The sequence below is a fragment of the Fodinibius saliphilus genome (genome assembly GCF_005869845.1).
Classification (GTDB): Bacteria; Bacteroidota; Rhodothermia; order Balneolales; family Balneolaceae; genus Fodinibius; species Fodinibius saliphilus.
The window spans coordinates 1-115,343 of the sequence record NZ_VAWF01000004.1 but is presented as its reverse complement, the minus strand read 5'-3'; the positions used below and the strand labels follow the sequence as shown (position 1 = coordinate 115,343).

Annotated in this window: 100 protein-coding genes, 5 tRNA genes, 1 pseudogene, 1 CRISPR repeat array and 1 riboswitch (1 of these 108 running past the window's edge); of the genes and pseudogenes, 57 read left to right on the top strand and 49 right to left on the bottom strand. The window is 41.2% G+C overall.

The genetic code is table 11. The features are described 5' to 3' along the window. Positions 1-337, bottom strand: the 5' portion of a protein-coding gene (locus FCN14_RS13410; protein ID WP_138431802.1) for a sulfite exporter TauE/SafE family protein. It extends 335 nt beyond the left edge of the window; only the first 337 of its 672 coding nucleotides appear in the window; the start codon lies at positions 335-337; the stop codon falls past the left edge of the window. Positions 338-388: 51 nt separating this feature from the next. Further along, on the bottom strand, positions 389-1,018 hold the full coding sequence (locus FCN14_RS13405) for an NUDIX hydrolase (protein WP_138431801.1): 630 nt from the start codon (positions 1,016-1,018) through the stop codon (positions 389-391). 382 nt (positions 1,019-1,400) lie between these two features. Here FCN14_RS13405 and FCN14_RS13400 point away from each other — a divergent pair, with 382 nt between their 5' ends. The 5 genes from FCN14_RS13400 (at position 1,401) to FCN14_RS13380 (ending at position 7,254) form a co-directional block, all read left to right on the top strand. Then, a complete protein-coding gene (locus tag FCN14_RS13400; RefSeq protein WP_212747650.1) occupies positions 1,401-2,642 on the top strand; it encodes a S8 family peptidase in 1,242 nt (413 codons plus the stop codon). Between the two features lie 344 nt (positions 2,643-2,986). Beyond that, positions 2,987-4,201: a S8 family peptidase gene (locus FCN14_RS13395; RefSeq protein ID WP_138431800.1), complete on the top strand. Its 1,215-nt coding sequence runs from the start codon at positions 2,987-2,989 to the stop codon at positions 4,199-4,201. A 156-nt stretch (positions 4,202-4,357) separates the two neighbouring features. Then, positions 4,358-5,362 (top strand): adenosine kinase, encoded by a 1,005-nt coding sequence (locus FCN14_RS13390; protein WP_138431799.1) that lies wholly within the window; start codon positions 4,358-4,360, stop codon positions 5,360-5,362. 8 nt (positions 5,363-5,370) lie between these two features. Next, entirely contained in the window at positions 5,371-5,967 is a 597-nt protein-coding gene (rdgB, locus tag FCN14_RS13385) for an RdgB/HAM1 family non-canonical purine NTP pyrophosphatase (RefSeq protein ID WP_138432074.1), read from the top strand. A 150-nt stretch (positions 5,968-6,117) separates the two neighbouring features. Further along, complete coding sequence (locus tag FCN14_RS13380; RefSeq protein WP_138431798.1) at positions 6,118-7,254, top strand: acyltransferase family protein; 1,137 nt, start codon at positions 6,118-6,120, stop codon at positions 7,252-7,254. Between the two features lie 2 nt (positions 7,255-7,256). On the opposite strand, the gene FCN14_RS13375 is transcribed toward FCN14_RS13380, so the two are convergent. Continuing rightward, entirely contained in the window at positions 7,257-8,456 is a 1,200-nt protein-coding gene (locus FCN14_RS13375; RefSeq protein WP_138431797.1) for an anhydro-N-acetylmuramic acid kinase, read from the bottom strand. 167 nt (positions 8,457-8,623) lie between these two features. Here FCN14_RS13375 and FCN14_RS13370 point away from each other — a divergent pair, with 167 nt between their 5' ends. From FCN14_RS13370 to FCN14_RS13345, 6 genes are all read left to right on the top strand, one after another. Further along, positions 8,624-10,165, top strand: coding sequence for a sodium:solute symporter (locus FCN14_RS13370; protein ID WP_138431796.1), 1,542 nt, complete (start codon positions 8,624-8,626; stop codon positions 10,163-10,165). A gap of 264 nt (positions 10,166-10,429) precedes the next feature. Then, the gene (locus tag FCN14_RS13365; protein WP_138431795.1) at positions 10,430-11,671 is read left to right on the top strand and encodes a serine hydrolase domain-containing protein; all 1,242 of its coding nucleotides are present in this window, start codon (positions 10,430-10,432) and stop codon (positions 11,669-11,671) included. A 94-nt stretch (positions 11,672-11,765) separates the two neighbouring features. Continuing rightward, on the top strand, positions 11,766-12,710 hold the full coding sequence (locus FCN14_RS13360) for an alpha/beta fold hydrolase (RefSeq protein WP_138431794.1): 945 nt from the start codon (positions 11,766-11,768) through the stop codon (positions 12,708-12,710). Then, on the top strand, positions 12,700-13,206 hold the full coding sequence (locus FCN14_RS13355) for an RNA polymerase sigma factor (protein ID WP_171032934.1): 507 nt from the start codon (positions 12,700-12,702) through the stop codon (positions 13,204-13,206). The genes FCN14_RS13360 and FCN14_RS13355 overlap by 11 nt, the downstream gene beginning before the upstream one ends. Positions 13,207-13,210: 4 nt before the next feature. Next, the gene (locus FCN14_RS13350) at positions 13,211-13,813 is read left to right on the top strand and encodes a hypothetical protein (RefSeq protein WP_171032933.1); all 603 of its coding nucleotides are present in this window, start codon (positions 13,211-13,213) and stop codon (positions 13,811-13,813) included. A gap of 172 nt (positions 13,814-13,985) precedes the next feature. Then, positions 13,986-14,504 (top strand): collagen-like protein, encoded by a 519-nt coding sequence (locus FCN14_RS13345; protein WP_138431791.1) that lies wholly within the window; start codon positions 13,986-13,988, stop codon positions 14,502-14,504. Positions 14,505-14,550: 46 nt separating this feature from the next. Here FCN14_RS13345 and metH read toward each other — a convergent pair whose 3' ends face one another. Continuing rightward, positions 14,551-18,243 (bottom strand): methionine synthase, encoded by a 3,693-nt coding sequence (metH, locus tag FCN14_RS13340; protein ID WP_138431790.1) that lies wholly within the window; start codon positions 18,241-18,243, stop codon positions 14,551-14,553. 178 nt (positions 18,244-18,421) lie between these two features. Between metH and metF the strand changes: the two genes are divergently transcribed. From metF to cas2, 11 genes are all read left to right on the top strand, one after another. After that, entirely contained in the window at positions 18,422-19,390 is a 969-nt protein-coding gene (metF, locus tag FCN14_RS13335; protein WP_138431789.1) for a methylenetetrahydrofolate reductase [NAD(P)H], read from the top strand. A gap of 306 nt (positions 19,391-19,696) precedes the next feature. Beyond that, positions 19,697-20,714: direct repeats of the CRISPR family, unit length 30 nt; unit sequence CTTTTAATAGCACCTTAGAGGAATTGAAAT. 288 nt (positions 20,715-21,002) lie between these two features. Further along, positions 21,003-21,677: a CRISPR-associated endoribonuclease Cas6 gene (gene cas6 / locus FCN14_RS13330; RefSeq protein ID WP_138431788.1), complete on the top strand. Its 675-nt coding sequence runs from the start codon at positions 21,003-21,005 to the stop codon at positions 21,675-21,677. 10 nt (positions 21,678-21,687) lie between these two features. Beyond that, the gene (gene cas3 / locus FCN14_RS13325) at positions 21,688-23,967 is read left to right on the top strand and encodes a CRISPR-associated helicase Cas3' (protein WP_138431787.1); all 2,280 of its coding nucleotides are present in this window, start codon (positions 21,688-21,690) and stop codon (positions 23,965-23,967) included. A 62-nt stretch (positions 23,968-24,029) separates the two neighbouring features. Beyond that, entirely contained in the window at positions 24,030-24,596 is a 567-nt protein-coding gene (locus FCN14_RS13320) for a hypothetical protein (RefSeq protein WP_138431786.1), read from the top strand. Between the two features lie 2 nt (positions 24,597-24,598). Then, positions 24,599-26,224 carry a hypothetical protein gene (locus FCN14_RS13315; RefSeq protein WP_138431785.1) on the top strand — a complete coding sequence of 542 codons (1,626 nt, stop codon included), beginning with the start codon at positions 24,599-24,601 and terminating at the stop codon, positions 26,222-26,224. Between the two features lie 34 nt (positions 26,225-26,258). Beyond that, on the top strand, positions 26,259-27,281 hold the full coding sequence (locus FCN14_RS13310) for a DevR family CRISPR-associated autoregulator (RefSeq protein ID WP_138431784.1): 1,023 nt from the start codon (positions 26,259-26,261) through the stop codon (positions 27,279-27,281). A gap of 118 nt (positions 27,282-27,399) precedes the next feature. After that, complete coding sequence (locus FCN14_RS13305) at positions 27,400-28,038, top strand: hypothetical protein (RefSeq protein ID WP_138431783.1); 639 nt, start codon at positions 27,400-27,402, stop codon at positions 28,036-28,038. Positions 28,039-28,095: 57 nt separating this feature from the next. Further along, positions 28,096-28,656 carry a CRISPR-associated protein Cas4 gene (locus FCN14_RS13300; RefSeq protein ID WP_138431782.1) on the top strand — a complete coding sequence of 187 codons (561 nt, stop codon included), beginning with the start codon at positions 28,096-28,098 and terminating at the stop codon, positions 28,654-28,656. Between the two features lie 75 nt (positions 28,657-28,731). Next, positions 28,732-29,112 carry a four helix bundle protein gene (locus tag FCN14_RS13295; protein ID WP_138431781.1) on the top strand — a complete coding sequence of 127 codons (381 nt, stop codon included), beginning with the start codon at positions 28,732-28,734 and terminating at the stop codon, positions 29,110-29,112. Between the two features lie 59 nt (positions 29,113-29,171). Continuing rightward, a complete protein-coding gene (gene cas1b / locus FCN14_RS13290) occupies positions 29,172-30,266 on the top strand; it encodes a type I-B CRISPR-associated endonuclease Cas1b (RefSeq protein ID WP_138431780.1) in 1,095 nt (364 codons plus the stop codon). Between the two features lie 36 nt (positions 30,267-30,302). Then, complete coding sequence (cas2, locus tag FCN14_RS13285) at positions 30,303-30,566, top strand: CRISPR-associated endonuclease Cas2 (RefSeq protein ID WP_138431779.1); 264 nt, start codon at positions 30,303-30,305, stop codon at positions 30,564-30,566. A 555-nt stretch (positions 30,567-31,121) separates the two neighbouring features. Here the strand turns inward: cas2 and yaaA are convergent. From yaaA to polX, 6 genes are all read right to left on the bottom strand, one after another. Continuing rightward, on the bottom strand, positions 31,122-31,877 hold the full coding sequence (gene yaaA / locus FCN14_RS13280; protein WP_138431778.1) for a peroxide stress protein YaaA: 756 nt from the start codon (positions 31,875-31,877) through the stop codon (positions 31,122-31,124). Positions 31,878-32,071: 194 nt separating this feature from the next. Beyond that, entirely contained in the window at positions 32,072-33,913 is a 1,842-nt protein-coding gene (locus tag FCN14_RS13275) for an FG-GAP repeat domain-containing protein (RefSeq protein WP_138431777.1), read from the bottom strand. Positions 33,914-33,983: 70 nt separating this feature from the next. After that, positions 33,984-35,021 carry a YncE family protein gene (locus FCN14_RS13270; RefSeq protein ID WP_212747649.1) on the bottom strand — a complete coding sequence of 346 codons (1,038 nt, stop codon included), beginning with the start codon at positions 35,019-35,021 and terminating at the stop codon, positions 33,984-33,986. Positions 35,022-35,177: 156 nt separating this feature from the next. Then, positions 35,178-37,592, bottom strand: a complete 2,415-nt coding sequence (locus FCN14_RS13265) for a choice-of-anchor B family protein (protein ID WP_138431776.1) — start codon at positions 37,590-37,592, stop codon at positions 35,178-35,180. 175 nt (positions 37,593-37,767) lie between these two features. After that, positions 37,768-38,226, bottom strand: a complete 459-nt coding sequence (locus FCN14_RS13260) for a CHRD domain-containing protein (RefSeq protein WP_138431775.1) — start codon at positions 38,224-38,226, stop codon at positions 37,768-37,770. 65 nt (positions 38,227-38,291) lie between these two features. Beyond that, positions 38,292-40,052 carry a DNA polymerase/3'-5' exonuclease PolX gene (gene polX / locus FCN14_RS13255; RefSeq protein ID WP_138431774.1) on the bottom strand — a complete coding sequence of 587 codons (1,761 nt, stop codon included), beginning with the start codon at positions 40,050-40,052 and terminating at the stop codon, positions 38,292-38,294. Positions 40,053-40,181: 129 nt separating this feature from the next. Between polX and FCN14_RS13250 the strand changes: the two genes are divergently transcribed. From FCN14_RS13250 to FCN14_RS13240, 3 genes are all read left to right on the top strand, one after another. Then, the gene (locus FCN14_RS13250; RefSeq protein ID WP_138431773.1) at positions 40,182-40,685 is read left to right on the top strand and encodes a nuclear transport factor 2 family protein; all 504 of its coding nucleotides are present in this window, start codon (positions 40,182-40,184) and stop codon (positions 40,683-40,685) included. Between the two features lie 30 nt (positions 40,686-40,715). Beyond that, positions 40,716-43,253, top strand: coding sequence for a M14 family metallopeptidase (locus tag FCN14_RS13245; RefSeq protein WP_138431772.1), 2,538 nt, complete (start codon positions 40,716-40,718; stop codon positions 43,251-43,253). Between the two features lie 452 nt (positions 43,254-43,705). Next, positions 43,706-43,801: riboswitch (TPP riboswitch) on the top strand. 91 nt (positions 43,802-43,892) lie between these two features. Next, positions 43,893-46,316, top strand: coding sequence for a TonB-dependent receptor (locus FCN14_RS13240; protein ID WP_138431771.1), 2,424 nt, complete (start codon positions 43,893-43,895; stop codon positions 46,314-46,316). Between the two features lie 222 nt (positions 46,317-46,538). On the opposite strand, the gene FCN14_RS13235 is transcribed toward FCN14_RS13240, so the two are convergent. Continuing rightward, positions 46,539-47,498 carry a DMT family transporter gene (locus tag FCN14_RS13235; RefSeq protein ID WP_281280664.1) on the bottom strand — a complete coding sequence of 320 codons (960 nt, stop codon included), beginning with the start codon at positions 47,496-47,498 and terminating at the stop codon, positions 46,539-46,541. Positions 47,499-47,569: 71 nt separating this feature from the next. Continuing rightward, on the bottom strand, positions 47,570-48,115 hold the full coding sequence (locus FCN14_RS13230; protein WP_138431769.1) for a DUF2911 domain-containing protein: 546 nt from the start codon (positions 48,113-48,115) through the stop codon (positions 47,570-47,572). Between the two features lie 315 nt (positions 48,116-48,430). Here FCN14_RS13230 and FCN14_RS13225 point away from each other — a divergent pair, with 315 nt between their 5' ends. After that, positions 48,431-51,217, top strand: a complete 2,787-nt coding sequence (locus FCN14_RS13225; RefSeq protein ID WP_138431768.1) for a PAS domain S-box protein — start codon at positions 48,431-48,433, stop codon at positions 51,215-51,217. 53 nt (positions 51,218-51,270) lie between these two features. Here the strand turns inward: FCN14_RS13225 and msrA are convergent, their stop codons facing one another. The 3 genes from msrA to FCN14_RS13210 form a co-directional block, all read right to left on the bottom strand. Beyond that, positions 51,271-51,927, bottom strand: coding sequence for a peptide-methionine (S)-S-oxide reductase MsrA (msrA, locus tag FCN14_RS13220; protein WP_138431767.1), 657 nt, complete (start codon positions 51,925-51,927; stop codon positions 51,271-51,273). Positions 51,928-52,039: 112 nt separating this feature from the next. After that, positions 52,040-52,483, bottom strand: coding sequence for a DUF1801 domain-containing protein (locus tag FCN14_RS13215; protein WP_138431766.1), 444 nt, complete (start codon positions 52,481-52,483; stop codon positions 52,040-52,042). Positions 52,484-52,540: 57 nt separating this feature from the next. Continuing rightward, the gene (locus FCN14_RS13210; RefSeq protein WP_138431765.1) at positions 52,541-53,017 is read right to left on the bottom strand and encodes an OsmC family protein; all 477 of its coding nucleotides are present in this window, start codon (positions 53,015-53,017) and stop codon (positions 52,541-52,543) included. Between the two features lie 171 nt (positions 53,018-53,188). On the opposite strand from FCN14_RS13210, the gene FCN14_RS13205 reads away from it, so the two are divergent. Both FCN14_RS13205 and FCN14_RS13200 read left to right on the top strand, forming a co-directional pair. Next, a complete protein-coding gene (locus tag FCN14_RS13205) occupies positions 53,189-54,319 on the top strand; it encodes a multicopper oxidase domain-containing protein (protein ID WP_138431764.1) in 1,131 nt (376 codons plus the stop codon). Then, on the top strand, positions 54,316-55,485 hold the full coding sequence (locus FCN14_RS13200; protein ID WP_138431763.1) for a ZIP family metal transporter: 1,170 nt from the start codon (positions 54,316-54,318) through the stop codon (positions 55,483-55,485). Before FCN14_RS13205 ends, FCN14_RS13200 begins: the two co-directional genes overlap by 4 nt. A gap of 191 nt (positions 55,486-55,676) precedes the next feature. Here the strand turns inward: FCN14_RS13200 and FCN14_RS13195 are convergent, their stop codons facing one another. Next, complete coding sequence (locus FCN14_RS13195) at positions 55,677-56,417, bottom strand: M23 family metallopeptidase (RefSeq protein WP_171032931.1); 741 nt, start codon at positions 56,415-56,417, stop codon at positions 55,677-55,679. 118 nt (positions 56,418-56,535) lie between these two features. Further along, entirely contained in the window at positions 56,536-56,874 is a 339-nt protein-coding gene (locus FCN14_RS13190; RefSeq protein ID WP_138431761.1) for a tRNA-binding protein, read from the bottom strand. 143 nt (positions 56,875-57,017) lie between these two features. On the opposite strand from FCN14_RS13190, the gene FCN14_RS13185 reads away from it, so the two are divergent. Beyond that, on the top strand, positions 57,018-57,533 hold the full coding sequence (locus FCN14_RS13185; protein ID WP_212747648.1) for a hypothetical protein: 516 nt from the start codon (positions 57,018-57,020) through the stop codon (positions 57,531-57,533). A 709-nt stretch (positions 57,534-58,242) separates the two neighbouring features. Here the strand turns inward: FCN14_RS13185 and FCN14_RS15810 are convergent. The 4 genes from FCN14_RS15810 to FCN14_RS13170 all read right to left on the bottom strand — a co-directional run bounded on the left by FCN14_RS15810 (position 58,243) and on the right by FCN14_RS13170 (position 59,698). Further along, the gene (locus tag FCN14_RS15810; RefSeq protein WP_171032930.1) at positions 58,243-58,392 is read right to left on the bottom strand and encodes a hypothetical protein; all 150 of its coding nucleotides are present in this window, start codon (positions 58,390-58,392) and stop codon (positions 58,243-58,245) included. Between the two features lie 95 nt (positions 58,393-58,487). Further along, positions 58,488-58,703 (bottom strand): hypothetical protein, encoded by a 216-nt coding sequence (locus tag FCN14_RS13180; RefSeq protein ID WP_138431760.1) that lies wholly within the window; start codon positions 58,701-58,703, stop codon positions 58,488-58,490. Positions 58,704-58,759: 56 nt separating this feature from the next. Beyond that, positions 58,760-59,188 (bottom strand): hypothetical protein, encoded by a 429-nt coding sequence (locus FCN14_RS13175; protein ID WP_138431759.1) that lies wholly within the window; start codon positions 59,186-59,188, stop codon positions 58,760-58,762. Positions 59,189-59,281: 93 nt separating this feature from the next. Further along, positions 59,282-59,698, bottom strand: coding sequence for a helix-turn-helix transcriptional regulator (locus FCN14_RS13170; protein ID WP_138431758.1), 417 nt, complete (start codon positions 59,696-59,698; stop codon positions 59,282-59,284). A gap of 470 nt (positions 59,699-60,168) precedes the next feature. On the opposite strand from FCN14_RS13170, the gene FCN14_RS13165 reads away from it, so the two are divergent. Together FCN14_RS13165 and FCN14_RS13160 are read left to right on the top strand one after the other, a co-directional pair. Beyond that, a complete protein-coding gene (locus FCN14_RS13165; protein ID WP_138431757.1) occupies positions 60,169-61,152 on the top strand; it encodes an aldo/keto reductase in 984 nt (327 codons plus the stop codon). A 353-nt stretch (positions 61,153-61,505) separates the two neighbouring features. Beyond that, positions 61,506-63,257, top strand: a complete 1,752-nt coding sequence (locus FCN14_RS13160) for a PAS domain-containing sensor histidine kinase (RefSeq protein ID WP_138431756.1) — start codon at positions 61,506-61,508, stop codon at positions 63,255-63,257. 57 nt (positions 63,258-63,314) lie between these two features. Here FCN14_RS13160 and FCN14_RS13155 read toward each other — a convergent pair whose 3' ends face one another. Next, on the bottom strand, positions 63,315-63,860 hold the full coding sequence (locus FCN14_RS13155; RefSeq protein ID WP_138431755.1) for a hypothetical protein: 546 nt from the start codon (positions 63,858-63,860) through the stop codon (positions 63,315-63,317). A 536-nt stretch (positions 63,861-64,396) separates the two neighbouring features. Between FCN14_RS13155 and FCN14_RS13150 the strand changes: the two genes are divergently transcribed. From FCN14_RS13150 to FCN14_RS13110, 10 genes and pseudogenes are all read left to right on the top strand, one after another. Further along, positions 64,397-66,826 (top strand): TolC family protein, encoded by a 2,430-nt coding sequence (locus FCN14_RS13150; protein WP_138431754.1) that lies wholly within the window; start codon positions 64,397-64,399, stop codon positions 66,824-66,826. Further along, entirely contained in the window at positions 66,827-67,930 is a 1,104-nt protein-coding gene (locus tag FCN14_RS13145; RefSeq protein ID WP_138431753.1) for an HlyD family secretion protein, read from the top strand. It begins immediately after the preceding gene. Between the two features lies 1 nt (position 67,931). Beyond that, positions 67,932-68,294, top strand: a complete 363-nt coding sequence (locus FCN14_RS13140) for a hypothetical protein (RefSeq protein ID WP_138431752.1) — start codon at positions 67,932-67,934, stop codon at positions 68,292-68,294. Between the two features lie 77 nt (positions 68,295-68,371). Continuing rightward, positions 68,372-69,376 carry a TackOD1 domain-containing metal-binding protein gene (locus tag FCN14_RS13135; protein WP_138431751.1) on the top strand — a complete coding sequence of 335 codons (1,005 nt, stop codon included), beginning with the start codon at positions 68,372-68,374 and terminating at the stop codon, positions 69,374-69,376. 57 nt (positions 69,377-69,433) lie between these two features. Further along, positions 69,434-70,735 carry a glycosyltransferase family 2 protein gene (locus FCN14_RS13130; RefSeq protein ID WP_138431750.1) on the top strand — a complete coding sequence of 434 codons (1,302 nt, stop codon included), beginning with the start codon at positions 69,434-69,436 and terminating at the stop codon, positions 70,733-70,735. A gap of 69 nt (positions 70,736-70,804) precedes the next feature. Next, the gene (locus FCN14_RS13125; RefSeq protein WP_138431749.1) at positions 70,805-71,068 is read left to right on the top strand and encodes a hypothetical protein; all 264 of its coding nucleotides are present in this window, start codon (positions 70,805-70,807) and stop codon (positions 71,066-71,068) included. A gap of 409 nt (positions 71,069-71,477) precedes the next feature. After that, positions 71,478-71,696: pseudogene (locus FCN14_RS16125) on the top strand (Eco57I restriction-modification methylase domain-containing protein); the annotation flags it as partial. Then, complete coding sequence (locus FCN14_RS16120; RefSeq protein ID WP_434084071.1) at positions 71,670-72,104, top strand: TaqI-like C-terminal specificity domain-containing protein; 435 nt, start codon at positions 71,670-71,672, stop codon at positions 72,102-72,104. The pseudogene FCN14_RS16125 and the gene FCN14_RS16120, both read left to right, overlap by 27 nt. A gap of 165 nt (positions 72,105-72,269) precedes the next feature. Continuing rightward, positions 72,270-73,205, top strand: a complete 936-nt coding sequence (locus FCN14_RS13115) for a hypothetical protein (protein ID WP_171032929.1) — start codon at positions 72,270-72,272, stop codon at positions 73,203-73,205. Positions 73,206-73,321: 116 nt separating this feature from the next. Continuing rightward, positions 73,322-75,124 carry a hypothetical protein gene (locus FCN14_RS13110; RefSeq protein ID WP_138431746.1) on the top strand — a complete coding sequence of 601 codons (1,803 nt, stop codon included), beginning with the start codon at positions 73,322-73,324 and terminating at the stop codon, positions 75,122-75,124. 311 nt (positions 75,125-75,435) lie between these two features. Here the strand turns inward: FCN14_RS13110 and FCN14_RS13105 are convergent. The 9 genes from FCN14_RS13105 to FCN14_RS13065 form a co-directional block, all read right to left on the bottom strand. Then, a tRNA-Leu gene (locus FCN14_RS13105) sits at positions 75,436-75,520 on the bottom strand. Positions 75,521-75,685: 165 nt separating this feature from the next. Further along, positions 75,686-76,234 (bottom strand): tetratricopeptide repeat protein, encoded by a 549-nt coding sequence (locus FCN14_RS13100; protein WP_138431745.1) that lies wholly within the window; start codon positions 76,232-76,234, stop codon positions 75,686-75,688. Between the two features lie 86 nt (positions 76,235-76,320). Next, on the bottom strand, positions 76,321-76,545 hold the full coding sequence (locus FCN14_RS13095) for a hypothetical protein (RefSeq protein ID WP_138431744.1): 225 nt from the start codon (positions 76,543-76,545) through the stop codon (positions 76,321-76,323). 75 nt (positions 76,546-76,620) lie between these two features. After that, positions 76,621-77,265 (bottom strand): deoxynucleoside kinase, encoded by a 645-nt coding sequence (locus tag FCN14_RS13090; RefSeq protein WP_138431743.1) that lies wholly within the window; start codon positions 77,263-77,265, stop codon positions 76,621-76,623. A 3-nt stretch (positions 77,266-77,268) separates the two neighbouring features. Then, positions 77,269-77,757 (bottom strand): 2-amino-4-hydroxy-6-hydroxymethyldihydropteridine diphosphokinase, encoded by a 489-nt coding sequence (gene folK / locus FCN14_RS13085; RefSeq protein WP_138431742.1) that lies wholly within the window; start codon positions 77,755-77,757, stop codon positions 77,269-77,271. Further along, complete coding sequence (folB, locus tag FCN14_RS13080) at positions 77,742-78,104, bottom strand: dihydroneopterin aldolase (RefSeq protein ID WP_138431741.1); 363 nt, start codon at positions 78,102-78,104, stop codon at positions 77,742-77,744. The genes folK and folB overlap by 16 nt, the downstream gene beginning before the upstream one ends. A 2-nt stretch (positions 78,105-78,106) precedes the next feature. Further along, positions 78,107-79,558, bottom strand: coding sequence for a chromosomal replication initiator protein DnaA (gene dnaA / locus FCN14_RS13075; RefSeq protein WP_138431740.1), 1,452 nt, complete (start codon positions 79,556-79,558; stop codon positions 78,107-78,109). 395 nt (positions 79,559-79,953) lie between these two features. After that, positions 79,954-80,817, bottom strand: coding sequence for a peptide chain release factor N(5)-glutamine methyltransferase (prmC, locus tag FCN14_RS13070; RefSeq protein WP_138431739.1), 864 nt, complete (start codon positions 80,815-80,817; stop codon positions 79,954-79,956). A gap of 20 nt (positions 80,818-80,837) precedes the next feature. Next, positions 80,838-81,227: a hypothetical protein gene (locus FCN14_RS13065; RefSeq protein ID WP_138431738.1), complete on the bottom strand. Its 390-nt coding sequence runs from the start codon at positions 81,225-81,227 to the stop codon at positions 80,838-80,840. A 202-nt stretch (positions 81,228-81,429) separates the two neighbouring features. Here FCN14_RS13065 and FCN14_RS13060 point away from each other — a divergent pair, with 202 nt between their 5' ends. The 5 genes from FCN14_RS13060 to FCN14_RS13040 all read left to right on the top strand — a co-directional run bounded on the left by FCN14_RS13060 (position 81,430) and on the right by FCN14_RS13040 (position 86,362). Continuing rightward, positions 81,430-82,293 carry a hypothetical protein gene (locus FCN14_RS13060; protein WP_138431737.1) on the top strand — a complete coding sequence of 288 codons (864 nt, stop codon included), beginning with the start codon at positions 81,430-81,432 and terminating at the stop codon, positions 82,291-82,293. Between the two features lie 178 nt (positions 82,294-82,471). After that, on the top strand, positions 82,472-83,758 hold the full coding sequence (gene eno, locus FCN14_RS13055; protein ID WP_138431736.1) for a phosphopyruvate hydratase: 1,287 nt from the start codon (positions 82,472-82,474) through the stop codon (positions 83,756-83,758). Positions 83,759-83,846: 88 nt separating this feature from the next. Then, entirely contained in the window at positions 83,847-84,977 is a 1,131-nt protein-coding gene (recF, locus tag FCN14_RS13050) for a DNA replication/repair protein RecF (RefSeq protein ID WP_138431735.1), read from the top strand. A 10-nt stretch (positions 84,978-84,987) separates the two neighbouring features. Continuing rightward, complete coding sequence (locus FCN14_RS13045; protein ID WP_171032928.1) at positions 84,988-85,290, top strand: DciA family protein; 303 nt, start codon at positions 84,988-84,990, stop codon at positions 85,288-85,290. Positions 85,291-85,360: 70 nt separating this feature from the next. Beyond that, positions 85,361-86,362: a CdaR family protein gene (locus FCN14_RS13040; protein ID WP_138431733.1), complete on the top strand. Its 1,002-nt coding sequence runs from the start codon at positions 85,361-85,363 to the stop codon at positions 86,360-86,362. 13 nt (positions 86,363-86,375) lie between these two features. Here FCN14_RS13040 and FCN14_RS13035 read toward each other — a convergent pair whose 3' ends face one another. The 8 genes from FCN14_RS13035 to rplM form a co-directional block, all read right to left on the bottom strand. Further along, a complete protein-coding gene (locus FCN14_RS13035) occupies positions 86,376-87,626 on the bottom strand; it encodes a 4-hydroxy-3-methylbut-2-enyl diphosphate reductase (RefSeq protein ID WP_171032927.1) in 1,251 nt (416 codons plus the stop codon). Positions 87,627-87,761: 135 nt separating this feature from the next. After that, positions 87,762-91,283 (bottom strand): chromosome segregation protein SMC, encoded by a 3,522-nt coding sequence (gene smc, locus FCN14_RS13030; protein ID WP_138431732.1) that lies wholly within the window; start codon positions 91,281-91,283, stop codon positions 87,762-87,764. An 82-nt stretch (positions 91,284-91,365) separates the two neighbouring features. Further along, complete coding sequence (frr, locus tag FCN14_RS13025) at positions 91,366-91,935, bottom strand: ribosome recycling factor (RefSeq protein WP_138431731.1); 570 nt, start codon at positions 91,933-91,935, stop codon at positions 91,366-91,368. A 63-nt stretch (positions 91,936-91,998) separates the two neighbouring features. Continuing rightward, entirely contained in the window at positions 91,999-92,724 is a 726-nt protein-coding gene (pyrH, locus tag FCN14_RS13020; protein WP_138431730.1) for a UMP kinase, read from the bottom strand. Between the two features lie 120 nt (positions 92,725-92,844). Next, positions 92,845-93,678, bottom strand: a complete 834-nt coding sequence (gene tsf, locus FCN14_RS13015) for a translation elongation factor Ts (protein ID WP_138431729.1) — start codon at positions 93,676-93,678, stop codon at positions 92,845-92,847. Between the two features lie 57 nt (positions 93,679-93,735). Next, positions 93,736-94,578, bottom strand: coding sequence for a 30S ribosomal protein S2 (rpsB, locus tag FCN14_RS13010; protein WP_138431728.1), 843 nt, complete (start codon positions 94,576-94,578; stop codon positions 93,736-93,738). A gap of 150 nt (positions 94,579-94,728) precedes the next feature. Next, on the bottom strand, positions 94,729-95,115 hold the full coding sequence (rpsI, locus tag FCN14_RS13005; RefSeq protein WP_138431727.1) for a 30S ribosomal protein S9: 387 nt from the start codon (positions 95,113-95,115) through the stop codon (positions 94,729-94,731). Between the two features lie 6 nt (positions 95,116-95,121). Next, positions 95,122-95,565 carry a 50S ribosomal protein L13 gene (gene rplM, locus FCN14_RS13000; RefSeq protein WP_138431726.1) on the bottom strand — a complete coding sequence of 148 codons (444 nt, stop codon included), beginning with the start codon at positions 95,563-95,565 and terminating at the stop codon, positions 95,122-95,124. A 250-nt stretch (positions 95,566-95,815) separates the two neighbouring features. On the opposite strand from rplM, the gene acnA reads away from it, so the two are divergent. Together acnA and FCN14_RS12990 are read left to right on the top strand one after the other, a co-directional pair. Beyond that, positions 95,816-98,542 carry an aconitate hydratase AcnA gene (gene acnA / locus FCN14_RS12995; protein WP_246043173.1) on the top strand — a complete coding sequence of 909 codons (2,727 nt, stop codon included), beginning with the start codon at positions 95,816-95,818 and terminating at the stop codon, positions 98,540-98,542. Positions 98,543-98,692: 150 nt separating this feature from the next. Further along, on the top strand, positions 98,693-99,844 hold the full coding sequence (locus tag FCN14_RS12990) for a histidine kinase dimerization/phosphoacceptor domain -containing protein (protein ID WP_138431724.1): 1,152 nt from the start codon (positions 98,693-98,695) through the stop codon (positions 99,842-99,844). A 142-nt stretch (positions 99,845-99,986) separates the two neighbouring features. Here the strand turns inward: FCN14_RS12990 and FCN14_RS12985 are convergent, their stop codons facing one another. The 10 genes from FCN14_RS12985 to FCN14_RS12940 form a co-directional block, all read right to left on the bottom strand. Further along, positions 99,987-101,153 (bottom strand): FAD-dependent oxidoreductase, encoded by a 1,167-nt coding sequence (locus FCN14_RS12985; RefSeq protein WP_138431723.1) that lies wholly within the window; start codon positions 101,151-101,153, stop codon positions 99,987-99,989. Continuing rightward, on the bottom strand, positions 101,146-101,841 hold the full coding sequence (locus FCN14_RS12980; protein WP_138431722.1) for a methyltransferase domain-containing protein: 696 nt from the start codon (positions 101,839-101,841) through the stop codon (positions 101,146-101,148). The genes FCN14_RS12985 and FCN14_RS12980 overlap by 8 nt, the downstream gene beginning before the upstream one ends. Then, positions 101,841-102,947, bottom strand: coding sequence for a type III polyketide synthase (locus FCN14_RS12975; RefSeq protein WP_138431721.1), 1,107 nt, complete (start codon positions 102,945-102,947; stop codon positions 101,841-101,843). Before FCN14_RS12975 ends, FCN14_RS12980 begins: the two co-directional genes overlap by 1 nt. Before the next feature lie 142 nt (positions 102,948-103,089). Further along, complete coding sequence (locus tag FCN14_RS12970) at positions 103,090-104,439, bottom strand: MATE family efflux transporter (protein ID WP_138431720.1); 1,350 nt, start codon at positions 104,437-104,439, stop codon at positions 103,090-103,092. Between the two features lie 178 nt (positions 104,440-104,617). Next, positions 104,618-108,505, bottom strand: a complete 3,888-nt coding sequence (locus FCN14_RS12965) for an ATP-binding protein (RefSeq protein WP_138431719.1) — start codon at positions 108,503-108,505, stop codon at positions 104,618-104,620. 43 nt (positions 108,506-108,548) lie between these two features. After that, a complete protein-coding gene (locus FCN14_RS12960; protein WP_138431718.1) occupies positions 108,549-109,523 on the bottom strand; it encodes a 2-hydroxyacid dehydrogenase in 975 nt (324 codons plus the stop codon). A gap of 2 nt (positions 109,524-109,525) precedes the next feature. Then, entirely contained in the window at positions 109,526-109,945 is a 420-nt protein-coding gene (locus FCN14_RS12955) for a hypothetical protein (RefSeq protein WP_138431717.1), read from the bottom strand. Between the two features lie 9 nt (positions 109,946-109,954). Further along, entirely contained in the window at positions 109,955-110,365 is a 411-nt protein-coding gene (rsfS, locus tag FCN14_RS12950) for a ribosome silencing factor (RefSeq protein ID WP_138431716.1), read from the bottom strand. A 6-nt stretch (positions 110,366-110,371) separates the two neighbouring features. Next, complete coding sequence (locus FCN14_RS12945) at positions 110,372-110,824, bottom strand: LytR C-terminal domain-containing protein (RefSeq protein WP_138431715.1); 453 nt, start codon at positions 110,822-110,824, stop codon at positions 110,372-110,374. Positions 110,825-110,836: 12 nt separating this feature from the next. Next, entirely contained in the window at positions 110,837-111,361 is a 525-nt protein-coding gene (locus FCN14_RS12940; RefSeq protein ID WP_246043172.1) for a hypothetical protein, read from the bottom strand. Positions 111,362-111,722: 361 nt separating this feature from the next. On the opposite strand from FCN14_RS12940, the gene queA reads away from it, so the two are divergent. The 9 genes from queA to FCN14_RS12895 all read left to right on the top strand — a co-directional run. Continuing rightward, the gene (gene queA / locus FCN14_RS12935; RefSeq protein WP_138431714.1) at positions 111,723-112,769 is read left to right on the top strand and encodes a tRNA preQ1(34) S-adenosylmethionine ribosyltransferase-isomerase QueA; all 1,047 of its coding nucleotides are present in this window, start codon (positions 111,723-111,725) and stop codon (positions 112,767-112,769) included. Positions 112,770-112,776: 7 nt separating this feature from the next. Further along, on the top strand, positions 112,777-113,469 hold the full coding sequence (gene ispD / locus FCN14_RS12930; protein ID WP_138431713.1) for a 2-C-methyl-D-erythritol 4-phosphate cytidylyltransferase: 693 nt from the start codon (positions 112,777-112,779) through the stop codon (positions 113,467-113,469). Positions 113,470-113,472: 3 nt separating this feature from the next. Then, positions 113,473-113,946, top strand: coding sequence for a 2-C-methyl-D-erythritol 2,4-cyclodiphosphate synthase (gene ispF, locus FCN14_RS12925; RefSeq protein ID WP_138431712.1), 474 nt, complete (start codon positions 113,473-113,475; stop codon positions 113,944-113,946). 4 nt (positions 113,947-113,950) lie between these two features. Beyond that, positions 113,951-114,571: a DedA family protein gene (locus FCN14_RS12920; protein ID WP_138431711.1), complete on the top strand. Its 621-nt coding sequence runs from the start codon at positions 113,951-113,953 to the stop codon at positions 114,569-114,571. Positions 114,572-114,729: 158 nt separating this feature from the next. Beyond that, positions 114,730-114,801: transfer RNA gene (locus tag FCN14_RS12915), tRNA-Thr, on the top strand. A gap of 65 nt (positions 114,802-114,866) precedes the next feature. After that, a tRNA-Tyr gene (locus FCN14_RS12910) sits at positions 114,867-114,949 on the top strand. A 6-nt stretch (positions 114,950-114,955) separates the two neighbouring features. Further along, a tRNA-Gly gene (locus tag FCN14_RS12905) sits at positions 114,956-115,028 on the top strand. A 29-nt stretch (positions 115,029-115,057) separates the two neighbouring features. Next, positions 115,058-115,129 (top strand) — tRNA-Thr (locus FCN14_RS12900). A gap of 63 nt (positions 115,130-115,192) precedes the next feature. After that, positions 115,193-115,343, top strand: a 151-nt coding sequence (locus FCN14_RS12895; RefSeq protein WP_246043186.1) for a GTP-binding protein, incomplete at its 3' end; no start/stop codon positions are given.

Here is a 115,343-nt window from a genome sequence, read left to right as displayed (position 1 = left end):
TTATTTTATCGATAAACTTAGTTGGCATTTTTTCCATCCGTTGTAGAAGTATTCGCAATTTACTCCATCCGAGAGCTAGCAACATTAGAGCACCCATACCAATAGAAAGCCCTTGTTGGTAGACGCCTATAGCAATCATACTGCTGAAAAAACCAACCAGAAAGCCAAGCAGACTGTAGGTGATGATCCGACCGATATTGTAGATCATTCTGGAGGCTATGTAATAAATACGCTCATTCCTTTTGAGAGGTAGAGCCAGGGCAATGGGGCCACACATGCCTACACAGTGGAAACTGCCAAGAAAACCGAATGTTAAACCTGCTATTATCCACTCCATCTGTAAATTAATGCTTATAATTTAATAGCATTTTTAGTTTAATTGGTTTTATTATTCACAATATGCCCGGTAGAGATCGAGCAGTTCATGTAACATCATTGCTGTAGCTCCCCACAGGGGCACTTGGTGAATATTCCAATAGGGAACTTTATAGCTATGTTTGCCCAGCTCCCAGTTTTCAACACTTAGGTTTTTCTTATGCAAAAGGGAATTTAGTTCAACAGCAAATACTTCTTCAACTTCTGAGGGGTTAATGTCAAATGTGGGTTTTTGTTTTGAAATACCAACAACTGGGGTGACAAGGTTATTTGAATTGTTAATATACAGATCACTGAGTTGTCCTATGATGGTAACAGAATCAGCATTAATACCAATTTCTTCTTCGGCTTCACGTAGTGCTGTTTGGGCAGGGCTTTCTCCCGCTTCAGCTCTCCCTCCCGGAAAACTTATTTGTCCCCCATGGTCAATATCATGACTTCGCAGGGTAAGGGTTAATTCTGCTTCTCCCTCTTCATTGGGGAATAACAAAATTAATACACTGCTGTCATTGGCATGGTTGGGAGCCTCCATTTTTCTAATACTACCACTTGAAATAGGTTTTGGTGCCATCTTGAGCTGAGCCTCTCTTCCGGGCAGCTCCTTTTGTAATCGATTTTTTAAAAAATTAACAAGCTCCTCCATTGGGCTACTAACAATAGCTTTAGGTATTAATGTGCTGTTCTATATTTCCCACAACAGGATTCCATAATCGAACAAAATTCATCTAAATATAACATACCCATTACTAAAATGAGGGTGGTATTTTTGTTTTATGTGAATTATTTAATTGCGTAAATCCTGTATATAGGTCCTGATGCCGTTTCTTGGGCTATAAATATTTTTAGAAAAAAACCTGTAACAATCTAACAATTGTTAACTCTTGTAAATGAAAATGGTGAAAGATCCTTAAAAAATAAGCCAATAGTATTGGTGAGCGTAATAAAAACAACTATTCAGGATTTTTTACCACGATTAGTACACCACAAACAGTGGATAAATTTTAATAGAAAAGGATAGACTATTTATGTTATCTAAATCTAAAATAACAAATAAGTTAATCGCATTTACTGTTGTTGCTCTTCTCGTAATGACAGCTTGTGATAATCCAACTAACAATCAAAAGGAAGAACTAACCAAAAAAGAAGAGATCCAGAAAATAATGGATAAACAGGGCCAGCCTATTGATGGCCAGTACATCGTAGTCTTTGATAAGGACTCTGACAAGAGCAAATCAAAGGCGAAGCTGCGGTCACAAAAAATAAGCTCGATGGTCTCAAAGTACAAAATTGGCAGTGATGCTCTTAAACATAGATTTACCAATGCAATTGGAGGATTCGCGGCCGAGCTTTCTGATAACCAACTTGCCAAGCTACGTAATGATAAAGACGTAGACTATGTAGAGCAAGATCGGATAGTTATACTTTCCCCTCCTAAAATAAATGATCATTATCCTTGGTGGTACTGCTACTATTATGGCATCGGTTGCCATGACGATGACGGCGGTTCGCAAGAGACACCGTGGGGTATTGACCGCGTAGGTGGAGCTACTGCCAGCTCAGGCACCGCTTGGGTTATTGATACAGGTGTAGATCTGGACCATGATGATCTTAATGTTAATACTAACTTGAGCACATCATTTGTTTCTGGTGAACCTTCCGCAGATGATGGTAATGGACATGGAACACACGTTGCAGGAACTATTGCAGCAAAAGACAATAATATCGATGTTGTTGGTGTAGCTGCCGGTGCTACCATAGTAGGTGTAAAAGTACTCGGTAGTAATGGAAGTGGAACCTACTCGGGTATTATAGACGGGATAGATTATGTGGCAGCAAATGCTTCTCCCGGTGATGTTGCTAACATGAGTCTTGGTGGTGGCACTTCCCAATCTGTTGATAATGCTGTACAAAATGCTGCAGATCAGGGTATTTATTTTGCTATTGCTGCAGGTAACGACAGCGATGATGCAAATAATTATTCTCCTGCACGGGTGGAATACAATAACGTGTGGACGATCTCAGCTATCGATTCTAACGATAATTTTGCGTCGTTCTCCAATTACGGTAATCCGCCTATTGAGTATGCAGCTCCGGGTGTGAGTGTTAAATCTCTATGGAAAAATAATGGTACAAATACCATTGACGGTACTTCCATGGCAAGTCCCCATGCTGCAGGAGTATTGCTCGTTACCGGTGGAAATCCCAGCAGTAATGGTACTGCCAATGGCGATCCTGACGGTAATCCCGACCCAATTATTCATCAATAGATAGAAATAAAGTAAGAAACTTTACTCGGGCACCTGTCCATTTGGGCAGGTGCTTTTTATTGGGCTACATTTTTGATCTAAAAAAGAAAAACAGCGAAAGGAAAAAGGCATATACCCTAACCTAGTTAGGTTATGTATCAATATTGGTTTAATGATTAATAATTAATTGTCCATTTATCTTGGAAAATTCGAATCATTTTTGGTTATTAACCCCTCTTAACAATTGTAACAGAAATTTTACAAATGCTTTCTTCCAAAATTCTTTAGGGCATTTCGAGCTATAAATTTCTGTCTTTCAATGTTCGCTTCGGCGAATATAATTTTCAAATAAAAGATGGATAACTATGAGAAATATATTTTCTAAGTTAACCTTAGTGGTTGTGTTAATCGTTTTTGGCTTTGCAGCCTGCGATCAGCCGACCAATAATCTTAACAACGAAAATCAACAAGAAACACAGGATCTTTCCAAAACACCCCAGGATATCGGGAATCGATATATTGTGGTGTTTGATGAAAAAGATTCAAAAGGAAAAGCAATTGGTTCTGATAGAGTAAAAGCTGTCAGGTCTGAAATGCTTACCAGCTACAGCATCGAAGAAAAAGCTGTATCAAATAAATATAATGTCGCTATTCAGGGTTTTGCTGCTAATTTGAGTGATAAGCAGTTATCAGATCTTCGTAACGATGATCGTGTAGCATATATCGAAAAAGATCGTATGGTAGCTTTGGCCCCCCCGGGATCATGCTCGCCATGGCCTTCGTGTAAAGACGGTGATGGTGGTTCAACTTCTCAAACTACACCATGGGGAATTACCCGAATAGGTGGCGCTACTGCTAGTTCTGGTACTGCTTGGGTGATCGATACCGGAGTTGATCTGGATCATCCCGACTTAAATGTTGATCAATCCAGAAGTGTAACTTTTATTACTTCCGGTAAAGATTCAAAGAGTGCTGATGACGGAAATGGTCACGGTACGCATGTTGCCGGTACTATTGCAGCTATTGATAACGATATCGATGTAGTTGGCGTTGCAGCCGGAGCTACGGTAGTAGGTGTAAAAGTGCTTGATAGCCGAGGCAGTGGTTCGTATTCAGGAATTATTAATGGTATCGATTATGTAGCAGCCAATGCTTCTGCCGGTGACGTCGCAAATATGAGTCTCGGCGGTGGGGCTTCTCAGTCTGTTGATGATGCTGTTCGCAATGCCGCAGACCAAGGCATTTACTTTGCAATTGCAGCAGGTAACGACAGTGATGATGCAAATAATTATTCTCCTGCTCGTGTAGAATACAATAACGTGTGGACCGTATCGGCTATTGATGATACGGATACTTTTGCTTCATTCTCTAACTACGGTAATCCACCAATTGAGTATGCTGCTCCCGGTGTTGATATTCTTTCACTATGGATGGATGGCGGTACCGATACTATCAGCGGTACTTCTATGGCAAGTCCTCACGTTGCAGGTCTTCTACTTGTAACAAACGGCAGTCCTAATAGTGATGGAACAGCTATTAATGATCCTGATGGAGATCCTGATCCTATTGCACATAACTAAGTTATTTGATTTAGTTTCTGCATAGTTTTAATGGGCACCTGCTTTTTGTAGGCAGGTGCCTTTTTTATTCAACTACCTTTTTACTTTATTCAGCCCTTCAGAGTTCGTATTTTCTGCACTTTAATATTCTTAATTATAGACCCTTTTATCATTCCTATGAAAAAGAAGTATAACGTTTACGGTATTGGTAACGCCCTTGTAGATATGGAGTTTGAAGTTTCAGATTCATTTCTAAGTAAGCATGAGGTTACCAAAGGGGTTATGACTCTTGTAGATGAAGATACCCAATTTAGTCTGATTGACGATATCAACAGAGAAGAAACAATTGAGAAGCCCGGAGGATCAGCTGCAAATACTATTTTTGCGGTTAGCCAATTTGGAGGCAAAGCATTCTATTCATGCAAGGTAGCGGATGATAAATTCGGAGATTTGTATCTCGAAGACATGAAAGAGGCCGGAATTAACACCAATTTTGACCGCCAGGAACGCGAAAACGGAATCACCGGCAAATGCTTGGTAATGGTTACCGATGATGCGGAACGCACGATGAATACCTATTTAGGGATAACTTCTGAGTTATCACCTAAAGAAATTGATGAACTCGCAATAAAAGACTCGGAATTTGTCTATATCGAAGGGTACCTGGTAGCAGCTGATGGTGGATTTGAGGCGATGAAAGAGACAAAACGAATTGCACAAGAGAATGATGTAAAAACAGCACTTACTCTTTCTGATCCTTCTATAGTAGAAGCTTTTAAGGAGCGTTTTGAGGAAGTAGTGGGGGCTTCGGTAGATCTGCTATTCTGTAATGAAGAGGAAGCAAGGATATATACCGGGAAAAATGATATTATGGAGGCGCGAGAAGCTCTCAAAAAAGAGGCTAATCGTTTTGTCATTACCCAAGGGAAAAATGGGGCAATGATCTACGATGGTGATACTTTTATTGATATTGAACCTTACCAAGTGAAAGCAGTGGATTCTAATGGTGCCGGCGATATGTATGCAGGTGCTTTTCTATACGGCATTACCAATGGTTTAGGATATGCCGGTGCTGGAAAGTTGGCCAGTTTGGCAGGCTCTAAAATCGTATCACAATTTGGTCCGCGACTAAAATGGCACGAAGTACAAGAGATATTGAAGAAATCCAAAGCCAGCGATTAACTGCATATATGTTTGAGACAATTGTTTTAGCATCCGGGAATAAAGATAAGATTAAAGAATTACGAGCAACATTAAAGCCGTTAGGGGTTACGCTCAAATCAACCTATGACTTTCCTGAATTAGAAGAGGTTGTAGAGGATAGACCAACGCTTGAAGGTAATGCTCTTAAAAAAGCTGAATATGTGCATCATGAAACAGGGTTACCGACTCTTTCTGATGATACCGGTCTGGAAGTAGATGCACTTAATGGGGCACCCGGAGTGTATTCGGCCCGCTACGCCGGGGAATCCGTTACCTATCAAGACAATAACGATAAACTGCTAGATGAATTATCGGAGGTACCTACGCAAGATCGTAAAGCACAATTTCGAACGGTTGCTGCTTTTGTTACTGATAAAGGCCAATATGCCTTTGAGGGGATTTGCAGGGGCGAAATATTAAAAGAGGAGCGGGGTGAGCAGGGCTTTGGTTATGATCCTGTTTTTAAACCTGAAGGTTATGAACTTACTTTTGCTGAACTGGGTGCCGATGAAAAGAATAAAATTAGTCATCGGGGAAAGGCGATCCAAAAATTTTACAATTGGTTGAAAAAGCACCCTTCGTAGAGAGATCTGCAAACTATTTGCAACAGGTATTGCATAGAGAGTAAGTAAAAATTAATGTTAGGGCGTTGAAACTGTCAGTCATTTCAATTAACTAAGGGTTTACGCATTGTATATCCCTATTTATTTTTTAGCTGAGTTGGTTGTGAGATTATGGTTCAACGTCGAGAGCGTTTGGTATCGTTAGATGTTTTCAGAGGCATTACTATTGCTGGAATGATTTTGGTTAATAATCCGGGTAATTGGTCGCATGTGTATGCGCCATTGTTGCATGCCCAATGGCACGGCTGGACACCAACCGATCTTATTTTTCCTTTCTTCTTATTTATCGTAGGAGTCGCAATGACGTACTCTTTTGGTAAAATGTTTGAGCGCGAGATTCCCAAATCAGTGTTATATAAAAAGGTGATTAAACGCTCTGTTATACTTTTCGGGATTGGGCTGTTCATGGCCGTATTTCCGCTTATCCGTTTTGATCCGCTGCAATTATACGATTTCTCCTCAATGCGAATTATGGGGGTGCTGCAAAGAATTGCACTTTGTTATTTATTTGCTTCCATTATTTTTTTAGAGTTCCGAAAGGTAAAATCCTTGGTACTGTGGATGGTTGGTATTCTTGTGGGGTATTGGATTTTAATGATGACGGTACCCGTACCGGGTCAGGGTGTTGGCGTACTGACAAAAGAAGGGAATTTGGCGACTTATATTGATCAGCTTTTGTTAGGTGGACATTTATGGAAACCCGGCTGGGAACCAGAAGGATTGCTTAGCACTATTCCTGCTATTGCAACCGTGCTGATCGGTTTATTAACTGGGAAACTATTGCGATCCGGCCAAACAGACCAAGAAAAAGTGATACGTATGTTCCTGTATGGGAACTTGGGCTTAGTACTAGGCCTGATTGTTGATGTCTGGTTTCCTATTAACAAAGGACTTTGGACCAGCAGCTATGTACTCTTTACCGGAGGCTTTGCTCTGCACTTTTTAGCAATTTGTTATTGGCTTATAGATATGAAAGGATACAAGAAATGGGCAGAACCATTTAAGATTTATGGTCTTAATGCTTTAGCAGTATTTGTGCTCTCCTCTTTAATGGCCAAGTTGTTTTACCTTATCCCCGTAACTACCTCAGAGGGTACGAGCAGTATTAAAGGTGTGATTTATGAGGGTTTGTTGCTACCTATTGCGAGCCCGATTAATGCGTCGCTTATCTTTGCAGTAAGCTATATCCTTTTCTGGCTGTGGATAATGTGGCTATTCTATAAGCGAGAGATTTTTATTAAGATCTGATATCAGGTGGGAAAAGATATCTTACCAAAGTTTATTGTAGGACTATCGGGATTGTTGGCATCTAATGAAAATCCCTTCCCGGATAAGGTCTCATTCGCCAATATCGCGAAGATAACAGCTTCTTTAGCATCAGGATTAAATCCAATATTTTCAAAGCTGCTGGTACTGCAACTTGGAAGAAGTTCTGTTATCCAGTTGTAAACTACAGGATTGTGAATCCCCCCTCCGCTTATGTAGATAGCAGGTTGTTGTTCATCCAATACCTTCTTGATAGAGTCAGTAATGGTTTCGGCGGTCAAGCGACTCAATGTTGCTACCAGGTTCTCGGGATCGATATCTGCCACCCCCGCTTTATAAAGAAGGCGATCTACCCAAGTTAAATTGAATAGCTCGGGACCCGTTGTTTTGGGAAGTGGTTTTTTAAAATAGGGATCGGCTTTGAGTGCATTAAGAGCTTTGCGGTTTACTGTTCCCCTCTTAGCAATAGCCCCATCCTTGTCATATTCTTTAGCAAAATATTGTTGAGTTGCCATATCAATCAGTGTATTACCTGGCCCGGTATCAGTGGTAATGGTCTCAGATTGATTGTTATTTCTGGCCGGTAAGTAGGTAAAGTTAGCAATGCCTCCAATATTTAGTAGAACACGATTTTCAGTATGATGAGTATAGAGCAGCCTATCCACAAAAGAGACCATAGGTGCTCCCTCCCCTCCGGCAGCTGTATGTTTTTGCCGGAAATCACCGATGGTTAGGATACCGGTAGTTCGTGCGATATGATCAGAATCTCCAATTTGCAGAGTACTGTTAGGCATACCCTCCTGACGATGCTGGATTTTGGGCAAATGGTAAATCGTTTGTCCATGACTGGCAATACAGTCTATATCCGAAGGGGCAATATCCCATTCGCGCAGTGCTTCATTAACCAGTTTGCCATGGTAATTCCCTAACCAGGAGTGAAGCAGACACACCTCTTCCATCGAGGTCTCATTTATGGAAGAGATTGCGTTAAGTCGCTTTTTGTTTTGAGCTGTGTATAGTTTGGTAATAAATTTTTTGAGTGTAACTTCCGTGCTTTGGCCTGCCCCTTGAACCTCACAGAGTGCAATGTCGAGACCATCAAGAGAGGTGCCCGACATTAGGCCGATAATAGTTTTAGTAGATTTTTGTGCGATCTCTTTTAGTTGTATGATCGAAGAATTCATCCTGTGTTAAAGTATTTAAAAACCAAATGAAGTAATACAGCTTCTAAAATGTTCTCAAAAAATTAGACAACTGCCAATATATAGAACTTCTGTAATGCTAGAAATAAATTACTATAATGGTCTCTCTTCAAATATAATACTAAATGAATCTGATAAGGAGGTCGTAGTTGGGTTTTTCAATTATAGATTATGTAGTTATTGTTGTTTATCTCATTGGCGTTGCCGCATTAGGGATATACGCTGCTGGGCGACAGTCTTCTACCTCAGACTATTTCATGGGAGGCAAAGGGTTACCATGGTGGGCCGTGATGTTCTCGGTAGTAGCAACAGAAACCAGTACCTTAACATTTATCAGTATTCCAGCTGTAGCCTATGGGGGAAACCTTACATTTCTACAGATAACGTTAGGTTATATCGTAGGTCGCTTTCTGGTTAGTGTATTATTACTGCCGGCCTATTTTGAGGGTAAGCAAACTACTGCCTATCAGTTTTTAGCCAATCGTTTTGGTTCCTCCATGCGAAATGCGGCAAGTACTACTTTTATGGTAACCCGTTTGTTGGCAGATGGAGTTCGTCTTTTTGCAACAGCAATACCGCTTGCGATCATTCTTCGGCTGGGCGGGGCCTTTACCGGTTGGGGCGATATCGAGCTTTACCTTCTGTCGATAACGGCCATTTCTGTCATCACCCTGATCTACACTCTTATAGGTGGAATTAAAGCAGTTGTTTGGATGGATGTTATGCAGATGGGGGTATATATCGGCGGTGCGGTTCTGGCCATCGGTGTAATGTATGGAGAGCTGCCCGAAGGAATAGCAGGAGCCGTTGCCATTGCTGCTGATGCTGGAAAAACACAGATTCTGGACTTCGGTTTTGGTCAGCCGTTTACTGATTTTATTGCACAGCCCTACACCTTTTTTACTGCTCTTATTGGGGGGGCAATTTTCTCCATTGCCTCGCACGGCACCGACCAGCTTATTGTGCAGCGTCTGCTTACTACCCGGGATGTAAAAGACAGTCAGCGTGCTCTGGTATGGAGTGGAGTAGTGGTAGCCCTGCAGTTTGGGCTCTTTCTTTTTATCGGTTTACTATTATACAGTTTCTATGATGCACAAACCGCACAGCAGCTCGGGCTTGCCACTACTGATGAGATATTTGCCAAATTTATCGTTGAACAGCTTCCTGTAGGACTTTCGGGGCTCATTATCGCTTCTCTCTTTGCAGCAGCTATGAGTAGCCTCAGCTCTTCTCTTAACTCGTTGGCTTCGTCTACGACTTTGGATCTGTACAAACCCTACTTCGGTCAGGACAATACCCCTGAAGAAGACCTTAGGATTTCACGAATTATCACAATGGTTTGGGCTTTTATCTTAACAGGTTCAGCCTTCTTTTTTGCTTACTTGCAGCTACAGGAAGGGGAACGGCCAGCAGTTGTTGAGTTGGGACTCGGCATAGCCTCATATACCTATGGCGGACTATTGGGTGCTTTTTTGTTAGGTAGGTTATTTTCAGCACCGGATAAAACAGATGCAATGATAGGGTTTTTTGTAGGATTGGTATCACTGCTGTTTATGGTAGAAGGCCCCATTCAAAATATCTTGCCGGGAGAACCTTTATCTATCGCCTGGCCGTTGTATACGGTGGCAGGCAGTGTGATCGTGATAGTCGTAGGGAATATCTCAAATTTAATTCGTAGAGAAAGAGTTTAATCTCAATGTTATTTTACCTTTGTAAAGGTTAGTAGTTCATTTTTTCAACGATGAAAAAAACAAACCCCAAAAATCGCTGGCTATGAATTAAAAATTGTTTTTGAACATCAGTCGATGATGATTTCAATGGTCCGTTGAGATTTTGCTGACTCTAAAAATTTAAATTGGTATGAAATTATCAACCATAGACTGATATACTTCACTTAAATTCATATGCCAGAAAATTAAAACTGGTAAAAAATATTTTACTGAACCACAATGAAGATGATCAACAACAAAATATATATCATTGGTCTCTTGTTGTTTGGCCTCATTAGTTGTTCTCATGAGAATGAAGTTGAACAACCTATAACAGGGCAAATTCCTGCTATTGATAGTCTCATTGAGAAAGAGATAGCAGCTGATCATATTCCAGGGGCAGTGATACAGGTAAAGAAAGGAGATTCAATATTACATCGGGCGGCTTATGGCTATTCCAAGAAGTATGACTATAATCTGAAGCAGCTCGAGTATCCCCAAAAGATGACCACAGATCACCTATTTGATTTGGCTTCGCTCACCAAGGTTTGTGCCACCACCCTTGGGATTATGAAACTGGTAGATGAAGGGCAAATAGCTCTGGATAATCCCGTGTTTAACTATTTACCGGAATTTGATCAAGGAGAAAAATCGAAGATAACAGTTCGCCACTTGTTAACCCACAGTTCGGGGTTGGCCCAGTGGAAACCGACCTATTATTATGCTTCAAATCCTCAACAGTGTCGCCAATATATTGCAGATCTCTCTCTAAAGTGGAAGGTAGGAGAGGAGCGCCACTATAGCGACTTGGGTTTCATGGTGTTGGGAGATATTATCGAAAAGGTTACGGGGATGCCGATGAACAACTACCTGCAACAGGAGATTTACGGGCCGCTGGACCTCTCACATACGGTCTTTAATCCCCTTGAAAAAGAATTGGAACCTGTTATTGCAGCTACCTCGCACGGAAACCCCTTTGAAAAACAGATGGTGTATGACAACAATTTTGGCTACCGAGTAGCGGTGGAGCCGGAACTGTGGGATGGTTGGCGACAGTATACTTTGCAAGGAGAAGTGAATGACGGTAATGCCTGGTATGCCAATAAGGGAGTGGCCGGCCATGCGGGGCTATTTTCTTCGGTAGATAACCTGCAGGTACTTATCGATCTTTTATTGCATGATGGTGTATACGGTGGAGAGCAAATTATCTCACCTTCGGTTGTGGATACCTTTTTAACTGAGGATAGGTTTGGAAATGGATTAGGGTGGGCGATGGATTCAGAGTTTATTTCGGCGGAAGGAAGTCCGGCTGGGACGTTTGGTCACACCGGCTTTACGGGAACAAGTATTGTGGCGGTACCGCGCGATTCCCTTTCTATTATTTTATTAACGAACAGGCAAAATGTAGGGCGTCAGGAAAATGGCTATTATTTTGATTTAGGTCCGCTGCGGCAGGCTGTTTATAATGCCGTGAAAAAAGAGCGCTAGAATACCGGTAAATACTTTAAAAAAAACTGTAATAATTTAGTTTTTGGGAGTCTAACATAGTAGAAGGTATAACATTAATTAAACTTCTGTACGTATGCAGATTACTACATCTACTATGATTTCATTCTTTTCAAAGAGAAAGATTCGTCAACTTAATATACTCCTATTACTATGGTTCATTGCATTTCCGTTTTGGGTAGAGGCACAATCGGAAGATCCCAAAAATACTCATCGAGAACCGGCCTTTACTGTTGATATTTATGGTTCGGGTCCTCCTCTTTATCTGATTCCCGGTTTGGCAAGTAGCGGGGAGGTTTGGCAGGGAACTGTTGAGCAGCTAAAAAACCGCTATGAATGTCATGTTTTTACGTTAGCCGGTTTTGCCGGAAACGAGCCGATAGATAAAAAGCCTTATCTGAAAACAATTAGAGATAAATTAATAGAATATATCGATCGCAGTGGCCGGGGTATTGTCATGGGACATAGCCTGGGAGGATTTTTATCTCTGTGGATAACAGCCGAGAATGAGAGTCTTGTTGAAAAAGCGGTGGTAGTAGACTCTTATCCCTTTTTAGCAGCCTTGCGCCAGCCAAAAGTGACAGAAGAGACCGTACAGTTCCCTCGGCAGATGATGATTCAACAGATGACTGCAATGGACTTCAGCCAGTTTCGGCAACAGCAGAAACATACCTTATCAACAATGATAACAGCCGAGAAAGATCTCAAGAAAGCTCTGCAGTGGTCCATGCGTTCAGATCGGGCTACCATTGTACATGCGATGGGTGATTTAATGCAGACTGACCTTCGGGATGATATTAGCACCATTGAAATACCTACGTATATTATGATTGCAGGGAATATATCAATGAATGGAACACCCTTATATACAAAAGATCAGGTGCAACAGATGGCAGAAGAGCAGTATAAAAGCCTTTCTGATAAAACTATTGAGGTGGCAGAAAAGGCCCGGCATTTTATAATGATGGATGATCCGGAATGGTTTCATCAAACACTTGAGCAATTTCTGGATGAAGAATAAGGAACCAAAGAAAGATCGGTTTGAACAGCTTTATCAGCATCATAGCAATAAAGTCTATCGCATTTGTACGGGATATTTGCAGGATGAGAATAAGGTTAAAGATCTGTTCCAACAGGTGATGTTGAATATATGGAATAACCTTGAGTCGTTTCGCGGCGAAGCCCAGATAACTACGTGGGTCTATCGTATTACTGTCAATACAGCTATCACCTTTACAAAGAGTGAAAAGCGCCTCAATAAACGGTTCCGGTTGGAAGCTGATTTTACGGATATTGAAGATGATAACCACAGCAGTTTTTCTCCTGATCTTTTGCCTCGGCTCCAAAAACTTAATGATTGCATTCATCAGCTTGATAAGCAAAATCGTATCATTATTACGCTGTACCTGGAGGGGCTCAGTTATAGTGATATTGGAAAAGTAGTGGGGATATCGGAAAACTATGTGGGAGTAAAGATAAATCGTATTAAAAAAGAATTAGACCAATTAATGAGGTAACCCGATGAACTTGGATGAACTAAAATCTGATTGGCAATCGATGGATAAACCAGATTCGTTTGAAGTTGATAGTGAATCATTTAAAAAAATGCTTAGCCAATTTGAACAGATACAGCAAAAAACAAAGAAGGAGAATATCGTGCTTACTGTTTTGTTTTTCTTAACGATAGCCTTTTTGTGGGGCATGTTTTTATTGATGGGAAAACACTCATGGTGGGTATGGAGCGGCCTTCTAATTATAACAGCTGAGATGGTTATTGCCGGAGGTTTTGCCTGGTATCGAAATACAGGAAAAAGATGGAAGCAGTTGCGTCAGGAAAGTGCCCAGTACCTTCAACTGGCCATCAGCAAGCTGAAATATCGCAGGTTTTTAATGCTTGTCATTATCCCCGTTTATATCCTGTTACTGATAGTTGCGATTAATTTTATCTATATGGACGTAATAAGTGATCTTCAGCTTCAGTGGCGATTGATTATTCATTTTGGGATAAGTGTGGCTCTGGCCGGTTTTACTGTAGCTGAGATTTGGCGCAGATATAGGAGGGAATGCCGGGAGATTGACCCAATTATTGAGGAATTCGAGTCGTTAAAAAAGAAGCTGGAATAGCTATATATTCTCAATATTGCCTTTTACAAAAGGTCTAAAAATTAGGTTGTATTTTATTTTTTTCTTAAGAAAATAAAATAGGTCCCTCACATGTTTATGTGAATGTTTTGGTGTGCCTAAATATTAACTTATAGTAAATAATAAACTTAAACCCTTAACTTTTAGGCCCACTATGATGAGAAAAATTACTGTTACTGTGTTATTGTTATTTGTAATCTCTTGTGGGGGAGAGGAGGGTCCTGTTGGCCCTGAAGGACCTCCCGGACCGTCAGGTAAGATATATGAGATAGAAACCAGTTTTACCGAATCCAACAATTATACTGTTTTTTCCACTTTCCCTGATGATATTACCGTTTTGGAAAGTGATATCGTTATGGTCTATCTGTTATGGGAGGTTGATCAGGAAACAGGTAATGATGTCTGGCAGCCCCTTCCCGTTTCTGTTTTCTTCGATAATGGAGAAATGCAATATGCCTTCGATCATACATTTACTGATGCCAAGCTTTTTTTAACCGGAGATGTTGATTTAAGTACTGTTGGAGATGAGTTCACCAGGAATCAAATATTTAGAATAGCCATTTTACCTGCCGACTATATTCAGTCAAACAAAGTAGATATGTCGAATATGGAAGAGGTCGTGAATGCTATAGGTTCTAGCAATGTAAAACACTTACAGTTGCAGGATTACTAGGAATATTAGCCTTTCCAAGTTTTAAAGCTTGGAAAGGCTGTTAATCTCATTCCGGGTCATAGCTTAGGTTAGGACCCAGCCAGCGTTCAATTTTTTCTACACTCATGCCCTTTCGATTAGCATAATCTTTAATCTGATCTTTTTCCAGGTTACCTACATTAAAGTAATCTGAGTCAGGATGAGCAAAATACAACCCACTCACCGAGGCAGCAGGATGCATAGCACATGATTCGGTTAGGGATATACCTGTAGTTTCAGGTACATCCAACAGGTCAAACAGAATGCGTTTCTCGGTATGATCCGGTTGGGCCGGATATCCCGCAGCCGGACGAATACCATCATACTGTTCTTTGATAAGTTCCTTGTTGGTTAGGTCTTCATCAGGAGCATAGCCCCAAATGCTGGTCCGCACCTTTTCGTGGATAAGCTCGGTAAAAGCTTCTGCCAGTCGGTCGGCCAGAGCCTTGGTAAGAATGGCATTATAGTCATCGTGGTCATCCTCAAACTGTTTAACCAGCTCTTTAGCGCCGAGCCCGCATGTTACAGCAAAGCCACCCATATAGTCATTAATACCAGATGATTTGGGAGCCACAAAATCGGAAAGTGCCTTGTTGGGTTGGCCTCTGCGTTTTTGAGCCTGCTGTCGGAGCATATGGAAGGTAGTCAGTACCTCTTCGCGGCTGTCATCGGTATAGAGTTCTACATCATCGCCCACGGCATTGGCAGGAAATAATCCCATTACTGCTTTAGCTTTGAGCAGTTTTTGATCTACAATTTTGTCCAGAAGTTTATTGGCATCTTTATAAAGTTTCTGAGCTTCCTCTCCATACTTTTCATCTTCGAGCACTTCCGGGAAACGTCCTTTCATTTGCCAGGCGATAAAGAAAGGTCCCCAGTCGATGTAGTTACGAATTTCATCAAGTGGATAGTTATCAAAGATCTTTGTACCCAACTTGTTGGGTTTTATGATTTCTGAGTTTTTCCAGTCGATCTCTGTGGCATTTTCACGTGCTTGATCTATTGGGAGGTAAGTTTTTCGATTTGACCGCCCTTCGTGGCGCTCTCGTAACTTCACATATTCATCCTTTGTCTGGCTAACGAAATCGTCACGCAGCGTTTTAGATATTAGGTTACCGGTAACAGAAACACTTCGTGAAGCGTCAAGTACGTGAACAACAGGTTGGTCGTAATTGGGTTCAATTTTTACTGCTGTATGCATGCGAGAAGTCGTTGCCCCGCCGATCATAAGTGGTTGTTCGAACTCTTCGCGATCCAACTCTTTAGCCACGTGCACCATCTCATCCAGAGAAGGAGTAATCAGGCCACTGAGCCCAATGATATCAACATTCTCTTTACGTGCTTCTTCCAGGATTTTATCCGCCGGAACCATCACACCCAGGTCTACAACATCAAAATTGTTACAGCGCAATACCACCGACACTATATTTTTTCCAATATCATGGACATCCCCCTTAACAGTAGCCAGCAGTACCTTTGCCTTAGGTTCACTGTTCTGGTTTTTCTCTTTCTCCTTTTCGATGTAGGGGATCAGGTGGGCAACCCCCTTCTTCATCACGCGAGCACTTTTAACCACCTGGGGTAAAAACATCTTGCCAGAACCAAATAGATCACCCACCACATCCATACCGTTCATCATCGGTCCTTCAATAACTTCAATAGGATGCTCAAACTGTTGACGTGCTTCTTCTACGTCCTCAACAATATGATCGACAATACCTTTGACGAGGGCATGTTTGATTCGTTCTTCAACAGAGTTTTCGCGCCATTCAGCCGTCTTTTTCTCCTTTTTAGGGCCTTCATCTTTAATCTCTTCGGCATAATTTACCAATCGTTCTGTGGCGTTATCGCGACGGTTGAGCAGTACATCTTCAACAAGCTCTTTCAGCTTATCAGGAATTTCCTCGTATACTTCCAGCTGTCCGGCATTGACAATAGCCATATCGAGGCCGGCCTGTATTGCGTGATATAAGAACGCCGAGTGCATCGCCTCACGCACCCTGTTATTGCCACGGAAAGAGAACGAAATGTTACTCAGTCCGCCACTTACTTTAGCCAGTGGCAGGTTCTGTTTGATCCACTTCGTAGCGTTAATAAAATCAACGGCGTAGTTTCTGTGCTCTTCAATACCCGTTGCTACTGTTAAGATATTAGGATCCATAATAATATCTTGGGGAGCAAAGCCAACTTCCTCGGTAAGGATTTTATAAGCACGTTCGGCAATCTCAATACGACGCTCAAAGTTGTCGGCCTGACCTTTTTCATCAAACCCCATGACCACTACAGCACCGCCAAAGTTAAGGATTTCACGGGCATGCTCTTTAAACTCTTCTTCACCTTCTTTAAGACTGATAGAGTTTACCACACATTTGCCCTGCGTGGTTTTAAGCCCTGCTTTCAGTACCGACCATTTTGAAGAGTCAATCATAACCGGTACGCGAGAAATATCAGGTTCTGCGGCCAGAAGCTGCAAGAAATCTACCATTACTTCCTCAGATTCCAGCATACCTTCATCCATGTTGATGTCGATGATCTGGGCCCCGTTTTCTACCTGTTGGCGTGCAACAGAGAGTGCTTCTTCATGTTCCTCATTTTTAATAAGGCGCTTAAATTTGCGTGATCCCATTACATTGGTACGTTCTCCGATATTCACAAAGTTAGTATCGGGACGAACAACCAGCGGCTCCAGTCCGCTGAGTCGCAGATAGGGTTCTTGGTCCGGGATCTCGCGCGGAGAACATTCTTTTGCCGCTTCGGCAATTGCTTCAATATGTTCGGGCGTTGTACCACAGCAACCGCCAACCAAGTTTACAAAATTCGATTCAGCATAGTCGCGCAGCTGATCGGCCATAAATTCCGGGCTCTCATTGTATTCGCCCATCTCATCGGGCAAGCCGGCATTGGGATAGAGACTGGTATGGCAGGTAGCGACATTGGCGAGCTCTTCGATATAGGGTCGCATCTGCTTAGATCCCAACGAGCAGTTTAAGCCAACACTGATTAGGTTTTTTGTATGTGATACCGAAATCCAGAATGCTTCGGTCGTTTGTCCCGACAGGGTACGTCCGCTTTGATCTACAATAGTACCGGAGATCATTACCGGCAACTCTTTGCCCGTTTCTTCGTTGTATTTATGGATGGCATAAATAGCAGCCTTGGCATTAAGTGTATCGAATATCGTTTCGACCAGCAGAATATCTGCCCCACCGTCAACTAAGCCATGGATCTGTTCGGTATAGGCCTCTTTAAGCTGATCAAAGGTGATGTCACGGTAGCCGGGATCTTCCACATCAGGTGAAAGAGAAAGGGTTTTATTGGTAGGTCCAATGGCACCGGCCACAAAACGGGGCTTGCTCGGGTTTTGCTCCGTAAATTTATCAGCAACTTCGCGAGCATTTTGTGCTGCCGCTACATTAAGTTCATAGGCCAGGTCTTCCATGTTATAGTCGGCCTGTGAAATGGAAGTGCTGTTAAAGGTATTGGTTTCAATGATATCAGAGCCGGCAGCCAGGAATTGACTGTGGATATCTTTAATGATCTCAGGTTGGGTTAGGCTTAAAAGGTCGTTATTGCCTTTTAGTTCAGCGTCCTCAAAATCCTTAAATCGTTCGCCTCGATAATCGTTTTCGGAAAGGTTGTGATTCTGGATCATCGTGCCCATGGCACCATCCAGAATTAAAATACGATCTTGTAACAGATCTTTAATGTGATCAAATTTCATGTTTTTGTAATGCTCAGGTAATAGGTTATAAGGTACTTTTGGTTGCACAAAAACTTTTCAACTAAGCTACGAAGTGATTACCTTAACACTGTTTTACCATTCTAGAGGATATATTACTAGAATTGCGTAGCTAGCAGAAAAATTTTTGGACCCCAAGTTACAAATAATACTACAGTAAATGAAAGTTATAGAACATTACGATCGAGCGGATGAACCTTTGATTTCTTTTGAAATCATTCCACCTAAAAGAGGGGGATCGGTGAAAAAGGTCTTTGAATCGCTTGACAAAGTGATGAAATATAATCCGCCCTTTATTGATGTGACCTATCACGCAGCAGAGTCGTACTACGAGGAGCTTGGTGATGGTACTATTAAGCGGCATATCAAGCGCAAGCGTCCGGGTACAATCGGCCTTTGTGCTGCTATAAAGCATAAATATGATGTTGATCCAGTACCGCACCTTATTTGCGAAGGTTTTACCAGAGAGGAAACGGAAGATGCGTTAATAGAGCTAAACTTCCTGGGAATCGATAACGTGCTGGCTATTCGAGGAGATGCCCAAGAGAATGCTACACCCCGTCTTAAAAATGGGACCTTTAATAAATATGCTATTGATTTGGTCAACCAGATCAAGGATATGAATCGGGGGAAATACCTTGAAGATATCGTTAATGCGCACGAAACGAACTTCTGTGTGGGTGTGGCAGGCTATCCGGAGAAGCATTTTGAAGCACCCAATCTCGATTTTGACATAGAGATGCTCAAGAAGAAAGTCGATGCGGGCGGTGACTATATTGTTACCCAGATGTTCTTTGACAATGAGGCCTACTTCCGGTTTGTAGATAAATGTCGGAGCGCAGGAATCAAATGTCCTATTGTTCCCGGTTTAAAAGTACTCACCCGGGAGCGACATCTTAACTTTTTGCCCAAATTTTTTCATTTGAATATCCCTGAAGCGTTGTCTGACGAAGTGCAGGCAGACCCCGAAAATGCACGAGAGATTGGTGTTGAGTGGGCTGCACAACAGTGCACCGAACTGCTTGAAAAGGGCGTGCCCGGTATCCATTTCTACATCATGGGTGATCCTACTCCAGCACTGGATGCTGTGGATCAGTTACCCTTGGGACACGATGTGGTAAAGCGGTAAATTATAGGAGATCTTAACGCCCCGACTGAGGATTGTTTACATTCGGGGCTTTTCTTTTAGAAATGGCATTGCTGTATTCAAGAGTGGAATATTGCTGAAAGAAATCGTCGCCCCTTCTTTATATACAGAACTAACATAGATCCTGCTCTTTTTTAAAATAAAGTGGGCGTTGAACTGTTTTAAAGCCCAATTTTAGTAGTCGTCGGCCTCCCTGGAACATTACAGTACTCCATGCCGACGATTTTTTATTGCTTTTATGGGCATAAAATAGGAATATATGAACTGCAGTGGCCCATTTTGCCACGGCTTTTAATAGCACCTTAGAGGAATTGAAATTATTATCAGGCTTTTCATAATATACAACAAGAATACCTTTTAATAGCACCTTAGAGGAATTGAAATCAGTAATGGGAAAGACAGATGAAGCAAGCGAATATCTTTTAATAGCACCTTAGAGGAATTGAAATTCCGTATAGCTGGCAACTTGTCCAGCAAATACAACGCTTTTAATAGCACCTTAGAGGAATTGAAATTTTGCCATTAACTTGTTTTGCCTCACAAAGAAAATACTTTTAATAGCACCTTAGAGGAATTGAAATTCGTGTTTCTTGATTCGTAGAGTCACCCTGCGCTCCTTTTAATAGCACCTTAGAGGAATTGAAATGTGTATTCAAACGATGTAAAGAAGCCTGTCAAGTCACTTTTAATAGCACCTTAGAGGAATTGAAATAGCTCTTCGGCTTTCTCCGGGAATCGCTTAGCCAGCTTTTAATAGCACCTTAGAGGAATTGAAATCAATATGTACAGGGTATTCCTACGGCTGGCAAGTACCTTTTAATAGCACCTTAGAGGAATTGAAATGAGTTTACTCCTGATGCCCAGGAAGCGATTGAAAATACTTTTAATAGCACCTTAGAGGAATTGAAATAAGATATCGGGGTCATTTCCGTTATGTCCTAAGCTCTTTTAATAGCACCTTAGAGGAATTGAAATTTCAGAAAGGTATTACCCTACTTCTTAGTGGTGGGCTTTTAATAGCACCTTAGAGGAATTGAAATTCTTGTATACGTTCTAGTAGGTTGGTGATAGCTTTTTCTTTTAATAGCACCTTAGAGGAATTGAAATTTAGCTATTAACTTGCCAGAAGACTCTTCAATCTCCTTTTAATAGCACCTTAGAGGAATTGAAATTCGTCAAAGTGTGATTGGTCAAACGGATACACGCCTACTTTTAATAGCACCTTAGAGGAATTGAAATGGCTTTTTGTCATTCACCGATAATGGTGATGGTACCGCTTTTAATAGCACCTTCTAGGAATTAAAGTCCGTACAAGATAAGAACCCTTTTACTAGCATCTTAGGGGACTAAAATCAAGATACCAATAACTAATCAACCGATCCCCTTCTTTATAAATATTTTAACTCAGTTAGATAATAAAAAGTGAGTTTGAAAATGGGGTGACAGTATGGTGTCAGTGGGACCGTTATCTTAAAATTGAAGTTAATACATCCAAGCTTACGATTTGTAATAGAAAGATAGAATACATTAATTGCTAAAAATAAGCATTAGCTTTACAGGATAGATTCAAATCAACAGAGGCATCAAGAATGTTATGAGACTACATCTGAAGCTCACTCCTAATACCGACCCTGTCCCATTCAACTATCAGCACCAGCTTACCGGGGTTCTTCATAAGTGGCTGGGCCAAAATAACCTGCATGATAAAATATCGCTGTATTCTTTTTCGTGGTTGAGGGGGGATTTTAAACAGGTTGACAAAGACCATATCACTTTTTCAAAAGGTGCAGATTGGTATATAAAATGCTGGAATGAAGATATTATTCAAGCTTTGAGAGATGGGATCAAAGATGATAGTTCTGTAATTCGAGGGATGAAAGTTTATAAAAAGTCAGTTAAGGTTACACCTAATTTCGGGTCCGTGTTCCGATTTGAAGTTGATAGTCCTGTGCTTACAAGAATAAACAGGGATGATAAGAGCCGAAAGCATTTGACGTTCGAAGATGAGAAAGCAGACGCCAGCTTAACACGGACACTGCGAAGTAAATTAAAAGAAGCTGGCTTTTCTAATGGTGATTCTGAAGTAATCGTTGGATTTGATAGAAGTTATAATAATGCTCATACAAAGCTGATCCGAATTAAAGATGATATTAGGCTCAAAACAAGTATTTGCCCGGTTATCGTGGCTGGTACGCCCAAAGCGGTGCAATTTGCTTGGAATGTGGGAATAGGTGAGATGACGGGTAGTGGATTTGGATGTTTAAAGTGAGAGAATACTTATGCATCAAACATTTGAGAAAGCACTAAATAAAGCTGGCTTCCCTTCTGGGCGGGCAAAACAAGACAAAGTCTTTAATGCCTTTCGATCAGGAAAGCATGTCATATTGAAAGCTCCTACAGGTTGGGGTAAGACCTTTGCTGTGAATGCTGCTTTAGGAAATGGACATCATATTTATTCTCTACCGCTTCGTGTATTAGTTGATTCATTAACTGAGGCTACGAATGATTTTAATCTACATACGTGTGTCGCTCATCATGGGCAAGAAAGAAATCACCCATTTTTAGATCCCGGAAACGATCCTGTAGATCCCTATGGATTGGTATATACAACGCTGGATCAAACACTAAGTTCCTTTTTGGGAATACCGATTGGTGTGTCGCTTAGGCAAGGTAACATTTTGCCTGCAGTTGTTGACAATAGCCACCTTATTTTTGATGAATTTCATCTTTTTGAACCGGAGAGAAGTTGGACAACGGCTTTGTTTGCTCTGCAGCAGGCTAAGAAAAACTGCGTGGTTCTTACTGCTACTCTTAGCGACTTTATGCTTGAATTCTTGGAAGAATTTTTGGCTACAACTGATATAGGTAAAGAATATGGTGTTGAAGTAATTGAGGCAGGTCGCCCATTTCTTAATAGAAAAGAACTGGTTGAAGGGAATGGGTTTGAGAATGTTGAAAGTATTGAATTAGGTCAACGCACTATCATTATCAAAAATGATATTAATTCTGCCAAAGAAACAGCACAGGTGCTTAGGAAACAGGTAGATCTGCCTGTTTATTTGCTCCATTCCGAACTGCTTGCCCAGGATCGCAAGGAGATTGAAGAAAGAGTCCAGAATATTTTCAGTGAGGATACCAATGAAAGTGGAATCCTTGTAGCAACTCAGGTAGTAGAGGCGGGCATTGATATTACTTGTGATGTAATGCATACAGATTTGTGTCCGCCCTCGTCATTCATACAGCGGGCCGGACGTAGTGCTCGTTACGAAGGAGAGGAGAGCAAAATTATTTGGCATGCTATTGAAAATGCCGGTCCGTATCGGAGCCAGGAAGAATTGATTGAAGACCTTGAACAATATCTTGAAGGCAAGGAGCTGTTGGATGAAAATACCGAACAAGAGATCATCAATTTATCCGAGTCTTTTGATAAAGAACAGGTGGAGAAATTTAAACAGAGGAATGTAAGAGAAGTAGATAAGCTCAGATCTCAGCGAGATTATTCTGCTTATCGGGATATGATTCGGTCTATTGATAACAAAAACGTGGCTATCGGTACAGATCTTAGTCAGACATATCATTTTATAAGTGTTTCGAGGTCAAAGTTTTATTACAAAGAAGGCTTTTTCTACAAAGCAGCTCTTGAGAAACCGTCAAAATATGGAGTTTATAATTCAGAGCTCGGAGAGGTAGTTCCTACCGATCATATTGAAAAAGCAGATTTCATATTATTTGATCCCGAGTTTGTGGGCTACCGAAAAGAGTTGGGATTTACTTTTGATCAATTGGGAGGAGCTGAAAAATTCTTGGATAAGAACAGGGATACTGTTACAAGATATGACTATGATAATGAAACCTATGAAGAGCATGTAAATCGATTATATCTAAAACTTTCTACTGCTTCCTGGATGATAGATCATCTTGCTGATCATCCGTGGATTGGGACCAAACAAAATGCTGATTTTATCGCTCGGTTTTTGATATGGGCGCATGATTTGGGAAAGCTAACTCTGAAATGGCAACAGGCACATCAGGTTGCATCAGATAGCGACCCAATGGCACATACAAAGAAAGATGGAGAATTTGATAGAATAAGAAAGCCTCCCAAACATGCTTGGATTGGCGCATGGATGGTTCTGGATTATTTGTTAAAAAGGTTTGGTGAAGACCCTAAAAGTCCAAAACTCACCAAGCCAGTTTTTTGGGCCATTGCCGACCATCATGGGTACAGTGATAACCTAAATAAAAAAGATATTCAACCTTACGAAATAGGTTTTTTAGAGTATTTAGATGGCATGGCGGTACGCAATGATTGGATAGAAGATGAATGGAATAGTTCAATACTTGATCCCATCAGGTTGAAAAAGTCCGAAACAGAAAATGTCTATAAAAATTTTAGGAATCAGGCTTTACAACTAAGGCCAGAGGATGATTTAAGTTTATATTTTATGTTTTGCTATATCTTGAGAAAGGCAGATCAAAATGCTACAGAGTTAGTGAGTATTAAAAGAGAAGAGCAGAAAACATCAACAAATAAATCAATGGGGAATATTGTAGAATGATTAGAGCCCGATATAGAGCCACAACCTGTTTTAGCTTCAGGCGTGAGCAAGCTACTACTAAAATGGCACAGACTTATTTTTGTCCCACGCCATACGCGGCAAAGGTAGCTTTAATAATAAGTGGAATTAGGAAAGGGAAAGATCCGTACGAATTGGCAAAAAAATTACGGAAAGCCAGAATCATTCCACATCCCTGGGGCGAAGGTGTCGTGAATACTCACTTGGTTAAACATTGGGAACCTCCAAGATCTGATAGTATACCTGATGATTATACACCGGATTATTTCAATTCAACAGTAGTATTTAGAGAGTTTTTGTATTTCGATGGTGGTGTGGATTTATACTTCGAATCAGAGATGAAGGAGATAATTCAGCCATTGCTTACTGGGGTATATTCTTATGGCAAACAAGGAAGTTTTTTTGTGTTAGAAAACCTAGACGAAGAGGCCGATCTACCTGAGGCCACTGTTACCTTTTCGGGAAGTGATTTTAAAGATAATGCGACTTGGGAAAAGGTATCCAATTTTGAGGGGAGCAATTGGAAGCCGCGGGAAGATGTTGAAATGGGAGTTGCCTTGACCATGCTTGGTGCTAGTGGTGATCACGTTCATTACAAATTTGGAGAGTAACTATGAGTCCTTTTGAAAAAACGTATGAAACGCAGGAAAAGGAAGACTTGGAATGGGAAATAGCCGATTTACCTGTAGTTGACGACGGATATTATGATACCTTAGCGGCAATAGGTTTTGCAGCCTTGGCCGACTCCTATTACGATACACCAAATACCCCCATCATCAAGTGGACTCAGCAAGGATACCAAATCCATTATGTCAAAGAGTTACGTTCTACTCCCGATTTACAGTGGCTGAAATACAGTCTGGCGGCATCTTGGAAAAGTAGTTTGGAAGACGGAGTGACAAAAATAGCGAAAGGCTGGGATAAAGAGACCAAAATTGAGCACAAAGGTGTAGTGGTTGATACCTCTGAAAAACCTACTATTCAAGTTGAAATAGATGGTAAACATCGAGAGATAATGAAACCTGACAGGCGGCTCTATGGAGTAATCAATAAGCTTGGAAGCCCAGAGTGGTTCAATTTATGTATTAATGCTTGTCGGGAGAGAGGGATCGAGTTACTAAAAGATGATTTTGAAGAAGGGTCAGTTACTTTCAATAGTATAGTGTCTCCTCAGTCTTCTAGGGGTGCAAATTCAAAAAATAGTTATAGTCTTGGTACTGGATCAATGTCGAAGACAGTTAGTCGACCATTAAGTCGTTTAACTTGTTTAGCAGCGGCTGGCTTGTGTTTTGCTGCTTTAGGTGAGAATCCCACAGGCTTTGCTGTGCCCATACCATTAGGGATGAGGGTAGAAGTAATACGAACAATAGCTAAGGAAAATCGAAAACGATACAGTTATGGTGAAGGATTTTTCTTTTCCTATAACAATTATCTGCGGTTCGTAAAATTATTACTTGAACATTCAGCTGACTTTGTAGCAAAAGTTGGAGAGACTCAGCAACTAAAGGGGGTTACAGGGAGCAAATTTGTAGAGCTGGGCAATAGTGCGTCGCCAGCGGGAACATGGAAACTAATGGTTCCATCCCATAAATATAGTATCGAATCAGTAGAACGATTACAAAAGCTATTGTTTAATTGGAGACATGCGAAAACACCGCGACTCGGAAGCAATCCATCCATCGATCGAAAAGCAGTTAGTACAATAATGAATGGGTTTGAAGCATCTAATCCACAATCGGCGGCAGAAGGCTACTTGCAGTATTTAGACGCTGTTGGCTTAGGGGGGAACTACATTAATCTACTTAATCAAACATTCTTTGAGGAAATCATGGCACATTCAACAAAATACCAAGAGTTGTTAGAGGAATTTAAATCGGAAGATATTCAGCGATTTGTTCAACTTCTGAGACAGGATACCATCCAGAAAGTATATAGCGGAAATGGAAAGAAGGATCCTCCGAATTATCAGGTAATCAGAAAGTTGCGCGAAATACAGAGTTCTGACGATTTTGTTGAGGCCATCACGGAGATAGCTATAGAGCGGGGTTCTAATAAATTGGCTTCAGCCCAGAGTTCAGAGGATGGAATGCAATACATGTCGCTGCCTTACGAAGGTTCTTTAGAAAGGCTAATCGAATTGGCAGAAGATACTCGTTTTTCTCCAAGGTTAATTGCTCAATTGTTATTGGCGTTTTCATTGAGTTCCCAAACAAGTAAAGAAGAAAATAAAGAAGCCTAAATTAATTCAATTTATAAACTAACAAGAGGAAGTTATGGATATTCAAAATGTAAAAAACTTAACATTGGTTGGGCGCCTTAGTATTAATTTAGCGAGTCTGAACAATGAGGGTACAGAGGGAAATGCTACACAACCAAGAACAGCGACAATTGTAGATGATGGAGAACTATATACTGTTCCGGTTATTTCCGGTGATATGTTAAAGTATTGGCACGTAAAGCATCTGTGTGCGATTGCTCAGGATAGAGATTTATCATTAAGTGAAAATAATGCTCGAAAAAATCCTAACCCCAATCGACTTAAAGCAGAATTGGCAAAGCACGAATGGGTTATTGACAAAATTCCGGAGGCTAAAGAGTGGGAGAAAAAAAGCGATGTAGATAAAGATTTCTTAGAGCAATCTCTTTATGGATTAGTGGCTTCTGAATGTGCTGTAACTGATGCACATGGACTATTGATTACAGAGGTTGCACCCCATGATGAGGATGATAAGGAAGTTTTTAGTGCTAGGGTGGCTGTAGCTCGAACAAGCAGAGTACAAACCGGTTTTATGACGGGGATTCCACGAAAGAATGCAACCGGACATTATTTTCATGCAAAATATGTTTCAAAAAGAACAGGCATTAAATCGAGGGAATCTACTGCTGGAGAAGGCCAAAATATCTTCACAAGGCCTGCTACAAGTGCCGATTTTGCGATAGTTATTAATGTAGATTTAGCTGGACTTGGTTTTAATGATGCGGCAGACAAATATGAGATTGATGAAGAAGAACAGGCGAAAAGAAAAAAAGCCGTTGTTGATGCTTTGAGTTATACTTTAATGAATCAACCGGGGGCAAACAGTAGTCAGCAATTTCCTCATATTATGGGGTTTGAAGGAGCAATCACGACTTCTACAAATAGAAGTCCAGCCCCAAGTGCTAGTCCAATAAAGGGTGATTATTTAGAGACTTTAGAAGGATTGGTTAAAAATATTAACAAAATGAATGGTGATAGTAGCGCAGAATATCATACTGTTGAATCGGTAGAGGAGGCTGTTTCATTTTTATCGAACTGAGCAATTTTTCAATCCTTCGATTACGAAAACCAAACCTCGGTTGGGGCCAGTTGATAGGTTATCATCCTCCAGGGATTTGTAAACTTTGGAGGATTTAACACCCAAAAAGAGAGTACAAATGGCAAAGAAGAAGATTCCATTCGAAGCGGGCCAAATGTATCATATTTGGACGCATGCGAATGGCGATGAAAACCTATTCCGGGAAGAGGAGAACTACCGCTACTTTCTTGAGAAGTATGCCTATCATGTTCATCCAGTGATCGAAACGTTTGCTTATTGCCTGATGCCCAACCACCTGCATCTGATGGTAAGAGTGAGAGAAGAAAAAGAGGTATTCGAGTTTTTACGAGATAAAAAGGATGATCATTTAAACCTCCAAGGTTTCAGAAACCTTGGGGGTTTGAAAAAAGTAATACCCCAACAATTTAGCAATCTTTTTAACGCTTATACCAAAGCTTATAACAAAAAATACGATCGCAAAGGCAGTCTCTTTATTCCCAACTTTCGCCGTAAAAAAGTATCCTCTGATCAGTATTTTAGCCGTTTAATAATTTATATCCATAATAACCCGGTACATCACGGTTTTGTAGAAGATATTAATGATTGGCCGCATAGCAGTTGGCATGCGTATGTGGTGGACAGGAGTACCAATATAAACAAGGCAGAAGGGATAGCATGGTTCGGAGGGCAAGAAGCTTTTGAACAGATACATCAGAATTTAGATCCGGGGAATATGGTATCATTATTTGAAGAATAATTAAAACTCTTAAATCCTCGAAGGTTTTAGAAACCTTCGAGGATTCTATACAAAATTATGGATACCGAAGAGAAACCAATCACCGGCACCGAAATAGCTTACTACTTTATTTGTGCCCGCAAGCTGTGGTTCTTTACGCATAACATACAGTGCGAGCACGACAGTGATGCCGTGCGAATGGGGCGGCATATCCACAAGACCAGCTACAAGCGCAAAAAGAAAGAGGTGAGTGTAGATGGCGTTATCAAAGTAGACTGGATCGATCACGATAAAAAGGTGATCCACGAGGTCAAAAAATCCAGCAGTATGGAGCAGGCCCACGAATGGCAGCTCAAATATTATATGTGGTATCTGGAGCAGAAGGGGTTGGATATGGCAGACGAATCTTCTGGCGAGGAATTCACCGATCAACCCAGCAAAAGGGGATATATAGGGGAGCTGAACTATCCGAAAATGCGGAAAACAAAAACGGTAATTTTATCTGATACGGACCGGAAGACCCTTGAGCAGAAGATCATCCCCAATATTCGGAAGATTAAAAACCGGGAAAAACCACCGAAAACCGTAGAATGGGATATCTGTAAATACTGCTCGTACAATGAATTGTGCTACAGCTAGGAATTATTGAATTGTTGAATCATCGAGTTATTGAATGTAAGTAATGCCTAAAACGGAAAATGAAGAGGGCGCAAAATGAATAAAACTATTGATTTTGATAGCGTTGACAGGCTTAAGGAAAGAACTAAAAAGTTAGCTTTAGCTATCATAAAGCTAAATAAAACATTACCCAAAACGGAAGAGGCGAAAGTTATTGGGCACCAACTGTTGCGATGTGGCACATCCGTAGGAGCAAACTATAGGGCAGCTTGTCGGGCACGTTCAGATCGTGCTTTTTATGCAAAGTTATGTATTGTCGTTGAAGAGGCGGATGAAGTTCTATTTTGGCTTAAGCTTGTAATGGAATCTGGATTAAAAAGAAAGAATCAAATTGAGACTCTTGTTAGCGAAGCAAAAGAAATACTCGCTATAATGGCAGCATTTCGAAAAACAGTTGGAAAACGCCTCAAGAATTAAATCAATAATTTATCAAATCATCAAATTAATAATTCAACAATTCATCAATTCCATAATCAATGAAAAGACCCTATTACATTTTTTCATCCGGCAAGTTGATGCGCAAGCAGAATACAATCTTCTTTTTGCCGTATGATGAAGAGGAAGAACTGATGGAAGAAGCCGGACAGACGAAGGAGGCTCCGACAGAGTGGGAGTTGATCACCAAAGCCGGAGAATTTAAAAAGGAGTTTGATTCGCCCAACAAACGGGTTATTCCCGTTGATGATGTGGATTCGCTGATGATATTCAGTGAGATTAATTTTAATGCCCGGATGCTTCAATTCTTGACCAAAAATAATATTCCTGCGCATCTTTTTAATTACTACGGTCATTACAATGGCAGTTACTACCCGCGGGAATATTTGTTGAGCGGATTTTTGTTAGTCGACCAGGTTGATCACTACAAAAAGCATAAAAAGCGAATGCGTATAGCTCTGCAGCTGGTACAGGGAGCTGCCTACAATATGTTACGTAATCTTAAATATTATGATGGCCGGGCCGGTAATGTAAGTGAGTCGATAGAAAAGGTTGAAGAGATACTCGAAAAAGTACCGTTGGCTAAAGATATCAGTGAGCTTATGGGGATGGAAGGAAATATTCGGCAGGCATATTACCAGGCATTTCCAACGATACTGGGTGATAAATATGATTTTGAAAAACGCGTGCGACAGCCGCCGGATAATGCCGTAAATGCCTTAATATCGTTTGGCAATTCGATGGTGTATACCACCTGCCTGACTGAAATTTATCGGACACAACTCTCACCGCTCGTTTCGTACCTTCATGAACCCGGCGACCGCCGTTATTCACTGGCCCTTGATTTGGCCGAAATCTTTAAACCGCTGCTAGCCGATCGCGTTATTTTTACCTGTCTTAATCAGCGCCGCATACAGCACACCGATTTTGATGAATCTCTTAACTTTTGTCACCTGTCCGAAAAGGGACGAAAAACGTTTGTAAAAACCTTCGAAGAAAAATTACAGACTACTATCATGCACCGCAAGCTAGACCGGAAAGTCTCATACCGCCGACTTATTCGGATGGAGTGCTACAAATTAGTCAAACACCTGACCGGCGCCGAGCCATACGAACCGTTCAAAGCCTGGTGGTAGGATAGGAGTAACCATGAAATTCAATAAATTATATCCATGTATTATATACTTGTTTATGACGTAAATGTAGATAGGGTGCAGAAAATGCTAAAAATTATGCGAGAGTATTTGAATCATGTTCAAAACTCAGTTTTTGAAGGGGAGCTGACCGATGCCCAGCTTGCAGAATTGAAAGACCGGGCCCGGGATTTAATGGATGAAGACGAAGATTCGATTATTATTTACCGGGTGGGCAGCAAGCGCTGGAGAAATCGAGAAGTACTGGGGATTGAAAAGCACAGCACAGATAACTTTATTTGATTGGCTTTTTGTCGTCGGCCTATCTCTTATACAACTAAATATTTTTGGTGAATGCCCTAATGAGATTGAAATCCCTGTTTACATCATTCAGGCGGTAAAATAATGGGTCGTCATGGGTATAGGGTATTTGCAAAAATAAGAGTAGACGATAAAATATTGATTTTTAGGATTCAAAGTCACAATATAGGCACTATAAACCGTGGTTCTACCACGGCTTTTAATAGCACCTTATAGGAATTGAAATCTATTAAATACTATGTATCAAAAAAAGCCAGAAAACTTTTAATAGCACCTTATAGGAATTGAAATCCAGCATTCCCATCCCGTGTTGCATCTTTAGCCTTCTTTTAATAGCACCTTATAGGAATTGAAATCCAACTACAACGCCATCATCAATCTGAAGATACCCCTTTTAATAGCACCTTATAGGAATTGAAATAATTTGACGATCAACGGACGATGATACATACAACCTATAACTTCCCAGCCTTAAACCTATGACTTTTGGAAAAAATGGTAGTACGGACGTATCGCAATACGTCCGTACTTGATCTATTATCGAATAAAGACAGGTTCGGTTTTGTCTTCGGTATGTTCTTCGCTGTAACTATAATCATTGCCGTTAAAACCTAGCAGGCCATCGTAGGTGCTTACGTCATTTTTGATGAGGTAACGAGCCATTGTTCCCCGGTTTTTCTTGGAATAGAAACCAATAGTCTTCAAAGTTCCGTTTTTAAAATCTTTGAATTTGGGGGTGATTACATCCACTTTTATATCGTCTGGTTGCAGGGCCTTGAAGTACTCTTTACTGGCCAGATTCACAAACAGTTCATCATCTTCAAGCTCATCATTTAACGCTTCGGTTAGACTATCGTCCCAGAAATCATAAAGACGGTCGTGACCGTTTACCTGCATCTTGGTGCCCATCTCTAAACGATAAGGTTGCATTAAGTCGAGGGGGCGCAGAGTACCGTACATCCCGGAAAGGATACGCAAGCTGTTTTGCATGGTATCGATGTTCTCTATGCTATGAGCATCGAGCTCTTTGAAAGCAGAACCGTTAAAGGCGTAGATACAGGGACGCGCATTCTCTTTGGTAAAAGGTGTAGAAAACTTTTGATAGCGCTCGTAGTTCAGGTCGGCTAGGTTCTGGCTGATATCCATAAGCTCTTTGAGCTCATCTTTTGACATCTGGGCCAGTTTATTATTTAATATTTCTGCTTCGTCTAAAAAGCGTGGTTGTGTAGCTTTATCAGTAGGGAGTTCAGAATCATAATCCAGTGACTTAGCCGGAGACATTACAATTTTCATAGCGATAAGTTATCAGCGTTAAATTTTTATTTTTCTGAAAGTAGGATGTATAACCTGATTTACAAAATCAATCATTCCATTTTGGGATGTCGAATTATCTCGGGACCAAATATTTTGAACATTACTCCCTTAGGAAGAATTTTCAGTCGAACTATTTGACGCCGGTAGACGTACGTTCTGTTTATTAAAGCGTGTTATTTATGATTGGTTCTTTGATAATAGATCAGACCACCCCCATTTCCACCAGACCAGAAATCAGTATTACCGTCTCCGTCCAGGTCACCGAAACGTGGGGCTGCGAGACGGGGGGCTTCAAGAGGTAGGGGCAGGTCTTCTGCAGTAAAGATTGGTTGCTGGCTCGATCCCGTATTCCGGTAAAAGAGTAGTCCTTCAATTTTGCTTCCCAAAAAGAGATCTAAATCGCCGTCACCGTCAATATCATGCAGTTCCGGGGTACTGCGATGCTTAGTTTCAACATTAGCAAATGCTCCTTTCTTAAGTACAAATGCTGGCTCAGTTGGGGTGCCCTTGTTTTCATAATAATAAACACCGCCGCCCGAGTTTCCTGCCAACAGATCTAAATCTCCATCCCCATCGAGGTCGCTCAGTACTGGAGCACTGTTACTTCCGCGCTCTAGCTCTACCAACGATTCCTCTACTAATTGAAATCCTTCCATTGTGTTTTGATAATAAGCGATACGCCCTTTCCAGGTGCCGAGCAAAAGATCATCTCGCCCATCACCGTTGAGGTCACCAAGAGCAGGCGCGTAGTGATAAGCATTTGGGAGTGTTAATGTTTCTTGTTGGTATAAAGATGTTTTTCCATCTTCTTTTTTATTTTCAAACTGATAAACAACTGAGGTGTTACGGTTCCCCGGGTCAATTTTATTGGCAAGAAGCAAGTCGTCATCCCCATCCCCGTCGATATCACCTATGGCAGGCATGCTTTCATTCCCGATATCGATAGTGTTCAAAAAGCGCTTGGATTGTCGTTTAAATGAGTTGTTATCTTTTTGCTCATAAAAGTGGAAATTATCCGATAAGGTTTGGTTCGCATTATAAGCACCGCCCAAAACACCGATAAATAGATCAAGGTCTCCATCTTGTCCCCAATCGGTAAAGGTAGGGGCATTGTAGCCGCTTGATTGTACGGGATTTGAGGAAGGAAAGGGTTGCGGCTCTCCCTGCAGTACAGGATTATTACACGAGCCCGTATTTTCTACAAGAAGCAGGCTCGGTTCAAAGAAATCTCCCCAAAAGAGATCCTGATCGTTGTCCCCATCGATATCGATGAAGGTAAGTGTATTTGCTCCATGCATAGTACCGATCTGTTTGACAATCTCGATGCCTTCAAAACGTTTGCTGACAAGCTCAAATTGGGGGATACCTTTATTGTCTAGACCGATTGATTCATAGCGCATAACAGTGCCATCCAGCCGACCGATAAAGAGATCAAGATATCCGTCACAATCAATATCCGTTATATTAGGAATATTTTGACGATCGGAGAAAAGGGGCTTCCCATTTGCATTTTTGAGTGTGTCAGCTGCAAGGGTAAAGTCGGGTTGTTCTGTTGATCCATCATTGCGATAATACCGGATGTAGCTGTAAGGTTGTTCGGCAAGCAGGTCCATATCTCCATCTTGATCCATATCGGCAAAACGAAACCATTCCCCGATATCAAGATTGCGGAATTTGTCAGTTTGCCAACTAAGGGGGAATGATGATTTAGAAGAGGAATTTTCGAAATACATAAGTTTATTCGAGCTTTCCTGGACAAATAGGTCGGGATCATTATCCCCATCAATATCAACAAACTGGGGGCGTGGGTTATTAAAGCCGCCCAGAAATGGTTGGTCGACTAGCTCCCCATTACTGTCATAAACGGGGAAGGGAGTTACAACCCGATGAAACGCTGTAACTGTCTGACCGGGACCTCCATTTTGTTGGCTTGTGGAACGAGTGCCGCTACAGCCGGATATTAAAATAAGTATGATGGAGAAGAGAAGTAGATCGCTGAACGTTCGATATGGCATTTTCTTGGAATAAATTAGAAACTATTGCGGGAAATAAGCCGAGAGACTAATGTCTGGTGTCTACTCCGTACTAGTGCCGTGCGTTTGTGCCAATACCCGTTGCGTAGGTTCCCACTTCGATTACCTTTTCAATTTCGTAAGTTTTGGTATTGATTACAGTAATAGTTCCGGGCAGATCAGAAGTAGAGGAGGAGTGGCTTGGCTGGTATGTCCCTTTTCGATTGTTATTTGAGATATACAGGTAATGTCCATCTGCAGAAAGTGCGCTTCCATGCGGCTGTGCAATACCATTACCTTCAATAATTGTGGCTACTCTGCGTGCCTCCATATCCACTGCTGTAACAGTATGATCTTCTTTATTGCCAAAATAGACAAACTGGCCATCAGGTGAAAAAACCGGGTGCCAGGGTTGAGCACCAGCTTCAACAGTATCTTCTAGAGTTGGTGAGGTTGGATCACTCAGGTCAAAAATAAGTGCTTGTCCAGTCATTTGTCCCGTTGCCACCATTGTATTACCGTCGGGAGAGATGGTAAAATCAACGAATACATGTGTCTGCTGTCCATCAAGGGTTGTCAGATTCGTTTGATCAGTTTCGAGGTTATATGAAAAAATCTGATTTTCAGCCAGGCTTGCTACATAAACCCAGTTATTCTTGGGAGAGCTGGCAATGGCGTGAGGGCGCCTAAAGAAAGTCGGGACCTCTTTTATGAGCGACATATCAGAACGACGAATAAGGCCAATACTCTGTGGAGGATTGACGGCACTCATCGATCGACCGACAAGTAGTAGGTCTCGCCGCGGGTGTAAACTGAGAAGGCCGGGAACTTCTATCTCGGTTTGCCCAACCAGTTTATTGTCCCGATTAAATTTAAGAACACGATTTTCACCAATCAGGGTCACATACCAATGGGACCCATCCGGTTCGGCTATGGTATGGTGCGGTTTTGCGTTTGCCGAAAAGCCAAGCTTCTGGAGATCAATTTTATCGACAACCTTATTGGACTTCACATCAATAACACTGAGTGTTGCCTGTCCCTGGTTACAGACATATATCTGTTGGGCTAGTGGTTGGCCCGGTTCACCCTCAGAATGAGTATTCTGAGCCACTAGAAGTGATGTTGACCAACAGATAGCCAAAAGTCCAAGCAGAATATTACGTAATGAAGCGATCATTAGGCATCGCATAAACATCAATCTTATTCAGTTATTTGTAATAGGATTATATAGGGATGGGGCCGTAAGTAGCACCATCCCAAACATTATTTAACGAGACGTGGATGTTGTCTGAGAAGGACTTGGATCTAAGATGAAAAGTCCTTCTTGGCTACTGCTCATAATAACAACACCACTTTCGAAATAAGGGTAGTTGCTCCAGGTGCCAGCAAAGCCAGCAGTATCTTCACCGAAGGGTTCTGTATCGAAGAAGCCGGTTTTTACAGGGTTTTCCGGATCGCTGATATCAACAACCTGTAGGCCGCTTACGTAGTTAGACTGGTACATCATACCGTCTTTGATATACAAGTTGTGATCAGAAGAACCATTATCAAATAGGTATTCACGAACGAACTGCGGATCATCCAAATCCGTTACATCCCAAATAAGTGTACGAGTACGATCTACATTGCCGGTAAGTTCATCAAGCTCATCATTTTGGAAGAAGTACCGGTGGTCTTCTGTGAGCCATCCCTGGTGTACGTAAGCATAATCAGGGTACGAAGCGGTTGAAAGTGCTTTGGGATTATCTTTATCCGTAACATCTGCGATGCTAATGGCAGTTTCATTGGCGCCAAGGCAAATTTCATGACCTTTATACTCTTTGTCGGGGCCATGATAGGTTACACATTGTGCATCATGGGAATACCCGGTTCCGCTTCTTCCTGTTGAAGGATCAGCGAAGCATCCTTTGAATGTTGGATTGGTTGGGTCATTGATATCTACCATATGAAGGCCGCCACCACATGTTTTGCCGCCGCCGCTGCTACCAACAACGTATGCAAAGCCTGTGTCTTTGTTAATTACCACATTGTGTGCACTGTGAATCTCATCGTAGTGGGCAGCTTCTTTCAATGCGAGGGGAGTACCTTCAAAATCACGAAGATCTGTCAAGTCAACTACTTGCATACCATGCATCCCGGCATTATCCGCAACTACGTAAGCATGATCGTCATACACTTTAATATCGCGCCAAATGCTTGCATTAGATTTTTCCGGTTTTGGCAAATTGCCGACATAAACCGGGTTGGATGGGTCGCTGATATCTACAAATGATGTTCCATCCATACGACCAACAATAGCATATTCTTTCCCGGTTTTGGAATCAGTCCAGCCCCAGATATCGTTGAGGCGAACGCCTCGGTCTCCGCCCATTTCACTAATCGGAAGAAAGGCGAGAAGGTCTACGTTGTTACATCCAAAAATGGAGGCTTTTCCATCGGCACATTTTACTTTACCGCCTGTGACGGGGTCAAGAATGGAACTGGTGTTACTGAGTACAGTAGCTTGTGCAACCCATGCTCCTGTTTCAGTACGTTCGAGTATTCCGGCTTTTCCGGCACCGTAATCAGCACCAATTAAGCCAGTAACTGCGACATCACCGTCAACGGCAATGGTGCCCGCAAACTGATCACCTTGGTTACGATCAGGTCCTTCAATCTTAGAAACGCTGCTCCACTCCGTATTGTTTTCTGATGCGGGCTTAAACTGGTAAAGGGCACCCTTCCGGTTATCTGCACCGGGAGCCCCAACCAATAGATTTGGTCCATCAAAAGTAAGGGAAGATCCGAACTGGTAGCGAGTACCGCTGTCGTATGCCACAAGCTTGCCGTCAGTATTCCATTCTTGGGAGTCATTATCGCGTCGGAAAACATAAACTGCACCTGAACCACCTGCCTGGCGTGGAGCTCCGAAAAAAGCTTGGTTCCCTTTTAGGCCTAGGGTTGCTCCAAAGGCAGCTCGCTTATCCAAGCGGTCAGTTGTAAGCGTAGATTCCTTTTCCCATGATCCAGATTCATTGCTTTTATATACATAAACAGCTCCGCCTTGTTTTTTGGGAGCTCCAATTAGCAGTCGCGTCCCATCTACTGACAACGCCGATCCGAAGCTAACGCCTTTAGAAGTATCAGGATTGGTGATGTGTGCTTGCTGTGTCCATGCCCCTTCTCCTGTTTTCTGGAATACATAGACAGCACCCATATCTTCATTTTCGCCGGGGGCACCAATAAAGGCGTGGTTATTTTGCAGGGCGATACTGTTACCAAATCCACCGCCGGCCGTTGTGTCAGAGAGTGCAATGCGAGCAACCTCTTTCCAGTTACTGCCATTTCCTTTCTCAAATACATAAGCAGCGCCACGTTCATCATTTTGTTCAGGAGCCCCAATCAAAATTCGATTATCGGAAGCAGCTATAGTTGCGCCAAAGTTATCGCCGATGAATCCATCAGAGGCTTTGAGTTGAACCTGTTCTGACCAGTCGGAATTGGAGCGGCTATAAATATACACAATCCCGGGTTGATGGGCATTTGCCGGTTCGCCAATAAATACGGATCCATTGGCAACATCTACAGCTCGTCCAAAACCCAACATGGATTCAGCATGGCCAGAGGAGGTTGTTTGAGCCTCGGCAGTGAAGAACGGACTAATACAGATAAATGCTAATAATGTTATAACTAAGCGTTTCATAATTTTTTTAGAATTTGATGAGAAAAGGTCGCGTCAATTAATGATTCTATTAATTATTAAAATAACGGTGGATTAGCAATACACAAGAATTTATAAAGTGTAAAAATATCAATTATGTATTTCTTGGTGAGTAGATCAGTAAGAACTTTCGATCCCATATTCATACTTTGCCAAACTAATTCCCCATTTTAGGAATATCACTTCCAATCTCACCGTTTTGGTGCTCGAAAGTGTTAATAGTGATATATAGTTTTCCTTTTTTGAGAAGCATTTTTTCGGCTGGCGACAGGCCAAAGCGGTTTTTCTTCTCTTTAAACATTCCCCCTGTCTGCTCGTCGTTAAGATCGGCTTTGAGCCTGAACAGTTGATTCCCGCCTTCCCCTCGTATATCAACCATGATGTAAGCACCAGAAAAACGATTGGTTAGATTTTCAAAGTCACCATGAACGGAAAGCGTATCTCCCTTAAGCTTAACGGTAGCAGTGCCCGAGCCACTGGTGGGGACACTGGGCTTCATTTTATAGCCTGCTAATGTAATCATTTTTGATTCTTGAGCTTGGCTCTTCTGGGGTATTCCAAAGCTGGCCACAAGAAGTACAACAATCGTACCGACTAATAGTTTCATCTTATCCATGGCTACATAATTTAGTTATCGTCCTTTACTATTTAACTCTATCTCTTGTGAAATATTATATAGCATTAATTAGTTTGAAACCATTTTTCAAGCTCTTTGGTACTCTTTGTATTGAGAATTCGCTCTTTTTCAAATTTGCCTTTTCGGGCAATACGCACGCCGTAATGAATATCATCGATACCTTTTATACTGTGGGCATCTGGGTTGATAGAAGATAGCAGACCTTCACTTTTAGCCTTATTTCCGTGGCGCCAATCAAGATCCAGCCGGTATGGACTGGCGTTAATTTCTATAGCGGTGTTGTGTTCAACTGCCAGTTCAATAAGTTCGTTCATGTCCAGGTCGCTGCCATCGCGTTGGAGCAGCAGACGACCGGTAGGATGCCCCACAATACGGGTATAGGGATTGGTAATAGCACTTTTGAAACGATTCATCATTTTTTCGCGCGACATCCCCAACCCATTATGCACACTGGCAATAACAAAATCGAACCGGGCAAGTAGTTCATCCTCATAATCGAGACTGCCGTCACTTAGAATATCAGATTCTATACCTTTAAAGATCCGGAAATTAACGCCATCAGCTTCAAATTGGTTATTAAGTTCGTCGATCTTATTCCATTGTTGTTTTATTTCGTTAACAGATAGACCTCCTGCATAAGCAGCTGTCTGGGAGTGGTCGGTGAGCCCAAGGTATTCATACCCGCGCTCAATACATGCATCGGCCATCTCCTTGATCGAGAATTTGCCATCACTCCAGGTACTGTGGGCATGGATAACTCCTCTAATATCTTCTTCTTCGACAAGGTCAATCGTTTCATTAGATTCAAAAAAATCTATTTCACCACGGTCTTCACGCAGTTCCGGAGGCACGAAATGAAGGTCCAGTTTTTGATAGATATCCTCCTCCGAAGAGTAGTCAATCGGTTTATCAAAATTGGTATTACCTTCGTTGTCGAGCTTGAACAATCCATACTCATTGAGTGAAAGGCCACGTTCTCGCGCCCGCTGACGCAGTACAACATTGTGCTCTTTGCTACCCGTAAAATACATGAGTGCTGCCGGGTACTGCTCCGGCTTGACAATACGGAGATCAACCTGTCGTCCCTCTTTAGTTCGGATAGAGCTTTTCGTGTCTCCCCGTCCCAATATCTCTACTACTAAGTCGTGTTCCACAAAAGCATCGAAAAGGGCAGTAATGTATTTTTCATTAGCCCCAATTATGATATCAACGTCGCCGATTGTTTCTTTGGATCGCCGTAGCGAGCCGGCTACTTCAATAGACTCAACTCCTTCTTTATCTTTTAAAAAATTGAAAAGTGGTCGAGCGATATCCAAGGCCTCATCGAGGCGGCAGCGTTCGTCAAATTGCTGCATCCATTCTATAGATTTAATAATTTTTTCTGCTGATTTTTTTCCAAGCCCATCGAGTGAAGCCACACGGCCATCCTGGCAAGCTTCTTTGAGTTCATCCAGCTCAGAAATCCCGAGCTCTTTATGAATTTTGGCAATATTTTTGGGCCCCAGCCCGGAGATATCCAGCCATTTTATTACACCGGCAGGAATTCGTTCCCGTAAGCTTTCTAAGACTTCAATCTCACCGGTTTCAGCATAAGAAGTGATATCTTCGGCAATAGAATCTCCAATTCCTTTGATATCAGTCAGCGAGCCATTTTTAATATAATTATTGATATCTTCATTCAGAGATTCTATCGTTTGTGCGGCACGGTCGAAAGCAATGGCACGAAAACGATTTTCGCCGGCCAACTGCATCAATTGATATATTTCGCGCAGTTGTTCAGCAACTTCATTATTTGTTACGGGCATAAAAGTGTTCTTGTTTTTTTTAATGAAGGTATTGGATTCGTTGTAAAAGTTCTACAAGATAATGGTTCTTATTTTGGGAATTAAAAACCATTTAGTACTATCAAGAATTCACATGAATAAGATTATTTTATGAAAAATATTCTATTACTTCTGGTAATTGCTGCCAGTATATCCTGTGTACAAACAGTGGAAATGGCTCCTTCAACGGATGAGGCCGTTAATGCTGTCTTAGACGACTGGCATGTTGCGGCAGCAGATGCCGATTTTGATAGGTATTTCAATCACTTTGCCAGCGATAGTTCCATTTTTATGGGTACTGATGCCACCGAGCGGTGGACGGTTGCTGAGTTTCGGCCCTGGGCAAAGCCCTATTTTGATCGAGGTAAAGCATGGGATTTTACTGCTGTTGAACGCCATCTCTACTTTTCGGACGATGGGAGTATCGCCTGGTTTGACGAGGTATTGGACACCCCTAATTTAGGTCCCGCCCGGGGAACAGGAGTATTGGTGTCAAAAGAAGGTGAGTGGAAGATTGCTCATTATAATTTGTCGATTCCTATCCCCAATGCTATCGCCGATACGGTGATAAAACAAGTTGAACGTGCATTGGAAGATCGTTCTTCTACAAAGTAAATTATTGTTAATAATCTATCCTACTGATTTATGAGATCTTTGAAACGTTATTTTCTCTCTTTCTTAATATTTGGGCTTTTTATTTCTGCTTCTGCCGTTGCCCAGTCCCAACTGCAATCTCCTGCTGAATTCTTGGGGTATGAATTGGGTGACCAATGGACGCCCCATCATAGAGTGATGGATTACTTTTGGTATGTGGCAGAGCAATCGGAGATGGTTGAGGCCAAGAAATATGGCAAAACCAATGAAGGGCGTGAGTTGATGCTGGCTTATGTATCGAGCATGTCGAATATGGCAAGGCTGGATGAGATCCGAACCAATAATTTAAAGCGTACCGGCCTTATTGATGGTGAAGCTGAAGGTGAGAGCACAGCTATTGTTTGGTTAAGTTATAATGTTCATGGTAATGAAACCTCCAGCAGTGAGGCAGCCCTGAAAACGATATATGAGCTGGTTCGTCCAGATAATCCACAAACCAAAGAGTGGCTGCAGAATACGGTTGTGGTCATGGATCCAATGCTTAATCCCGATGGTCGTGATCGTTACGTACATTGGTACAAAGAAACCGTTGGGGATACTTTTAATGCTTTTGGAGAAGCACGTGAGCATCATGAGCCTTGGCCGGGGGGACGTACTAACCACTATTATTTTGATTTAAACCGTGATTGGGCGTGGTTAACACAGAAAGAAAGTCGGGCGCGGATAGAACAGTTTCAGAATTGGATGCCCCATATCCATGTTGATTTTCATGAGCAGAGTTATACCTCGCCTTATTATTTTGCTCCTGCTGCCGAACCGTTTCATAAAGCTATTACAGAATGGCAACGGAATTTTCAGTATACCATCGGTGAAAATCACGCAAAATATTTTAATAAAAATAGCTGGCTCTATTTCACTCGCGAAGTCTTTGATCTTTTCTATCCCAGCTATGGTGATACGTATCCCATTTTTAACGGGTCTATTGGAATGACCTATGAGCAGGCCGGCGGAGGATATTCCGGCCTTGGTATAAAGAAGCCAGTGGGAGATACCTTAACATTGAAAGATCGCCTGACCCATCACCATACAACAGGATTATCCACCGTGGAGATTAGTTCCATGAATGCGGAAAAGTTAGTCAGTGAGTTTTCTAATTATTATAAAAAAGCTCAAAGTAATCCCGCTGGTGAATACAAGACTTTTGTTATTGATAAGGATAATAATCCCGATAAGTTGCGGGCTTTATTCAAGCTTCTCGACAAGCACAAGGTGGAATACGGACAAGCCTCCGATGACCAACGGGTATCGGCATACAACTACAAGACAGGACAAAAGCGTCGTCAGCGTATTGAGGAAGGAGATTACTTGGTAAGTGCCTATCAGCCAAAGTCAGTATTGGCTCGTATATTATTTGAACCGCGTCCTGAGCTGGCCGATTCTGTAACCTATGATATCACGGCCTGGGAGCAGCACTATGCTTATGGGTTAGATGGCTATGCTGTACCAGAAGAGCTGGATATGAAAGCAGCTTCAATGCCTGAAAAGAAAGTTGACAATGCTGTAAATGAAAACGCCTATGCTTACCTGGCAGAATGGAAAGACCTTTCGGATGTAGGTTTGTTGGCTGACCTCTTAAAGCATGATATCAATATTCGATTTTCAGAGAAAGAATTTAAAATAGAAGATCAATCGTATGACGCCGGTACGCTGGTAATCACCCGTTCTGATAACAAGTTTAAAGGCACCGATTTTGATAAGTTGGTCAATGATCTTGCTACCGAGCACAATCAGCATCTGGAAGCGGTGCCAACCGGTTTTGTACAGTCCGGGGCAGATTTTGGCTCTTCTTCCGTGCGATATCTTGACCGACCGCGCGTTGCCTTGCTATCCGGAGAAGGAACTTACTCAAATATGGTAGGCGAAGTGTGGCATTATTTTGATAAGCAGATTGATTATCCGGTTACCCTGCTAGATACTGATTATTTCGGTGAGGTAGATCTTAATAACTACCAGGTGCTTATTATGCCCTCGGGTAATTATAATGGTGTTATTGATAGCAGCCGATTTGATGATATCCGAGAGTGGATTTCTTCCGGCGGAAAACTTATTGCACTACAGGGTGCAAACGGTTACTTAGCAGGTAAGGAGGGGTTCAGTATCGAAAGAAAGCCTGATGATGGAAATGAGAAAGAGACCCCTGAATCTGGCACGGTTCTCAATGAATATGGTGACCAACAGCGTGAATATATATCGAACTTTAATAGTGGTTCCATTTTTAAAATCACCATGGATAATAGCCATCCTTTGGCATTTGGATATGATGACAGCTATTTCTCTCTTAAACTAAATGCTGATGCCTATAAATATCTTGAAAAAGGGTGGAATGTAGGCGTTGCTAAAGCAGACGCCCATATGAGTGGTTTCATAGGGTATGAAGCTGAGGAGAAGCTACATAACACGCTTACTTTTGGTGTGCAGGAGATGGGAAATGGTTCTGTTGTGTATATGGTTGATAATCCATTGTTTCGTGCTTTTTGGTATAACGGGAAGCTGCTGTTCGGTAATGCCGTATTTATGGTAGGGCAGTAAGTTGTTACACAAACAGTTTTATTTTTACTGGCTCTTATACTTTGTCTAGGAGCCAGTGTATTTTAAGAGATGTGGAAATGCATCATTCTGTTTGAAAACTTAGATCGGGGACGAGAATATAGTTGAAGACTTTGAATGACCCCCGCTTTGTCATTATGAAGAGCGGTGTGATGAAGAGTTTGAAGCTGAACCACAATCAAACCCTTCTAAGGGAGAATAGATGCCATAGTATTTTCCCCTCCTACTGCCTCACTTTGTTTTTTTATCAGGATGACACTTAGTTTTGCAAAGGTCTCTAGTATTCATTTGAGGTCGTCATTTAGTGTTACACTGCAGCATCTTTTCTTTTAAAGGGGTTTTACCCCACGATATTGCAAAGGCACCAGTATTTATTTTGTCTTATCTTTTGAAACTTCCGCCTTATGCCCGTATCTTTGGGCGCATTCTAACTTTACAAAGGTTGGGGGTGCTTGCAACAGCAGGCTGAGACCATACCCTGAGAACCTGAACCGATTAAGATCGGCGTAGGGAAACCAAGGCAGTGATACTACCGAAAAAAGTACAATAACTGCCGGATTGATCAGCATTCCTTGCAAGTTCATCTCCCGCTCTTATGAATCCTATAAGACGGAGGAACTTATGTATTTCAAACTAATACGAGCAACAGCATTTCTATGCTTTTTGATGGCAATGAGTACCACACTTGTTGCTCAAACTATAACCGGAATGGTTATTGATGCACAAAGTAATGAACCGCTGCCCGGGGCGAATATTATTCAGCTCGATACTAAAAACGGTATTTCGGCTGATGAAAATGGAGCCTTTACCCTGTCATTAAAAGAGGGCGCTTCATCAAAAATAAAAGTGACTTTTGTTGGCTTTAAATCCAAGACTATCGACACGACAAAAAGAGGAGGTGAGCTTACTATTAGCTTGGTGCCCAATACCGTTATTAGTAATGAAGTGTTCGTAAAGGCTTTGCGTGTAGATGAAGCCTCGCCCATGGCTTTTGATAATGTGAGCCGTACAGATATTGAAAAGAAAAATCTGGGTCAGGATATGCCCTACATGATGAGTAGCTCTCCATCAGTAACAACAACTTCTGATGCCGGGTCCGGGGTTGGGTATACAGGGATGCGAATCCGAGGTGTTGATCAAGGGCGTATAAATGTAACTATTAATGGTATACCGCTTAACGATGCAGAATCACACGGCGTATATTGGGTCGATATTCCTGATTTAGCTTCATCCGTTGAAAATATCCAGATCCAGCGTGGTGTGGGGACATCGACGAACGGAGCCGCGGCCTTTGGGGCTACGGTGAATGTACAGACTTCACAGATGCGATCGGATGCCTATGGAGAGGTGAATACCGGGATCGGCTCATTTGATACCAAAAAAGCTAATGTAATGCTCGGTTCCGGTCTTATGGAAAATGGGTGGCAGTTCGAAGGCCGTCTTTCAAAAATTACGTCAGACGGATATATCGATCGGGCATCATCGGATTTGAAATCGTTTTACCTTTCTGCAGCTAAGCATGGTGAGCGAAGCTTGCTGCGAGCCGATGTGTTCTCCGGTAAAGAAAAAACATACCACGCTTGGAATGGGGTTTCCGAAAGTAAATTGGAAAACGGAGAACGTACCTACAATTCTGCTGGTACCGAAAAACCGGGTACGCCCTATAAAGATCAAACCGATAATTACCAGCAAGACCATTACCAGCTACACTATTTTTATGACTTGGCGAAGAACTGGAATGTCAATGCCTCGCTACACTATACCTATGGTCGGGGTTATTATGAACAGTATAAGGCAGATGAAGAACTCGGTGACTATAGTATAAGTCCCGTTATCTTTAGTCAGGATACGGTCTCGGAAAGTGATCTGGTTCGCCGTAAATGGTTAGATAATCATTTCTATGGCACCGTTTTTTCAACGGAGTATAATATCGAGGATAAGGGATCCATTACTCTTGGTGGTGGCTATAATGAATATGATGGAGATCATTTCGGTGAAGTGATCTGGGGTGAGTATCTCGGTAATACCAATGTCGAAAATCGTTATTACGATAATAATGGCTTTAAAACAGATTTTAATACTTATCTAAAGGGGCAGTATAATATTACAGAGGCATTGACAATCTATGCTGATGCCCAAATTCGACGTGTTACGTATAAGTTTTTAGGTAAGGACCGTATCAAAAATCAAAGTAACAGCTATGATATTGTAGATGTTAAGCAAACCGACGAATTGACTTTCTTCAATCCCAAAGCAGGACTCACTTATAATAAGGGTAACCATAGAGCCTACTTTTCTTTCAGTATGGCCAATAAGGAACCCACTCGTGACGAATATGTGGATTCGACTCCTGAAAGTCGTCCTGAGCACGAAACATTATACGATTGGGAAGCCGGATATAAAGCAAGTTTTGAACGATTTTTTGTTAGTGCAAACTTGTACTTCATGGATTACAAGAATCAGCTCATTTTAACTGGTCAAATAAATGATATTGGATCAGCTATTCGACAAAATGTGGATAATAGTTATAGGGCAGGTATTGAGCTGCAAGCCGGTGCTAACATAACGAATGGTCTGGAATGGAGTGGAAATGCCACAATAAGCCGCAATAAAATTGATGAGTATAACTATTACTTGACCGACTATTCTACAAACACCCAGAAGGTCTTTGGGTATCAGGATACAGATATTTCGTTCTCCCCTGATTTTATTGGGAATTCAATTATTCAATTCAATAGAGAGGGTTTTACAGCACAACTAACTACAAAATATGTAAGCCGACAGTACCTGGATAATACCCAGACGAAAAGTCGTTCTTTAGACCCTTATTTGGTTAATGATTTGCGGGTAGCTTATGAGTGGAGCAAAGCGTCCTTGTTTAAAGGTATTACCGCAACCTTGGAGGTTAATAATCTGTTAGACGAAAAGTATGAGTCAAACGGTTATACTTTTGGCCTGCTTAGCCAGGGAAGTCAGCAACATTATAATTATTATTATCCGCAAGCGGGACGCAATTTTATGCTTCAGCTGTCGTTTACCTTTTAGATAGATGTTGTGTTAGGTTAGTGTAAGTGAGAAGGCAGGCCGAAAGGTCTGTCTTCTTTTATTTGAAGAGAGCTTTGCAAAACCATCCTTTTGATCAATTTCTGTATTATCGTGAATTAGAATTCATTACCTATGGGCATATAAGCTCCAGTTTCGAATTCACTCAGGCTTTGACTTTGATCAGAATTCCCCATTTTTAAAGCCATCCTGAAAAGGAAATATCTACGGGTTCTCGGTTTCTTTTTCAGGTTTGCTATACATACTATTTACTTTTGCATCTTGGTATGGGGTATCAGGTTCACGATCAATAACTTGTATAAGAATAGCGCCACTAATAATAAAAAGTGCCGATATTATTTCTGGCAGTGAGGGGTTTTCTCCAATGCTGAGCCAAGCTATGAGCAGGGCGGCAATAGGGACCAAGTTTCCGTAAAGTACCACTTGGGTAGGGCCAAGTTTTCTTAGAGCTCGAACTTTTACCCACTGTCCCAGTCCAACTCCTATGCCTCCACCGGCAAGGATAGCTATCCAAGTCCAAAGGCCGAGAGAGGTCCAGCTGACATTTAATAGGGAGGGAGAAGCAATAAAAATATAAAGCGTACCTCCGATAGCAGTACGTAGAGCTACTATCGGTATAGGTCCATAATCACGGGCCAACGGTTTAATAAGATGTAATTCAATGATCGTAAGAATAAGGGCAAAAATGAGGATAAGATCTCCGAACCAATACCCTCGTTCAGGTTGTAACCCATCCCATCCGAGAATGAGTGTACCCATTACGGCAAGTATGACTCCAAGAAATCCATAGGTGCCCATTTGTTCGGTTCTGAGAAAGTAGCCACAGGCAGTACTGACTGCAGGCCCCAAGGCCAGCCATAATGAAGCTCGTGCACCATGCGTGAGGCCCAGTCCTTCAATACCCAGCCAGGGTGCAAGAGTGGCGCCAATAACCGAAATAAGTAACAGGCGCGGCCAATCTTTCTTTTTAATATTGGGTAGGAAAGATATAGAGCTATGTTTATGGCCGGATTTAGCCCGGTACTGCAGATACATCACGAAGAACATCGCAGCTCCACCTGTAGCAAAACGACTAACACTAAAAGAGATGGGGGACATCTCTTTTAGTGCTATTTCTGCCAAAATAAAATTAGCCCCCCAAAGAAAGGTAAATAAAACGAGAATACTATGATGGGGCCATACCCCACCATCAGTTGCGTTGGTATTTCGGATGTTCTTTTGGATCTAGCTTCAACTTATACTTTGATAGTAAATGGTACTTTGGTGTTTTCCCAGTGTAATACTACGGTAGCCTTCTCATTTGTGACTTCTTCAAAATAAAACATCATTCGTTCTCGAGAGTCAGCTTCTCTGGGTTCAACCTCGAATCGGAGAATGTCTTTATCCTTGTCATATTGAGTTCCCCAAGAGAGCTTAGAGTTAATAATAATGGTCCATTTATCCTTATTTGGAACGGTATAAAGGGAATAGGTTCCAGCTTCGAGTTCATGGCCATTTATAGTCACATCGTTAGAAATTACAATAGCTGTAGATTCATTAGCCCCTGTTCTCCATACTTCACCATAGGGAACAAGCTCCCCAAATATTTCTCGATCATTAACGGCTGGTCGTCCATAAGTAATAGTGATATCTGTAGTTCCTATGGTTTGACTAACCGTTGCATTTGGGCTTGTTCGGGGTTCTTGGTTACTGCGCTCTTGAGCCCATGTTTCAGAAGTGAAGACTAGGCCTAATAGTAGTACTAAGCTTATCTTGATCGTAGTTTTTTTAAGTAGATTCATGAGTGTAATAATTTGGTTGTGGTTCATAGTTCACGTTATGTAACCGAAAATTAATGATCTGTGTTCATATCTGTTTTCGCCAGTTGATTATCTGCTCAAATACCTTATGATAATATAGCTGAAAACTTGGCATAACAACTATTTTTACAGACTTATACAGTTGAATATAGCTCATAGAAGCTTTGCAGAAATGTTTTTATGCTGTCATTGTACTCTAGGATAGCGCAATCTATATAATTATTACTTAGTATTAGAATTTTTTAATATATTGATTGTGTATTAGTTCATTCAAAATGGCTTTGGACATTCGGGGAAATGAGAGAAAATAATAGTCAGGTCTTTTCTAAAGAAACGATCGATAAATTTTTTAGTAGTGGTTCTGTCATTCTGTTCACTTGTGAAAAGAAGAGCGACTTCCCATTACTATCGGTTAGCAAAAACTCTAAAACTATATTGGGGTTTGAACCTTCTTATTTTTTAGAAGGAAAGGATCGTTGGTCAGAACGGATACATCCGGAGGATAGGGAAAGGGTGTTATGCCATTTTGAAAAAGTTTTTGAGGAAGGAGAAGAGGTATTCAACGAATACCGTTTTAAAAGAAAAGATGGTACATATATTTGGTTGCGGGATGAACTCAAGTTAATAGAATCTCCAAAGGAGGAAGAAACCTTTATTTATGGTTCTTCCATTGATATTACAGAGCGTAAAAAAGTTAGATTGGCCCTTCAAGAAAGTAAAGAACAGTATCCCAGCGATCTCAGAGAAGAGATCAAAAAAAGAAAACAGGCAGAAAAGGAGTTGCAGCAGCGTTTGCTGTATGAGCAGGCCTTGTCGAAATGTTCAAGCTTATTACTTGAGCATACCAATCATGGAGCATTAGAGGAGAGTTTGAAGATTCTTCGTGATGTAACACAATCTGACAGGGTATATATCTTTAGGAATGTAGAAATTGATGACAAACTCTGTTTAAAACGCCTTATCGAGGTCTCTGAAGATGGTACGGAAATTCCCCAAGTGCCTTCTTCTGAACTTGTAAGCTATGCAGAAGTTCCCTGGTGGTATCATAAATTATCAAATGGTGAAATAATTAATGCACGTGTTGATGATTTGTCTCATAAAGAGGGGGTTTTATTAAAGGAACGGGATGTAAATTCAGTGCTTGTAATACCCATCTCCATAGGCGAAGAGTGGTACGGTTACATTGGTTTTGCTGATACCGAAAAGGATGATTTGTGGGAAGAAAATGAGGTTCGTCTATTACAGACCGCAGCAGATATTATATCAGCATATAAAAAGCGTAAAAAAATTGAAGTTAATCTGCTTGAACAAAAGAATTATACCGAAGCAATCCTCAATAGCCTTCCTGGTATATACTTGTTAATGGATGAAGATTTGGAAAATGTACAGTGGAACTCAAATACCAGCTTTTTCACGAGTTATACTGATGAAGAGTTAGCCAAAAGGAGCGGTTATGATCTAATTGCAACAGAGCATCATGACCGTTTAACGGAAGCAAAAGAGAAGATCCATAATAATGAAGGTAGTGGCTTTGAGTTAACATTACTTACTAAAATGGGCAAGAAAATCCCATATTATTGGCGTGGTTATTATATACAGTTGAACAAAAACTACTACTACTTATGGGTAGGTATCGACATTACCCAACAGAAAGAGACGGAGCAGGCACTGGTGGAAGAAAAACGGTTTAATGAGGCGCTTGTAGAGACACTTCCGGGAAGTTTCTTTATGATTGGTGAAGATGCGGAGTACAAAAGCTGGAATCAGAATTTGAGTGATGAATTAGAATACAGCAACTCTGAGTTAGAGGAGATATCACCATTGAGTCTGTTTCCCAAAAAAGAACATAGAACCGTTGTCGGTTTTATGAATAAGGTATTTAAAAAGGGGGAAGCTTCGGTAGAGCTATCGTGTTTAACCAAGTCGGGTAAAGAGATACCATATTTGATCACAGGGAAGCTTTTCGAACAAGAAGGTAGGAACTATTTGCTGGGAGTAGGCCATAATATTACTGAACAGGTAGAAGCTCGAAAAAAACTAAAGAGAAATGAAAATCTTTTTAGAAACCTGTTTTTACAAGCTCCTTCGGCTATTGTTATGGTAACACCGGATAATAAGATTAAAGATGTTAACCAAAGTTTTGAAAATCTCTTCGGCTACTCCAAAGAGGAAATTACGGGTAGGGATATTGATAAAGTCTTAGTTCCGGAAGAAGAACTTGAAGAAGCACCTACTATGCCTGGTAAGGGTTTTAAGGCAATGGCCAGTTTCCATCGTGAAGCACAGCGGCGCGCAAGTGACGGCTCCCTTGTAGATGTGTTTGTAGCAGGTATCCCCGTATTTGTGGATGGTAAGCCAATTGCCGGCTTTGGTATGTATATTGATATTACTGAACAGAAAAAATATGAAAAGGAGATCTATAATTCGTTAAAAGAAAAGCACGTGCTGCTACAGGAGATCCATCATCGTGTTAAAAATAATCTCGCTGTTGTCTCAGGGTTAATTCAATTGCAGATGTATGAAACAGATGATAAAGAAGTGCGGGAGACCCTCAAGGAAAGTGAGAGCCGTGTTCAAACGATGGCCTTAATTCATGAAAAGCTGTACAAATCGCAAAGCCTTTCACAGATTTCATGTCAATCTTATATTGGCGACCTTGTGGAAACCATTCGATCAACCAACAATACACTTAAAGATATTACTATAGATAAAGAGATTGATGCTGTTATGTTGAGTATCAATCAGGCGGTTCCTTTTGCGCTGTTAATTAATGAAGTTGTTACTAACGCATTTAAACATGCTTTTGAAAGGCGAGAGCAGGGCAATATTCAGATCAAATTAGAAGCCGAAGATGGCCGTGTACACCTTTATATTAAGGATAACGGGATTGGACTACCTGATGACTTTAATCCCCAAAATAGTGATAGCCTGGGTATGACGTTGATCTACAACTTTATGGATCAGCTGGAGGCCGAGGGAGAGATGGGGACCGATAACGGTACCTATCTAACCCTTTCTTTTTCTGTAAAAGATATTAATGGTTCATCTGCTTCTTCGTTGCTTAGCTCTTCTTATGGCATGTAATTGCGAAGCAGTAGAGGGGCAAGGATCCCCTTCCCCACGAATCGTATTAACTACTATGATTCTCTTACGTTTTCTTTTAGCATATGAGAAAAATCCTTGCGGAATTTCTTCAGTTTTGGCGCAATAACTACCGTGCAGTATCCCGCATTGGGATTGTTTTCGTAATAGTTTTGATGATAGTTTTCTGCTTTTGAATAGTTTGTTAATGGTTCAACTTCTGTTACTATGGGGTCTTTCCAGAGATCTGTACTATCGGTTTTTTTAAGAGATTCTTGGGCAATCTTTTTTTGCTTGTCATTATGATAAAAGATTACTGATCGGTATTGGGGGCCCACATCAGCACCTTGCCGATTTTTGGTAGTTGGGTTATGAGTATGCCAAAAGACCTCAAGTAGCTGTTCAAATGATACCGTAGCAGGATCATAGGTAATGCGCGTAACCTCAGCATGATCTGTAGCACCTGAGGCTACTTGTTTATAACTGGGATTCTTAATTTTACCGCCGGCATAACCGGCTACAACAGATTTTACCCCTTTAACTTCTTCAAATATTGCTTCTACACACCAGAAGCAACCAGCACCCAGTGTCGCTTCTTCGAAGATTTTTTCCTGTTCTTCCATTGCCATATTATTAGATTGCTGGGCTACCGCACTAAAGCTGGCAAATAACCCAATTCCACTTATTAAGAGTAGCAATTTTAAAGTATTCATAGTAATAACATAGTTTTCTGAATTCTGTGATAGCCATTCTTGCAGAGTAGTAATGCAGTGGCTAAAATCTGCATTACTAATCCTATAGACGTGCTATCCTTAACAGTTATTACTATTTTCGTGTTTCCTCGTATGCCTCGATAAATTCATCGGGAGAATATTTGGCAATAAGTTCAGCAATAGCGTCAAGCGGAAGATCGTTTTTTGTCTGGAAGAGTATACATGATCGTCCCATTTCCATCTCCTTATTGGATTCTTCAAATTTTTCCTCTAGCCATTCTTGGACCTCTTCGTCTTGGTAGGCAGACATCAAATAAAGAGCATTATGGTTTCTCTGAACCTCAAGCCCAATATAGGTGAGGGGTTGGTTATTATAAGTGTCGGGATATTTCTCCAGTGGGATTTCATAGTTAATCATTCCCCAGCTAATGGTTTCTACATATCCATCAGGAAGATTATCAAGGATAAGTTGTCGAATTTCTTCTATCGTTTCCCTGCGATATTCGGGTAGTTCCTGGATATATTCGTCAACAGATTGAGCTTTACTCTTTGCCATGATATTAGTTGATAGTTTAAGTTGTATGAATAATTCCTGCTAAAGATCTCAGAATATTTAGGAAGAACCATCGATAGTTGCATTGATGGTAATGTTTGTGTGCACTGAGTTTGCAATAAAACATCGACCATGTGCCCGATGATGCAGTTTATCGTGCGTAGTAGGAGTTGGATGTTGATTTTTATCAAATGTTACAACAGGTCTTAATATAACCTCTGTAATGGCCAATTTCCCTTTCTTATTCTTTTGCATTAACCCTTCGGCTTGATCAGAATAAGCGTCGACAATATACCCTTCCTGAGCTGCAATTGAAAGAAACCAGAGCATATGGCAGCTTGAAATAGAAGCAATAAACGATTCCTCAGGATCAACCGACGAAGGATCAGAAAAAGGTTCTGGTACAATGTTCGGTGAAGCGGAAGCCGAGACAGTTGTTCCCCCGTCAAATATCCATTGGTGTTTGCGTGAATATTTGTTTTTTGTGAAGGTTTCTCCGTTTCGTTCCCATTCTATGGTAGCATGGTATTTATGCATAGTTCAAGTTTTGGTTACAGATAACCTTTTTGTAGAGGTGAATGGTTCATGAAAATTAGTATTGTTAACAGATATAATGAACAGTAAACTAAATTTATTATTTAGCTTTAACTAACAATTTTATTTTTATACATTAAATATAGCCTAAGGTTAATATGTAATGATTTTACTATGTTTGACGACAAAATTCCAAGAAAACTGTTTCTGAAATCTGGCCTGATAACCGGGGCCAGTGCTCTCCTGGGATCGATATTTTTTGGGAGTGGTGACAGTCAAGGTGTTGGTGAGCAGTCATCTGAAGGAGTAGAAACCGACGAGCCTGCACATCCTGGTGTTGACCACAATGGAATGACGGCTATTGGGAAGGTTGACCATGAAAAGAATGGATTTGACCCTCATGAAATGCTTACAGATTGGGATACTGGTAAAGTTTCAACCCTGCCAAATGGACAAAGGCTGCGAGAATTTCAAATGATAGCAGTAGATAAAGAGATTGAAGTTGCTCCCGGCATTCATTTTCCTGCCTGGACCTATAACGGCCGGGTGCCTGGGCCTACAATGAGATGCACAGAAGGTGATCGTGTGCGTGTGGAATTTATCAATTCAGGCTCTCATCCTCATACTATTCATTTTCATGGAATTCATTCGGCAACAATGGACGGAGTACCGGGAAATGGTCCGGGAATTATTAATCCCGGTGAATCTTTTACCTACGAGTTTGATGCAGAGCCGTTTGGATGTCATCTATACCACTGCCATTCTATGCCGCTAAAGAGACATATGCACAAAGGACTATATGGGGGGTTTATCGTAGATCCGGCCCCTGAAAACCATCCAGAATTTGAAGAGGTTGCCCGTTCACGCTTGTTGGGAACGCCCGAAAATGAAGAATGGCAGGAGCTTTTCATGGTTATGAATGGTTTTGATACCAATTTTGATGCTGATAACGAAATCTATGCTGCCAATACGGTCGCTTTTGCTTACCAGCAGAAGCCTATTCCCATCAAGCATGATAAACCAACACGGGTATATTTAGTCAATGTCACGGAGTTTGATCCCATTAATTCTTTTCATCTTCATGCAAACTTCTTTGACTACTATGATCATGGCACTACCCTGTATCCAACCAAAGAAACCATAGATACGGTGATGCTTTGTCAGGCCCAACGGGGTATTCTGGAATTTTCATTTGAAGATTTTGAGCCCGGACGATATATGTTTCATGCGCACCAGGCTGAATTTGCTGAACTGGGATGGATGAGCTTTTTCGAAGTTATCAATGAAAATAAGGATGTTGTATGAATACTGACTGGAAAAAAAGGTTGCCAAAATGGATATGGGCTGTCATTCCATTAATTTTATTAGTGGGATCAGTTGTGCTATTCCTAGCTGAAAATCCCTTGCAAATGCTTGCAGGCAATGCCCCTCCCGTACAACAGTTAACGGTGGAGCAAACAAAGCTCAATGATAATGGCATCCATTTAAAAGTACGGGCAAACGGTTCTGAGTCGGTAAAGTTGGCCCAAGTTATGGTTGACGAAGCGTATTGGAAGTTTTCAATGGATCCTCAAGGACCCATTCCCAGGTTATCTAGTTCTTGGGTTACCATACCTTACCCTTGGGTTAAAAATGAATTGCATGAAATAACACTGTTAACAGATGTGGGAGCTACCTTTAACCACACGATTGAGGTTGCAACAGCAACTCCTGAATGGACGGTGAAACGGGTTTGGGGATATATTTTATTGGGCATTTTTATTGGGGTTATACCCGTAGCCTTGGGCCTGATGTTCTATCCTTACCTGAAAACAAAAGGAGATAGCGTACTACAATTCCTGCTTACCCTTACATTGGGATTACTTCTTTATTTATTTATTGATACGCTTCAGGAAGGATTGGAGTTGGTTACAGAAGCAGCAACTGTTTTTGAAGGTAGTCTAACAGTGTGGCTGGTTACTGGGCTTTCTTTTCTTTTAATATATGCTGTTGGCCGTAGCAAGGGTAAAGCCCCCGAGGGGTTATCACTGGCAATTTATCTGGCAATAGGAATAGGGTTGCATAATTTAGGAGAAGGGTTGGCCGTGGGAGCCGCATTGGCATCAGGGGAAGCTGCTTTGGGAGCTTTTCTTGTAGTTGGTTTTACTCTCCACAATTTGACAGAAGGTATAGGAATTGCTACTCCATTGCTTGAACGAAAAACTAAATTCATAACCTTTATCGGGCTTACCATTCTTGCCGGCCTCCCTGCTGCTGCAGGGACCATTATTGGGGCTTTTTCTTATAGTCCGCAGTGGGGTGCTGTTTTATTTGCCATAGGGGCAGGGGCTATATTACAGGTTATTGTTGAGATTAGCAGTTACATTGGCCGCAATGCAGAAGTAGGAGATCGTTTTACAGTACCTAACCTGTTAGGTTTTACCATAGGAATAGCTCTAATGTACGGAACCGCACTTTTGGTAGCTATTTAGAACAGACAGAAGTGTTAGTGGATCATACTGTTCGAGTAACAATGCATCGGTTGTTTGTGATTTTCTTAATTATTAAAAAAGTATGTTAAAAATGCGTTGGTAGTTTTAAAACATATTCATAGCCATGTTTTTATGCTTAATAATAAAAAGATTTTTTATTAGATGACTGGGTACTAGAGATGGATAAAAAGTTATTCATGGCCATAGGTTTCACCTTCGTATAGAATGGTGTATTCATTTCGAAATCGAATAGGTATTGACCGATTACCAATAAGCACGACAAAATGAAGGTGAGGAGCAGTGCTGTAACCGGTATTACCGCTTCGACCTATTACTTGTCCCACAAAAACATTATCTCCTATTTTTACAAAAGCTCCCTGGTACTGGAGGTGAGCGTAAAGAGCAACTGTTCCATCGTCATGACAAATAATAATACGATTTCCCTTATCCATCATACTTTCTACTTGGCCACTCTCCTTATATTCTTCTATGACATCAGCAACTACACCCCCACGAGCCGCAGAAATATAATTACCCTCTGGGATCGCAAAGTCGAAAGCATATTTAGAGCGCGGAGTATTATGGGTAAAAGAAGTTTTATTACCCTGTGTTAAAACATAGGTTTTCCCTTCCGGAAATGGGAGGCTGTATTCGTATTCGTCGTCATGAATAGTATTAGGATCACCAAAAAAGTAATCAAAGTCGAAAACCTCTTTTATCTCTTTTACAAGGTTCCCGGAAGGGTTGGTCCATTGAAAGAGTAACCGTTTCTGTTTACTTGGGATCACTTCGGTAAAACTGGTATCGAATTCTGTTGATTTCGCCGTAAGATTAATGGTACAGGGAAATCTGTTTTCAACTTCCAACGAAAGGCTATCGTTTTTCTGTTTCGGGTATACCACCAAATGTTGACTATTAGCAGAGCTTGCCAATGTTAGCAAAAGGCAGGATACCCAAATGAACAGAGAACAGACGCTATGTGAAATTAATTGATATGCCATCCTCTATAGCATATGGAATGATTATTATATAATCCAATCGGCTTGTTTATTAACAGAGTTTGGATCCGTTTGGAACCTGTTTGTCGGGCGTGGCTAATACCACTTTTTTATCCTCGCGATAAAAGCCGGTTATAAGGCATTCAGAAATAAAGGGCCCGATCTGTTTGGGTGGAAAATTCACGATACCCAGTACTTGTTTACCCAAAAGATCGTCGGGGTTATAAAGCTCAGTAATTTGAGCACTACTTTGTTTAATGCCAATGGACTCACCAAAATCTACCTTTAGTTTGTAGGCAGGTTTGCGAGCTTCCGGAAACTTTTTGGCTTGAATAATAGTACCTGCACGTAACTCTATTTGTTCAAATTGCGCCCATGTTATTTGATCCATAGCTATAGTTGTATATAGAATTATTGTATATAGAAATACATCTGTTTCAATAAAAATGTTCTTGTAATGAATAAATAAGGTTTTATCGTTTCGCGATTTGCAAACCTTGTGTTTTAAAAGGCTTTTGGTTATTCTGCTTCCCTATGAAAGAACACAAAGGAATGCGTCCACAAGATATTGTAATTTTACTTAAAATTATTGCCCTGGGTGAGGAAAGCTGGTATAAAAAAGATCTGGCAACCCAACTATATATTAGTAATTCAGAAGTAAGTGAATCTCTGAATCGATCGGTGATTGGTGAGCTTATTGAAAGAGATAAGAAAACAGTCCGTAAGGACGAACTGCTCGTTTTCTTGGTTTATGGAATAAAACATGTGTTTCCTGCAGTACCGGGTAGCCTGCAGCGCGGTATGCCCACCGCCTACTCCGCTCCGCTTCTTGAAAAGGATTTTGTAGTGGATGATCCGTATATATGGCCTGCAAAGGGGTATTCAACCAAGGGCATTGTTATTCCACCGCTATATGATACAGTGCCAAAGGCGTGTAGCGAAGATGCAGCACTCTATGAGCTACTGGTATTGGTGGATGCCCTGCGCGTAAGTAAAAAGAACGAAATAGTAGTGGATTTACTGAAACAAAAGATCTACCAACATTCCTGATGCATTATTTTCCTTTGCATGTTTGTACATGCAAAGAAAATTTCTTTTATATGGTCTCAGGCCATGTTCTTAGCTGGGCTATCAGCCAATCGGAAAAGAGTTTACCTAAAAGTTAGATTTGCTTCCTTATAGAGTGTGGGTGATAACTAGTACTATAATTAGATCAAAGGGATAAAATTATTGAGTTTAGAATAGATAACCGTGATATAGGGTACTTTTATAAGCTCTCGTTTGCGGTATGACAAAATTAATTCTTTCTCACTGTCTCGATTTATCCCAAAAATGATAATAGGTTGGATATGTTGGTCTTTAAGTTGGTCACCTAAGTGATTGATAATTTCAAGTTCATCACTTAAACATGTACTACAAACACGGAAATTTGCGATAACAGTAAGATAATCGGTAGTATTTGTACGGGCAGCAAAAACCTTTTTTTGGAGCTTTGGGTGAAAAGGAAAAATTTCGCTTCACCGTGACGATAATGATTGATTATAAGAATGGTTCTCAAAGAATAGAGATATCTTCGCATCTTTTGTTTCTATCTCCTGCCTTTGGTTAAAGTTTGAATAGGCCAATACGGAAATTAAAGCTAAAGCAATAAAATGGAAGTAGTATAGTTTGATGAACTTTTTAATTGTTTCCATAATAATTGAATGTGCCCATCCAAACCTACTGGAGGGGCATTTTTAAGGGTCTATTTTTATAGCTCTCAATTTACCTGTTGAAATTCAACATCGATACAGCATTGGTTGTCACCATAATTGAGGCAGCGATTATAGCTACAATCACCGCCGCAGCACACTTCATCATATTCTACGTCTACCCGAGCATTGGCTGTAGTAGGAATAGTCCACGCCATTGCCGTAACTACGAACGCTAATATGGTAAGAAAGGCTACACCGAGGTTTAGTATTTTCCATAGTCTTATTCTGTTTAGAATAAATTTATTGTTTTTTATAGATATTGTATCTGAACATTATCACTGCAGCATTGAAAAGAGCCGTCTCCACTGCATTCATCGCCATCAGAACATTCTGATGCATCACAGCAAACATAACTATAATTGCCGGTTGCCATTTTTGATTCTGCATCAGTTGGTGCCAATAGACTCAGTCCCCCGAGTATTAAAGCTACAACCAAAACAGATATATTAATTTTATTATCAGTCATAGTATTCTACCCTTTAGAATTAGTTTTTCATTGTTTGGTTTAGTGAATAGGTTGTGTTAATTATGGAACACAACATCTTTATTAGCATCTCTTTGTTTTACAATTAAGGCTCGGTATTTAAATTTTTTCACATCTTTACATTGCCGCGATTGGTCTTGACGTACGGTACGTCCCTTATCTTTTTTAACAATGATTTCTAGTACTTCTTGGCTATTCTCATTGTTGACCTGTTTGGCTGTTACACTGCTGTCGACTTTAAAGTCGGCAAGCAGTAATTTGTATTTTCCTGCACTCACATTCTTGATCTCACAATAAATTATTAAGTTACCGTCCGATGAGTTGAACTTTAATTGGGCTGTACTCTCCTCATTTTGCATCTTAAAGCTCGTCTCACAATTGGTGTTAAATTCATGTGCTGCTGGTAGTTCAACGTTATTTTGTATAAAACAGAGGAAAAGCAGAAATGTACCCAATATGTTTTTCATAAAAGAGGTATTTATTATGCTCAGTAAATCTTATTGGCTAAATGAAATATGTATATCTGTTTTGTTGATGACTTCAAATATTAGTTCAAAATTTTAAGTGGAAGCCATATTTTCTTTTCTCCAAACTGAAGGTGGTATGCCAATCTTATTTTTAAAAGTTGTTGTGAAGGCAGAGTTGCTTTTAAAACCTACATGCATCGATATACTTACAATCGGAACCTGTTTAAGTCTATGGTCTTTTAAGAGTCTTTTAGCCGATTCTAATCGATGTGTAGTGATATAATTGATGGGCGATAATTGTAGAAAATGCCTGAAATTTTCTGAGAAATTGTAACCATTTAAAAAACATTGTCCCGTAATCTGTTTAACAGTTAAGCTTTGGTCATAAATATGCTCATTAATATACTGAGCAGCACGTGATATTTTTTTAGGCCAATCGGGTTTAGTTGAGGGTAAGCTGTATTGATATTCAGATAATATCTCTCTGACTATTTGATGGGAGTCATCCATAATTTATCATCAATTTTGCTAGCAATAATGCCAATATCAAGATAGAGGGTGAGTGTAGTTGTTACAGATGTTAAAAATTAATAACCAAGACAACCAGCTACGAAGCATAAGGGTATCTGATAAATGAGCTTTCCTATATGTGTTGGCTTCTCAAAGTAGAAACAGCTAGTTGTTTCTTCTCTATATGCTCTCTAAGCTTTAAATTGTACAATTATGTAGGAATAGCAGTTTTATTCAGCGGATGATATGACCTTTTTCGAAGGTGTCGAGTCGAAAGTTTCTACGCTATAAGCATGTTAGGCCAAATGAATAATAAAAAGGAATTTATAGGGAATCAGGTAGTTACGGATATCGGTTACAACGATTGGGGGGAGCCGCATTTCGTAAATAGATATAGTGGCAGAATATTCTTAAATACTACCGGAGGCAGTACATAATATTTAATCAAATCCAAATATTAGATATCACAGATGGAATACACTAATGTAAGTGATCTCGATTTTGAAATATCCAGGATAACATTGGGCACCTGGGCCATTGGCGGATGGCAATGGGGTGGTACCGACGAGCAACAGTCTATTGACACGGTACTTAAAGCATTAAAAATGGGAGTGACCACAGTAGATACGGCTCCCATTTATGGATTCGGAAAGAGTGAAAAACTAGTGGGCCAGGCAGTTAAAGAATTTGGTAACAGGAAAGAGGTGCAGATTGCCACTAAGTTTGGCTTGGAGTGGGATGATGATGAAAACGTACAGCGTAACTCTTCGCGGAAACGAATCCTCAAAGAGTTCAATGATTCACTACGAAGATTGGAGACCGATTATATCGATATTTACCAAATTCACTGGCCCGATCTGCAGACCGACTTTAGGGAAACAGCAAACACTTTGTTACAGCTCCTGGATAGCGGAAAGATTAAAGCGATAGGAGTGTCAAACTTCTCGGTGGAGCAGATGCAAGAGTTTCAGCAATATGCCCCCATCCATGTAGCCCAGCCTCCTTACAATCTGTTTGAGCGGGGTATTGAACAAGGTTTGCTTCCATATTGCAACGAACATGATATTTCATTACTGACCTACGGCGCCCTTTGCAGGGGACTGCTTAGCGGTAAGATGGATGAAAGTTATGAGTTCGAGAAGGGGGACCTGCGAAGAAATGCTGATCCAAAGTTCCAGGGGCAGACCTTTAAAAACCACCTTGAGGCCGTTGAAAGGCTAAAGGGTTATGCAGCGAAAGAGTTGGATAAGAGCGTACTTAGTTTAGCGGTACGCTGGATTTTAGATAAAGGTGTAGATTCGGCCATCTGGGGTGCGCGTCGCCCGGAGCAAGTAACATTTGAGGATGTTGCGGGCTGGCAGCTAAGCCAACAACAGCTGGAGGAGATTGAAGCTATTGTAGAGGAGACGGTCCAAGATCCAGTACGTCCCGCATTTATGGCTCCGCCTGAGTGATATCATTTTAAAACTTATTAGTTATTCAGCCTATTGTTACCCAAGTATATATTCTTTTGGGAAGCAATAGGTTGATTAACTTTTAGAGATGTCTGTTTTAATAACAGTAGTGAGATATCGTTTCCAAATCGATTAATTATCATACTGTCGGGAGTCGTTTAAGTATTATGATCATAGTTTTTGCAGTAGATGACCGTTGTAGTCATAAAGTTTGTGACCTTTAAAGAGAGGTCGCCAAAACTATGGTACCTGACTCTCAGGTAACAATTGATGGCCAGTCTTGTTTTGTTAGATATTTTTATACTTTGTAAATAGAATATCCTATTTCAGAAGTTTGAAATTTAAAATCACACATGTCCCTCAACAATGTAGAAATCTGTTTCCGCGATGATTCCAGCCCAATGTGGATCTATAACGTTAACACGCTTGAAATAATAGATGTTAATAATGCGGCTCTTTCTCTGTATGGCTACTCGCGTCAAGAGATGCTTTCTTTGACTGTTCAGGATCTGCACTCACGAGAAGATAATATTAAATTGCCGCAGGTTCTTGAATCCGAAGTTGATGAAGCTGAAAAATCGGGGGTATGGAAGCATAATACAAAGGATGGAGATGTTATTTACATCCATGAAAAAGGATGTTCTATTCGCGTTGAAGACCAAGAGTGCAAGCTCATTGTTGCAAATGATGTTACAAAACAAAAAGATATTGAAACCAAACTAAAGTCAAGAAAGCAGATCCTTGATCTAATTACAAAGAAACTACCGGGCACATTCTTCATCTTTGATACGGACGGTGCTATGATCCGCTGGAATGAATATGTAAAGCAAGTCACCGGTTATTCGAGTGAGGAAATTGCATCGATGAATGCGATAGATTTCTTTGCGGAGGAGGCTAAACCGAAGATGTCGAAAGTTATAGAAACAGTTATTGAAGAGGGATATGTGGAAGCGAGAGGGCGCCTTCAGGGTAAGGATGGTGAAAAGACTCCATTGCTATTTAAAGCTAGTAAAGTAGTAATGGAAGGAGAAGAGTGCGTGCTCGGCATTGGTATTGATGTTTCGAACGTTATTGAAGCTCAACGAAAAGCCGAAATTCACCAAAACCTGTTACAGGCCATAATTGACCAATCGGATTCAGTAATGTACATCAAGGACCAAGAAAGTAATTTGAAGTTTGCAAATGAAAAATTCTTTAAACTCTTTGGCTTGAGAGATGAAGAAGATTTTGTAAAACAAAGAGAATCGCTCTTGGACAAGGAAAAGGGGCGGAAGGTTCAGAAAAATGATGAATATGTTAGAGAAACGGGAAATACGGTTCGGTTTGAAGAGGAGATCAATATAAATGGAGAGGTAAAAACATTTTTGTCAACAAAGATGCTTTTGAAAGGTGTAGACCAGTATGAAAATTGTATTTTTGGTATTTCAACCGATATTACAGAACGTAAGAAAATGGAGCAGGATTTACAGAAGTCATTAAAAGAAAAGGAAGTGCTGCTCGGTGAGATTCACCACCGAGTTAAAAATAACCTGGCGGTTATTTCCGGCCTCATGGATTTAGAAATAATGGGGAGTGATAACAATGAGCTGGAGCGAAAGCTTAAAGACAGTCAGACTCGTGTAAATTCCATTGCAACCACTCATGAAATATTATATCAGGAGCAAAACTTCTCTAATCTTGACTTCGAGAAAACGGTAAAGCGTCTTGTTGAAAGAATACTTGATACTTTTGACAGCGATGTGAGTGTTAAATATGATATTGAGTCTATTGATTTGAATATCAACCAAGCACTTCCCTGCTCATTAATTGTAAATGAGCTAACCACCAATGCTCTTAAGCATGCTTTTACCGAAAATAATGGAATGATAAAAATCAAAGCCAAAGATAAAGGCGACGAGGTTCACTTAGAGTTTAATGATGATGGCCAAGGAATACCTGATGGTATAAATTTGCAAAGGTCCTCAACGCTCGGGATGCAGCTGATCAATACATTGATTTCACAGTTAGACGGGGAGGGGGCGTTTAAGACTGATAACGGGACTACCTTTGAGCTGCAATTTGAAAAGTCTTCAGTAAAAGGCGTGGGCAGTACCATGTTTTCCTAAATAATTGATGTGTAGTGCAGACGGTACAACTCACTGTTAGAGGCAGGTCTGGCTTCATCAATTATTACGTCCAAATATCCGTTTAAATCTTAAGGTAGGATGGGTGTTATAAGTTACTTCGATACCCTCTTTGGTGTAAAATCGTTCTTTCCGGTTGTGATCATCAATATGAAGAAGCGGTTGACGAACAAAGATTCTGCCCCCGCATTTTTTGTGAATAAGGGTTGTTCTTTTAGGAATGTTAAGAGTTGGAAGCCCCTGATCGGTCTCAATCTTAGGGATGAGCTGAAAATCATGACTCCCGCATTCCAGGCATCGTGCAATGGACTCCCTGTTTTCTAACAAGCTTGCCAATTCAAGCTGTTCTTCAAGATAAGAGGTGGGTACTGATTTGTCTTTTTGTTGTTTAGCTTGTTTGTGCAGTATTTTATACTCAGGCAGTATTTCTACTGCGGTAATACTGTTACAATTATAGCACACCCCGGCTCCTCTCGGGATAGTAAACCGGTAGGTACCAATTTGATAAAAGAAATCTCCCCATGTGCAGGTTGAAGAACCTTTCAATTCACAGGCAGAACACCAATAGTTTTGGAATGTATTCATGCCCGGTTTAGTGGTTAATGGTTAAAGTTGAAAACAAAATTTTGGAGCTGGGGAAAGTGATACTGTAGTAATGATTAGTATTATAATGTTGAGGTCTCCTTGACGGTAATGCTGTTGCTGGGGCTCTATTCATCCTGCAGTTTTTTTCAATAGCAGTTATTAGGTCTGCTATGGTTATCGGCAAAACCAAAATTTTGTTAAGGGGTTGGTTTTATGTTGGGGAACATTGACTTTATTAAAGTAAAGGCCAAGCCTAGAACAATTAACACAAGTGGCAATTGGTACGAGCTAGGGCAAACGAACACCAACAGAAATATAATATCGGTACCAGAAGTGCATATAGTACCCATGATAACAGGATCATCACTATTACCGATTAAAGATGGTATGATACCAATGACCTGCTTCCGCTATACAGAGTTCATTCATGTAGTATTAATCTTATTTAATTGAACAATATTCGGATTTTTAAATTTAAGGCTTTATTATAGAAATTTGTATTTTGACCACTAACTTTGACATCCCTAATTACTTTCATGTTTGATGGTACTAAATTTGGACTAATATTTATTGGTTTAATTTTAGCTGTTGCCTTAAACGTGAACAGCCAATCAAGAGTAGAAAAAGTTTCGACTGCTGAGCGGCAAGACGGTAGAGGCTTTGTAGTACGGTTACACCTTTCTAAGAAAATTGATTCTTATCAGCTTGAACAAGTTAACTTTAGGGATATAAGGGTAAAATTTAATAGTCCGGTACGGAAAGTGGATACTGTTGATATTGAGGAGGTACAGTACCCTTTTAGAAATATTGACGTTACATATAATGGTGAGAGTGAGTTAGCTGTATTAATAACATTAGCTCCTACTGTACAGCTGAAAGCAGAAATTTATCAAGATCGGTTTTCTAATGATCTCTTGGTCGGCCTAACATATCGTAGAAATTCATTTAAGTATAGCTCGTCTGATTCATTGGTTAGAGATATGTTTAAGACCATGTCGTCTGGTTTACTATCAGAAAAAGATTCGACGGACAATTCATTAGCTAATGTAGAAAAGATATTTTCTCAAGAATTTCAGAAAACAAGCTCGTATGATCATGATCGGAGAGTGCTCAATGCACAAATAGAGAATGAGAAGGATAAGCTTGGTGTTTCTATGGCATCCTCGTTCTCTGAAAACTTTGGCCAGGGGTTGGTTATTGGTTCCGGAATAAGTTATCGCAGAAGGGCCCAGACAGGGATACAATGGGATTTTTTAGGTGGCGGTCTACTTGAGCATCGGGCAAAGGTAGCACAACTGAAAAATGAGGTTAAAAGCAATCAATTAAAAGAGAAGCAATCAGTAAAAGAGGAGATCTACAGCGAGCAGTATAATGCGTTCATTGAACTTTTTAATAAGCGAAAAATAAATCTGCTCCAAAAGGTGCGAACTATTTTGGAAAAGCAAACTAAGCACGCCCGTCAGTTTTATCATGCGAAGTCCATAAATTGGGAAAACGTGCTTAATATAATGTCGAACCTGGAGAAGACTAAAAAGCAGATTGAAAGTTATAATAATTACAATTCCCTTAATACTATTTCTTTTACTGAAATCGATCCTGCCACAGACCTGCCTATGCTTGAGATCAGGATTGATCAGCTTCTTCAAGGGGTAAGACAATCAGCTGAAGAAAAGCAGATATACCAGTTACAAGTTGAGAATATTGAAAGCGAACACTCCGCTTGGAGAGATGTTAATTTAGATCTGTCGGTAGACTATACATATTACGATGGCATTGGATCGGTACTCTCCTCAGGAAGCGGTACCCAGGGAGATAGGGGATATATGTCGGCAGGATTGCAATTGCGCTTGCCCTTGCCATTGGGAGTGAGTAGCAATAAAGAGCTTATTGAGGCAAAGAAAAACAGGCTTAAATATGAAAATAAACAGGAGCAGTATACCACAAGAAAGCAGGTTTTAAATCATTACTACGATTACCAGCATATATTCAGGAGATACCTGGAGGCGGTATCGAAGCTTAGAAATACAGAAGAAAAAATCAGAAAAGATCGCACTCGATGGAAAATTGGGGACCCAAACTTTAATATCCCAATGCTATGGGCTCATATAAATGATCTTTTCGATCTTAAACTTCAGATTATTGATATCAAACAGAGTGCTTATCTCAAACTGCTCAAAATCTATACTTATGTCGACAATAGACCAGTAACAGAGCTGGTCGATGCTGTAGGGCAAAAAGAATTATATAAAAAGTATGGTTTTAATCGCAGTGTGTATGTCTGGTCTGAGACATTTAACAAGTATAGGCGTTCCTTTCTTACTGAATACATTATTAATAATGGAATTAGTAAGGTGTTGCTTTCTGCTGATGAAACTGCAACGCAATCGGGAAAAGTAGCCAGCTTCATAAGTACTATGCACAAGCATGATATAAAGGTGCATTTGTTGGCTGGGGTTAATTCACTCATAAATAAAGATCGGATTGATAAATTAAATAGTTATGTTTCTCAGATAGATACCTTGAGATATGACGGGCTTCATTTAGATGTTGAACCGCACACATTTCAAGATTGGGATGAAAAAATGTTGTTTTATCAAAACAACTACATAGATTTGCTTCAGCAAACAAAAAGTTTATTATCTGCCCTGAATGTACAATTAGGGGTATCTGTTCCTGTTACTTATGACAATAATTTTTTAGAAAGGATACAGACCTACATAGATGATCTCTATGTAATGGCATATGGTACTGATTCGCCAGAAAAGATAAGCGAGAGCACAAAAAATGAACGTAGATTGTCGGGCATAGAAACGGTTTTAGCCCTAAGAACGGGTGATTTTAAAGATAGGGTAGCTTTTGAGGCTTTTATGTTAGAAGTTAGTGAGAGATTAATGTTTAATCGAATATCGATACAGGATCTCGGTGGGCTTATAGAGCTGGATGACGAGGTAATTAATTACCAGTAAATGAAGAGTCAGGACTTTAAAAAAGGAAATGCTAAGACTGGGGGTAGTCAAGAATTTACCCGTTCTACGGATGATGGCGTTCGTTGGGATGAGATTATCTATATATTGATTACGGTATTAGTCTTATTCTTTGTTGGAAGGTATCTCTATTCAACTTTTTTCTTTATAACAGCAAATGGTTTTGTTAGTTCGGCTAAAGTAAAAGTTCGATTTCCTACGGATGTTAAACTTCTTGAGTTTTATAAAAATGAAGGAGATCGTATATCGGTTGAAGATTCGTTGTTTACGTATATAAGCAGAGATGACATGGATAACCTGGGGCTTTTTGGCAGTAACAAGGGTATGGAAAAACGTCAGCAGCAGCGTGAAAAAATAGAAGATCAAATTCGCATTACAAGCAGAGATCTGAAATTTAAGCGGATTGAACGTAACCAAGCAGAGAAGTTGGCCAACTTTTACCAAAGTAGGGTACAACGAATTCACAGGGAGACATATTTGGGATTGCATACGCGAGATAAGTTGGATACGTATACTACAAAGTTACAAGAACTAAACTCAAAAGCCCTCACCTTGACAGAACAGATAAATTTTTTGGAAGACCAAATCTCACTGCTTCAAACCGAGCGTAATCAAATACCCACTATACGAGAAGAATTAATTAACAAAAAGGGGCAGAAATTAGGTGAGTTTTCAATTGCCAATATCAACTATAGTAAAAGTCTTTATCGGGCCCCCATCCGCGGAATAATATCTGATATTGCTTCGGAACCAGAAGAGGTGGTTTCAGGTTCAAATACAGTTATGACCATCTACAAGCCTGACAGTATTTTTGTGGAAGCCTACTTTAGTTTCGAGCAAGTCAAGGATCTTGGTATCGGTGAAGAGGTAACGGTACAATTTCCGGATGGTCAATCAGACACTGGCATTATACACCGGTTCGAGGGGTCCGAAGAAAGGATTTCCGGCATTTCTACTGATCCGATTGAGGGTAGAACGATGTTTATCAGGGCTCTTATTCGCCCCGTCCGTGATGATTCCATGGCAATTAACAGGTGGCAGAACTATTTTGGTAAAAGTGTAAAAGTAACGCAACTCGCTTTGTAAAATGGAGTACTCTCACGGTAAAGTATTTGAACGACAAGGTATTAACTTCTTAATTCTTAAAGATGATGAGAAAATAGATTTCTCGTATCTCGAAAACCCTGATATTATCATAATAGACTGTAGTGAAGATCAATTAACAAGACGATTAATACATGCTATTAGGTCTGCGGAAAAATCAGACCTTTTTTTAAAGGTCGTATTGTTATATGATCGGGCAGATATTACTACCGACTTAACCAGGGCTTCTGCTGATAAGGTAATTGATGAGTTAGATAATTTGGGTGGGATCATTGAAAAGGTACGGCAAATTCTGGAAAGACTTCAGAAAACCAAGGACATAGACGAATCCGTTGAAATAACATAAAGTGCTGGTTTCCGATAAACTGTTTTCGAATGGGTTACTGAGGTAGATAATTCGGCTAACTTAAAGATCTGATAAAGATGGAACTTAATTGTTTGATAGTTGATGACGACCCTACTTTTCGTCAATTCATGACGGCTATGATTGAGAAAAGTAAGAAGGATTTAAGAGTTGATTTAACATTGGTCGGTAAAGCTGAAAATGCAAAAGAGGCCGATGAGCTGCTTAAAAGTAATGAAGTAGACATCATGTTTCTTGACGTTCGGATGCCGGAGGTTACAGGTTTAGAATATCTACAAACGCTCGAGGAAACACCGTTTGTTATCCTTGTATCGGGGGCAAGAGAATATGCCGTTGATGGTTTCGAGCTTGGTGTAGCTGATTTCTTGCCTAAACCATTTGATATTGATCGGTTTAAAAAGTCGATTGAGCGGGTTATACAGCAGATAGAGTCCAACAAAAAAAGCAGTGTGCTATCTTATAATGAAGTGACACTGCTAAAACTACTGCAGTTTATGTATACCAGGCAAAAAAAGAAGCTCTCTCCAATATTGACTAATGAGAATGAACTAGGTTTTTACTATCCCGTCTTAAGCGAAAACTTTGAACCGGCCGAACAAATTAAAGCTCTGAAAGTATTAGAACTTGGAGTGGAACGGGGATTACTAACGCAGGAATTTCTGGAAAGGACATACCAGTGTTATAACTGTAATAATTCTTTTTTATTAACCAGAGAGGTATGTCCAAACTGCGATTCTTCTCATCTCCGATCAGAAGATCTTGTGCATCATTTCCCTTGTGCTTACGTTGGTCCCGTCTCAGATTTTGAATCTGAGGAGCAACCCGGTAATTTGATTTGCCCTAAATGCGAAAAAACATTGAAACATATTGGAGTAGATTATGACAAACCTTCTGCAATATATTTTTGCTTAAAATGCGGGGATACCTTTCAAGATGTGATTATTAAGGCTCGGTGTACGAACTGTAATACCAATATGGAGATTGAAAACCTGAATAGTCAGACAATATATCGTTATGAATTAACACGAGGTGGTGAGCAAGCTGCTACCAGTGGATTTGAATAAAAGTTATCATCTTATCACCAGTTTTTTGCAGTCATTGAGAACAATTGAAATCATAATATGGAAATAGCTGACCTCGTCAACTTTTGGACTTCAATGTCCTCTGACAAGCTTGTGCGCATGTTTTGGTTCTTCTTTTTTGTGGAAGTACCACGATATCTTGTACTTGATCTGGTTATATTGGCTATTTACCATCTGCATCGAAATTTTAAAAAAGATGCGTGGGATAATGCTCGAAATAAGCTTTGGAATGAACAGCCATTAGTTACTGTACTGGTTCCGGGAAAAGACGAAGGGGAAAACTATCACAAGTTAGTAAGAACCCTTGAAGAACAGACTTATCGCAACATACAACTGATTATTGTTGATGATGGCTCAGAAGATAATTCGTTAGCCATCGGCAGGCGATTAGAGCGACAGGGTAAGATTGATCTTTTTATACGTAATGAAGTAAGAGGAGGAAAAGCCTCTGCCGCTAATACAGGTCTGCGGTTTGCAAAAGGTAAATTTATTGTTCATCTGGATGCCGACAGCTCGTTAGACTTTAATGCTATCGAAAATTTACTGGTTCCATTCTTTTATGACGATGATATTGGTGCTGTTGCCGGTAACCTGGGAGTCCGAAATACCAATGATTCTATCTGTACAAGTTTACAGACCATAGAGTATATGGCTACCATATCGGTAGGGCGGTTGGTATTGTCGTACCTGGGGCTTTTACGAATCGTTTCTGGAGCGCACGGGGCGTTTCGGGCCGATGTTATTGAGCGCGTTGGCGGCTGGGATATTGGTCCCGGGCTCGATGGGGATATCACTGTTAAGATTCGAAAGATGGGATATAAAATATACTTTGAGCCTACGGCCCTTTGTCTGACAAATGTGCCTGATAATTTTAATAGTTTGACGAAACAGAGATTGCGATGGAGTAAGTCTCTAATACGGTTCAGGGTTCGCAAGCACGGCGATATATTCGCTTTGAATCGTAATTTTTCATTGCGGAATATGCTCTCTTCTTGGGAGAATATTTTTTATAATCTAGTTTTAAATTTCGGCTGGTTTATATACTTGATTGATGTCGCTATAAATATGCCGAAGCTAATAGTGATTGTTTTTCCGGTTAATTACATTTTTTATACGTGTTCAAACTATATTCAATTTTTTGCTTCACTGGTGTTAAGAGACCATGTGAAGGATAAGCTTAGGTTATTGATGCTTGTACCTCTATCAACCCTTTATACGGGCTATTATATTCGTTTTGTCCGCACCATAGCTTATATACAAGAATTCTTTTACAAGACTTCTTACGAGGATCCGTGGAATCCGGCGAAAACTTCTTTCCATGCCAAAGAAAAGGGTATTTAAAAGGATTGATATTAATGATCAGAATTTAAGAAGTAAATCTAATCACAAATAAAAGGAGGGTTAAACCCTATGAAGTTTTTAATGCTAATGTTTAAGGCTGGATTATTCCTGCTTATAATATTTGGAACAATTGCCGGCTTTTATGTCGGGGTTAAAATGGTAGAGCAAGGTATCTTTGCGCAGGATGACTATATCTATTTTGTGATGACGGGACTGTTGGGCTTTACGGTTACTTCTATTATATCAGGCTTTGGGGCTACCATTATTAAAATGGAGCAGGATGTTGAAAAGCTTAAACAGGCTATTGCTGTCGACGACCGATCCCGTGAATAACAGGCTTTAATAAGAGTACTCTGGAGTAGGGACCCTTGCTTTTAATCCCCCCAAAATAGTTTCGGAATATCTGGTCTCTATTTTAATGAAGGTTGACTATAAATAATTATTTCGGCTTATTTTCGAATCTTCATTCCGGGGTATACTCTACAACTCATCTAATAAAACTTTATATGTCCCGATTTAAAATCCTGTTATCGCGTAGCTCAAAAATTTTAGCAATATTGTTGCTTCTGGCACTAAACAAGAGTGCAAAGGTGTTTGCTCAGGTTAATATAAATGCCGGATATTCTTCTTCTGCTGATTTATTTTCCCTAATGGATAATACCTCAGGTTGGTTACCTTTTTTGAGTACCGGGTAACCTCGGACTGGAAAGAAACCGGTGACATCGAGCGAAGTGTGGGCAGCGATACCCAGCGCCTGCAAAGAGTCCTAATCCGTGAAAAGAATATTCTGATTGAAAACTGTCTGTTCGGGGTAGATATCAATCCCAACTCGGTAAATATTTGCCGACTGCGATTGTGGATCGAGCTCCTCAAGCACGCTTATTACCGTAAAGATACCGACTACCAGGCTTTAGAAGTCCTGCCCAATATCGATATCAACATAAAGCAAGGCGATCATTATTGGGAACTAAGAGCATGCGATTATTATAATGAGTTTGAAAAGCCTAAAATAATTTATCCTGATATTGCCAAAGAAAGAAGGTTTACATTAGATACAGAAGGTTATTACCTAACTAACACGGCCTATTTTATACCATCCTCTGACAAATACGTATTGGGCATCCTCAACTCTAAACTTGTATTTAACTACTACAAGCGCGTTTCTTCCGTATTAGGTGATCCTGATAAAGGTGGTAGAATGCGATGGTTCCGGCAGCATGTAAGTAATATTCCGATTGCTAAAGCAGATGATAATACAAAAAAGAAAATTGAATCAAACGTCGATCAAATTCTCACCGTCAATGTAGAACTCAAAGCTGACACCAGCGAGTTGGAGGAGGAAATTGGGATTGTGAAGGAGAGTGTGTGAAGAGTGATGATAGTAATTTACGTACTAATTCTTGAACGCAATAAAGTTATTAATTAAGCAAGAAAATACGCTAAATTATCACTTAAAAGGCTAACAAGTGGTCAGTATTATTAGTTATTATTAAGTTGGTCTTTCAAAAAACATCAAATTATAGTTATCAACGTTATGAATATTTGTCAGAGAGCAGGTTTATTATCGGCACTAATAGCATTCTTTATGTTTTCTACCACTACCATTGCACAAGAAAACAATCAAGGGGATAACCGAACGGTGCTTACAAAAGTGCAATCACTTGATCTGCCAACAGTGCGGGAGGGTGTTGTGGTACATTATAAGCCCGGTTATAAAGAGCGAGCCGAAAAGCTCGGCCCTTTATTGAATGACGCTATTCAATTTTTCAAAAAAGAATTGGGGATAGAGCAACATTTTCACTTGGCCCTTGTAGATTCACTGGATTGGATCCAAATTAGTTCATCACCATACGGACTTCCTCATGTTAGTGGTATGAATGATAAAGATCCTCCGGTTGCGGTCTTACCTGTTATTGGGGATGGAACCGTATATGATTTTATGGTTTCCCTGGAAAACAACTTTTCAAAAAATCTCCGGCAACGTATTCAAAATACCGGGTACTCATGGGAGGAAATTTCAGGAATCATGGTGGATTTAGTAAGCCTACATGAATTGGGTCATGTTTACAAGAATGCTTACGGAATTGGTGAGCCAGCCTTATGGTTTAATGAATTAATGGCCAACTATTTTTCATATCTGTATATGTACCAAGAACGGCCAGAAATGGCGGAAATTTGGGATATCACGGGGCACGCTATACAAGAAGGGTATGAGCCTCATTATTATACATTGGAAGATTTTGAAAAACGATATGTGAAGGTAGGAGTTAGTAACTATGCTTGGTATCAGTCAGCTTTTGAGATCAAGGCAAATCCATTGGTAGAAAAACATGGACTATCTTTTGTTAAGACGATGAAAGAAGTTTTTCCGAGTGGTATTGGAAAAATAGAGTCTGAAAAGGTGCTTGAAGAGCTAGAAGCGGATTATCCCGGATTTAAAGAATGGGCTCAGGGTTTCAAGCGCCAATAGTCAATTATTTCCTGAGGTGTTCTTATATACCGCTAATAGGTTGTGTGTTTAACAATGGCTGACAAAATCTGTAAAATTGCATATGTGCAATACTAATTGTCCACTTACCCTAGATTATGGGAATAAAATCTTTTTTTAGAGAGCTCAAGAGGCGCAACATCTACCGAGTAGCAGTGGTCTATAGCATTACGGGATGGGTACTGGTACAGATAGCTTCCATTGCTGCCAATACATTTGGCGCCCCTGCCTGGGTTATGAAGATGATCATCACGTTGATCCTGCTGGGATTCCCAATTGCAATGGTATTAACCTGGGCTTTTGAAGTAACGCCGGACGGGGTGCAAAAAACGAAAAGTGAAACTGATGGCGCAAAAAATCCCAACGATGAGTACTTTTGGGTGGGTATTGTCATTGTAGTCGTAATTTTATTTGGTGGTTGGTGGTATCTGACGATGGAACCAACGGCGAATTCCAAATCTGCCAATCCGCAACAGATTACCGACCGTTCTATTGCTGTTTTGCCGCTAAAAAGCGTAAGCGGAGGGAATGAGCCCTTGCCGCTGGCAGAGGGTCTCCACGACGATCTATTGACCCGACTGGCTAATGTCTCTGACCTGAAAGTAATATCTAGAACATCTGTCGAAAAATTCCAAGGAAGCGAATTAACCCTTCCTGCCATTGCTGATAGCTTAGGTGTTAAATGGATTATGGAAGGAAATGTGCAAAAAGGTGGTTCCAAAGTACAAATTAACGCGCAGCTTATTGATCCCTCCTCCGATACCCACATTTGGGCGGACACCTATCAACGCGATCTAAATGCAGAGGATATTTTTGCCATTCAGGGTGCTATTGCCCGAGAAATAGCCAATGCTCTGCAAGCAGAACTCTCTGCAGGAGAACAGGATCGGATAGCGGGTGCACCATCGGGAGATCTTAAAGCGTACCGTCTTTATGCTCAAGGTCGGCAAGAATTGGCCCAACGGACATATGGGATAGATGAACATGTAAAAAAAGCGGTAGACTACTTTCATCACGCGATCAAGATAGATTCAACCTTTGCTCTGGCGTGGTCAGGCCTGGCGGATGCCGCCGCAAGTTACTATGGAACACATCCTGATACTCTTTCTTTTTTGCCGGTTGATCAAGAAACAGCGGCCGAGAGAGCTTTGGAATTAAATTCTAATTTAGCTGAGGCACATACTTCTATGGGCCATGTAAAGCTTAAAAATATGAACGCTCCAGCAGCACGACAACAACTTGAACAAGCTGTCGAGCTAAAACCAAGCTATTGGGAGGCTCACCATCTGCTTGGTGAATTGTATTACAAGATTATGCGCCCTGAGCAGGCATTAAATCATATTAAAATTGCTACCGAGCTGAACCCACAACATACTCGGGCCCGCCACTTGCTTTACGATGCTTACAATTCCATAGGAAAACCAGAGAAAAGCCTTGAAGAGGCCCGCCTTCAAAAAAAGATGGGACTTGAACATGCCGTAGCGATTGGTGGTGAGGTACGCGCGCTTATGGACCTAAAACAATATGAACAAGCCCAACAGCTAGCAGAAGAAAATTTGGAAACAGTTATGAGACATTGGTTTAATGCCTATCTGGTACAAATCACAGCAACCCAAGGAGACACACTTGCGGCTCAGAATTATCTTAACAAGCTTGAGACTGCCAACGTAGCTCCCCGTTATCTGGCATGGGGATATTGGGGCCTTGGGAAAACACAGAAAGCGATCGAAACATACCAAGAGATCGAGCCAACTGATTGGGAATATTTTGGAGCTATGGATGGATTACGCAGACTTGGGAAAAATTATCCAGATGTAAAGGAAAGTCCTGAATACAAAGAATTAATCCGAAGCTTTTATAGTGCATGGAGTTTAAATCCAGACGGAAGTTTTCCGAAATAAAACTATTCCATCATCTTTTTTGGCAATTTGTTCTACCAAAAGAAAAGCCGCAACTCATTAGTGCGTTGAGCACCAATAAGTTACGGCTATAATACTATATCCTATAGTGCCCAAGAGAGTATTTGAGCGCTGAATAATTGGTTGATTCGCTAAAATAATTAAAATATTAACATTCAGAGTGGCCACAGTATTCAATAGGAGAAATAAGTAATAGGAGAGTAAATTAGAGACTGGTTCTGCAAATAAAAAAGCCGTAAAGTATTTAACTCTTGCGAGCCAACACTTTACGGCTAATATTGCCCTTTTAAAAGTGCCCTGGACTAGAGTCGAACTAGCACTCCCAAAATGGGAACTGACCCCTCAAGCCAGCGCGTCTACCAATTCCGCCACCAGGGCAGGTCAAAATTAAAATGTTAAAAGCGCTCGGTAATGCTTCTAGCTGAGCGCTTTTCAACGGCTTCAAATATAGTGTTTTTTCCACTGAAATTGAAAGTGGAAAAAACAAAAAGTTTGCCCCGCCCTTAAGGCATAGGCCGAGGGGGGCAAACCATTTGTCTATATTTATTGCATCTCTTCCAGCTGATTCTTCACATATTCGTTTTCAGGGTCCATCTTACTGGCCTGTTCGTAATAGGTGCGTGCTTTGGCGCCTTGTCCGGCTCGCTGCATCAGGTCGCCCATCAGAATCCAGTTTTCCACATCCTTGGGGTTCTGTTTAATACGATTAAGCAGGTACTCAATAGCTTTATTGCCCTTATCCGTCATAATCATATGCAGCACCTTATTGCGATGTGCAGCAGGAGAGTCGTCCAGGTCAATGGCCTTTTCAAAGTCTTCAATAGCCAAGTCCAGGTTTTCGAGCTGGAGGTTTGCAAATCCACGAAGATTATGATAGCCGCTATTCTGGTCTTCCAGTTCTACTGCTTTGTCCAGGGCATCGATGCTTTTTTCCCACTGGTTAAGCTTCTGAAATACCATGCCTTCTAGGTGGTAACCGTCGGCCGATTCAGGTTCCATCTTCTGGAGTTGGTGCGAAATATCGAGGGCGTGATCATAATCCCCTTCGTGCAATAGGGCTAATCCTTCTTCGAGCTGTTCTTCAAAATTCATGCGTAAAAACTACTTTCAAGTTAATTTTGGTGATAAAATTTATCTAATCTGTGATGCTGCCCCCAAAGATAAGCAAAGTTTGGGGCTTAATCAGACGATTTGTCGCCGGTTTTTTCTTCTTCGGTAATTTCTTCAAACTCAGCTTCTTCAATTTGCTCAAAACGCTGTGGTCCGTTGCCACTATTGCTGTCAGGATCGGTTTCTGATCTGTTTTGTTGCTGGCGCTGTTGCTGCTGTTGTCGGGCCATCTGCTGCATCATGCGGATAAAAGCGTTGGGCCCGCGGCGCTTCTTTTGCTTTTCGGATGACAAAAATAAGCGGCTGATGATTTTCACCAGGAAATAGATCACCACTATAAATAAAAGGGTACGTAAAAACATGAACTGCTAATCGGGAATGATATGAATGTGTGTGTTGCCTCGAATAGGCTGATCGAAAATCTGTTCTTCTATATAATCTAAGTGTTTTTCATTACTTACGAAATCGATCTCTGATGTATTAATGATCATCAGGGGTGATTTATTGTAATGATGAAAGAAATGGTTGTACGCATCACTCAGCTCTTGCAAGTAAGAACGTGAAATACGCCGCTCATATTGCCGATCGCGTTGGCGGATGTTCGCCATCAGCCTATCTACATTAGACTGCAGGTAGATGACCAGGTCGGGCCGGGCCGAGATACCAGTCATAATATTAAAGATGGAATCGTAGAGCGAAAGCTCGTCGTCGTCAAGGTTGAGCCGGGCAAAGATACGGTCTTTCTCAAAAATATAGTCCGAAATGGTAAGCTGCTGAAATAGATCTTTACTCCGCATCTCTTGCTGCTGCTTAAAGCGGCTGGCCAGAAACGACATCTGTGTGGGAAAGGCGTACCGTTCACGGTCATTATAAAATTTGGGCAGGAAAGGATTTTCATCAAACTCCTCGAGTACCAGCCGTGCATCACGACGCTCGGTTAGCAGTTTTGCTAGCGAAGTTTTGCCGACTCCTATAACGCCTTCTATCGCAATAAATTCAAATTGGTTGTCCATAGTTTACCAACGTAAATCGGATTTTTTAACTCGGAGGGTGTCAGCCTCAGTAATAAGTTTGGCTATCGATCTACCCGTCCGGGGATCTTGCCAAAGGGGAATGACCTCTTTTAGCGGTTCTAAAACAAACATCCGTTTGTCGTATTCCGGATGGGGAATGATAAGATTATCGGATTGAATCACCAAGTCGTCATACGAAATAATATCGAGATCGATGGTTCGGGCACTCCACCGCGGGTGATCCGCCTTGCGGCCATGTTCTTGCTCAAAATTTTTGAAGGATTTGATAAGCGGTTCCGGTTCTATTGTACTGTTGAGTACCACTATTGCGTTATAAAAATCGCGTGTTGAGGGGCCTACCGGCTCGGTGATATAGATAGCAGAGTGCTGGATGGGAGTCTCGGAGAGATCACTCAAAAAAGCTTTGGCGTCGGAAAGATGTTGTTGACGGTCTCCCACGTTGGAGCCTAGTGCGACTACGACCGTTGCCATGTCATGCTGATTTCGGAATGAGCAGTTTCGGTGTTGAGCGGAGGAGAGAGTTTGCGCACGGTAACCGTAAGTTCTTGCACCCGGGGAAGGGTTTCAAAGAGGTCGTCACCAATATTTTTAGCCAGCGTCTCAAGTAGTTTTACCGAGGGGCCATGCATTACCTCCGAGACAACCTCTTCGGCTTTTTGGTAATCGATAGTATCAGAAAGTTCATCGGTGGCCCCAGCTTGCCGAAGAGGTGCCTTAAAGGTGAGATCAATTTCAAAGTCATTGCCGTTATCGCGTTCCTCCTGGTAGTATCCGTGGAAAGCCCGGTAGCTAAGTGCTTTAAGCGTGAGCGTTTCCATGGTTAGAGTGTAGAAACTTCAATTTTTTGGTGCAGTTCATCAACAATACGTTTGTGTTTGGCCGTGGTCTGCATGCGTTCTTCTACCGTTGAGATGGCATGGATGACCGTCGAGTGATCGCGTCCTCCAAAGTGAAGCCCAATTGTTTTGAGACTGGAATCGGTAAACTGTTTGGCCAGGTACATTGCAATCTGGCGTGCTTCCACAATTTCCTGCTTTCGCGTCTTTTCACGAACCTTGTTGGTATCGATACCAAAGTATTCGCAGACGTAATTTTGAATCTGCTCTATAGAGATAGAGGTGTGTGATTCCTGTATCATATCTTTGAGCACGCGCTTGGCCATTTGTGGCTCAATCTCATCCACATGCTGTAGCGAAGCAAAAGCGAGAAGCTTAATAATGGCTCCCTCAAGGTCGCGCACGTTAGATTTAAAGTTGTGGGCGATAAATTCGAGCACATCGTGCTGCAGCTCTATGCCGTTGTCGTTGGCTTTCCGCTCCAATATAGCATACCGTGTTTCATATTCCGGAATCTGCAGATCGGCACTCAGTCCCCAGCTAAAGCGAGAGATCAACCGTTCTTCAATATCAGGAATCTCGCGCGGTGCGCGATCACTGCTCAAGATTATCTGTTTACCATCTTGGTGCAGAGCATTGAAAATGTGAAAAAATTCTTCTTGCGTTTTCTCTTTGCCGCTAAAGAACTGGATATCATCAACAATTAGAACATCGATCTGGCGATAGAACATGGTGAATTCGCTGGCCCGGTTGTTTCGTATGGCCTGTACGAATTCATTCGTAAAGCTTTCAGAAGATATATATAAAACGGCTATATCATCGCCGTGTTCTTTTTTTACTCTGTTCCCGATACTTTGTATCAGGTGTGTTTTTCCAAGGCCGGTACCCCCATAAATAAAGAAAGGGTTGAAAGAGTTGCTTCCCGGATTTTCAGCAATAGCCATTGCCGCCGAGCGTGCCAGGCGGTTACAGTCTCCTTCAATATATCGATCGAAGACATAGCTGGAGTTAAGGTTGGAATCGATTTTCGTTTTTTGAATACCCGGTATTACAAACGGATTCTCAATTTTACCCGGGCTGTACTCAGAATATCCTTTCACATCTTGTTGTTGGTTGCTGTCTGGTGGCATCGGTTGTTGCGGTAACCGTACCGACTTGTTTTTACTCTCATCCTCAGACTTTTCTAAAAGAACGGAGTATTCAAGCTTTCCCTCTTCGCCCAATACTTTTGCAAGTGTTGAGCGTAACATCCCATAATAATGTTCTTCAAGCCATTCGTACCAAAATTGACTGGGTACCTCAATTGTGAGTGTACCATTGTCAAGTTTTACCGGATCAATAGGTTCGAACCAAGATTTGTACTTTTGGTAACTGATGTTATCCCTGATAATTTCTAGGCACTGCTCCCACGCAGTATCGGCAGAAATTGTATTCAACGTCCCGTAACCTCCTCTAAAGATTAATAATTAAAACACTTGGACTCTTATAGTTATCCACACGTTTTGTGTACTGACCTCATTTGGCGTGAAATGAAGATGATAATTTCAGCGGCAGATGTCAAAAAAATATTTCGCCCATAGTAAAAAGTTATCCACAATGCTCTAAACATTGTAAGTGCATGATGCACAACGACTTAGTATTTTTTACACATTTCTATCAAATAGGACTTGACAGTACATAATACTGCGCTAACATAGATTTCACCTGTGATTAATACAGTGAGGCGACTATGAAAAAAGTTTTCAACAAGTTATCCACATCGAAATGTTGATTGCTTCAGGGTGGGTAAAATTAACTAATAGTGAACTACGAAATTTTTATAAAAAGAGGTTTATTTAAGAAATGCTACGATAAATCGTGGTTTTTTATCGTAGTCGTGATGAATCGTGGCATCCCATATTGCATCATCAAAAAGGCCCTGTATTTTGTCGGCATAGCTCTCGTGCAGTTCCAGGTAGAGTGCACCATGCTTGGTAAGGTTTTTAGCGGCATAATCGATAATAGTGCCGTACATATGATCTATTTTATCAAAGAAGAGTGCCTCATGGGGTTCGTACTCTTTGACTTGGGGCTCAAGCAGTTCTTCCTCACCAGGGGTAATATAGGGAGGGTTAGAAACGATGATATCGAAAGGTTGTTTATCAGATATGCTTTCAGAAGAAAGTATATCAGCTTTAGTAAAAGAAACAGTGACCTCGTTTTGTTTAGCATTTTCCCGGGCCAACTCGAGAGCATCTTCAGAAATATCAATGCCGGAAACGGTCCATTGGGGGCGCTCCATTTTAAGAGCAATGGGGATACAGCCAGAACCGGTGCCTAAGTCAATAACATTTTTAGGCTCATCCTCTTCGTGGTTATCAAGGAGAATTTCTACAAGTTGTTCCGTTTCGAGCCGTGGAATAAGTACACGTTTATCAACCGATATTTTTGCATGCATAAAATCGGTGAACCCAATGATATATTGTAGGGGCTCATGCTTAGCCCGACGTTTTACCATCGGCCGAAGTGTATTGAGTTCTTGGGGAGAGAGGGGGCGGTCGTACTTCAGGTATAAGTCTAGCCGCTTAATATCCAGGGTATCGGCCAGTAGCCACTCTATGCTGTGCCGTGGGTCGGGAATGTCTTTTTCTTTAAAAAAGTCAGTAGCCCATTCCAACATGGAAAGGACCGTCCATTCCTCGACCTTGGAGCTCATGGCAACAGTTTAAGGGGTTATTACTCGCCTTTTTGAGGAGCTTGCTCTTTTTCTTGTTGAACGGTGAGTCCGAATCGTTTACCGAAATCAAGTATGAATTCGATAACTTCATCATCAATAGTTCGCTTTTCTTCATCAAGAGAACTGCCTCGGAATCCCATGCGACCGCCGGTTTTCTTCAGCTCAAACCGGCTTTGCTTACCGGTAAATTCAATAATGCAGGTAAGGGTTACACTTGCGTTTATCTGTTTTTCATATTCTTCATAAACCGCAACATGAACCTCGTCGTTGGTGTCCGAAGATTTGTAATTGTACAAGTATTTCGGTTCAATTCTATCAAATAGTTGGTTCGGCATGCGTCTTAAAGTATCTGCCGGACCATAAACAAGATACTTGCTTACAGTTGCCATAATGTGTTAACTTCGATTGGATAATTACTTAGATTGTAAAGAGCCTGAATAAAAGTTTTTATTCAGCCATAGTCAAGTATTTTAAAACATTTTTTAATATTATTTTATAATAGATTAGGAGATATATAATTTTTGTCTTAAATGACTGTTATACTAATATCTTTTGTTAATTGCATGAATGTAAATTGTGATCAACTAAACCATGATGGATTCTAAACTTTTAAAGGCCGGTATCACATTATTTTTTCTGATATCCCTAACTATGGTGGCGGCAAATGAAGCGCAGGCTCAACTGGAAGAGCCACCCGTTGTTAAAGCTCCTAACCCGCAAACACCACTCTCCGAAGGGGTGAGTAATGAATATGGATTAGATCTGATTGTCAATAATTTCGGTTTCGGATTGGGAGTCCATTACGGGCGATATATAGGACCATTTACTGCAATTACATTCCGATCGGGGATTACGGGCATTCGAGATGCAAGTGAACAGACATTTCAAAGTTTTTTTACTGGTAATAAAATTATCCCGAATAAATATAAGCGTGCTTTTGGGTTTCCATTCTTGTTTGGAATAAAACATCGTATTTTTCCAGAAAAAATTGCTGATAATTTCCGTCTGTTCGTTAATGTTGGTGCGGGTCCCGCTATGGCATTTACTTATCCTTATGTTCAAGATGGTAATAACAATGGGTTCCGAGATTTCGTCGCAATTCAAGCTCCGGGGGGGGGGACGTTCCTATCTCCGGCAGAGCGAGTAAATGATTTTTTCACTGGATGGAAAAAGGGAGAAACGCATTGGGGACTTAATGGTGAGATTAAAATTGGTGCCGACCTCGGAAGTACCTTTGCAGGCCAGACTACAATAGAATTCGGGTATTTTTTCTATTATTTCAAGCAGGGGCTGCAGATTATGGAACCGTATAAACCTTATGGTTATAGAGCGCCCCAAAACGGATTTCCGGGTACTCCTATAGAAAAAAAAGATGGGGAACGTAATCCATTTAATCCTTCGCAGAAGTATTTTGGAACCCCACAGATAAAAATTACAATTGGCGGGATGTGGTAATACTGCAATTTGAGGGTGCAAGATGTTGTATACTTATGATCAGCACACCACACATCTTGTGCCCTTGTTCTATTCTCTCCCATAAGTGTTTTATAATCTGTTAATCCCCTCTTTACCGATAGGTAAAATCCTTGTACCTTAGTCCACAATTCTACAAGTAACAAATAGATATTTAAAAATGAGCTTTATAGACGAAGTTATTGGTCGCCAAATTATTGATTCACGTGGAAATCCAACAGTAGAAGTTGACGTTGTATTAACGAACGATATGATGGGGCGGGCAGCAGTGCCCTCAGGTGCTTCAACAGGAGAGTATGAGGCTGTTGAACTGCGGGACTCTAACTCCGATGCCTATTTAGGAAAGGGCGTCAGTCAAGCGGTAGAAAATGTAAATACAATTATTGCTAGTGAACTGAGGGGCTTGGAAGCTTTTAACCAAGTAGAAATTGATAATACCTTAATTGAAGTTGACGGTACTGAGAATAAAAGTAAGCTTGGCGCCAATGCGATGTTGGGCGTTTCATTGGCTGTTGCGGATGCTGCATCCAATGCTTTAAACCTTCCTCTTTGGAGATATATCGGGGGTGTTAACGCAAAAGTGCTTCCATTGCCTATGATGAATATTATTAATGGTGGTTCGCATGCCGATAACAATGTGGATCTCCAGGAGTTTATGATTATGCCTAGCGGAGCCGCCTCATTTTCTGAAGCGATACGTATGGGTTCTGAAATTTTCCATCACCTTAAAAAAGTCTTGAGTAGTAAGAACTACAGTACAGCCGTGGGTGATGAAGGTGGTTTCGCTCCCAATCTAAAGTCAAATGAAGAGGCGGTTGAGGTAATTTTACAAGCGATAGAAAAAGCAGGATACACTCCCTCTGATGAAGTCGTAATTGCTCTGGATCCGGCAACAGCTGAATTTTATAACGCCGAAAAAGAGGTGTATGAATTCCGTTGGAGCGATGGCAGTGAGCGTACAAACGAAGAGATGGTCGATTTTTGGAGCAGTTGGGTAGATAAATACCCGATTGTATCTATTGAAGATGCACTTGACGAAAATGACTGGGATGGCTGGAAAAAGCTTACCGATGCTGTTGGTGATAAGGTGCAACTTGTGGGAGATGATCTTTTTGTTACCAATACAGAGCGTCTGGCAAAAGGGATAAAGATGGGGGTTGCCAATTCCATCCTCATTAAAGTAAATCAGATAGGTACCCTCACAGAAACACTCGATGCTATTGAGATGGCTCACAAAAACGATTATACCGCAGTAATTTCTCACCGATCCGGTGAAACAGAAGACACTACTATAGCCGACTTGGCAGTAGCGACCAATGCCGGGCAAATTAAAACGGGATCAATGAGCCGTACCGATCGAATTGCTAAATATAACCAACTGTTACGTATCGAAGAACAGTTAGGTGATAATGCAATCTTCTTAGGAGGCGATGCATTTGGATTTTAATGCTAGGTGGGCAGTGCACGAAATACCATTGCTCATACCTTGTTCCCTTTTTTATTCACCTGGAACTGAAGTACTTACCGGTTTTTGAATGCAAATAACGAGCCTGAAGCTACAAAATTTTCGAAATCATATAGAAACGATCGTAGATTGGGCTCCACACATGAATGTGATAATCGGCCAAAATGGTGCGGGTAAAACTAATCTCATTGATGCTATCCATTATTTGTGTATGAGTCGCAGTTTTGTTTCCAGCAGCGATATGTATGTAGTCAATCAGGATGCGACTTTTTTTATGATTAAAGGGCATTTTGAGGGAAATATTCGTTCCAGTTTTGATGTTGGATGTTCCTATTCACGGGGAGAAGGGAAAAAGATATTTGTAAATGAAAGTCCGTTGGATAGGCTTTCTGACCTTATCGGTATGGTACCGGTGGTGGTACTTTCGCCGCGAGATAAGAAATTAACAAGCGAGGGTCCGAGCGAACGTCGTTCTTTTATTGATTCTTTTATTAGCCAGATTTCTCCTGCTTATTTGCAGGATTTGCTTGACTTTCGTAAAGCCCGGAAGCAGCGCAACAAGTTGTTGCAACAGTTTAGAGGAAGCAGGGAGGTGCTTGTTTCATATCTGGAGCCATGGAATGCTCAGCTGTTGGAATATGGTACCCGTATTGTAGCCAAGCGTACCCAAGTGCTCAATAATTTTCAGGATTTTCTTGCCCGTGAGTATGAAGTAATTTCGGGTATGCGCCATGAGCCGCATCTTGAGTATCAAACGTTTTGTGAGCCCGATGAAGATGTAGAGACGATCCACAATCGTTATAAGGCCAAGCTCGAAGAAGAGCAAGATCATGAAATAGAACGGGAACTCACTCTGGTGGGGCCGCATCGCGACGAAATTGTTTTTTATCTGGATGATTTTGAGCTGCGTAAATATGGATCGCAAGGCCAGCATCGTTTATTTGCACTGGCTTTGAAACTGGCCCAGCTTTTGTATTTTTCGGAAGAACTAGATGATCTCCCGATTTTTTTGCTGGATGACGTGTTTGGAGACCTGGATGCTCAACGCACGGAAGTATTGCTAAATGCGTTAATTGAGCACGCCGGGCAGACTTTTGTAACAGCTGCGAATCCTATTCCATTTGATGATTATCTTGAATTTGATGGAGAAAAAAATCGTAAATTTAAAGTTGAAAGCGGCAATATTAATCGCTTAATATAAAAATATTACTGTGGGACGCTATCGTTCAAATACTCCAAAGTCGCTTAAAGATGCGTTGAAAGATTTTCTTGATGACTATCCTCATCGCAAGAGATTAAAGCGTGGTATGATTTTGTCGATGTGGGAGCGAACAGTAGGTGAAAAAATTGCTGAACAAACAGATAATGTTCATTTTGAACGTGGCAATCTTATAGTGCATGTGAAGAATCCGGCTTGGCGACAAGAGATACATATGAAGCGCTTTAGTATTGCAAAGAAGCTGAATGATAAAGTAGATGAAAAAATCATAAAGGAAATTGTGGTGCGTTCTTAAAGGTTTTCAAAGCTCCCTTGCAATGGATTTAGCCTCGAATTATATTGGCAGGAACCCCTAATATCTAGTAATGTCCAGATTCGAAGAATATAAAGAAAAATTTTTATCAGGCTGGTGGGAGGACTTTGTTAAAAAGTCTGACGAAGAAGCGGAGCTGGAAATTGGGCGTGAACGCATTGTGGTATTTGCAGTAGCACTGATTCTTGCATTCTGTTTTTGGCTGATGGTCAACTTAAGTCGAGATTATAATCTTAATGTCGAGTTGCCAATCTCTCTTGGGGCGGTCCCTGAAAATAAAGCCTTGGCCGAAGACCTTCCCGATAAAGCCACAGTCAGTGTATCCGGAGAAGGATGGAAACTTATTAACCTGTACAACAACCCTCCGTCTATTAATGTGGATGTGACCAATGAAGAGGTTAATGTTTACGATCAGGTTCAGCAACGCATGAATACACTACCTGATATAAGCGTACAGAAAGTTCAGCCTCTTGTTCTTACCGTTGAACTTGAAGAGAGCGCCTCTAAGAAGGTGCCGGTACTTTCCCGTGTGAACGTTTCTTTTGACAAGCAGTATGATTTTATTGAGCAACCAGTAATTACTCCGGACAGTATCACTATTACAGGTGCTCGTTCTCTGCTTGATGATATCACAGCATGGCCCACAGATTCAGTAGATATCTCTGGTGTTTCAACTGATTTGTCGCGATCGGTACAACTTAAAGAAGCGAGTAAGTTGGTTAATTTATCTCGGCAGCAAGTTGAATTTAATGGCACGGTATCTCAGTTTACAGAAGGAGAAATGGAAGTGGACGTTTCTGCCCGAGACCTACCTCTGGGGCGCAGTATAAGTTTTAGCCCCTCATCCATTACCGTTACGTACCGTGTGCCAATTGGAGAATATAATGACGTTCAAAAGATCAATCCTTTCACAGCTTATATTACAGACAGGCAGATCAAGCAGGATTCATCTGGTTTTATTACACCAAAAATCGAGCAGACCGAAAATAAGTATCATATTAAGATACGTTCATTTCAGCCGCGAAGTATTGCTTATTTTATGGTACTGGACTAATGGGGGAACGTAGTTAAGCTACTTCTTCCAGCTTTTCTTCGAAAGGGGCAATAATATCTTCTACCTGTGCCGTTTCGTCAAAAAAGGAGAGAATCTTTAAGATAACTTCATCAACCAGCACATCCGGGCAAGAAGCCCCGGAAGTAATAGCAATATCAACAGGATCTTCATCCATGGGCAGCCATTCTTCGGTAGTTTTAAGTTCTTTATCCCATTGATCAAAATGCTGTATTTCACCTGCAGAGGAGAACTCTTCAGCGTCACGCACATGGTAGGTCGGGAAAGAGTGTTCCAGAATTTCTACTAGGTGCATGGTATTTGAGGAGTTATAACCGCCTACTACTATAGCCAGGTCACTCTTCGTTTCGCCCAATGCTAGAGTCGCCGATTGATTCTCGTTTGTAGCATAACAAAGGGTATCAGAAGTGTCGGCAAAGTGATCGAGAATATCAGCCTCACCATATTTTTCAATGGCGGCAGTTTTAAGAATTTCCATCACTTCTTCTGTTTCTGTGGCAAGCATCGTGGTTTGATTGATTACCCCGAAATGTTCCATATCGTTGTGGGGATCAAAACCCTCGGTGCTTTTATGTCCGAAATGTTCGTCAAAGTCAGATTTAGGACGGTCGCCCGTAAGAATATCAGCTAGAATCTGGGCTTCTTCGGGGTTTAAGACAACCACACACTCAGAGTGGTCTGCATTGTGAGAAAAGGTCGCTCGTGTTTCTTCATGGCGATGTTTGCCGTGGATAACTAAGGAATGGCCTTTTTTGCCCAGCTGTTTGCCCCGTTTCCAAACTTTCTCTACAAATGGGCAGGTAGTATTGTACTCGTAGGGGTCAATACCTTGTTCTTTTAACCGTGCCTGCATTTCCAGAGTAGTGCCAAAGGCCGGTACAATAACGAGATCATCTTCATCCAGCGATTCAATGGGGATTAGTTCTGTTCCGTCGGTTTCAAAAAGGAATTTGACGCCGCGATCCAGGAGGTCTTCATTCACCGTAGGGTTATGGATCATCTCGCTAAGCAAGTAGATATCTTTATTCGGGTTATCGGCAACGGCTTTGTAGGCAATATCTATTGCGTTTTCTACTCCGTAGCAAAAACCGAAATGGCGGGGCACATGAAAACGTACCGGACCAAAGTCTAATATGCTGGGCTCCAAGTCCTTCTTGCGGGGGTCCATCACCTTGTTGGCATCTTTAACTTTGCGAATGATCGGTGATTGGTAAATTTCTGGAATATCGAACGTCTTGCGGCCCATAGGTAATAGTAGTTGCTGTCTTAAATTTAGCTACTGAATATACGGAGATTAGCGTCAAACATCACGGGAGACAAGTAAACAAAATTCTAAATAGAATCGATCTTTGTTCTATGTCAAATCTTAAGTCTCACCACTCTAAACTTCTGCAACTTCATCTAACTTTACGCCCACAAGCTGACTGACGCCCGTTTCCGGCATCGTTACGCCATACATCATCTCTGCCTTACTCATCGTTTTCTTGTTGTGGGTAATGATGATAAACTGTGTGTCTTCACTAAACTGCTTAATCATCGCAGAAAAGCGTTCGATATTGGCATCGTCGAGCGGTGCATCAACCTCATCCAAAACACAGAATGGTGAAGGCTTCACAAGATAGATGGCAAAGAGTAGGGCAATAGCGGTTAAGGTTTTTTCCCCCCCTGAAAGCTGGTTAATAGTAGAGGGACGTTTGCCCTTAGGATTTGCTTTTATTTCAATGCTCGCATCCAGCGGATCTTCGGCCTCCTGATCAATGACGAGATCACAATAGTCATCGTCATTAAAGAGTGTATGGAATACTTTCTGGAAATTAACCCGGATCTTCTCAAAAGTTTCGTTAAATCGTTCAGTCGCTGTTTCATTGATCTGGGCAATTGTTTCGCGAAGTTCTTCTGCCGCCAGCTGGAGGTCGGCCACTTGTTCCTCATAAAAATCCAGGCGTTCTTTCTCTTCTTCAAACTCTTCAATAGCCAAGGGGTTAACCTCGCCAATCTTATTGAGCTTTTGCTTAAGCCAAGATATACGCTTTTTGGCTTCGTCCGCCTCTGTATCCTTTGGAAGCTTCTCATCAACCTGATCCATCAGTATGCCATAAGTCTCCCAAATATGGTCAGAAAGATTCTCAATCTGCATTTCGTACTTCTCTTTCGACATAGCCAAGTGGTGCACCAGCTCCATATTTACCTCTTTACGGCGGCGTACTTCTTTAAGTTCTTTCTCTATTTCATTAATTCGACCACGTTGTTTGCCGGCCGCTTCTTCGGCATTTTCAAGCTTTTTATCGGCTTCCTGTTTCTGTTCTTTGAGTTTTTTCAGCTTATCTTCAGCCTGTTCAATAGCCGAACTGTATTTTTCAATGCGTTCTTTGGCTTCTTTCGTCTTCTCTGAACGAATTTTGAGGCGTTCCTTCAGGTTTTTAATTCCACTCTGAGCACGTTTTATATCACGTTCGTGATTTTCGACTTTATTCTTAAGATCTTGGTGCTTTAGCTTGGCATCGTTAAAGCGTTCTTGGGCAATAGAGCGTTCTTCTTCGAGCTGCTGCAGAATTTCTTTCTTTTCTTCTTGCTGCTCGTGCAGGTCTTTTAGCTTTTGTTGAAGTTCTTTTTGACGGGGTTGCAGCCGGTCAAGCTCTTGTTGCGACTGGTCTTCGTTGTTGATGAGTGATTTTCGGCGACTTTTCAGCTCTCCAATATTTTTTTCGTAAATCTCAATTTTTTGGGTAAAGCTGTTAATCTTGTTGCTGATTTGGCGGGCTGCCTTTTCTTTCTCTTTGAGCTTTTTTTCAATAGCAGTGAGGTCGATGCCGCGGTACTGTTCTTGTACCTGTTCAAGCTTAGATTTTGATTCCTCAATTGTACTGCTAATCTTGTTAGCTCTTTCTTCCAGTTTGGCAATCTTATCTTTAAGACCAACGCGAATACCAGCATTTTTACTTTTGCTTCCACTCTGTAAAAACTGCTTGCCGGTTACCACTTCGCCGTCCAAAGTAACACCGATCGTTTCATTATTGGATACCCCTTGATAAGCGTGATTAACCGAGTCGTAGAGCATTACATTGCCGAGCAGAAGTTCTTTGAGCCCCGAAAACGTATCATCACAATCTACTTTGTTGGCTAGTGAGTCGTTAATAGTATTATACGAATTTGATAGCTGGTCTAACGGAATAAAAGTAGCCCGACCTTTGTCGTTCTCTTTAAGTATCTTAGCCGCTCGGCGTGCATTATCGAGTGTGTCCACCACTACATAGTTGAGCGCGTCGCTAAGCACGGATTCCAGCGCAATAGCGTGTTTCTCATCCGTGGATAGTAAGTTTGAAACAACATCCAATAGTTCAAACTGCTCTGAGTGGTTTTCTAGCAGAAATTGTACACTCGAAGGAAAAGCCTCATTAGAACTGGCGATATCACGGAGCAGCTCAATTTCAGATTCAACGGAATCAAGGTTGCTTTGGTGACTGCGTATTTGGTCTTTAAGTTCGTTCTGTTTATCCCCTAGTTCTTCGCGTTTTTTTCGAGACTGCTCCAGTTTTTCTTGCTGTTCCTCAGTTTCCTGTTCAGCCTTTTCCAGCTTTTCGCGAAGCAGCTTTGTTTCACCGCGGTAGTTCATTATTTCGTCTTCCAGCTCTTCAATCTCTTCCCTGATCCGAATAAGATCACCTTCTGTGTTTTCCAGACGAGATTCTATCTTTATGCGTTTGGTCTGGAGGTCATTGAGATCCTGGTTTGCTTGACTAAACTCCCGGTCCAGTTTCTTCAGTGAGTCGCGTTCTTCTGAGTATTGTTCCTGAATCTCAGAATATCGTTTTTTAGATTCACTAAGATTTTTCTCGGCCTTCTGAAGGCTTCCGTCAAAGTTTTCCAGTTTCTTTTTACTGCTTTCAAAAGCTTCGCGGAGATCTTCAAGATCTTTCTCACCTTGTTCAATATCTTTTGTGTACTGCTCAATAACCCCTTTCTCATTACTGATCTTTTCGTGCGTTATCTGCAGGTTGGTCTCGGTATCCCGTATCTTGGAGTGCAATTGGCTAACCCGGCGTTGCGCTTCTGACTGTTTGCGTTCTTTTTCATTGAGGGCACTGCGAGCCGATTCGATCTCTTTTTCAAGCTTATCTGCCTTAGAGACAATCTCTTTCTTCTCTTTGTCGGCATTATCAATACGTTCTTCAAGCGGTTCTAGCTCCTCTTTAATTTGCACATATTCGTATTTGTTGAGGGCTTTATCGAGCTGTTCAAGTTCTTTCTTGAATTTTTTGGCTTGTTTGGCTTTTTCAGCCTGCTTTTCAAGTGATTTTGTTTTTTTTCGTACCTCAACAAGAATATCTTCTACACGCTGAAGGTCCTCTTCGGTTTCATCGAGTTTACGAAAGGTTTTTTTTCGCTTTTCTTTGTAGCGGGTAATACCGGCAGCCTCTTCAAACAGGTGGCGCCGGTCGTTGTTTTTATCATTGAGGATCTCCTCTACCATCTTTAGCTCAATTACGGAGTAGGCATCAGAACTCATGCCGGTATCCATAAAGAGTTCGGTAATATCTTTGAGCCTACAGGTAGTGCCGTTAATCAGGTATTCACTCTCTCCAGAGCGGTAGAGACGTCGACTAATAGTAAGTTCATTATACTCGGTAGGTAGTAACCCCTTGTTATTAACAAAAGTGAGCGACACTTCAGCCATGCCAAGAGCGTTTTTCTTGGCAGTACCGTTAAAGATCACATTCGCCATACTTGATGAGCGAAGAAGGGTAGGGCGTTGTTCACCCAGCACCCATCGCATGGCATCAACAATATTAGATTTTCCACAGCCATTGGGACCAACAATAGCCGTTATCCCTTTATCAAATGAGACATTGGTTTTGTTCGCAAAACTCTTAAATCCCTGTAATTCGAGTTCGGATATATACATGCATTAGCTATCAAATGAAAAGACTCAAATAATGATCAATAATTATTTGAGTCTTAAGTGTTTGAATATGGAGCTCCTGAATTTAAACAGTCATGATTTCTTCTTCCTTCTTATCTGAGAGCTCCCCAACTTGTTCAGTATGATTATCGGTAATACTCTGAATCTCTTCTTCAGCCTCATAAAGAGAATCTTCGGGAAGAGATTCATTTTTCACCGTTTTTTCGATCTCTTCATTGGCATCGCGACGAGTATTTCGAATAGAAATACGTGCTTCTTCAGCGAGTTCATTTACCCGTTTTACCAACTCCTTACGGCGTTCTTCAGATAAAATCGGAAGAGGAATACGAATAATATTGCCATCATTATTAGGATTTAACCCCAAACCGGAAGACATAATAGCTTTTTCAATCTCTTCAAGTGCTGATTTGTCGAAAGGCTGTACCGTAAGTAGCCGTGCCTCGGGGGCACTTACATTAGCCAGCTGGTTCAAAGGGGTTTGCGATCCGTAATAATCAACTTTGATCCCGTCTAAAATAGAGGGTTGTGCTTTACCTGCACGAATATGAGAAAGCTCTTTGCGATAATGTTTTACAGCACGATCCATTTGCTGATCGGCAGATTTGATAATAGACTGTAGTTCTGGAGGAATCATAATATTCGTGTGTTATTAATAGTCTTTTTTATACTGATATCAGTCAAAAAGAATTTAAGAAATTCAGGAATCTTCCCAAACTACTTCAGATCCTACTGAATTATCACCTGCTAACACTTTTTTAAGATTTCCGACCTTGTTCATATCAAAAACAATGATTGGGGTCTCATTTTCACGACATAGGGTAAAGGCGGTAAGATCCATGATGTCAAGCCGACGATTGAGTACTTCTTCACCGCTAATAGTATGGAATTTTTCTGCATCAGGGTTCTTTTCCGGATCAGAATCAAAGATTCCATCAACACGAGTTCCTTTAAGAATCACATCTGCTTCTATTTCAATAGCCCGAAGAGAAGCTGCCGTATCAGTAGTAAAGTAGGGATTACCTGTTCCTGCACCGAAAATAACGACGCGCCCTTTTTCGAGATGTCGGATGGCACGTCTGCGGATATAAGGTTCGGCAATTTCTTCCATTCGAATAGCAGACATCAGCCGGGTATGAACTCCCATGCGTTCGAGAGCATCTTGCAGGGCCATACTGTTAATCATTGTTGCCAGCATACCCATATAGTCGCCCTGTACCCGATCCATGCCTTCGGTAGCACCTTTGACGCCCCTAAAGATATTTCCGCCGCCTACAACGACCGATACTTCGTACCCTTCGTCGTGAATAGATTCAATTTCTTCGGAATACTGTGTCAGGATATCTCCGTCAATGCCATGACCTTGTTCACCGAGTAGTGCTTCGCCGCTCACCTTCAGTAAAACCCGCTTGTATTTATTTGCCACTTTTCTTCTGTTGGAAGTTGAATTAATAGTTAACGTGCCGATTAGCTATTGTAATTGTATAATCCCTTAAGCATAAAAAAAAGGCTACCAAATTGGTAGCCTTTTTGAAAATCAAATGTTTTAGGAGTCTTCTCCAAGCTGAATCCTGTGAAAGGATTTTACGAGGGGAGTATCATTTTGTTTGAGATACTCTTCAACAGAAAGACTGTTGTCTTTCACAAACTTTTGTTCCAGCAGTACCCGTTCTTCATAGAAGCGTCGAAGCTTTCCTTTAGATGCTTTTTCAGCAATTTCTTCTGTTTTGCCTTCTTCAAGCAGCTGCTCTTTAGCGATTTTAAGCTCTTTTTCTACTATTGAGCTGTCAACGTCGTCGCGTGTTACTGCAATCGGATTCATGGCAGCTACCTGCATGGCCACATCTTTACCTATGCTGTCGTCAGAAATCTCACCTTCAAACTCTACTAGTACTCCCAGTTGGTTGCCAGGGTGGATGTAGGAAATTAGATAGCCATCAGAATTGGTAAAGAGAACACGGTTGATCTTAATCTTTTCACCAATTTTTCCGATCATATCTTTGAGTTGATCAGCAACTGTAAGGCCATCAACCTCTGTCTCCAGAAGTTCATCAACTGAGTTGATCTCGTTTTCAAAAACGATATCAAGGAAGTTTTGCGCATCTTCCTGAAAATCATCATTACGAGCAACAAAGTCAGTTTCACAGTTAATTTCCAATGCAGCGGCTTTGCTACCGTCATCACTTACACGGCTAACAACGAGGCCTTGGTTGGCTTCGCGATCAGCTCGTTTTTCAGAAAGCTTTTGTCCTTTCTTACGAAGAATTTCAGTGGCTTCATCAAAGTCGCCATCTGCTTCTTGAAGGGCTTTTTTACAGTCCATCATGCCAGCCCCTGTTTGTTCGCGTAGTTCTTTTACGTCTTTTGCAGAAATACTCATTTTGGCGTTACGCTATTTAATGTTCGTTTTGTATTTATTGTTGTACCGGGTTGGATGTTATTCTTCTTCGTCAGAAGAGGAATCATCCTTTTTGTCTTTACGTCGTGAGCGACGCTTGCCGGTAGCTTTAATCTTTTTCTTCACTTCTTGCTCTTCCGCTTTTTTAGCATCCTGAGCTGCTTGTTGCATCATCTCTTCTTCGCTATGAGATTCGCGCTCAGCATTTCCTTCAATAATAGCATCGGCAATTTTAGAAGTTATCAATTGAATGGTACGGGCAGAGTCATCATTGCAAGGAATAATGTAATCCGGAATATCGGGATCACTGTTGGTGTCTACCATAGCAACAATAGGGATGTTAAGCTTCACAGCCTCGTTAACAGCAATATGTTCTTTGATCGTGTCAACGACAAAAATAGCACCGGGAATATGCCCCATGTTGGCAATACCACCGAGGGTTTGCTCAAGTTTTTCTTGCTCACGTTCCAGCATAAGAGCCTCTTTCTTGGTAAGCTCATCAAAAGTACCGTCTTGGCTCATACGCTCAATCTCTTCCATTCGAGAGATGCTCTTTTTGACCGTAGAGAAGTTTGTAAGCATTCCACCAAGCCAACGATGCGTAGCATAAGGCATACCGCAACGAATAGCTTCGGTTTTAACAATGTCTTGAGATTGTTTCTTGGTTCCTACAAAAAGGATAGTTTTTCCGGCGCGTGCAAGTTTAGTGACTTCATCCAGCGCTTCCTGGAAAAACTTTTGTGTCTTTTTGAGGTCAATAATGTGAATCCCGTTACGCTCCATGAAGATAAATTCCTTCATTTTGGGATTCCATCGGCGAGTAAGGTGCCCGAAGTGGGCGCCCGATTTCAATAGTTCTTGTAGATCTGGTGTTTTAGGCATAGGTATAGATTTGTTTTTGAGTTAATCCTCTATACAGGTCGTCCCCGGCGCTAATCTGCCAAGGGCAGACACTCGGCGCACTGAGTCGCTGTATATGTGTGATTAAATTGTGTGTGTTGGAAAAAAGAAAGCGTAAAAACGCGCGGTATATTAACGCTTGGAGAACTGGAATTTCTTACGAGCACCAGGTTGTCCATACTTCTTGCGTTCTACCATACGATCATCACGAGTAAGAAGGTCATGTGCTTTCAATACATCATGCCACTCTTCGTTGTGATCGTCAAGAGCGCGAGCAAGCGCGTGCTGAATGGCTCCGGATTGTCCGGTAATGCCACCGCCGCGTACCGTTACCTTAATGTCGAACTGGTCTTCAGACTCAGTTACTTCAAGAGGTAAGGTAGCAACATTCTGATGTGCCTTAGTTGCGATATAATCTTCCAGAGGTCGTTTGTTTACGATAAATTCTCCCGATCCTGGCTTGATATATAATCGCGCTGTCGAAGTCTTTCTTCTTCCGATGAAGTTTTTCTGTTCCATTCGTTATTAAAGCTCGATTTTTTCTGGTTGTTGTGCTTCTTGTTCATGTACCGGACCAGCATAAACGCGCAGGTTTGTCATTAGTTTGTCACCCAATTTGTTTTTGGGTAACATGCCTTTGATGGCTTTTTCCATGACAATCTCTGGCTTGTGTTCCAGCAACTCTTCAGCCGAAGTAAAACGCTCACCACCGGGGTAACCGGTATACCGGAAATATTCCTTTTGCTTCAACTTGTTGCCTGTCAGCTTTACCTTGCTGGCATTGATGACTACAACATTGTCGCCGGTATCCATATGAGGGGTAAACTCGGGCTTGTGCTTACCTCGCAGGTACGTTGCTACTTTAGAAGCAACGCGTCCGAGAGCATGCCCATCGGCATCAACAAGAACCCATTTCTTTTCGATATCACTCGGTTTAGCGGAGTAGGTCTTGTAACTATTCGTGTCCACGGTTAAAAATTGTTTAAAATTGCTTTTCTGTGAAGTCCCGCAAAATAGGCTTATTTATTTCCATTTGCAATGCTGAAGATATTAAAATTTTTATTACTGGATTCTCTGCTTCTTATAGATAGAAATCCGGCATATCGTGAGATAGAGCAGTAAAAGTTATCTTTATTAAAGAAAAGAAACTCTTAAAAAAAAGTTGTATCTTTGCGATACCGTAAAAAGTGTGCTTAAGAAGTAGAGTGTTAATTTTGAAATGAAGAAAAAGATGAGCAAAGAAAATAAGTTTGCAAAAACACGCATTCCCTTTGACACGGGATCCGGTGAGGCCGATATGTACAGCTTGCAAAAGCTGGAAGAGATGGGCTATGGAAAAATGGAAAAGCTCCCATTTACAATACGGGTACTGCTCGAAGCAGTACTTAGAGAGTACGACGGTTATGCGTTTACCGAAGACGATATTGACAGTTTAGCGAACTATAATGCAAAAGACCCGCAGGGAGAGATCCCTTTCAAACCTTCACGTGTGGTACTGCAAGATTTTACTGGCGTACCTGCTGTTGTTGATTTAGCTGCATTACGATCTGCGATGGATCGCATGGGCGGACCTCCAACTTCTATTAACCCGAAGGTGCCGGTTGATCTTGTTATTGACCATTCGGTACAAGTTGATGAGTTCGGGCAGGAATATGCTTTTATGCATAATGTGGAGAAAGAATTTGAACGTAATCGTGAGCGTTATGAGTTTTTGAAGTGGGGGCAAAAAGCGTTTGATGACTTCCGGGTTGTACCTCCCGGGCGCGGAATTGTGCATCAGGTAAACTTGGAGTATTTGGCCAAAGGGGCATTTGTCCGCGAAGAAGAGGATGGTTCTACTATCGTCTATCCTGATACTTTGGTAGGAACTGATTCACATACCACGATGATTAACGGTCTCGGCATTTTGGGCTGGGGCGTTGGCGGTATTGAAGCAGAAGCTGCAATGCTGGGACAGCCGATCCACATGTTGGTTCCTAAAGTAGTGGGTATGAAACTGACCGGTCAACTTCGTGAAGGTGTTACGGCGACGGATCTTACCTTAACGGTGACAGAGATGTTGCGAAAGCATGGCGTTGTAGGTAAATTTGTTGAGTTCTATGGTGACGGTTTGAGCAGCATGAGCCTGCCTGATCGTGCTACTATTGCAAATATGTCTCCTGAATATGGTGCTACCATGGGCTTCTTCCCAATGGATGAAGAGGCAATGCGTTATATGCGTGCTACCGGTCGTGATGTTGAACATGTTGAGATTGTAGAGCGTTATATGAAGGAGCAGGGATTATATCGTACAGAAGGTACGCCCGATCCGGAATTTTCCAGCACTCTTGAGCTGGACTTGAGTACGGTAGAAACATCCCTTGCGGGACCTAAGCTGCCGCATGATCGTATCACCCTTCCAAATATGAAGTCTACCTTTGAAAGTAGTCTTACCAGCGACGATCCCACGATGGGTTTCAACTTGGAGCAAGAAAAGCTTGCTAACAAAGGAACCTTTAAGAATGGACAGGAGATGGAGATGACCCACGGAGATGTGGTTATCGCTGCAATTACCTCTTGTACCAACACATCAAACCCAAGCGTAATGTTGGGTGCCGGTATTGTTGCGAAGAAGGCATTGGAAAAAGGTCTCAAAGTTCCACCTTATGTGAAAACTTCTTTGGCACCGGGATCACGGGTAGTAACAGAATACCTCGAAGAGGCCGGCCTCACCGATTATATGGACAAGCTTGGATTTAACCTCGTGGGATATGGGTGTACTACTTGTATAGGAAACTCCGGTCCGTTGCCACAGCCCGTTGAAGATGCCGTTAAAGAAGGCGACTTGATTGTTGCTGGTGTTCTTTCCGGGAACCGAAACTTTGAAGGTCGTATTCACCCATATGTGAAAGCGAATTATCTGGCTTCTCCACCTTTGGTTGTGGCTTACGCCCTTGCCGGTACCGTTGATATTGATCTGGAGAACGAACCGATCGGTAAAGACAAAGAAGGCAATGATGTGTATCTCAAAGAGATATGGCCTACAGCAGATGAGATTGCTGAGCACCTCGACAATGCAATTCGCCCCGAGCTCTTCGAAGAGCAATATGGAGATGTGTTCGAATCCGAAGAGTGGGATGAAATTCCTGTAGATGGTGGAGAACTCTACGAATGGAAAGAGGAATCTACATATATTCAAGAGCCGCCATTCTTTATGGATATGGGAGAAGAACCCGATCCGATTACATCTATTGAAGATGCACGGGCTCTTGTTAAAGTTGGAGACTCAATTACGACTGATCACATTTCACCTGCTGGTAACATTAAAGAAGACAGTCCTGCTGGGGAATACCTGAAAGATCATGGAGTAAAGTATGAAGACTTTAACTCTTACGGTTCTCGACGCGGTAACGATCGTGTTATGACTCGCGGAACTTTCGCTAACGTACGCTTTAAAAATCAGTTGGCACCGGGTAAAGAGGGAGGTTTCACTAACTACTTCCCCGCAGATGAGATTACTACTATCTTCGATGCTGCCACCCGATATAAAGAAGACGATACTCCACTCGTTGCCCTTGCCGGTAAACAGTATGGTACGGGATCATCTCGAGATTGGGCTGCCAAAGGTACCGATTTGTTAGGTGTTGAGGCGGTAATCGCGACTTCTTATGAACGTATCCACCGATCTAATTTGGTAGGTATGGGGGTGTTACCTTTGCAGTTTAAGGAAGGTGAATCTGCTGATACCCTGGGACTTGATGGATCAGAAGAGTTTACCATTCATTTGTCTGATGATCTGAAAGCACAGGATAAGGTGAAAGTAGATGCCAAAAAGTCCAATGGAGAAACGATCTCTTTCGAGACGGAATGTCGAATCGATACACCGGTCGAAATTGATTACTATCGTAATGGAGGAATTCTTCACTACGTATTGCGGGAATACCATCGCGCAGAAAAGAATAACTAAGATCAGTAGTTCGTTTCTTTTTTTTCTTAAAAGCCCGGCCATTGTGGCCGGGCTTTTAATTTGTATATTATTAAATAGTACTGTTTATGTTTTGATAAAAAAATGGTAACGTAGGTTATAATAAAGAAATCTAAAAGAGATAGTTATATTATGCCATCTGCCAATAAGGCTTACCCGGGCAGTATAAGTGGTGATAGTCTTCAAATGTTGTTAGAAGAATTTAGTAGTCTGAACAGGGCTGTTGAACTCAAGGGAGTTTTACAAAGAAGCTTGGAAATCATTAAAAAAGTGATGAGTTCTGAAGCAAGTTCACTAATTTTGTTAGATGAAGATTCCCAAGAATTAGTTGTGAGTATCCCTTCAGGACCGGTGCGCCATGAAGTTCGGGGAAAACGTATTTCGCAAGATGAAGGGGTGGCCGGTTGGGTGCTGGAACATGAACAACCCTATTTTTCAAATAATCTTGAAGAAACTGGTATCTTCGGCGGTGAGCTTTCAGATAACTTTACGACAGAGAGTATTATTTGTGTACCTCTTTCTGGAAAAAATGGAAAGGTGATAGGCGTGCTGGAGGCTATCAACAGAAAAGGAGAGAAAGGGTTTTCTGAAGATGATATTCCTGTGTTTAAAGCACTTTCTGAACATGTTGCACATACAATTGAACGTACACGAGAGCTAGAAAATTTACAGCAACGCGCTCAGGATAAAGAGATTATGCTAACAGAAGTGAGCCATCGCATTAAAAATAATCTACTTACGATAACAGCTCTTATTGAGATGGAGATGCCTGAGGTTGATGAAGTTTCTAAGGAGGTACTTCAAAAAACTTGTGCTCGTATCGATTCTATGGCCGAAATTCATGATCTGCTATATCATAATGATTTAAAGAAAGAAATAGATCTGGGTGAATATATCGGGCGTCTTACCGAAAAAATATCTTCTATGCTGGCCAACCCTTCACAAGATATTGCTGTGAGAATTAAGGCAGAGTCGGTATCGATGGATACTGAGCGGGGTATGTGTTGCGGGTTGCTACTGAATGAGTTGTTAGTCAATGCATATAAGCACGCATTTAAAGATGATGTTGCTACGGGAGAAATTCAGATCGATCTGGTGCAAAATGAAAATATGGTACAATTGGAAGTAGCCGATAATGGCGAGGGGCTGAAAGATGATTTTTCACTCGGTAATACGGAGTCGGTTGGAAGTTGGCTTATTGATGTATTACTTCGAAGATTGGAAGCATCCATGGAAATAAATCGTGAGGGGGGGGCTAGTTTTGTCATCTCTTTTGAGCAATAAATGCTTTAGCAGAGGCTTTTATAAAATTAGTTTAGGAAACAGCCGCTAAACATATGGCAATGAGAAAATGACGTTCTCATTATAAAGGTTAGCAACGATTCCAAAACAAGAGCGAAGCAATAGAAAATTGTGAAGTTACCTTTTAGATGATCCACCGATCTATTCCCCGCATCGTAAAAAGTTTTGCCATAAGCTTGGATATCGGTTTTTGAAGCATCGCTTTTACAACCAGGTTTCGAGCAGAAGGAAATGCTACACGCCGTCCCAGTCGCATATTGAGTTCTGCTCTTCGCATGCAATTTCTTGTGGTGACGGTATGTTCATTTTCAAAATCTTTTAAGTTAGCATCTGCTTTTTCGCCTTTATTGAAGATGTGATGGAAGCTTTCTGCAAGTTTCCATGCTCCAAGCCAGCCCAAATTCATCCCTTGGCCGCCTATAGGACTCACTACATGCGCTGAATCACCGACGAGAATAATACGATTGTCAACCATTGGGTGGGCTACTAATTTTTGAACTCCAAAGCTACTGAGCATGCTGTGAGTTGCTCCTGCTAATGAATGGGCAATTCGGTTTTGTAGACGGTCTAAAATATCCGCTCGGTTTGGATTCTTAATATATTGGTCAGTTTTGATGACCCAGCGTCGTTTTTGTTTGGGTAGTGGAAAAGATTCAATTAATCCTTCATCACACAGAAAAATAGCGGCGTCTGTTCCAAATTCGGTGTTGTCATCAAAGTCTCCCATAATGTAGGTATCCGGATAGGATCGTCCGTCAAAAGAGCTGTCCATCTGCTGCCGTACCATACTGTTTTTTCCATCACATCCTATTACATAGTCGGCATTGACTTTCTGCTGTTTTCCCCGGTAGTGAAATGAGACGATAGCCTGTTGCTTATTTTGTGTAATTGATGATACCTTTGCTCCCCGTTTTATTATGTTGGGATTCCTTTTATTAAGCTCATCCTGGAGGATTTTTTCAGTCCTTTCTTGTGGTAGAGCTAAAATAAAGTTGAAAGGTTTAGTACATTGCTCGAAAGAAAGAGTGCCTAATTTTTTGGTATTAGAGAAAGCATGTCCGTTGGTTATTTTGATACCCTGTTGGGTGAAGTTGTCTGCAATGTTCAGCTTGGCAAATAGTTCCAGTGATGTCGGGTGGATTCCCAGGGATCGCGAGCCTTTGCGAACCTCTTCTCTTTTTTCCAATATCACACAGGAAATACCTACTTGTTCAAGACAGATACCCAGGAATAGGCCTACCGCTCCGGCTCCTACGATTGCCAATTGGTATTTCGGGGGACACTTACTCATGCTCAAAGGTCAATATTAGGCGAAAAGGAAAAACGGAAGTTACCTGCCATTTATCAGGAACAGTATTGCGGAGTTCTTTTAGCGTATAACTTCTTTTGATAGAAGTTATACCGTCTTCAGTAATAAAGGAGCTGCGGAAAAGTGGGCGTGCCAAGAGATTGAAAAAAAGATAGGCCCAGTCACTACGCTGAATATCATTGAAAATTACTTTTCGAATGCTTAATGCTTTTGCCCGTTTCAACATTTTGAGCAGTTCCTTTTTGCTAAGGTGATGAATGAGATGGTTGGCGATGACAACATCAAACTTATTTTCTTTGGGCTTAAGCTCTGAAAGTTCACACTGCCAAAATGAGATATTTGACGGGTATGATAGTTGCTGAACATAATTAACGGCTCTGGGATCCGGATCGATGGCCGTTATATGAAGGTCGAATCCATCGCCTTTTGCCCATTGGGCCAATTTTATGGGGATATCGCCCCCGCCAAAACCGATATCAAGTATGGCGTTAGAGGTGTTAGTATCTAAAAGAGGACGAATTTCGTTTTTATAGATTCGATACCATTGAGAGATTAGGCTGTTGATGGTACTAAATTGCCTATAAGTGTTTTCAAGTTCTGAAAGGTCACAACCGGGATCATCCATTCGTTCTGTACTCTTGGTATCTCGATTCGATAAGAAGAGCGTCATTAGCGTTGGGTGATTTTAGTTAATAAGCTGCTTTCCATGGTGAGGCCCGGGCCAAAAGCCATTGCTAACACAGTTTCATCTTTTTCGGTTTCAGGCCGTTTGAGTAGATCATCTAATACAAATAAAATAGTAGCACTACTCATATTTCCGTACTCTGCCAGGGTGGCACGCGAAGATGCCAGTTGTGATTCATCCAGTGAATAGCTTTGTTCAACTTTATCCAGGATTGCGCGACCTCCGGGATGGATTGCCCAGTGTTTGATCTGTTCGGGTTTCAGCTGGTAGTTTGCCAAAAGGGGAGCAAGAGCTTGGGGTAAGTTTGATTCAATGATGTCCGGAACGTAGCTCGAAAGTACCATATCAAAGCCTGTATCACCAATAGACCAAGCCATATCTTGCTCACTTCCATCTGCAATGGAAGTGGAAAACTGATTCAATTCGTAGCCGTTTTGTTTCGGCTTTGTATGATTGATTAACATTCCCGCAGCACCATCTCCAAAAACGGAGGCGGAAATGAGGTTGTCTGGTGAAGTTGAATTTTGAAGATGTATGCTGCAAAGCTCAAGACATACAACCAATATGTTGGCATTAGAATTAGACTCAGCAAATGATTTTGCCATTTTCATTGCAGGGAAAGCGGCAAAACACCCCATGAACCCAAGATGAAAGCGCTGGGTAGAGGCAGAAAGGTCAAGTTTCTTGATAATTTCGAAGCCCGGTTCTGGAGCAAAAAAACCGGTGCATGATACGGTAATCACATGGGTGATATCTTCTTTGGATATACTGCTGCTTTGTTGGATCGTTTTGCGAGCGGTTGCTACAAAAAGTTCTTTGGCTTTTTGGGTGTAATATTTATTACGAGTGCCTGTAGAGGGTGTATTTAAGGAGCCATCTTTTTCAAAAAAGAATCGTGCAGAGCCGTTTTTGTCAAAATCGTTAATAACGGTATGGCGTTTATTGATGCCGGATTTCGAATAGATACGATGAATGATGCGCTGGGAGGTTTTTCCGTTTCCGATATACTCCTTCATCCGATTGCGAAGAAATTCCTGTTTATAAAAATGTTCTGGCACGATTGTGGCAATATTATGAATAAAGGCAGCCATTGATGAGGTGTTGGTGAACAGTTACAGTTTATACTGTATTACCCTAATTATGCGGTAAAAATTCCCAATTTCAATTCTTTTACAAAATAGTATTGATAAGGTGAGGAGGGAAAGTGAACAATCGATTGTTAGACTGAAAATATTACTGTTTCGTAAGGATGTAGAATCGAATGTTGTGAAGGATCGCAGCAATGGTAAGACCGGCGATAAGTCCCATCCAAAGACCTTGCGGACCAACATCTCGAATAATACCGAGGTAATAACCCAAGGGTAAGCCTACCATCCAATAAGCAATAAAATTAACAATCATTGGGATAGTGGTATCCTTGAGTCCGCGGAGAGCGCCATATCCGCTTACTTGCAAGCCGTCAGAAATCTGGAAAATAGCAGCCATATAAAGTAGGCTTATGGCTACATCCTGTACGGCTTTGTCTTGAGTATAAATACTGGTAATAATATCCGGGAAAAGGTAGATGATAACAGCGGTTACACACATAAAAGAGGTGGCAAGACCAATTCCGACATATCCGCGATGGCGGGCTTCAGGCATATTTCCTTTACCGATGGCATTTCCGACACGGGTAGTAATAGCCGTAGAGAGTCCAAAGGGAACCATGAAGGTCATGGCAGAAAAGTTAATAGCCACTTGGTGACCGGCTACAGCAACAGCACTGAGCGAACCCATTAGCAAGCTGACAAGTGCAAACATAGTTACTTCCATAGTAGAGCTGAGTCCGATGGGAATACCTACTTGTAGAATCTCTTTGAGATATTTCCATTCTGGCAATCGTAAAGAGGAGAAAATATCGAAACGGTGGTAGGGTTTGTGTTTCATAGTAAAGAGAAGCATTCCCATAAACATTACATATCCGTTTACGGCCGAGGCATAGCCGCAACCTATGGCTCCCATTTCCGGGAAGCCCAGCTTGCCGTACATAAAGATATAGTTAAAGATAATGTTGATAAACACACCAAGGAGTGCAAAATACATGGCAGGGCGGGTTACGGACATCCCTTCGTTGAAAAAACGCAGTGCCATATAGCCTGAAATACCAAAGACGCCCCATGAAATGGCATCCAGATAACCTTGTGCTATGGGAATGATGGAAGGAGTGACATCCAGAAAGTGCATCACAAACTCCAGGTTTCGAATCAGGAAGAATACCGGCAGGGCAAGAATAAGACAGAGCCAAAGACTTTGGCGAACATTGACCCCAATTTCTTTGAGGTTGCGCCCTCCCACAAGTTGTGCAACAATAGGGGTGATGGCCATCAGGATACCCGCAATTAACATCATAAAGGGAATGAATATAGCTCCGCCGACGGCTACCGCTGCTAAATCTTCGGCAGATAGGTTACCTGCCATCACGGTATCCACAAAATTCATTGACATCTGTAGCAGCTGGGCAATGATTACAGGAAGCCCAATCTTTAGGGTCATGCCTGCTTCTTCGCGAATTTGTTGTTTTTGAGATCTAAAATAAGAGAGCATCTGCAGAGAAAAGGCTTTGCTGTTTTGGCAGTAAAAAGATCAATCCTAAATAATCGCTAATGGTACAAAAAAAGTAGTGGAATAGTAAGGGTAAGAAAAACTGAAATACTTGATGCCTTAATGAACCAAGGTTGGCGTGTCTAATCTGATATAAAGAGGGGAAACCTCAAATATTTGATCAGTTTTTAGGTAATTTTATAACAAAGGTTGTACCTTCTCCTTCAACCGAAGCAAAGCTGATACTCCCTTCATGAGCCTCTATTATTTTTTTACAGATGGCTAGTCCAAGTCCTGTACCGCTGGATTTTGTAGAGAAGTTGGGAACAAAAATATTGTCACGATTTTCTTCCTCAATACCCATTCCATTATCTTCAATCTCTACAAAGACATGCTGCTTCTGATGGTAGATACGAAGAATGATTTCCCCTTTTTTATCATCGGTTATAGCCTCGTAAGAATTTTTAACCAAGTTGATGAGTACCCTCTTAAGCTCATCTTTTATGGCTTTTATGTAGATCGTATCACTTTCAGATTCTAGGTTAATACTTACTTCCTCGTCATGCTCATAAAGGTCTGCTACTGATGAAGCAATTTCCACAATATTTACCTTTTCAAAGTTATCATCAAGGGGTTGAGAAAATTTTGAAAAGTCAGATGCTATATTATTTAGAGACTGAATCTGCTCAATAAGATTAGCCGTAATTTTTTGAATCTTCTTTTTAAGTTTTTCCGGACTTTGTGTACCGTCTTTGAGTTGTCGCTCAAGGTGTTGTACGTTGAGTTTCATCGGTGTGAGCGGATTTTTAATTTCATGTGCAACCTGTTGGGCCATCTCTTTCCAGGCAGCTTCGCGTTCGGCAGCAGCTAATTCTTTTTGCAGTTTTTTGAGCCGCGAGACCATATTGTTATAAGCATGGGCAAGGTTCCCAATTTCATCATTACTTGTGACTGGGATCTCGGTATCCAGATTACCGGCTGATATTTTATTAAGACCACGCTGAATATAAAAAAGAGGGCGGGTTAGTCCTTTAGAGATGAGGGTAGAGGCAAGAATAAATAATCCAAAAACAAACAGGTATATAAGAATGAGATAGCTGGTAGTTTCTAATAGTTGCTGGTCATATTTAGGAGATTGTAGAAATGTTGGTATTGCTATGGTACCTATAGGATCGTTTTGCTTATCAAAAATGGCTCGATATCCTATAAGGAGTGACTGGTCAGCTAAAGTGACAGTTGAAAATACATCGGTTTGCCGTTCTTTATACAGCTTCTCATATATATTGTAGGGTAAAGCTGAAGGTAAAAGATGTTGTTGATATATCTGTGGGGTCGTAGTCTCTGAAACAGTACGTTCATTATAAAAACTGGCGTCTACATTGAGAGCAGAGGTAAATGTATCAAGAGAGTAGGTGCGATTTGAGACGCTGTTAGAAGATGTGTTTTGGTTTAAGGCAACGGTGGTCGATAGACTTTCTAATTTATCGAAGAGCTCTTGTTTTACGATATCTTGGTTTTGTTGTTTAATTGCATAGTGCGAGGTTACAATCAGGAAAATAAGAAATACCAGGGTAGCCAGAAGAAAAGTATCAAGGATACGATCTTGAAATCGCTTGTCTTGACTTAATAACGAACTACTGTTTGGAATGATAGCCTGTCTTATGGTCATTAAAAGACCACTGGCAACTAGCAGTATAAAGCTAAATCGAAAAAAGGTGAATAAAATGACACGATAATCCGATAGGGTGGTACTGATTTTAATAGTTTCGTCTTCAGAGACTTTCCATAATAATGTCCTGTAATTATACTCGGGGGTTTTTTTGTTAATATAAATAAGGGAATCTTTTTGTAGCGCCTGAACTTCGGAGGTTTCTAATGTTCGGGAAGAATGCAAGTTTCCGGTATAACCTTGATGGGTTGAATTGATTATTTCACCCTCTTCATATTTTTGCATCAGGTAAGCTTTGTTCCAGTCTTCATAGGTTAGTGAAGCCATAACAGCCCGTATTGGTTTGTTAAATTCGGGCCGTTCCTTATAAATAGAGCATAAGATCCAAGCAATAGGAGTCTCTCCGGAGTTTCCAAAAACTGGGATCCATCCCCGATAAAAAGTGTGATAATCTTGTTGATTTACAAGTTGTGGGCGTTGCACTATAGGATGGAGGGATGACCTTGTTATCTGCTCAATGTCAGTAACGCTTTTTAGGGTAGGGATATTATAGATCTGAGTCCAGTTGGGAGAATTTAGGTCAGTTGCGTAGTCAGCAATAAGAGTTCCTGCTCCATCAATAAGCTGTAGGTTAAAAGAATAGGTATTCCATTCCGGGGATATAAAATCTTGAATGGTCTGGGTAAAGCGGGCTTGCAGGGCCGAACGACTTTCCTCTAGCTCTGTTGTAGATATATCACGGTACTGTTTTTCAAGAGCAGTAAGAATATCTTTTGTAAGCTTTTCGGCCTGCGGGTCATCTTTTTTTGCATAGTCTTGGGCTGTTTCAAATAGTTTTTTATCTACGTTATTTAATGAGGCTTCGTAGAGTACAGGGATACAAAGGCCGGCAATGATAAAACTTCCTATAATAGCTTTTCGGAGCTGAGACATTTCATAAACCCACTGCCTATAGCGAAAGTAAAGAATAGAAACCCCGAGTATTAGACAAAAGCTTAGAAATGTGATAGCAAAAATTGTATCCAATGGTAACCCTAATGGCAAGATAAGGGATGTTGAAAACACACTTATGATCAATGATACAGACAGTATGGTAACTGTAAGTCTAAAATGCTCGGAAGTCGCTCGAAGAAGAAGACGATTAAATGTAACAATGACGATTGCTAATGCAAGCACAGTAGTACCCATAGCAAGATAGAGAATAATGGTTCCCCATTGGGGTAGTATCTGTAAGTCGAGCAGAGGGATTTTGCTGGCTAAGCTATCATAGTATAAGAGGTTAAAAACACTAAGAATGCCAAAGGCATTAATACCTCCTGCTATACTGGCGAATAGTATGGAACTTAAATAGGAATCAGGCCCTACCCGTTTTTGAATTCGATTAATTTTTCTTGCAATAGTGACGGCACTGATAAAAGAAAAGAGGGCATTTGTGCAAGTAAAGCTAAGACTTTCTACCATAGCTCCTGAACTTTCAACAGATAAACCAGAAAGTGTTAAAACCCAGTAAGCTAACATGTTAGTATAGTATAATATGCCCCAGCCTATCCCAATAAATAAAAGCTGTAGGAATAACCCTTGCCATAAGGAGAGTCGATCTGCTGCCCAGAATAGTAAACAGCTAAGTATGACAAAACTAAACAAGGCAAATACAGAGCGCCAAAACCGGGTACCCTGCTGCCACTCTTTTTGTGTCTGTTCAAACTTTTCAGCTGTAGCGTAAGCCAATCCAACCGAGTCACCTTCTACGTTTTTAAGCGGTTGGCTTGCTACATAATCAGCAGATGGAGAGCTAAAGATTGTGAAACTGAGTGGGTAAGCGGATGATAGTTCCTCAGAGTTGAACAAATTAAATTCATTGCGATCACCTATGGGAAGAGGATTACTCTGACGAACCCTATAGGTAGTTAGTAGGTTGTAATTTGTTGTTCCAGAACTGTCTTGTACGCTAAAGGGGACATGGAATTGCCAATATATGACATTATTGTGCTTTTGAAGAGATATGCTTCCTTCCTTTTGGTCTTGGGTTAGTGACGAAGCTTGTTCGTTTCTAAGCGCAAAACCATTCCAAACAATAGGTTGTTCTGCTTGATATAAGGCAGTACTCCAGAATTGTGGAAATTGGTTAACTGTACTATGTAGTCGTTCTCTAGCACGTTCTTGTAATAAGCGCTGAAGCGTTGCTGCTAAACTTTCGGTATCACTGAGTAACTGTTTTTGTTTAGAAAGAAAGAAGTTAGATGCTTCGGTGAGGCTTTGTTCTATAATTTCTTCATTCTGTACTTCGGAGGGTTTTACACCATATCGCCATCCTTCTAGTACCAGTAAAGTGAGTAGGAGCCCCAAGAGGGTCCATCCCAAAAGATGGTTGAGCCGGTTGGTATCCAGAAAATTATTCATAAAAGATAGTTCAGTTCAGCAGATAACTGAATATGAACCGAAATTAGGGCTGAATCAAGTTGGGAATCTCGGAAATGGGTTTTCCGTTAAGCACTTTAATGATAGCATTTGCCGAAAGCATACCTATATCCTCACGTGTTTTGTAGCTGGCACTGGCCATGTGGGGGGTAAGCAGGCAATTGGGGGCGCTATGCAACTTGGGATGTACTTCCGGTTCGTTTTCAAACACATCAAGTGCCGCTCCCCCAATTGAGTTATTATGTAATGCATTTGCTAAAGCTGATTCATCTACCACAGGACCACGTGAAGTATTGATCAGGATAGCATGGTTTGGCATTATGGATAGTATTTCAGCATCAATAAGCTGTTGGGTTTCTTCTGTGAGAGGACAATGAAGAGTTAGAAAGTCAGAGATTTCAGCTAGTTTTTTATGAGAGGAGTAGTAGGTAGCTTCTAATGTTTTTTCGGTCTTTTTTTCTACCCGGTTCCTATTGTGGTAAATAATATTCATCCCCATTGCACGAGCACGTTTTGCCACCCCCTGTCCTATGCGTCCCATTCCAATGATGCCAAGTGTTTTATTCTTTAATTCCATGCCCAGAAACCCCAATGGTTCCCAGCTTTCAAATTTGCCATCTAGCAGGTATTGTTGAGCATCATAAAAACGCCGGGCTACTGCCAACATTAATCCAAGGGTAAACTCTGCACAAGAATCCGTTAACACCCCGGGTGTGTTGGCTACTTTAATACCGTGCTTTTTTGCAGCCTCCAGGTCTATATTGTTATAACCAACAGCATGATTTGCTACTACTTCGAGGTTGGTTGCTTCCGATAATACACTTTGAGTGATGGGGTTTGAAAGCATCGGAAGAATAGCATGATAGGGAGAAATATCTTTTTTAAGCTGTTCTTCGGAATTGTAGCGACCTCGCTCTCCTACATCTATTGTAAAGTGTTTTTGTAGTTCTTCTATAACCGAAGGTATAATTGGCTCAGTAACTAATACGCGTTTCGCCATGATCAATAACTATATTCAGTACCGTTTACAATAATAGTTGAGTGATTGGAAAGTTGCTTCTCAGAAAACTTATCAAAAATAAAATTGAAAGGAGTCAATACCTGTGCGCACATGGTTTCAGGATTTCTCCACGCTGTTATCTCTAATGATAGATGATCTTCATTTACACTGTGAGTCGTTTCGTGAAGTTGGGTGCAGGCATCAGGAAAAGTACCACTAATTAAAAGGGCAGGCCCCTTGACAGTACTTACTTTTTTTACAGAATCAATATATACGGTAGCATTCTCGTGTGGTATTTCATTGGGTTGTTGTAGAGTTACAAGGTGTTCGTATTCTTCAGGAGAATCTTCTTTATTATTAGAAGATGAAGCGCAACCGGCTACAGTAATAAGAGTGATGATTGACAGGTAGATAAATTTCACAACTTTTAATTATTCATCTTCAATTTTTCGGATTGATGCATCATTCCACATTCGTTCGAGAGCGTAGTATTCACGGAGTTCTTTTTTGAATATATGTACGACTACATTTACATAATCTAGAATTACCCAGCGTCGTGTTTCTCTACCTTCTTCTTTCCAAGCCCCTTCGCCAAGTTGTTCTTTAGTTTCTACATTCACATTATCTGCGATAGCCTTAATTTGAACATCGGTTTGTGCATGGCAGATAACAAACTTGTCAGCAAGGGTAGTAAGGCCATTAACATCTAGAACGACAATATCTTCTGCCTGTTTATCTAACAGGGCCTCTGTAATTACATCAATTAATTTATCGGCGTCAGCCGTTTTACTGTCATCGACAGTAGAGAATTGTTGGTCTGCTTTCTGAGAGCTGTTGGTCATATAGTATTATTTGAGTTTGAGAGATTGGTAATCGGATCCAATTACAACGGTAGCGTCTAAGTAATAATCTTCAGATGCTTCTATGAAAATATTCTCTGGGGCAATGCCCAGGGCATCGGCAACGCGATGAGCGTTTTCTGAATCAAAATTTCGTGCTATTACAACGGTATGTTGCATATCAAAGTTCTTGAAATTGCCCGTTTCTACTACATCAAAACCATTTTTACGTAGAGTAGAGGTAAAGTTATTGGCAAGTCCGGCGACACCGCATCCGTTTAAAACTTCTAGCTGGATGACATCGCCAATGAGGTCCGTATTATCTTTTGCCCGTTGATTTTCAATTCGGGGATAGATTATGCGGGTAAACAACCCAAAAAGAAGTAATACCAATAGCAGGCTTAAAAAGCCGATAACAGCATTAAGTGCAAAAGAATGAGATTCGCTGTTTTTGGGACTCATTTATTTGTGTTGTCAATCGTAAATTGGATCATTAAAAGGAGAGTTATAAGAATTACGGTATAAGCCAGAAGACCACGGATTCATACCATAGCTGGGGACCTGTTGGAAATGAATGCTGATATTACTTTTATCACTAATCTTGTAATTAAGTTCCGCATTTCGGATTAAAAACTTCATATCCATGCCAGCATTATTGTTAGGCATAAAGCTGTTTCCGAAAGGAGAGTGCAAAACCTGTAAATCAACCCGTCCGGTTAAATCTTCTGAAAAGAAGAACTGCATTGTGTTTGTATACGCATTCAAGTTTTGGAACTGTCCACCCCAGCTGGTAAAATTCATAGAGTATGAGTGGTTCATCTGCATATTAAACAGATTGCTGAAGTTGGCACCTTTGCTGGGGTTCTCCTTTACGACAGGGCCCATTAGATCAGTTGAACTGGTTTGTTGATCACGGAGTTGTGCATGTGAAACAATGCTTAAACTAAATACAAATAATAAGCACAGCGTGATAACAGATATATAAGAGGTGTTCTTCATAATTGATACCAATATTGGTTAAGTGCCTAACATTAAAATAATGTTTTCAGCAGTAACAAAATATAATAAAGTATTAAGCTACAATAAAGAGGTTGCTTTGGTCTTGTATGGACTTAACGGTTTCTATAAAGGTTTTATTTTTTATTAAGTTGTAGTTGCCCGATGTATTGTTGGGTATTGGTAAGGTTTTTTAAAAAAATATTGATTTGTTGAGAGAGGATTGGGCAGTGTAGTAGAGGTGGTTTTTAGAACTTAAATAATGACACTTGTCCTGCGGGCTAAAATCGAGTATATTTGGAACGCTTTTCAATCCAACAAAAATGCTGGTTCATAAAACCAAATAAAAGGCAGTAGTTCGATAATGAAACTTACCGATTTTAAGTTTGATACAGATGATTATAATGTTCCCGAAAAACCCGTTCAGCCCAGAGATGCGGCTAAATTAATGGTTTTGGATCGGGAGGAACAGACAATCTCTCATGAGAAATTTTCCGATATTCATAAATATATGAACGAGGGCGATGTGCTCGTTTATAACGATACCAAGGTTTTTCCGGCGCGCTTAAAAGGTAAAAAAGAGAAGACTGATGCCGATATTGAAGTCTTCTTGCTTCGTGAGTTGGTGCCTGAAAATATGTTGTGGGATGTGCTTGTTGAACCTGCTCGTAAAATTAGGATTGGGAACAAGCTTTATTTTGGCCCGAACTTAATGGCCGAAGTGATCGATAATACAACCTCTCGGGGGCGTACAATCCGATTCTTGTTTGAAGGGACGAATGAAGACCTTTACCATATTTTGGATAATATCGGTGAGATGCCATTGCCCCCATATATCGAGCGAGAAGCAGATGAAGAAGATAAAGAGCAGTACCAGACAATATTTGCAAAAGAGCGAGGCTCGGTTGCAGCACCTTTTGCGGCTATGCACTTCACCGATGAATTGGTTGAGAAACTAAAAGACAAAGGGGTGCAAATGTTACCAATAACTATGCATATAGGATGGGGAACATTTCGACCGTGCGAGGTCGAGGATCTGACAAAACACAGAACAGATTCAGAAAACTATTATATCTCTGAAGAAACATCTGAAAAGATAAATGAAGCATTGGCCAGTGAAGAGAATAAGGTTGTAGCATGTGGTACAACAGCAGTTCGTACTATCGAAACTAGTATAACAGCCAGTGGAATTTCTAAGCCGGGTACCGGTTGGACCGATAAGTTTATCTTTCCGCCATATGACTTTAAAATTACGGAAGGAGTTATTACCAACTTCCACCGCCCTGAATCTACAATGTTGATGTTAGGTGCAGCTTTTGGGGGCTATGATTTTATAATGGAAGCTTATGAAGAAGCTCAAGAGAACGATTATCGCTTCTTTGCCTTTGGCGATTCAATGTTGATTATATAACAAAATAGTGACTACAAAATCTCTCATCATTCCGGCAGCCGGGTCGGGAAGTCGGATGCAAAAAGAGACTCCCAAGCCTTTTTTAGAGTTGTCGGGAGCCACCATCTTAGAGCATACTGTTCGTCAATTTCTATCGTTGGATGGGTTGGTTCAAGTAGTAGTAGCTACTTCAGATGAGTATCTTAGCCATGCGAATACCATTCTTGATAAGGTATTGCCTGAAGATGTAAAAGGGTATTCTGTTTCCGGAGGTGATGAGAGACAAGATTCTATCCGCAATGCCTTAGCTGTGTTGCCAGATGTTGATCTTGTTATGATTCATGATGCGGTTCGGCCCTTTGTCGAGGCAAAACGGATTGTTGAATGCTGTAAGGAGGCACAGCGTTCTGGTGCTGCCATATTGGGGGTGCCGGCGAAAGATACTATCAAGCGGGTTGATGACAGTCAATTTGTAGAAGAAACGCCCGACCGAAACTTTTTGTGGCAGGCTCAAACGCCTCAGGTTTTTCACAAAAACGTTATTGTTAAGGCTTTCGAGAAAGCTAAGAGGGATCGCTTCTCAGGCACCGACGATGCTTCGTTGGTTGAGTACCTGGGGCGCAAAGTAAGAATAGTGAAAGGGAGTCAAACCAACTTTAAAATTACTTATCCCTTGGATTTGGATATTGCTCGTATGTTAATTGAAAAAAAGACAGGATAAAAAATGCGTATTGGCTACGGGTATGATGTACATCGTCTTGAGGCGGGCTATTCGTTGATTCTCGGGGGGGTCAAAATTCCTTATGAAAAAGGATTGGTTGGTCACTCCGATGCGGATGTGTTGCTGCATGCCATTGCTGATGCCCTGCTAGGTGCTTGCGCTTTGGGAGATATTGGCCAGCATTTTCCAGACACTGAAGAAAAGTATAAAGGAGTTGATAGTCGAATTCTTTTGAAAAGAGTTTCCGGGCTGGTCAAAAAAGAGGGATATATAATTTCCAATATTGACGCCACGGTGGTGGCTGAGCAGCCCAAACTTGCGCCGCATATTTCAGAGATGCGTAGCTGTATAGCTAAAGACCTTAAAATAGATCTGGATCAGATATCTGTTAAGGCAACAACTTCTGAAGGGGTTGGATTTGAAGGGCGCGAACAAGGGATATCTTCTCGGGCTGTAGTACTGATTGAGGAGGTTTAGTAATATGGTTGAGAATTTTATTCAAGAGTTTGTTGACCTTATTAATGCCCTGCCGCCGCTGAGTATTTACACAGTTTTTTTCTTAGTAGCTTATTTTGAAAATGTGATACCACCTATCCCAGGTGACGTGCTGGTAGCGTTTGGGGGGTACCTGGCCGCGGAGTCAGTTATTGGCTTGGTTCCTATGCTACTGTTAACAACTATAGCTTCAGTTTTGGGTTTCATGAGTATGTACTGGATTGGAAGCCGATGGGGTACGCAGATAGAGCTAAATAATAAACGGATCTGGTTGCTTCGTTTTATCCCGTTGAAGTATATTAATAAGACGCGATCATGGATGCAGCGTTGGGGCATGGGGGTGGTACTGGCAAATCGTTTTTTAGCGGGTACGAGATCTGTTATCTCGTTGACGGCCGGTTTGAGTCATACCCGGATAACACCCACAGTTATTAGCTCTGCTATAAGTTCTATTCTATGGAATGGAATTTTGCTTGGTTTTGGATGGGTCGTGCACGAGAATTGGAAGGTCATAGGAGATTATCTTTCATTGTATGGGAAAATTATATTGGCTGGTATCGTTTTATTTATAATTGTTCGGGGTGGGATCTATTACTATCGCAAATGAAGCCACTTTTTGGTTAGAACGATCTCTTTTGAAGAAAAAGAATTTATTTTTGAATTCAGTGTTGACAAAAATGTAAACAGTACTTAGTTTTCGAGTCTTTCGACCAGAGGCTGATCTTCGAAAGAAATCAGCGGTAGAGAAAGTTATTATCTCGATAAGCCAACGTAGCTCAGGGGTAGAGCAGCTGTCTTGTAAACAGCCGGTCGTCGGTTCGAATCCGGCCGTTGGCTCTCAAGAAAATCGAGATTTGATCTACTCTGTCAGGTCGAATATTTTTTTGACATATTGATGACGCGGGGGGATACCAAAGCGGCCAACTGGGGCAGACTGTAAATCTGTTGTCGTGAGACTTCGTAGGTTCGAATCCTGCTCCCCCCACAATAAGCGGGCGTAACTCAATTGGTAGAGTGTCACCCTTCCAAGGTGAATGTTGCCGGTTCGACTCCGGTCGCCCGCTCATCCCCTTATCGGGGAGCGCACCCAAAAGCCGTTATAGCTCAGGGGTAGAGCACTTCCATGGTAAGGAAGGGGTCGTCGGTTCAATTCCGACTAACGGCTCACGATGTGTTATAATTATTACAAGGATGATTATTTAACAATTAACTGTAAACTCATTTAGCCATGGCAAAAGAGACATTTCAGCGAGATAAGCCGCACGTAAATATAGGAACGATTGGTCACGTTGACCACGGGAAAACAACCTTGACAGCTGCTATTACAACGGTAATGGCTAAGCATCACGGCGGAGTTGCCAAGCAGTTTGTCGATATTG

Excerpts from the sequence above, each read along its gene's own strand:
- FCN14_RS12970 (WP_138431720.1), bottom strand. The coding sequence starts at position 104,439 with ATGCTCTCTTATTTTAGATCTCAAAAACAACAAATTCGCGAAGAAGCA.
- FCN14_RS13125 (WP_138431749.1), top strand. The coding sequence starts at position 70,805 with ATGAAGTTTTTAATGCTAATGTTTAAGGCTGGATTATTCCTGCTTATA.
- FCN14_RS12920 (WP_138431711.1), top strand. The coding sequence starts at position 113,951 with ATGGTTGAGAATTTTATTCAAGAGTTTGTTGACCTTATTAATGCCCTG.
- FCN14_RS13210 (WP_138431765.1), bottom strand. The coding sequence starts at position 53,017 with ATGCATAAATACCATGCTACCATAGAATGGGAACGAAACGGAGAAACC.
- FCN14_RS13155 (WP_138431755.1), bottom strand. The coding sequence starts at position 63,860 with ATGAATACATTCCAAAACTATTGGTGTTCTGCCTGTGAATTGAAAGGT.
- FCN14_RS12960 (WP_138431718.1), bottom strand. The coding sequence starts at position 109,523 with ATGGCGAAACGCGTATTAGTTACTGAGCCAATTATACCTTCGGTTATA.
- FCN14_RS13230 (WP_138431769.1), bottom strand. The coding sequence starts at position 48,115 with ATGAATCTACTTAAAAAAACTACGATCAAGATAAGCTTAGTACTACTA.
- FCN14_RS13175 (WP_138431759.1), bottom strand. The coding sequence starts at position 59,188 with ATGAAAAACATATTGGGTACATTTCTGCTTTTCCTCTGTTTTATACAA.
- FCN14_RS13190 (WP_138431761.1), bottom strand. The coding sequence starts at position 56,874 with ATGGATCAAATAACATGGGCGCAATTTGAACAAATAGAGTTACGTGCA.
- rdgB (WP_138432074.1), top strand. The coding sequence starts at position 5,371 with ATGTTTGAGACAATTGTTTTAGCATCCGGGAATAAAGATAAGATTAAA.
- FCN14_RS13150 (WP_138431754.1), top strand. The coding sequence starts at position 64,397 with ATGTTTGATGGTACTAAATTTGGACTAATATTTATTGGTTTAATTTTA.
- FCN14_RS15810 (WP_171032930.1), bottom strand. The coding sequence starts at position 58,392 with ATGGCGTGGACTATTCCTACTACAGCCAATGCTCGGGTAGACGTAGAA.
- cas1b (WP_138431780.1), top strand. The coding sequence starts at position 29,172 with ATGAAAAGACCCTATTACATTTTTTCATCCGGCAAGTTGATGCGCAAG.
- frr (WP_138431731.1), bottom strand. The coding sequence starts at position 91,935 with ATGATTCCTCCAGAACTACAGTCTATTATCAAATCTGCCGATCAGCAA.
- folK (WP_138431742.1), bottom strand. The coding sequence starts at position 77,757 with ATGGCAACGGTCGTAGTCGCACTAGGCTCCAACGTGGGAGACCGTCAA.
- rpsB (WP_138431728.1), bottom strand. The coding sequence starts at position 94,578 with ATGCCTAAAACACCAGATCTACAAGAACTATTGAAATCGGGCGCCCAC.
- cas2 (WP_138431779.1), top strand. The coding sequence starts at position 30,303 with ATGTATTATATACTTGTTTATGACGTAAATGTAGATAGGGTGCAGAAA.
- FCN14_RS13375 (WP_138431797.1), bottom strand. The coding sequence starts at position 8,456 with ATGAATTCTTCGATCATACAACTAAAAGAGATCGCACAAAAATCTACT.
- FCN14_RS13240 (WP_138431771.1), top strand. The coding sequence starts at position 43,893 with ATGTATTTCAAACTAATACGAGCAACAGCATTTCTATGCTTTTTGATG.
- FCN14_RS13260 (WP_138431775.1), bottom strand. The coding sequence starts at position 38,226 with ATGGATAAGATGAAACTATTAGTCGGTACGATTGTTGTACTTCTTGTG.
- FCN14_RS13215 (WP_138431766.1), bottom strand. The coding sequence starts at position 52,483 with ATGGCAAAGAGTAAAGCTCAATCTGTTGACGAATATATCCAGGAACTA.
- prmC (WP_138431739.1), bottom strand. The coding sequence starts at position 80,817 with ATGAGCTCCAAGGTCGAGGAATGGACGGTCCTTTCCATGTTGGAATGG.
- FCN14_RS13380 (WP_138431798.1), top strand. The coding sequence starts at position 6,118 with ATGGTTCAACGTCGAGAGCGTTTGGTATCGTTAGATGTTTTCAGAGGC.
- yaaA (WP_138431778.1), bottom strand. The coding sequence starts at position 31,877 with ATGAAAATTGTAATGTCTCCGGCTAAGTCACTGGATTATGATTCTGAA.
- FCN14_RS13185 (WP_212747648.1), top strand. The coding sequence starts at position 57,018 with ATGAAAGAACACAAAGGAATGCGTCCACAAGATATTGTAATTTTACTT.
- FCN14_RS13035 (WP_171032927.1), bottom strand. The coding sequence starts at position 87,626 with ATGGGCCGCAAGACGTTCGATATTCCAGAAATTTACCAATCACCGATC.
- smc (WP_138431732.1), bottom strand. The coding sequence starts at position 91,283 with ATGTATATATCCGAACTCGAATTACAGGGATTTAAGAGTTTTGCGAAC.
- FCN14_RS13140 (WP_138431752.1), top strand. The coding sequence starts at position 67,932 with ATGGAGTACTCTCACGGTAAAGTATTTGAACGACAAGGTATTAACTTC.
- FCN14_RS13320 (WP_138431786.1), top strand. The coding sequence starts at position 24,030 with ATGGCACAGACTTATTTTTGTCCCACGCCATACGCGGCAAAGGTAGCT.
- FCN14_RS12965 (WP_138431719.1), bottom strand. The coding sequence starts at position 108,505 with ATGAATAATTTTCTGGATACCAACCGGCTCAACCATCTTTTGGGATGG.
- FCN14_RS13110 (WP_138431746.1), top strand. The coding sequence starts at position 73,322 with ATGGGAATAAAATCTTTTTTTAGAGAGCTCAAGAGGCGCAACATCTAC.
- rpsI (WP_138431727.1), bottom strand. The coding sequence starts at position 95,115 with ATGGAACAGAAAAACTTCATCGGAAGAAGAAAGACTTCGACAGCGCGA.
- FCN14_RS13170 (WP_138431758.1), bottom strand. The coding sequence starts at position 59,698 with ATGGATGACTCCCATCAAATAGTCAGAGAGATATTATCTGAATATCAA.
- FCN14_RS13365 (WP_138431795.1), top strand. The coding sequence starts at position 10,430 with ATGATCAACAACAAAATATATATCATTGGTCTCTTGTTGTTTGGCCTC.
- FCN14_RS12980 (WP_138431722.1), bottom strand. The coding sequence starts at position 101,841 with ATGACGCTCTTCTTATCGAATCGAGATACCAAGAGTACAGAACGAATG.
- FCN14_RS13245 (WP_138431772.1), top strand. The coding sequence starts at position 40,716 with ATGAGATCTTTGAAACGTTATTTTCTCTCTTTCTTAATATTTGGGCTT.
- polX (WP_138431774.1), bottom strand. The coding sequence starts at position 40,052 with ATGCCCGTAACAAATAATGAAGTTGCTGAACAACTGCGCGAAATATAT.
- cas3 (WP_138431787.1), top strand. The coding sequence starts at position 21,688 with ATGCATCAAACATTTGAGAAAGCACTAAATAAAGCTGGCTTCCCTTCT.
- FCN14_RS12985 (WP_138431723.1), bottom strand. The coding sequence starts at position 101,153 with ATGAGTAAGTGTCCCCCGAAATACCAATTGGCAATCGTAGGAGCCGGA.
- FCN14_RS13065 (WP_138431738.1), bottom strand. The coding sequence starts at position 81,227 with ATGGCAACTGTAAGCAAGTATCTTGTTTATGGTCCGGCAGATACTTTA.
- metH (WP_138431790.1), bottom strand. The coding sequence starts at position 18,243 with ATGAAATTTGATCACATTAAAGATCTGTTACAAGATCGTATTTTAATT.
- FCN14_RS13100 (WP_138431745.1), bottom strand. The coding sequence starts at position 76,234 with ATGAATTTTGAAGAACAGCTCGAAGAAGGATTAGCCCTATTGCACGAA.
- metF (WP_138431789.1), top strand. The coding sequence starts at position 18,422 with ATGAAAGTTATAGAACATTACGATCGAGCGGATGAACCTTTGATTTCT.
- rsfS (WP_138431716.1), bottom strand. The coding sequence starts at position 110,365 with ATGACCAACAGCTCTCAGAAAGCAGACCAACAATTCTCTACTGTCGAT.
- FCN14_RS13275 (WP_138431777.1), bottom strand. The coding sequence starts at position 33,913 with ATGCCATATCGAACGTTCAGCGATCTACTTCTCTTCTCCATCATACTT.
- FCN14_RS12940 (WP_246043172.1), bottom strand. The coding sequence starts at position 111,361 with ATGAAGAACACCTCTTATATATCTGTTATCACGCTGTGCTTATTATTT.
- FCN14_RS13145 (WP_138431753.1), top strand. The coding sequence starts at position 66,827 with ATGAAGAGTCAGGACTTTAAAAAAGGAAATGCTAAGACTGGGGGTAGT.
- FCN14_RS13160 (WP_138431756.1), top strand. The coding sequence starts at position 61,506 with ATGTCCCTCAACAATGTAGAAATCTGTTTCCGCGATGATTCCAGCCCA.
- tsf (WP_138431729.1), bottom strand. The coding sequence starts at position 93,678 with ATGAGTATTTCTGCAAAAGACGTAAAAGAACTACGCGAACAAACAGGG.
- cas6 (WP_138431788.1), top strand. The coding sequence starts at position 21,003 with ATGAGACTACATCTGAAGCTCACTCCTAATACCGACCCTGTCCCATTC.
- eno (WP_138431736.1), top strand. The coding sequence starts at position 82,472 with ATGAGCTTTATAGACGAAGTTATTGGTCGCCAAATTATTGATTCACGT.
- folB (WP_138431741.1), bottom strand. The coding sequence starts at position 78,104 with ATGGAAACGCTCACGCTTAAAGCACTTAGCTACCGGGCTTTCCACGGA.
- FCN14_RS13130 (WP_138431750.1), top strand. The coding sequence starts at position 69,434 with ATGGAAATAGCTGACCTCGTCAACTTTTGGACTTCAATGTCCTCTGAC.
- FCN14_RS13225 (WP_138431768.1), top strand. The coding sequence starts at position 48,431 with ATGAGAGAAAATAATAGTCAGGTCTTTTCTAAAGAAACGATCGATAAA.
- FCN14_RS13350 (WP_171032933.1), top strand. The coding sequence starts at position 13,211 with ATGAACTTGGATGAACTAAAATCTGATTGGCAATCGATGGATAAACCA.
- FCN14_RS13250 (WP_138431773.1), top strand. The coding sequence starts at position 40,182 with ATGAAAAATATTCTATTACTTCTGGTAATTGCTGCCAGTATATCCTGT.
- msrA (WP_138431767.1), bottom strand. The coding sequence starts at position 51,927 with ATGAATACTTTAAAATTGCTACTCTTAATAAGTGGAATTGGGTTATTT.
- FCN14_RS13115 (WP_171032929.1), top strand. The coding sequence starts at position 72,270 with ATGAATATTTGTCAGAGAGCAGGTTTATTATCGGCACTAATAGCATTC.
- FCN14_RS13295 (WP_138431781.1), top strand. The coding sequence starts at position 28,732 with ATGAATAAAACTATTGATTTTGATAGCGTTGACAGGCTTAAGGAAAGA.
- FCN14_RS13400 (WP_212747650.1), top strand. The coding sequence starts at position 1,401 with ATGTTATCTAAATCTAAAATAACAAATAAGTTAATCGCATTTACTGTT.
- FCN14_RS13060 (WP_138431737.1), top strand. The coding sequence starts at position 81,430 with ATGATGGATTCTAAACTTTTAAAGGCCGGTATCACATTATTTTTTCTG.
- FCN14_RS13345 (WP_138431791.1), top strand. The coding sequence starts at position 13,986 with ATGATGAGAAAAATTACTGTTACTGTGTTATTGTTATTTGTAATCTCT.
- FCN14_RS13180 (WP_138431760.1), bottom strand. The coding sequence starts at position 58,703 with ATGACTGATAATAAAATTAATATATCTGTTTTGGTTGTAGCTTTAATA.
- acnA (WP_246043173.1), top strand. The coding sequence starts at position 95,816 with ATGAAGAAAAAGATGAGCAAAGAAAATAAGTTTGCAAAAACACGCATT.
- FCN14_RS13395 (WP_138431800.1), top strand. The coding sequence starts at position 2,987 with ATGAGAAATATATTTTCTAAGTTAACCTTAGTGGTTGTGTTAATCGTT.
- FCN14_RS13355 (WP_171032934.1), top strand. The coding sequence starts at position 12,700 with ATGAAGAATAAGGAACCAAAGAAAGATCGGTTTGAACAGCTTTATCAG.
- ispF (WP_138431712.1), top strand. The coding sequence starts at position 113,473 with ATGCGTATTGGCTACGGGTATGATGTACATCGTCTTGAGGCGGGCTAT.
- FCN14_RS13360 (WP_138431794.1), top strand. The coding sequence starts at position 11,766 with ATGCAGATTACTACATCTACTATGATTTCATTCTTTTCAAAGAGAAAG.
- recF (WP_138431735.1), top strand. The coding sequence starts at position 83,847 with ATGCAAATAACGAGCCTGAAGCTACAAAATTTTCGAAATCATATAGAA.
- FCN14_RS13300 (WP_138431782.1), top strand. The coding sequence starts at position 28,096 with ATGGATACCGAAGAGAAACCAATCACCGGCACCGAAATAGCTTACTAC.
- FCN14_RS13265 (WP_138431776.1), bottom strand. The coding sequence starts at position 37,592 with ATGAAACGCTTAGTTATAACATTATTAGCATTTATCTGTATTAGTCCG.
- FCN14_RS13205 (WP_138431764.1), top strand. The coding sequence starts at position 53,189 with ATGTTTGACGACAAAATTCCAAGAAAACTGTTTCTGAAATCTGGCCTG.
- FCN14_RS13200 (WP_138431763.1), top strand. The coding sequence starts at position 54,316 with ATGAATACTGACTGGAAAAAAAGGTTGCCAAAATGGATATGGGCTGTC.
- queA (WP_138431714.1), top strand. The coding sequence starts at position 111,723 with ATGAAACTTACCGATTTTAAGTTTGATACAGATGATTATAATGTTCCC.
- FCN14_RS13305 (WP_138431783.1), top strand. The coding sequence starts at position 27,400 with ATGGCAAAGAAGAAGATTCCATTCGAAGCGGGCCAAATGTATCATATT.
- FCN14_RS13165 (WP_138431757.1), top strand. The coding sequence starts at position 60,169 with ATGGAATACACTAATGTAAGTGATCTCGATTTTGAAATATCCAGGATA.
- FCN14_RS12990 (WP_138431724.1), top strand. The coding sequence starts at position 98,693 with ATGCCATCTGCCAATAAGGCTTACCCGGGCAGTATAAGTGGTGATAGT.
- FCN14_RS12945 (WP_138431715.1), bottom strand. The coding sequence starts at position 110,824 with ATGAGTCCCAAAAACAGCGAATCTCATTCTTTTGCACTTAATGCTGTT.
- FCN14_RS12975 (WP_138431721.1), bottom strand. The coding sequence starts at position 102,947 with ATGGCTGCCTTTATTCATAATATTGCCACAATCGTGCCAGAACATTTT.
- FCN14_RS13090 (WP_138431743.1), bottom strand. The coding sequence starts at position 77,265 with ATGGACAACCAATTTGAATTTATTGCGATAGAAGGCGTTATAGGAGTC.
- FCN14_RS13390 (WP_138431799.1), top strand. The coding sequence starts at position 4,358 with ATGAAAAAGAAGTATAACGTTTACGGTATTGGTAACGCCCTTGTAGAT.
- FCN14_RS13310 (WP_138431784.1), top strand. The coding sequence starts at position 26,259 with ATGGATATTCAAAATGTAAAAAACTTAACATTGGTTGGGCGCCTTAGT.
- FCN14_RS13135 (WP_138431751.1), top strand. The coding sequence starts at position 68,372 with ATGGAACTTAATTGTTTGATAGTTGATGACGACCCTACTTTTCGTCAA.
- FCN14_RS13040 (WP_138431733.1), top strand. The coding sequence starts at position 85,361 with ATGTCCAGATTCGAAGAATATAAAGAAAAATTTTTATCAGGCTGGTGG.
- FCN14_RS13405 (WP_138431801.1), bottom strand. The coding sequence starts at position 1,018 with ATGGAGGAGCTTGTTAATTTTTTAAAAAATCGATTACAAAAGGAGCTG.
- FCN14_RS13315 (WP_138431785.1), top strand. The coding sequence starts at position 24,599 with ATGAGTCCTTTTGAAAAAACGTATGAAACGCAGGAAAAGGAAGACTTG.